This is a genomic window from Flagellimonas sp. MMG031 (assembly GCF_040112705.1).
Lineage (GTDB): Bacteria > Bacteroidota > Bacteroidia > Flavobacteriales > Flavobacteriaceae > Flagellimonas.
This window is the reverse complement of sequence record NZ_CP157804.1, coordinates 1,559,633-1,674,975: the sequence shown is the minus strand read 5'-3', so window position 1 is coordinate 1,674,975 and position 115,343 is coordinate 1,559,633. Positions and strand designations below refer to the sequence as shown.

105 protein-coding genes, 5 tRNA genes and 1 pseudogene (2 of these 111 running past the window's edge) are annotated in these 115,343 nt (G+C 44.5%); 40 read left to right on the top strand and 71 right to left on the bottom strand.

Annotated features, from left to right (window positions below):
* The 4 genes from ABNE31_RS07515 to ABNE31_RS07500 form a co-directional block, all read right to left on the bottom strand.
* Positions 1–1,512: the 5' portion of an aconitate hydratase gene (locus tag ABNE31_RS07515; RefSeq protein ID WP_293285527.1), read on the bottom strand. The gene continues 756 nt to the left of window position 1, outside the view; the window shows 1,512 of its 2,268 coding nt (coding positions 1–1,512); the start codon lies at positions 1,510–1,512; its stop codon lies off the left edge, out of view.
* Positions 1,513–1,616: 104 nt separating this feature from the next.
* Positions 1,617–2,570, bottom strand: coding sequence for a MoxR family ATPase (locus ABNE31_RS07510; RefSeq protein WP_179385015.1), 954 nt, complete (start codon positions 2,568–2,570; stop codon positions 1,617–1,619).
* 4 nt (positions 2,571–2,574) lie between these two features.
* The gene (locus tag ABNE31_RS07505) at positions 2,575–3,975 is read right to left on the bottom strand and encodes a peptidylprolyl isomerase (protein ID WP_349352906.1); all 1,401 of its coding nucleotides are present in this window, start codon (positions 3,973–3,975) and stop codon (positions 2,575–2,577) included.
* Positions 3,959–4,840 (bottom strand): peptidyl-prolyl cis-trans isomerase, encoded by an 882-nt coding sequence (locus ABNE31_RS07500; protein ID WP_306014583.1) that lies wholly within the window; start codon positions 4,838–4,840, stop codon positions 3,959–3,961. The genes ABNE31_RS07505 and ABNE31_RS07500 overlap by 17 nt, the downstream gene beginning before the upstream one ends.
* A gap of 117 nt (positions 4,841–4,957) precedes the next feature.
* On the opposite strand from ABNE31_RS07500, the gene ABNE31_RS07495 reads away from it, so the two are divergent.
* Genes ABNE31_RS07495 through ABNE31_RS07485 form a run of 3 tightly spaced genes read left to right on the top strand, consistent with a single transcriptional unit; the run spans position 4,958 to position 6,817 of the window.
* Positions 4,958–5,410, top strand: coding sequence for an SRPBCC family protein (locus tag ABNE31_RS07495; protein ID WP_349352905.1), 453 nt, complete (start codon positions 4,958–4,960; stop codon positions 5,408–5,410).
* Positions 5,411–5,415: 5 nt separating this feature from the next.
* The gene (locus ABNE31_RS07490; RefSeq protein WP_293285540.1) at positions 5,416–5,673 is read left to right on the top strand and encodes a hypothetical protein; all 258 of its coding nucleotides are present in this window, start codon (positions 5,416–5,418) and stop codon (positions 5,671–5,673) included.
* Between the two features lie 10 nt (positions 5,674–5,683).
* Positions 5,684–6,817, top strand: coding sequence for a serine hydrolase (locus ABNE31_RS07485; RefSeq protein WP_349352904.1), 1,134 nt, complete (start codon positions 5,684–5,686; stop codon positions 6,815–6,817).
* Positions 6,818–6,891: 74 nt separating this feature from the next.
* Here the strand turns inward: ABNE31_RS07485 and ABNE31_RS07480 are convergent, their stop codons facing one another.
* On the bottom strand, positions 6,892–7,407 hold the full coding sequence (locus tag ABNE31_RS07480) for a fasciclin domain-containing protein (RefSeq protein WP_349352903.1): 516 nt from the start codon (positions 7,405–7,407) through the stop codon (positions 6,892–6,894).
* Positions 7,408–7,525: 118 nt separating this feature from the next.
* Between ABNE31_RS07480 and ABNE31_RS07475 the strand changes: the two genes are divergently transcribed.
* Entirely contained in the window at positions 7,526–8,089 is a 564-nt protein-coding gene (locus ABNE31_RS07475; RefSeq protein ID WP_349352902.1) for an RNA polymerase sigma factor, read from the top strand.
* A complete protein-coding gene (locus ABNE31_RS07470) occupies positions 8,086–8,841 on the top strand; it encodes an anti-sigma factor (RefSeq protein WP_349352901.1) in 756 nt (251 codons plus the stop codon). The genes ABNE31_RS07475 and ABNE31_RS07470 overlap by 4 nt, the downstream gene beginning before the upstream one ends.
* Positions 8,842–8,944: 103 nt before the next feature.
* Here ABNE31_RS07470 and ABNE31_RS07465 read toward each other — a convergent pair whose 3' ends face one another.
* Positions 8,945–10,561, bottom strand: a complete 1,617-nt coding sequence (locus ABNE31_RS07465) for a Gfo/Idh/MocA family oxidoreductase (RefSeq protein WP_179385023.1) — start codon at positions 10,559–10,561, stop codon at positions 8,945–8,947.
* On the bottom strand, positions 10,558–11,037 hold the full coding sequence (locus ABNE31_RS07460; protein ID WP_179385024.1) for a DoxX family membrane protein: 480 nt from the start codon (positions 11,035–11,037) through the stop codon (positions 10,558–10,560). Before ABNE31_RS07460 ends, ABNE31_RS07465 begins: the two co-directional genes overlap by 4 nt.
* A gap of 130 nt (positions 11,038–11,167) precedes the next feature.
* Here ABNE31_RS07460 and ABNE31_RS07455 point away from each other — a divergent pair, with 130 nt between their 5' ends.
* Complete coding sequence (locus tag ABNE31_RS07455) at positions 11,168–11,311, top strand: hypothetical protein (protein ID WP_349352900.1); 144 nt, start codon at positions 11,168–11,170, stop codon at positions 11,309–11,311.
* A 9-nt stretch (positions 11,312–11,320) separates the two neighbouring features.
* Here ABNE31_RS07455 and rimO read toward each other — a convergent pair whose 3' ends face one another.
* The 3 genes from rimO to ftsY all read right to left on the bottom strand — a co-directional run bounded on the left by rimO (position 11,321) and on the right by ftsY (position 15,325).
* Positions 11,321–12,622, bottom strand: coding sequence for a 30S ribosomal protein S12 methylthiotransferase RimO (gene rimO / locus ABNE31_RS07450; RefSeq protein WP_349352899.1), 1,302 nt, complete (start codon positions 12,620–12,622; stop codon positions 11,321–11,323).
* Positions 12,623–12,700: 78 nt separating this feature from the next.
* Complete coding sequence (locus ABNE31_RS07445; RefSeq protein ID WP_349352898.1) at positions 12,701–14,362, bottom strand: amidase family protein; 1,662 nt, start codon at positions 14,360–14,362, stop codon at positions 12,701–12,703.
* A gap of 6 nt (positions 14,363–14,368) precedes the next feature.
* A complete protein-coding gene (ftsY, locus tag ABNE31_RS07440) occupies positions 14,369–15,325 on the bottom strand; it encodes a signal recognition particle-docking protein FtsY (RefSeq protein ID WP_349352897.1) in 957 nt (318 codons plus the stop codon).
* Positions 15,326–15,550: 225 nt separating this feature from the next.
* Here ftsY and ABNE31_RS07435 point away from each other — a divergent pair, with 225 nt between their 5' ends.
* A complete protein-coding gene (locus tag ABNE31_RS07435) occupies positions 15,551–17,434 on the top strand; it encodes a hypothetical protein (RefSeq protein ID WP_349352896.1) in 1,884 nt (627 codons plus the stop codon).
* Positions 17,435–17,501: 67 nt separating this feature from the next.
* Here ABNE31_RS07435 and ABNE31_RS07430 read toward each other — a convergent pair whose 3' ends face one another.
* From ABNE31_RS07430 to recR, 9 genes are all read right to left on the bottom strand, one after another.
* Positions 17,502–17,654, bottom strand: a complete 153-nt coding sequence (locus ABNE31_RS07430; protein ID WP_179385029.1) for a DUF4295 domain-containing protein — start codon at positions 17,652–17,654, stop codon at positions 17,502–17,504.
* Between the two features lie 37 nt (positions 17,655–17,691).
* Positions 17,692–17,874, bottom strand: a complete 183-nt coding sequence (gene rpmG, locus ABNE31_RS07425) for a 50S ribosomal protein L33 (RefSeq protein ID WP_100817574.1) — start codon at positions 17,872–17,874, stop codon at positions 17,692–17,694.
* A gap of 28 nt (positions 17,875–17,902) precedes the next feature.
* Positions 17,903–18,130, bottom strand: a complete 228-nt coding sequence (gene rpmB, locus ABNE31_RS07420; RefSeq protein WP_100817573.1) for a 50S ribosomal protein L28 — start codon at positions 18,128–18,130, stop codon at positions 17,903–17,905.
* Positions 18,131–18,204: 74 nt separating this feature from the next.
* Positions 18,205–19,455 (bottom strand): competence/damage-inducible protein A, encoded by a 1,251-nt coding sequence (locus ABNE31_RS07415; RefSeq protein ID WP_349352895.1) that lies wholly within the window; start codon positions 19,453–19,455, stop codon positions 18,205–18,207.
* A complete protein-coding gene (locus ABNE31_RS07410) occupies positions 19,456–19,794 on the bottom strand; it encodes an Hpt domain-containing protein (RefSeq protein WP_179385031.1) in 339 nt (112 codons plus the stop codon).
* The gene (locus ABNE31_RS07405) at positions 19,794–20,405 is read right to left on the bottom strand and encodes a fumarylacetoacetate hydrolase family protein (protein ID WP_349352894.1); all 612 of its coding nucleotides are present in this window, start codon (positions 20,403–20,405) and stop codon (positions 19,794–19,796) included. The genes ABNE31_RS07410 and ABNE31_RS07405 overlap by 1 nt, the downstream gene beginning before the upstream one ends.
* Positions 20,406–20,435: 30 nt before the next feature.
* Positions 20,436–21,209: a 3'-5' exonuclease gene (locus ABNE31_RS07400; protein ID WP_349352893.1), complete on the bottom strand. Its 774-nt coding sequence runs from the start codon at positions 21,207–21,209 to the stop codon at positions 20,436–20,438.
* 72 nt (positions 21,210–21,281) lie between these two features.
* Positions 21,282–22,643, bottom strand: a complete 1,362-nt coding sequence (locus ABNE31_RS07395; protein WP_349352892.1) for a dihydrolipoamide acetyltransferase family protein — start codon at positions 22,641–22,643, stop codon at positions 21,282–21,284.
* Positions 22,644–22,722: 79 nt separating this feature from the next.
* Complete coding sequence (recR, locus tag ABNE31_RS07390) at positions 22,723–23,343, bottom strand: recombination mediator RecR (RefSeq protein WP_293285573.1); 621 nt, start codon at positions 23,341–23,343, stop codon at positions 22,723–22,725.
* Between the two features lie 76 nt (positions 23,344–23,419).
* Between recR and ABNE31_RS07385 the strand changes: the two genes are divergently transcribed.
* Positions 23,420–24,907, top strand: coding sequence for a sodium:solute symporter (locus ABNE31_RS07385; RefSeq protein ID WP_349352891.1), 1,488 nt, complete (start codon positions 23,420–23,422; stop codon positions 24,905–24,907).
* Here ABNE31_RS07385 and ABNE31_RS07380 read toward each other — a convergent pair.
* Together ABNE31_RS07380 and ABNE31_RS07375 are read right to left on the bottom strand one after the other, a co-directional pair.
* Positions 24,891–25,250, bottom strand: a complete 360-nt coding sequence (locus tag ABNE31_RS07380) for a CoA-binding protein (protein WP_293290214.1) — start codon at positions 25,248–25,250, stop codon at positions 24,891–24,893. The two genes, ABNE31_RS07385 and ABNE31_RS07380, sit on opposite strands and share 17 nt — an antisense overlap.
* Positions 25,251–25,795: 545 nt before the next feature.
* Positions 25,796–26,806, bottom strand: a complete 1,011-nt coding sequence (locus ABNE31_RS07375) for a beta-ketoacyl-ACP synthase III (protein ID WP_179385038.1) — start codon at positions 26,804–26,806, stop codon at positions 25,796–25,798.
* A 154-nt stretch (positions 26,807–26,960) separates the two neighbouring features.
* Here ABNE31_RS07375 and ABNE31_RS07370 point away from each other — a divergent pair, with 154 nt between their 5' ends.
* A complete protein-coding gene (locus ABNE31_RS07370; protein ID WP_349352890.1) occupies positions 26,961–29,378 on the top strand; it encodes a prolyl oligopeptidase family serine peptidase in 2,418 nt (805 codons plus the stop codon).
* 73 nt (positions 29,379–29,451) lie between these two features.
* Here ABNE31_RS07370 and ABNE31_RS07365 read toward each other — a convergent pair.
* Both ABNE31_RS07365 and ABNE31_RS07360 read right to left on the bottom strand, forming a co-directional pair.
* Positions 29,452–30,761: pseudogene (locus ABNE31_RS07365) on the bottom strand (AarF/ABC1/UbiB kinase family protein).
* 5 nt (positions 30,762–30,766) lie between these two features.
* Positions 30,767–31,423, bottom strand: a complete 657-nt coding sequence (locus tag ABNE31_RS07360) for a TetR family transcriptional regulator C-terminal domain-containing protein (RefSeq protein ID WP_293285586.1) — start codon at positions 31,421–31,423, stop codon at positions 30,767–30,769.
* 331 nt (positions 31,424–31,754) lie between these two features.
* Here ABNE31_RS07360 and htpG point away from each other — a divergent pair, with 331 nt between their 5' ends.
* The 3 genes from htpG to ABNE31_RS07345 all read left to right on the top strand — a co-directional run bounded on the left by htpG (position 31,755) and on the right by ABNE31_RS07345 (position 35,435).
* On the top strand, positions 31,755–33,641 hold the full coding sequence (gene htpG, locus ABNE31_RS07355; RefSeq protein WP_349352889.1) for a molecular chaperone HtpG: 1,887 nt from the start codon (positions 31,755–31,757) through the stop codon (positions 33,639–33,641).
* A 94-nt stretch (positions 33,642–33,735) separates the two neighbouring features.
* Positions 33,736–35,073, top strand: a complete 1,338-nt coding sequence (locus tag ABNE31_RS07350; RefSeq protein WP_306014600.1) for a hypothetical protein — start codon at positions 33,736–33,738, stop codon at positions 35,071–35,073.
* A 5-nt stretch (positions 35,074–35,078) separates the two neighbouring features.
* Positions 35,079–35,435, top strand: a complete 357-nt coding sequence (locus ABNE31_RS07345; protein WP_179385044.1) for a hypothetical protein — start codon at positions 35,079–35,081, stop codon at positions 35,433–35,435.
* Here the strand turns inward: ABNE31_RS07345 and ABNE31_RS07340 are convergent.
* Both ABNE31_RS07340 and ABNE31_RS07335 read right to left on the bottom strand, forming a co-directional pair.
* Entirely contained in the window at positions 35,432–35,842 is a 411-nt protein-coding gene (locus ABNE31_RS07340) for a hypothetical protein (RefSeq protein WP_349352888.1), read from the bottom strand. The two genes, ABNE31_RS07345 and ABNE31_RS07340, sit on opposite strands and share 4 nt — an antisense overlap.
* A complete protein-coding gene (locus tag ABNE31_RS07335; RefSeq protein WP_349352887.1) occupies positions 35,835–36,413 on the bottom strand; it encodes a sigma-70 family RNA polymerase sigma factor in 579 nt (192 codons plus the stop codon). The genes ABNE31_RS07340 and ABNE31_RS07335 overlap by 8 nt, the downstream gene beginning before the upstream one ends.
* 136 nt (positions 36,414–36,549) lie before the next feature.
* Here ABNE31_RS07335 and ABNE31_RS07330 point away from each other — a divergent pair, with 136 nt between their 5' ends.
* Positions 36,550–36,903, top strand: a complete 354-nt coding sequence (locus ABNE31_RS07330; RefSeq protein WP_349352886.1) for a DUF6249 domain-containing protein — start codon at positions 36,550–36,552, stop codon at positions 36,901–36,903.
* Positions 36,904–36,971: 68 nt separating this feature from the next.
* Positions 36,972–37,604, top strand: a complete 633-nt coding sequence (locus tag ABNE31_RS07325; protein ID WP_349352885.1) for an MOSC domain-containing protein — start codon at positions 36,972–36,974, stop codon at positions 37,602–37,604.
* 51 nt (positions 37,605–37,655) lie between these two features.
* Here ABNE31_RS07325 and ABNE31_RS07320 read toward each other — a convergent pair whose 3' ends face one another.
* Complete coding sequence (locus ABNE31_RS07320) at positions 37,656–38,033, bottom strand: hypothetical protein (RefSeq protein WP_179385049.1); 378 nt, start codon at positions 38,031–38,033, stop codon at positions 37,656–37,658.
* A 212-nt stretch (positions 38,034–38,245) separates the two neighbouring features.
* Here ABNE31_RS07320 and ABNE31_RS07315 point away from each other — a divergent pair, with 212 nt between their 5' ends.
* Positions 38,246–39,118 (top strand): AraC family transcriptional regulator, encoded by an 873-nt coding sequence (locus ABNE31_RS07315; protein ID WP_179385050.1) that lies wholly within the window; start codon positions 38,246–38,248, stop codon positions 39,116–39,118.
* Between the two features lie 4 nt (positions 39,119–39,122).
* Here ABNE31_RS07315 and ABNE31_RS07310 read toward each other — a convergent pair whose 3' ends face one another.
* On the bottom strand, positions 39,123–39,893 hold the full coding sequence (locus tag ABNE31_RS07310; protein ID WP_349352884.1) for a S1/P1 nuclease: 771 nt from the start codon (positions 39,891–39,893) through the stop codon (positions 39,123–39,125).
* Between the two features lie 149 nt (positions 39,894–40,042).
* Between ABNE31_RS07310 and ABNE31_RS07305 the strand changes: the two genes are divergently transcribed.
* From ABNE31_RS07305 to ABNE31_RS07295, 3 genes are all read left to right on the top strand, one after another.
* Positions 40,043–42,241, top strand: a complete 2,199-nt coding sequence (locus ABNE31_RS07305; RefSeq protein WP_349352883.1) for a DUF5916 domain-containing protein — start codon at positions 40,043–40,045, stop codon at positions 42,239–42,241.
* 254 nt (positions 42,242–42,495) lie between these two features.
* A complete protein-coding gene (locus ABNE31_RS07300) occupies positions 42,496–43,758 on the top strand; it encodes a DUF819 family protein (protein ID WP_349352882.1) in 1,263 nt (420 codons plus the stop codon).
* 44 nt (positions 43,759–43,802) lie between these two features.
* Positions 43,803–44,501, top strand: coding sequence for a DUF4369 domain-containing protein (locus ABNE31_RS07295; protein WP_349352881.1), 699 nt, complete (start codon positions 43,803–43,805; stop codon positions 44,499–44,501).
* On the opposite strand, the gene ABNE31_RS07290 is transcribed toward ABNE31_RS07295, so the two are convergent.
* The 10 genes from ABNE31_RS07290 to ABNE31_RS07245 form a co-directional block, all read right to left on the bottom strand.
* Positions 44,498–44,770, bottom strand: coding sequence for a hypothetical protein (locus tag ABNE31_RS07290; RefSeq protein WP_179385055.1), 273 nt, complete (start codon positions 44,768–44,770; stop codon positions 44,498–44,500). The two genes, ABNE31_RS07295 and ABNE31_RS07290, sit on opposite strands and share 4 nt — an antisense overlap.
* Positions 44,771–44,798: 28 nt before the next feature.
* On the bottom strand, positions 44,799–45,767 hold the full coding sequence (locus ABNE31_RS07285) for a type I phosphomannose isomerase catalytic subunit (protein WP_293285611.1): 969 nt from the start codon (positions 45,765–45,767) through the stop codon (positions 44,799–44,801).
* A 1-nt stretch (position 45,768) separates the two neighbouring features.
* On the bottom strand, positions 45,769–46,176 hold the full coding sequence (locus ABNE31_RS07280) for a 6-carboxytetrahydropterin synthase (protein WP_349352880.1): 408 nt from the start codon (positions 46,174–46,176) through the stop codon (positions 45,769–45,771).
* Positions 46,173–46,706, bottom strand: a complete 534-nt coding sequence (gene idi / locus ABNE31_RS07275) for an isopentenyl-diphosphate Delta-isomerase (RefSeq protein WP_179385058.1) — start codon at positions 46,704–46,706, stop codon at positions 46,173–46,175. Before idi ends, ABNE31_RS07280 begins: the two co-directional genes overlap by 4 nt.
* A 56-nt stretch (positions 46,707–46,762) precedes the next feature.
* Positions 46,763–47,716 carry a type IX secretion system membrane protein PorP/SprF gene (locus tag ABNE31_RS07270; RefSeq protein WP_349352879.1) on the bottom strand — a complete coding sequence of 318 codons (954 nt, stop codon included), beginning with the start codon at positions 47,714–47,716 and terminating at the stop codon, positions 46,763–46,765.
* Position 47,717: 1 nt separating this feature from the next.
* Positions 47,718–49,685 (bottom strand): gliding motility-associated C-terminal domain-containing protein, encoded by a 1,968-nt coding sequence (locus ABNE31_RS07265; protein ID WP_349353032.1) that lies wholly within the window; start codon positions 49,683–49,685, stop codon positions 47,718–47,720.
* A gap of 83 nt (positions 49,686–49,768) precedes the next feature.
* Positions 49,769–57,859, bottom strand: a complete 8,091-nt coding sequence (locus tag ABNE31_RS07260; protein ID WP_349352878.1) for a hypothetical protein — start codon at positions 57,857–57,859, stop codon at positions 49,769–49,771.
* A gap of 361 nt (positions 57,860–58,220) precedes the next feature.
* The gene (locus ABNE31_RS07255; protein ID WP_349352877.1) at positions 58,221–60,170 is read right to left on the bottom strand and encodes an OmpA family protein; all 1,950 of its coding nucleotides are present in this window, start codon (positions 60,168–60,170) and stop codon (positions 58,221–58,223) included.
* 11 nt (positions 60,171–60,181) lie between these two features.
* The gene (locus ABNE31_RS07250) at positions 60,182–61,129 is read right to left on the bottom strand and encodes a type IX secretion system membrane protein PorP/SprF (protein WP_349352876.1); all 948 of its coding nucleotides are present in this window, start codon (positions 61,127–61,129) and stop codon (positions 60,182–60,184) included.
* Positions 61,130–61,142: 13 nt separating this feature from the next.
* Positions 61,143–64,526, bottom strand: a complete 3,384-nt coding sequence (locus tag ABNE31_RS07245) for a gliding motility-associated C-terminal domain-containing protein (RefSeq protein WP_349352875.1) — start codon at positions 64,524–64,526, stop codon at positions 61,143–61,145.
* Between the two features lie 397 nt (positions 64,527–64,923).
* Here ABNE31_RS07245 and ABNE31_RS07240 point away from each other — a divergent pair, with 397 nt between their 5' ends.
* On the top strand, positions 64,924–66,513 hold the full coding sequence (locus tag ABNE31_RS07240) for a peptide chain release factor 3 (protein WP_179385065.1): 1,590 nt from the start codon (positions 64,924–64,926) through the stop codon (positions 66,511–66,513).
* A 107-nt stretch (positions 66,514–66,620) separates the two neighbouring features.
* Positions 66,621–67,052 (top strand): hypothetical protein, encoded by a 432-nt coding sequence (locus tag ABNE31_RS07235; protein WP_349352874.1) that lies wholly within the window; start codon positions 66,621–66,623, stop codon positions 67,050–67,052.
* A gap of 24 nt (positions 67,053–67,076) precedes the next feature.
* Here ABNE31_RS07235 and ABNE31_RS07230 read toward each other — a convergent pair whose 3' ends face one another.
* From ABNE31_RS07230 to ABNE31_RS07100, 27 genes are all read right to left on the bottom strand, one after another.
* A complete protein-coding gene (locus ABNE31_RS07230) occupies positions 67,077–67,388 on the bottom strand; it encodes a DUF3467 domain-containing protein (protein WP_293283651.1) in 312 nt (103 codons plus the stop codon).
* A gap of 49 nt (positions 67,389–67,437) precedes the next feature.
* Positions 67,438–71,736: a DNA-directed RNA polymerase subunit beta' gene (rpoC, locus tag ABNE31_RS07225; RefSeq protein WP_306013478.1), complete on the bottom strand. Its 4,299-nt coding sequence runs from the start codon at positions 71,734–71,736 to the stop codon at positions 67,438–67,440.
* Between the two features lie 40 nt (positions 71,737–71,776).
* Positions 71,777–75,586 carry a DNA-directed RNA polymerase subunit beta gene (rpoB, locus tag ABNE31_RS07220; protein WP_179385069.1) on the bottom strand — a complete coding sequence of 1,270 codons (3,810 nt, stop codon included), beginning with the start codon at positions 75,584–75,586 and terminating at the stop codon, positions 71,777–71,779.
* Between the two features lie 128 nt (positions 75,587–75,714).
* Positions 75,715–76,095, bottom strand: a complete 381-nt coding sequence (gene rplL, locus ABNE31_RS07215) for a 50S ribosomal protein L7/L12 (RefSeq protein WP_127140995.1) — start codon at positions 76,093–76,095, stop codon at positions 75,715–75,717.
* 55 nt (positions 76,096–76,150) lie between these two features.
* On the bottom strand, positions 76,151–76,669 hold the full coding sequence (gene rplJ, locus ABNE31_RS07210; protein ID WP_179385070.1) for a 50S ribosomal protein L10: 519 nt from the start codon (positions 76,667–76,669) through the stop codon (positions 76,151–76,153).
* Between the two features lie 23 nt (positions 76,670–76,692).
* Positions 76,693–77,385: a 50S ribosomal protein L1 gene (gene rplA / locus ABNE31_RS07205; protein ID WP_127140997.1), complete on the bottom strand. Its 693-nt coding sequence runs from the start codon at positions 77,383–77,385 to the stop codon at positions 76,693–76,695.
* A gap of 20 nt (positions 77,386–77,405) precedes the next feature.
* On the bottom strand, positions 77,406–77,843 hold the full coding sequence (rplK, locus tag ABNE31_RS07200) for a 50S ribosomal protein L11 (RefSeq protein WP_127140998.1): 438 nt from the start codon (positions 77,841–77,843) through the stop codon (positions 77,406–77,408).
* 67 nt (positions 77,844–77,910) lie between these two features.
* Complete coding sequence (gene nusG / locus ABNE31_RS07195) at positions 77,911–78,462, bottom strand: transcription termination/antitermination protein NusG (RefSeq protein ID WP_127140999.1); 552 nt, start codon at positions 78,460–78,462, stop codon at positions 77,911–77,913.
* Between the two features lie 12 nt (positions 78,463–78,474).
* Positions 78,475–78,663 carry a preprotein translocase subunit SecE gene (gene secE, locus ABNE31_RS07190; protein ID WP_100817505.1) on the bottom strand — a complete coding sequence of 63 codons (189 nt, stop codon included), beginning with the start codon at positions 78,661–78,663 and terminating at the stop codon, positions 78,475–78,477.
* A gap of 93 nt (positions 78,664–78,756) precedes the next feature.
* A tRNA-Trp gene (locus ABNE31_RS07185) sits at positions 78,757–78,829 on the bottom strand.
* A gap of 71 nt (positions 78,830–78,900) precedes the next feature.
* A complete protein-coding gene (gene tuf / locus ABNE31_RS07180; RefSeq protein ID WP_349352873.1) occupies positions 78,901–80,088 on the bottom strand; it encodes an elongation factor Tu in 1,188 nt (395 codons plus the stop codon).
* 48 nt (positions 80,089–80,136) lie between these two features.
* Positions 80,137–80,208 (bottom strand) — tRNA-Thr (locus ABNE31_RS07175).
* A gap of 90 nt (positions 80,209–80,298) precedes the next feature.
* Positions 80,299–80,371: transfer RNA gene (locus tag ABNE31_RS07170), tRNA-Gly, on the bottom strand.
* A gap of 78 nt (positions 80,372–80,449) precedes the next feature.
* A tRNA-Tyr gene (locus tag ABNE31_RS07165) sits at positions 80,450–80,532 on the bottom strand.
* Between the two features lie 22 nt (positions 80,533–80,554).
* Positions 80,555–80,628 (bottom strand) — tRNA-Thr (locus ABNE31_RS07160).
* Positions 80,629–80,729: 101 nt separating this feature from the next.
* Positions 80,730–81,032 carry a ribosome-associated translation inhibitor RaiA gene (gene raiA / locus ABNE31_RS07155; RefSeq protein WP_179385072.1) on the bottom strand — a complete coding sequence of 101 codons (303 nt, stop codon included), beginning with the start codon at positions 81,030–81,032 and terminating at the stop codon, positions 80,730–80,732.
* A 54-nt stretch (positions 81,033–81,086) separates the two neighbouring features.
* Positions 81,087–81,977 carry a tyrosine-type recombinase/integrase gene (locus tag ABNE31_RS07150; RefSeq protein ID WP_349352872.1) on the bottom strand — a complete coding sequence of 297 codons (891 nt, stop codon included), beginning with the start codon at positions 81,975–81,977 and terminating at the stop codon, positions 81,087–81,089.
* 98 nt (positions 81,978–82,075) lie between these two features.
* Positions 82,076–82,270 carry a 30S ribosomal protein S21 gene (gene rpsU / locus ABNE31_RS07145; protein WP_090299076.1) on the bottom strand — a complete coding sequence of 65 codons (195 nt, stop codon included), beginning with the start codon at positions 82,268–82,270 and terminating at the stop codon, positions 82,076–82,078.
* A gap of 91 nt (positions 82,271–82,361) precedes the next feature.
* Positions 82,362–83,531 carry an acyl-CoA dehydrogenase family protein gene (locus ABNE31_RS07140; protein ID WP_349352871.1) on the bottom strand — a complete coding sequence of 390 codons (1,170 nt, stop codon included), beginning with the start codon at positions 83,529–83,531 and terminating at the stop codon, positions 82,362–82,364.
* A 10-nt stretch (positions 83,532–83,541) separates the two neighbouring features.
* The gene (locus ABNE31_RS07135; RefSeq protein WP_349352870.1) at positions 83,542–84,396 is read right to left on the bottom strand and encodes a helix-hairpin-helix domain-containing protein; all 855 of its coding nucleotides are present in this window, start codon (positions 84,394–84,396) and stop codon (positions 83,542–83,544) included.
* Positions 84,397–84,417: 21 nt separating this feature from the next.
* A complete protein-coding gene (locus ABNE31_RS07130; protein ID WP_349352869.1) occupies positions 84,418–86,481 on the bottom strand; it encodes an amino acid carrier protein in 2,064 nt (687 codons plus the stop codon).
* A gap of 85 nt (positions 86,482–86,566) precedes the next feature.
* Positions 86,567–87,574: a potassium channel protein gene (locus ABNE31_RS07125; RefSeq protein WP_293283633.1), complete on the bottom strand. Its 1,008-nt coding sequence runs from the start codon at positions 87,572–87,574 to the stop codon at positions 86,567–86,569.
* A 3-nt stretch (positions 87,575–87,577) separates the two neighbouring features.
* On the bottom strand, positions 87,578–87,805 hold the full coding sequence (locus ABNE31_RS07120) for a PspC domain-containing protein (RefSeq protein ID WP_179385078.1): 228 nt from the start codon (positions 87,803–87,805) through the stop codon (positions 87,578–87,580).
* 8 nt (positions 87,806–87,813) lie between these two features.
* Positions 87,814–89,094: a DUF2851 family protein gene (locus tag ABNE31_RS07115; RefSeq protein WP_349352868.1), complete on the bottom strand. Its 1,281-nt coding sequence runs from the start codon at positions 89,092–89,094 to the stop codon at positions 87,814–87,816.
* 21 nt (positions 89,095–89,115) lie between these two features.
* On the bottom strand, positions 89,116–89,427 hold the full coding sequence (locus tag ABNE31_RS07110) for a rhodanese-like domain-containing protein (RefSeq protein WP_179385080.1): 312 nt from the start codon (positions 89,425–89,427) through the stop codon (positions 89,116–89,118).
* Between the two features lie 81 nt (positions 89,428–89,508).
* Positions 89,509–90,141: a thioredoxin family protein gene (locus tag ABNE31_RS07105; protein ID WP_349352867.1), complete on the bottom strand. Its 633-nt coding sequence runs from the start codon at positions 90,139–90,141 to the stop codon at positions 89,509–89,511.
* Between the two features lie 6 nt (positions 90,142–90,147).
* Positions 90,148–90,693 (bottom strand): redoxin domain-containing protein, encoded by a 546-nt coding sequence (locus ABNE31_RS07100; protein WP_293283629.1) that lies wholly within the window; start codon positions 90,691–90,693, stop codon positions 90,148–90,150.
* Between the two features lie 134 nt (positions 90,694–90,827).
* Between ABNE31_RS07100 and ABNE31_RS07095 the strand changes: the two genes are divergently transcribed.
* The 13 genes from ABNE31_RS07095 (at position 90,828) to ABNE31_RS07035 (ending at position 101,826) form a co-directional block, all read left to right on the top strand.
* Positions 90,828–91,274, top strand: a complete 447-nt coding sequence (locus ABNE31_RS07095) for a MarR family transcriptional regulator (protein WP_349352866.1) — start codon at positions 90,828–90,830, stop codon at positions 91,272–91,274.
* Positions 91,275–91,278: 4 nt separating this feature from the next.
* The gene (locus ABNE31_RS07090) at positions 91,279–91,911 is read left to right on the top strand and encodes an NAD(P)H-dependent oxidoreductase (RefSeq protein WP_349352865.1); all 633 of its coding nucleotides are present in this window, start codon (positions 91,279–91,281) and stop codon (positions 91,909–91,911) included.
* 35 nt (positions 91,912–91,946) lie between these two features.
* Positions 91,947–92,516 carry a YceI family protein gene (locus ABNE31_RS07085; protein WP_179385085.1) on the top strand — a complete coding sequence of 190 codons (570 nt, stop codon included), beginning with the start codon at positions 91,947–91,949 and terminating at the stop codon, positions 92,514–92,516.
* 281 nt (positions 92,517–92,797) lie between these two features.
* Positions 92,798–93,082 carry a GIY-YIG nuclease family protein gene (locus ABNE31_RS07080; RefSeq protein WP_349352864.1) on the top strand — a complete coding sequence of 95 codons (285 nt, stop codon included), beginning with the start codon at positions 92,798–92,800 and terminating at the stop codon, positions 93,080–93,082.
* A gap of 39 nt (positions 93,083–93,121) precedes the next feature.
* Positions 93,122–94,519 carry an anthranilate synthase component I family protein gene (locus ABNE31_RS07075; protein WP_349352863.1) on the top strand — a complete coding sequence of 466 codons (1,398 nt, stop codon included), beginning with the start codon at positions 93,122–93,124 and terminating at the stop codon, positions 94,517–94,519.
* A gap of 2 nt (positions 94,520–94,521) precedes the next feature.
* Positions 94,522–95,088, top strand: coding sequence for an aminodeoxychorismate/anthranilate synthase component II (locus ABNE31_RS07070; RefSeq protein ID WP_349352862.1), 567 nt, complete (start codon positions 94,522–94,524; stop codon positions 95,086–95,088).
* A gap of 106 nt (positions 95,089–95,194) precedes the next feature.
* Positions 95,195–96,187: an anthranilate phosphoribosyltransferase gene (gene trpD / locus ABNE31_RS07065; protein WP_349352861.1), complete on the top strand. Its 993-nt coding sequence runs from the start codon at positions 95,195–95,197 to the stop codon at positions 96,185–96,187.
* Positions 96,188–96,246: 59 nt separating this feature from the next.
* The gene (locus tag ABNE31_RS07060) at positions 96,247–96,609 is read left to right on the top strand and encodes a four helix bundle protein (RefSeq protein WP_349352860.1); all 363 of its coding nucleotides are present in this window, start codon (positions 96,247–96,249) and stop codon (positions 96,607–96,609) included.
* 50 nt (positions 96,610–96,659) lie between these two features.
* On the top strand, positions 96,660–97,445 hold the full coding sequence (gene trpC / locus ABNE31_RS07055) for an indole-3-glycerol phosphate synthase TrpC (RefSeq protein ID WP_349352859.1): 786 nt from the start codon (positions 96,660–96,662) through the stop codon (positions 97,443–97,445).
* 106 nt (positions 97,446–97,551) lie between these two features.
* Positions 97,552–98,289: a phosphoribosylanthranilate isomerase gene (locus tag ABNE31_RS07050; protein WP_349352858.1), complete on the top strand. Its 738-nt coding sequence runs from the start codon at positions 97,552–97,554 to the stop codon at positions 98,287–98,289.
* Entirely contained in the window at positions 98,286–99,470 is a 1,185-nt protein-coding gene (trpB, locus tag ABNE31_RS07045; protein WP_349352857.1) for a tryptophan synthase subunit beta, read from the top strand. Before ABNE31_RS07050 ends, trpB begins: the two co-directional genes overlap by 4 nt.
* A gap of 67 nt (positions 99,471–99,537) precedes the next feature.
* Positions 99,538–100,299 (top strand): tryptophan synthase subunit alpha, encoded by a 762-nt coding sequence (gene trpA / locus ABNE31_RS07040; RefSeq protein WP_349352856.1) that lies wholly within the window; start codon positions 99,538–99,540, stop codon positions 100,297–100,299.
* Positions 100,300–100,329: 30 nt separating this feature from the next.
* The gene (locus ABNE31_RS07035; protein WP_349352855.1) at positions 100,330–101,826 is read left to right on the top strand and encodes a M20/M25/M40 family metallo-hydrolase; all 1,497 of its coding nucleotides are present in this window, start codon (positions 100,330–100,332) and stop codon (positions 101,824–101,826) included.
* Here ABNE31_RS07035 and ABNE31_RS07030 read toward each other — a convergent pair.
* The 5 genes from ABNE31_RS07030 to ABNE31_RS07010 all read right to left on the bottom strand — a co-directional run bounded on the left by ABNE31_RS07030 (position 101,823) and on the right by ABNE31_RS07010 (position 107,720).
* Positions 101,823–102,518 carry a uracil-DNA glycosylase family protein gene (locus ABNE31_RS07030; RefSeq protein ID WP_349352854.1) on the bottom strand — a complete coding sequence of 232 codons (696 nt, stop codon included), beginning with the start codon at positions 102,516–102,518 and terminating at the stop codon, positions 101,823–101,825. The genes ABNE31_RS07035 and ABNE31_RS07030 overlap by 4 nt on opposite strands.
* A gap of 12 nt (positions 102,519–102,530) precedes the next feature.
* Positions 102,531–105,077, bottom strand: a complete 2,547-nt coding sequence (locus ABNE31_RS07025; RefSeq protein ID WP_306013496.1) for a phosphoenolpyruvate carboxylase — start codon at positions 105,075–105,077, stop codon at positions 102,531–102,533.
* Positions 105,078–105,249: 172 nt separating this feature from the next.
* Positions 105,250–106,011 (bottom strand): peroxide stress protein YaaA, encoded by a 762-nt coding sequence (gene yaaA, locus ABNE31_RS07020; protein ID WP_349352853.1) that lies wholly within the window; start codon positions 106,009–106,011, stop codon positions 105,250–105,252.
* Positions 106,012–106,098: 87 nt separating this feature from the next.
* Positions 106,099–107,130 (bottom strand): RluA family pseudouridine synthase, encoded by a 1,032-nt coding sequence (locus ABNE31_RS07015; protein WP_349352852.1) that lies wholly within the window; start codon positions 107,128–107,130, stop codon positions 106,099–106,101.
* Positions 107,131–107,132: 2 nt separating this feature from the next.
* Positions 107,133–107,720, bottom strand: coding sequence for a PASTA domain-containing protein (locus ABNE31_RS07010; protein ID WP_349352851.1), 588 nt, complete (start codon positions 107,718–107,720; stop codon positions 107,133–107,135).
* A 79-nt stretch (positions 107,721–107,799) separates the two neighbouring features.
* Between ABNE31_RS07010 and ABNE31_RS07005 the strand changes: the two genes are divergently transcribed.
* The 5 genes from ABNE31_RS07005 to ABNE31_RS06985 all read left to right on the top strand — a co-directional run bounded on the left by ABNE31_RS07005 (position 107,800) and on the right by ABNE31_RS06985 (position 113,516).
* The gene (locus ABNE31_RS07005; RefSeq protein ID WP_349352850.1) at positions 107,800–108,774 is read left to right on the top strand and encodes a D-alanine--D-alanine ligase; all 975 of its coding nucleotides are present in this window, start codon (positions 107,800–107,802) and stop codon (positions 108,772–108,774) included.
* A gap of 33 nt (positions 108,775–108,807) precedes the next feature.
* A complete protein-coding gene (gene coaD / locus ABNE31_RS07000) occupies positions 108,808–109,266 on the top strand; it encodes a pantetheine-phosphate adenylyltransferase (RefSeq protein ID WP_293283593.1) in 459 nt (152 codons plus the stop codon).
* A gap of 181 nt (positions 109,267–109,447) precedes the next feature.
* On the top strand, positions 109,448–111,274 hold the full coding sequence (locus ABNE31_RS06995; RefSeq protein ID WP_349352849.1) for a PAS domain-containing protein: 1,827 nt from the start codon (positions 109,448–109,450) through the stop codon (positions 111,272–111,274).
* Positions 111,261–111,674 (top strand): response regulator, encoded by a 414-nt coding sequence (locus tag ABNE31_RS06990; RefSeq protein ID WP_349352848.1) that lies wholly within the window; start codon positions 111,261–111,263, stop codon positions 111,672–111,674. Before ABNE31_RS06995 ends, ABNE31_RS06990 begins: the two co-directional genes overlap by 14 nt.
* Before the next feature lie 69 nt (positions 111,675–111,743).
* On the top strand, positions 111,744–113,516 hold the full coding sequence (locus ABNE31_RS06985) for a M14 family metallopeptidase (protein WP_349352847.1): 1,773 nt from the start codon (positions 111,744–111,746) through the stop codon (positions 113,514–113,516).
* Here ABNE31_RS06985 and ABNE31_RS06980 read toward each other — a convergent pair.
* Positions 113,513–114,112 carry an NUDIX domain-containing protein gene (locus tag ABNE31_RS06980; RefSeq protein ID WP_179385106.1) on the bottom strand — a complete coding sequence of 200 codons (600 nt, stop codon included), beginning with the start codon at positions 114,110–114,112 and terminating at the stop codon, positions 113,513–113,515. The two genes, ABNE31_RS06985 and ABNE31_RS06980, sit on opposite strands and share 4 nt — an antisense overlap.
* Positions 114,113–114,119: 7 nt before the next feature.
* Between ABNE31_RS06980 and pyrE the strand changes: the two genes are divergently transcribed.
* Together pyrE and ABNE31_RS06970 are read left to right on the top strand one after the other, a co-directional pair.
* Positions 114,120–114,761, top strand: a complete 642-nt coding sequence (gene pyrE, locus ABNE31_RS06975; RefSeq protein WP_349352846.1) for an orotate phosphoribosyltransferase — start codon at positions 114,120–114,122, stop codon at positions 114,759–114,761.
* A 6-nt stretch (positions 114,762–114,767) separates the two neighbouring features.
* A complete protein-coding gene (locus tag ABNE31_RS06970) occupies positions 114,768–115,166 on the top strand; it encodes an SRPBCC family protein (protein ID WP_179385108.1) in 399 nt (132 codons plus the stop codon).
* Here the strand turns inward: ABNE31_RS06970 and ABNE31_RS06965 are convergent.
* Positions 115,160–115,343, bottom strand: the 3' portion of a protein-coding gene (locus ABNE31_RS06965) for a biotin--[acetyl-CoA-carboxylase] ligase (RefSeq protein WP_349352845.1). Its footprint extends 560 nt past the window's final position; only the last 184 of its 744 coding nucleotides appear in the window; the start codon falls outside the window, past its right edge; it ends in the stop codon at positions 115,160–115,162. The two genes, ABNE31_RS06970 and ABNE31_RS06965, sit on opposite strands and share 7 nt — an antisense overlap.

Below are 115,343 nucleotides of genomic sequence, written 5' to 3'. Positions count from 1 at the left end.
TCCTGTTGGCTCATCCAACATCACTTCTTCACCGTCCTCATTGATCAACTTATCGGTCAAAGGGTTAAAGTCCAAACGACCTGCAATGGCAATTGCAGCGGTCATCTCTGGTGATGCCACAAATGCGTGGGTATTTGGGTTACCGTCCGCACGCTTTGCGAAGTTTCGGTTGAAGGAATGTACGATACTGTTCTTGGGTGCGTTCTTTGGATCTTCATAACGTCCCCACTGACCGATACATGGTCCGCAGGCGTTGGTGAAGATTTTGGCATCCAGTTTTTCAAAGATTTCGAGGATACCGTCCCGCTCCGTTGTATATCGCACTTGTTCCGAACCTGGGTTGATTCCAAACTCGGCCTTTGTCTTCAGTTTTTTGTCCAAAGCCTGTTGTGCAATGGATGAGGCTCGAGATAAATCTTCATAGGAAGAGTTGGTACAAGAACCTATCAATCCCCACTCCACGGCCAATGGCCATCCATTTTTCTCTGCCTTTTCCTTCATGGTTCCCACTTCTGTGGCCAAATCCGGGGTAAATGGTCCGTTGAGCAATGGTTTCAATTCGGAAAGATTGATTTCGATCACTTGATCAAAATACTGCTCTGGATTGGCATATACTTCTGGGTCAGCGGTCAAATGTTCTTTTACCTTGTTGGCTTCGTCAGCAACGTCGGACCTGTCGGTAGCTCTTAGATAGCGCTCCATGGATTCGTCATAACCAAAGGTTGACGTGGTAGCACCAATTTCAGCACCCATGTTACAAATGGTTCCTTTACCGGTACATGACATGGAGGTAGCTCCAGGGCCAAAATATTCTACAATGGCACCCGTACCGCCTTTTACGGTAAGAATTTCGGCTACTTTAAGGATAACATCCTTGGGTGCGGTCCAACCTGATAATTTTCCGGTCAACTTTACACCAATCAATTTAGGGAATTTAAGCTCCCAGGCCATTCCGGCCATAACATCCACGGCATCAGCACCACCTACCCCAATGGCCACCATACCCAATCCACCAGCATTTACGGTGTGTGAGTCGGTTCCAATCATCATACCGCCTGGAAAGGCATAGTTCTCCAAAACTACTTGGTGAATGATACCTGCTCCCGGCTTCCAAAAGCCGATTCCGTATTTGTTCGATACAGACTCCAGAAAATCAAAAACTTCCTTGCTGGTCTCGTTGGCATGCTTCAAATCTTGTGCGGCACCTTCCTTGGCTTGGATCAAGTGGTCACAGTGAACCGTTGTAGGAACTGCCACCTTGTCTTTTCCAGCCTGCATAAATTGCAACAGGGCCATTTGGGCCGTTGCATCTTGACATGCAATCCTATCGGGGGCAAAGTCAACGTAATCCTTGCCTCTAACAAAGGCTTTTTCCGGTTTACCGTCCCAAAGGTGGGAGTATAAGATTTTTTCTGAAAGTGTAAGGGGCTTGCCCACCAATTCACGGGCCTTTTCCACGCGTTCCCCCATGGAAGCGTAGACACCCTTTATCATGTCTATATCAAATGCCATTCTACAATTGAGTTTTTAAGATTTTCGTAATTCGGTAAATTTACTAAATCGTATAGTAATTTGGAATTAGAATCGAACTAAATCCTTCTGGACCGAATTATTTTTTACAACAGTTCCGTAATAATTTTTTCCTCGGTAAGGCCTTCAGCTTCCGCTTTGTAGTTTTTTAAAATCCGGTGACGAAGGATTCCCAGGCTTACCGCCTTTACATCTTCAATGTCCGGAGAGAACTTCCCGTGGATGGCGGCATGGGCTTTTGCAGCCAGCACCAAATTTTGTGAAGCCCTTGGCCCAGCGCCCCAATCGATGTAGTTTTTTACAAAATCCGGTGCGTCTTCTTGCCCTGGCCTTGTTCTGTTCACCAGCCTAACGGCATAATCGATAACATTGTCGGGTACTGGTATGCGACGAATCAAATGTTGCACTTCAATGATCTCTTCAGCATCAAAAAGTGTATTGATGGTCACCTGATCATCGGTGGTGGTGGATTTGACCACTTGTATTTCCTCCGCTATGGACGGATATTTGAGTTCGATGGCGAACATAAAACGGTCCAATTGCGCCTCTGGCAAGGGATAGGTTCCTTCCTGCTCAATCGGATTCTGTGTAGCCAGCACAAAATAGGGCTCATTGAGCTTGTACTGCTTTCCACCAATGGTCACCGCCCTTTCCTGCATAGCCTCCAACAAAGCGGCCTGTGTTTTTGGTGGCGTCCGGTTGATTTCGTCCGCAAGGATAATATTCCCGAACACAGGACCCATAATGAATTTGAAGTTGCGGTTTTGGTCGAGTACCTCGCTGCCCAAAATATCACTGGGCATCAAATCGGGGGTAAATTGTATCCTTTTGAAATCCAATCCCAAGGTCTGCGCTATGGTATTGACCATCAAAGTCTTCGCCAGACCGGGAACACCTATCAGCAAGGAATGTCCTCCAGTGTATATGGACAAGAGTATTTGTTCGATGACCGCCTCTTGGCCCACAATGACCTTTGCGATTTCCTTTTTTAGCTCTTGATGCTTTTTAACCAGATTTTCTACTGCAACAACATCAGACATACAATTATTCCTTTACCCAGTTGTTCGCAAAATCACAGTCCCTATTGTCTGGGTCAACGTGAATATAGGTGTCTTCGATATGTTCGTCCATCCACTCCTTAATGGCCTTGAATTGTTTCTCGCGAAGAGCCAATTCCTGTATCTTCATATAATCTTTCGCAAAATCGGCCTCATGTTCATCATAGCGGTTGGAAATCTTCATGATCTTGAACTTTGGAGGTCCCCCTCTTGGGTCATCCTCGCGAATAGGCCTTGAAATTTCCCCGTCTTTCAGGTTTCGCACCTGATTGTAAAGGGTCGGGTCCATTTTGGTCAGTTCAAAACGGGAGTCGAAGTTGATTGGGTTTCGGAGCAAACCACCATCGAACTTGGTCTCTTTTTCATCGGAAAAGTTCAATGCAGCTTCTGCGAACGTATATTTCCCATCCAAAACCTGCTGACGGATGCTGTCCAGTTCTTTTACTGCTTTGTCAATGGCACTTTTGGGAATATCTGGAATCATCAAGATATGTCTTAAATCCAGTTCCTGACCCCTAATTTTTTCAATATAAATAATGTGGTAACCAAAAATGGTTTCAAAAGGCTCTGAAATTTCCCCTTCCCTAAGGCTGAAGGCAACATCCTTGAATTCTTTTACAAAAGGAGTTTCCTTGGTCATACTGTAAAACCCACCTTTTGATTTTGACCCTGGGTCTTGTGAGTACAAAATAGCCTTCACATTAAAACTGGCATCGTTCTCCAACACATCTTGACGGATTTCCTTCAGTTGGTTGATGACCTTTTGCTTTTCCTCTTCAGGGGCTTCCGGTTGTTTTACAATCTGGGCAATTTCCAATTCCGCTCCAAATACTGGGCGCTCATCTTCAGGAATTTTATAGAAGAACTGACGCACCTCCTCAGGGGTCACTTCAATTTCCTCGACAATTTTTCCCTGCATCTTTTCTGAAAGCATCCGCAGTTTGTTGATTTCAAACAGCTCTTCACGGAAACTTTCCATATCCGATTTTTTGTAGTAGCTCAGCATCTTCTCCACACTACCGATCTGTTGGGTCAGTTGCTGGATTTGACGATCACTTTGGGCATTCACCATATCGTCGGAGACTAACAAACTGTCCTGCACCGCTTGATGCGCATACAACCGGTCCTCCATAAGTTTGCCCAATAATCCGCAGCGGGTTACGTCTTCTGTGGACGCTCCTTGGTTCTGCAAATCGATCAAGGTCTTGTCGATATCCGATTCCAGGATCACATAATCGCCAATGACGGCAGCGATACCGTCCAATTTAACCCGGTTGGTATTAGTGGTGGAATCTGTCTCGCTCAAAGCTTGGTCCACTTCCTGTGCCTGCACCATTCCAACAATCGCTAAGAGTGCGATGGAAAGTGCCTTACTTTTCTTTGTCATAAACCTCAAATTCATTCTTCTTGATAGCTTCATCTATTATTTCGGTTTCTAGTTTTTTTACATAATTCAAACGTCTCCGGTTGAGTATCAATTGCCTTATGTCCGGTTCCACATAATCGAATGGGGCTGTTTCATTGACTTCCAGAACGTTGGTCACCCAGCCCAAATATACCTCTAACGAGTCTTGTAGCTCAAAAAATTGTGATTTTTTTAAGTGGGATTCCTCATTTGCCTGCGTCAATGGGGGTATTTCCTCTATTACCCGACTGGCACTTACCCAAATGGAGTCGTTAAAATGGATTTTTTTGAATTGGACGGCTATGGAATCCAAATACCGTTTGTCAGCCTCGTCCCAATTCTTGATTTTTTGCTCTACCCCATCGCGGTCCAGAAATTGTTCGGACATGCCCACAAAACGCAACTGCACCAATTTCTCGTTCAGTTTGAAATTTTCCTTTTCCCTATCGTAAAATTCTTGCAGCTGGTTTTTGGTGACCGCGGTATCTTGGGATTGGAGCACCAAAGCCTCAATGTAGGCACGTGTGTAAAGGTCCGATCTGTAATCCGAGACCAAACGGTCAAATTCCCTCAGCTTTTCTTCGGGCAGATTGATCTTGGATTTATCGAGCAGTAATTGCTTCGACGCCCAATTGTTGATGTAATTGGTTACGAAAATGGTGCTATCCTCGGCGGTCATGTCATCTCGTATCAAAGACGCGATATCTTCCTTGTAAAGATAGGTGTCGCCTACCCGAGCCAAGGGTTCCTTTTCCTCTTCCTTATTGAACATTCCCTCGCAGGAGGAAACCAATAGCGCCACAAAACAGCATAGTAGGAAGAACCTATTTTTTTGGAGCTTAAGCATTTCGCAAAAATAACAATTACAAAATCCCTTACAAGAAGGTTCTCATATCATTAACAGAATTTTTTGGTTGGGGATAGATGCACAGAAATTGCTACATTAGTGCAAAACCAAACCAACATGAAGTATACTACCGAAGTCGTTGTGAATGTGCCAAGGGATGAATTCATCGAAAAAATGATGAATCCCGAGAACATGAAACACTGGCAAAAGGGACTATTGGAATTTGAGCAACTTTCACCCAACCCCGGACAGGAAGGCGCCCAAATGAGCTTAAGCTATAAAATGGGAAAACGCGAACTTAGCATGGTGGAGACCATCATCAAAAAACAGCTTCCGGAAGAAATGCACATGACCTACGATACCAAAGGCGTGCACAATATTCAAAAAAACTACTTTAGGGACGAAGGAGACAAAACCCGATGGATTTCCGAGACGGAGTTCCAATTCTCCAGTTTTGGAATGAAATTGATGGGACTTTTGATGCCTGGGGCATTTAAAAAGCAGTCCTTGGCATACATGGAAGATTTTAAAGCATTCGCCGAAAAAGGCGAGTCGGTACTAAATAACTAAATACAATGGATAAACTTTTGGATAGAAAAATCAAGATTATTTGGGATTTTCGTGGACCCAGTGCGGCCCATACGGCAGAACATTACCTAAAGCACCTAAAGGAGTTCGTCGAGGTCGAAGAACTGAAGTACGATCTAGGAGGTGTGGAACATTTCAGCCCAACCCATAGCATTGCCTTTTTGGTAGTGGCGGAATTTGAACTCAAAGAGGTGCGCAGCATCCTAAAACCGCATAGGGGTCAGGTATATACGGGTGAAATATAAGGAATTGCTTATGTGGACCAGATTCGTAATCTTAGGCACGGCTTTGTGGGTCGTGTCCTGTGCAAAAAATGACACCACCCCCCCACTGGAGAAAGCCCTTGCTTCCCAGAGCCCGAACATTCAAAGGGTAATGGACAATTTGGATGCCTACGAGGTCCAAATTCGCTATACCCAAATTGACCGACGAAACGATAGCGTAATATTTACGGACCATGATTTTCAAGTGGACGCGAACAGCTATTTTTATCCGGCGAGCACGGTAAAGTTCCCTGCAGCCGTGGCCGCTCTGGAAAAGTTGAACGAGATTGACTCCCTATCCATGGACACCCGCTTTTTCGTGGAAGGCGATTCGGTACAGACCACCTTTGCCAAGGCAGTTTCGGAAATCTTTGCGGTTTCGGACAATGCAGCGAACAACCGCTTGTTGGAGTTTTTGGGGCAGGACGACCTCAACCGCAGGATGGAGCGAAGAGGGATCAGTCCCATTAGGATTGCCCATAGACTTTCCACGGATAATGCGGACGATGTGACCACCAAACCTTTGGTTTTTTACTTGAACGATTCGACCACGGCCTTGAGCAGCTCCATTATAAATGCCGCCATTCGTCCACTCGATTTGGACGATATCGAAAAAGGAAAAGGATATATTGCCGGTGAGACCTATCAACAGGGTGCCTTTGATTTCAGTTTGAAGAACTACTTTCCTATCGAAGCCCAATCCGCCTTGCTGAAAAGAATCATCTTCCCGGAAGTGTTTCCCGAAGCCCAACAATTCAATCTAAATAAGAAACAACGGGAATTTCTATTGGAAGCCATGCACACTTTGCCCTCAAAAGTGGGATACGACCCTGTGGAGTATTACGACAGCTATGTTAAATTCTTTCTGTTCGGCGATAGTACCGAACCCATGCCGGAGCATATCAAAATCTATAACAAAGTGGGCTATGCCTATGGCACACTAACGGACAACGCTTACATCAAAGACACCAAAAACAACATCGATTTTATGTTAACGGCCACTATTTTGGTGAATAGTGATGAAGTCTTCAATGACGATGCCTATGAATATGACGAGGTGGGCATACCCTTTTTGGCGCAATTGGGCCGGGAACTGTACCAATTAGAGTTGGAACGGAAAAGATAACTTCACTTTACCTTATAAAATAGAAAAGCACCGCCCCCGCGGTGCTTTTCAGCATCAAAACGAACAACGCTTACTTAGTTGGGCATTACAACATCCTCAATAATATGGATCACTCCATTTGAGGCAACGACATCGGTTTTGGAGATTTTGCTCCAGTTCCCTTTGGCATCTTTCAAATAGATACCGTCGTCCTTTTTCATAGCAGTCAATTTCCCACCGTTCAAGGTTGTAAGTTCTGCTTTACCATTTCCTTTTCCAAGGGCAGCGGCCACATCAGAGGCCATTAGCTTTCCGGAAACCACGTGATAGGTTAAGATTGCGGATAATTGTTCTTTGTTCTCGGGCTGCAATAGGGAATTCAAGGTTTCGGAATCGATTTTGGCAAATCCTGAATTGACTGGCGCAAATACGGTAAAAGGTCCGTCACCTTTCAAAGCTCCCACCAAATCGGCGGCCTTGAGTGCAGTGACCAAGGTTGAAAAGTCATCTACCGATACGGCAACATCAACAATGTCCTTAGATTGTGCTGTAGTTGTTTTAGGTGCCAGCAAAAGTACAAAGGCGGCTAGTGCAAAAATTAATTTTTTCATGTTTTCAGATTTAAATTTTAATGATTATTGTTTTTAAAGCGCTTTCTACTAGTATTTACACATGCTTTTACCTTCTGGATGAAGTCTGTAGTTTTTTATCATATCTTTAACATCGACAATGAGGACCACAACCAACGATACAGAGCTTATAAACCGATTGCTTTCCGGCGACAATGCGGCACTCTACCAACTTTACGATAAATATTCCGGGGCACTTTTCGGGGTCATACTCCGAATGTGCAGGGATCAAAATAAGGCGGAGGACCTGTTGCAGGAGACTTTTATCAAAATTTGGAAAAGTATTGATGGTTATGATGCATCCAAGGGAAGATTTTACACTTGGGCATACCGGATTGCACGAAATACGACCCTAAATGCATTGAGAACCAAGGACAAGCTCATCCAAACGGATGATTTGAGTGTATATACTAATATCAAGGATGATGAAGAGGCACCGGATTATTCAGAATTGAAAGGTTCCATCAAATCTCTGGAGCCCCACCATCAACAGGCAATTGCACTGGTATATTACAGCGGGTACACCCATAGGGAGGCCCACGAAAAGATGGGGGTCCCGTTGGGCACCTTTAAATCCTATGTTCGACAAGCACTAAAACAATTAAGGGAGACTTACGGTACCAAGTTGGTCTATATTTGGGCCGTTTTAGAATTAATGGCATGATGGAAAAGAAAAAGATATTGGAAGAAGGACTTCTGGAGCTTTATCTTACCGGAGAGCTTTCAGAGGAACAGGCCTCCATGGTGGAAGAAGCCCTGGACCAAGATACAGCCCTACGGGAGCAGTTTGATGCCCTGGAAGCCGACTTTGAACGAATGAGCATGGAGCAGGCCATTGCACCACCCCCAGCCGTGAAGGCAAGAATCAAAGACTCAGTACAACCTAATTTGGTACGTAAGACCAATTGGACGCCTCTTTCCATAGCGGCAGGTTTTGCCCTGATTTTTGGTCTGAGCAGCTTTTGGCTCTATGAAAAATGGCAAAATGCCGAAAGTAACTTGGAGACGCTGCAAACACAGACCGATAGATTACAACGTCAGGTAAATAATCTGGAATCTGAATTTCGATTGACGTCCAATCGTCTGGAAAGCATCAACAATCCCGATGTGATTCCTTTGGTATTGTACGGAAACCAAAAGGCACCTAATGGAAAGGCGGTTGCCTATGTAAACCACAAAAACCACCTAGTACTGGTCAACCCCAAAGGCCTACCCGTGTTGCCAAGTGATAAGACCTACCAAATGTGGAGCGATGTGGACGGGGAAATGATCAGTATGGGCACACTGCCCACAGATACGGAGCTAGTGTCATTAAAATATATCGAGAACGCGGAATCCCTTAACATCACTATTGAACCTGCAGGGGGAAGCGACCACCCCAACGTGGAACAATTGGTTTCCTTCGTTACCCTTTGATGTTTGGAAAGTACACTAAAATTAAAGTGGGACATTGACCAAGGAAAAATCCTTTTTGCAACGTCCCACTTTCCGGACTAAAATCCTTAAAAATCAAGAAACCTCACCCAACCATCTCTGGTTGTATGTTCCAATTTTCGTTGGCCAAGAGTACTTGGTCAAAATCAATGCCTTCGATGGGCTTTAAGGTCTGGCTAGCGGCATCCCACTCTATTTTTCTGCCCAATTTCCACGACAGACCTGCCATATGGGCCGAAATCGCTTCATCGAAGCCTTCGTTGATTCCACAACTGACCTTTCCTCCATTTTTAATAACGCTCAACCATTCGCGCATGTGCAAAAAGGTAGAGTCCACACGAACACCATCAATGTAGGTCCACATAAGCCCTTTATCAGCAAAATATTGCGAAGTTGCAGAGGATACCGCATCGGTAGCGGTACCTGCAGGATCATATTGATAAATGGGCACATCGGGTCTCATTTTTTCAGCTTCCAGCATTTCGGCATATCGGGTGGATGCGCCATCTGGCCAGACAGTCAAACGGTTGCCCAATTCCATGGTGGCATCGTGGCCCATCAAAACAGTGGGTCTGTTGAAGCCGTTGCCCAAAGTAGCACTGTAGCAGAATGTCATTCCTTTTTCCTTGCCCTTGGTTTGACTACTTCCTGTACTGAAATCCGGGAACTCCATATTCACCTGTATGACATCGGGAACGTTTCTGCCATCATTATGGGTGTATATTCCCCCCGAAGCACTCACCGAAGCAGGTATCCCCATATTGAGCACACAGTTCAAACGGTCGTAATCGTGGGTCAACAAATCTCCGGAGAGTCCAGAGCCATAGGCCCACCATTTGCGCCATCTAAAAAAGTGGTTCTTATTAAAGGGCACCTTTGGTGCAGAGCCCAAAAATTGCTCCCAGTCGATAGTTTCAGGACTGGCCTTTTCATGGATATCATAGTTCCAGGCACCATTGTCATCGTTCCTGTTGGTATTGGTCTGAATCAATGAGACATGGCCCAAAGTTCCCTTTTCCACAATATCCCTGGCTGTTCCAAAGCTAAGCGTCTGTCTGTGTTGATGACCCACGGCAAAAACCGCATCTGAATTTGCTGCGGCCTCACGCAACGTATAGGTTTCACCTACAGTATGGGTCATCGGTTTTTCCACGTACACGTGCACATTGTTGTTCAAAGCTTCGATGGACATGGGCGCGTGCCAGTGATCAGGGGTAGCAATCACCACAGCATCCACTTCACCGCTTCGGATCATATCGGTATATGTGGTGTATCGCTTTACTTTATGGTCCGCTGTGGAAAAGGAATTGATAAACGTTTCTGCCCTCACATCAAATATGTCGCAGATACCCACCAATTTGACATTGAGACGTTCTTGGCTTTCAAAATCCTCCAATCGTTTGTTATTGGGGTCTTCTTCGGCGGCCAATCGCATTTCCTCCTTCCATTCATCCGTTGCAAATCCCAAGGCCCTTGTCAACTGTTCGCCCCGTATACCAAACCCAATGACCCCGATACGAACAGGGTCTCCTCCTATTCCGGGTACGGCTGGGGGCAGTGACGGTTTTATATTGAGTTGCTCCAATATTTCCGAGCGCTTTTTTCTGGAACCGACAGAGGTCGCAGCTCCGGCCCACCATACAGCGCCCAATATGGGAAGGCCTCCCAATCCTATTAACAGGTCTCTTCTAGTCCATTTCATTGCTCTTGGGTTTTAAGTTTATGCTTTCTGAGATAGTCCAATCCAAAATACCGCCCCGTAGGCAGTTGGTAGATTACGATACAGGCCACCATTTCAATTAAGTTTTTGTTGATGAGCCAATAGTTCCCTTCCACATTCATTTGTGTAAGACCAGGAAAGGGTGGGTGAGCCAAAAAGTAAAGGGCAAGCAGGCCAATGCCCACTATAGCGCCAATACGTTCAAAAATGCCCAAGGTAAAGGTTACTCCCACTACCATGAGGGCAATAATGTTCAAGGTATCCACCCAACCAATGGTAGCATCCCCAATCAATAGGGTAAAGAACCACTCAAATGGTCCTTGTGCAGTGGCCAGGTACCCGAATGAGGTCCACTCGGGATTGTACATTTTCACCACACCTTCAAATAAAAAGTGCCACCCTATAAAAATGCGAAGCAGGGTGACGCTTGCTTTTAGTTTATTGTGATTTTGGTTCATAATGGTTATAGTTAATTGTCATTATTCAATAATAGCTCATCCAAAATGGCATAAAGCAGGGGATTTGGGGACCATGAACATGAAAAATGGTTCAATCCCCTAAAATTAGACAAGAGTCCAATCACAAACCATGACCATTGTCAGTTTTGACGGTTTAGAAGAAATGGAAAACAAAAAAGCCATTGTGTCAACGCGCAAAGGGATTGCGCGAAATACCAACAGCTTTATGGTATATGAGGTGCAACGGGAAGTTGCACTAGAAAATCTATATTAAAAAACAGGATTACACCGGTTCCCCAAAAAGGTCGTAGTCGGATGCATCCGTGATCTTGATGTTGGTGAAATCACCAATTTTCACGTAATGTTTGGTCGCATCTATAAGTACCTCGTTGTCCACATCGGGGGAATCAAATTCGGTACGACCGATAAAATGGTTCCCTTCTTTCCTATCGATAATACAACGGAAGGTTTTGCCAATTTTTTCCTGATTGAGCTCCCACGAAATCTGGGATTGGATTTCCATGATGGCATTGGCCCGTTCTTGCTTTACTTCTTCGGGGACATTGTCCTCCAACTGGTAGGCATGGGTATTTTCCTCATGGCTATAGGTAAAGCAGCCCAAGCGCTCAAAACGCATGTCCTGCACCCATTGTTTCAAGGTCTCAAAATCTTCCTTAGTCTCTCCGGGATAACCCACTATCAAGGTAGTTCGGATGGCCATTTCGGGTACCGCCGCCCTGAAATCCTGTAACAGTTTTGTGGTTTTGGCTTGGGTGGTTCCACGGCGCATACTTTTAAGTATGTTGTCGGATATATGCTGCAATGGGATATCGATGTAATTGCAGATTTTGGGTTCGTTGCGCATCACCTCCAACACATCCATAGGGAAGCCCGTTGGGAAAGCGTAGTGCAAACGAATCCATTCAATAGCCTCCACTTGGGCCAAGGCTTGGAGAAGTTCGGCCAAGTTTCGTTTCTTATACAAATCCAGACCGTAATATGTAAGGTCTTGGGCAATCAAAATTAATTCCTTAACACCGTTTGCTGCCAATTTTTCGGCCTCTTTCACCAAATCCTCAATGGGGGTGCTACGGTGTTTACCGCGCATCAAAGGAATCGCACAAAAAGAACATGGTCTATCGCAGCCCTCGGCAATTTTAAGGTAAGCGTAGTTTTTTGGGGTGGTGGTCAAGCGCTCACCTATCAGCTCGTGCTTGTAGTCGGCTCCAAGGGCCTTCAATAAATTGGGAAGGTCGGTAGTCCCAAAATAGGCATCTACATTGGGAATCTCCTTCTCCAAATCGGGTTTGTAGCGCTCGCTCAAACAGCCGGTCACAAAGACCTTGTCCACATCACCGGCCTCTTTGCGCTGCACGTATTCCAAAATCGTGTTGACGCTTTCTTCCTTGGCATTGGCAATAAATCCGCAGGTGTTGATGACCACTACATTGCCTTCCTCCTCATGGGCAACTTCCTTGTTGTTGGCACGCAGTTGTCCCATCAACACTTCCGAGTCGTAGACGTTCTTGCTACAACCCAAGGTCACCACATTGATTTTGTTCTTTTTAAGCGATTTTGTGCGCATAGTTCCTTAAAATGGAGTGCAAAAATACAACAACACAATGCATTACAGCCCGATTAGGTCATAATTTTAAAAAGGCATTTAGTTTTTGTATCCCTCTGGAATCTTTCGGGCCTTGGTCAGATCTTCAAAGGCTTTACCTATGCGCAATAACTGGGCTTCCGAGAGTGGCTTTCCAATAAACGTCAAGCTTTCGGGTTCACCATTGGCCTTGTACCCCATCGGAACGGTCAACGCCGGGTATTCTGCCACCGCTGCATAACCTGCGTGGTAGTTATTGATGCTCAAAACGGCGTCCAAATCTTGTTCTTCCAAAATTTGAAAGAATGCCCTACCCGATTCTTTTAAATTGATTTTGATTTCCTCAAATTCCTCTGCCGAAGTGGAATCCGCCAAAATCCCGTCCAATCGCTCTTGGCCATAAGGAATCCTAACCAAAGAGTCCTGTTGGTTGAATCTTACTACATCTTCAACGCTATCCACCGAAACTACATCTTTATTTTTGACTTGGGCCGCGATATAAGCCGGCAAGTCTTGCTTCATATCCAAATTCAGCAAGGTTACGAAACCATCTAAGGGAATGTTTTCGGGTTCAAATTCGATGATTTGTGCTCCCGCAGTGCGTAAGGCTTCCACATTGGCAGCGTAGATAGAATCCGCTTCCATAAGATTGGTCATCACCCCAAGTCGCAAATCCTCTATCGATGCTGAGTCCATCGCCGAGGACAACATACCTGTTTCGGAATCCAAGGACTTAGAGTCTTGGCTGTCCTTACCCAACATGGCATCCAATAAAATAGCGTTGTCCGTTACATTCTTGGTCATGGGGCCCGGCGTATCGAGGGTGCTGGAAATGGGCACAATTCCTGTTCGGCTCAACAAACCAATGGTCGGTTTTAGGCCTACGACCGAGTTCTGACTCGAAGGCGAAAGTATGGACCCCGAGGTTTCGGTTCCCACGGCACCTACGGCATAGTTGGCGGCTGTGGATGTTCCGCTCCCTGCACTGGACCCCCCGGTATCAAAAACCCGTCTTCCGTAGGGATTCAAGGTTTGTCCACCTACGGCACTTTGTCCATTTGGACATACGCCACAGATAAAATTGGCCCACTCGCTCAAATTGGCCTTGCCCAAAATAAGCGCGCCTTTTTCTTGTAAACGTTCCACGATAAAGGCATCATCTGTTTGGCTTTGTTGCAATGCAATGGCGCCTGCCGTAGTCTTCATTTCGGACGTTCCAATATTGTCCTTCAACAAAATGGGCATTCCATAAATGGGATGCTGGTCGCCTTGGTTGGCGTCCAACTTTCGGGCTTCTTCCAGTACATTCGGATTGAGCGCAATAATCGTGTTAAGAGTGGTATTGTTGGGCAGTTCGTATTTGTAGATTCGATGTAAGTAAAAAAGCACCAAATCTTCATAGGTGAACTTGCCGTCCTTGATATGGTTTTGGATGGTAGGAATATCCTGCTCCAAGACCAAAGGCTTCATCATGCCATATTGTTCTTCGGTGAATTGGGAAACCTCCTCGTAGAGGGGCAGAAACACTTCATTTTTGTCCAAAACTTTACTTTGGATGAATTTGTAGCGCATTCGTGGGCTTTCATTGTCCGCGCTTGCCGCTACTTCTGATGAGTCGTTGTATGGCGTCCACAGCACAACATCGTCTTTGGGTGCTGCTTCTTTTTGTTTACATGAAATAAATCCAATCAGGATAAAGAAAAGTAAGAGGTTTTTGTACATGGCTGTTTATATGTTGAAAAATGAATCGACGAACTCATATTTATTAAATACCTGAAGGTCTTCAATGCCTTCCCCGACACCGATGTATTTGACCGGAATCTGAAATTGGTCCGAAATTCCAATCACAACGCCGCCCTTGGCGGTACCGTCCAATTTGGTCACTGCCAAACTGGTGACCTCGGTGGCTTTGGTAAACTGTTTGGCCTGTTCAAAGGCGTTTTGTCCGGTGGAACCATCCAAGACCAAAAGTACTTCGTGTGGCGCATCGGGCACTACTTTTTGCATTACGCGCTTTACCTTGGAAAGTTCGTTCATCAAATTGACTTTATTGTGAAGACGTCCTGCGGTATCGACCAATACTACGTCGGCCTTTTCCGCCACTGCAGAATGCAGCGTATCGAATGCTACGGATGCAGGGTCACTTCCCATTTTTTGTTTGATGATGGGCACATCAACTCGTTGAGCCCAAACCTCCAACTGGTCAATGGCTGCTGCACGGAAGGTATCCGCAGCTCCCAAAACCACTTTCAGTCCTTTGGCCTTGAATTTATGAGCCAGTTTTCCAATGGTTGTCGTTTTACCTACCCCATTAACGCCGACCACCATGATCACATAGGGTTTTTTATCCGTGGGTATGCTTACCTCACTAGCTTCCCCTGAATTGGTTTCGGAAAGCAGCCCGGCAATTTCCTCGCGTAAAATGGTATTGAGTTCATCGGTGCCCATATATTTGTCACGGGACACCCGTTCTTCGATACGCTCAATGATTTTAAGGGTAGTATTCACGCCCACATCGGAAGTAACCAATACTTCTTCCAGATTGTCCAAGACCTCGTCATCGACCTTGGATTTACCGGCCACCGCCTTGCCCAGTTTTCCGAAGAAACTGGTCTTGGATTTTTCCAGACCTTTGTCCAAGGTCTCTTTTTTATCCTTTGAAAATATATTTTTGAATAAGCTCATCCTGTGTTCTTTGAGAATGACCAAAGATAGCAAAGTAAGGGGAGTTTTGTTTAGTCTAATTTTAGAATAAGCCTTCCTGAATACCATCACCAAAGTCACAGTGGAGCACCCTTTAAACCCAAGAAAAGCAGTGTTTTACCCTGCAAACCCATTGCTTCACAACAAAAGTTGCACCTAAACCACGATATCGGACTATTTTTGACCTACCTCAACAACAACCTTTACATGACCAAAAGTCTAAACAAACTATTGTTTATACTATCCATCGCAGTATACTTACCTGTCATGGGGCAGGATACCTTTGCAGATAATTTTAGCGCTGTCTCCTACTCCAATAATGATGGAACCCAAAGTTGGTCCACCAATTGGCTGGAATACAACGATAACAATAGCGCATCGAACGGATATATCCGCATCACCGGCGGGGAATTATTTTTCTACTATCTATGGAGTGAGAATATAAGAAGGTCGGCAGATTTAAGTGCTTACACTTCGGCCACCCTGACCTTTGATTGGAGGACTTCGAGTTTGGAGAGTGGAGAGACACTTTCCATTGAAATTTCGAGCGATGGTTCCTCTTTCACAACATTGGATACGTTCACAGGTAGTCAAACTGGCTCTTTTAGTCAAGATATTTCAGCCTATATGTCGGCCAATACCACCATCCGTTTTATAAAAGGTGGCGGCAACTGGTCCGGAAGTAACGACCGTGCCTACATTGATAACATATTGATTACGACAACATCTGTCCCATCCACAGACACCGATGGGGACGGTGCCATAGATGTAGTCGATTTGGACGATGATAACGACGGAATCACGGATGAAGAGGAGTATTGCTCCACTATTAGCGCTTCATTTCTAGCTTCCTCCGATGTGGGGGAACGTAACGTGGTGATCAACCATACGGACACCGGTTACTTGCGCATCGATTTTTCTTCCATGGACAATTCCTTTCAATTGGATATTAACGGTACTACCGTGCACCCCTCCATTTTGGAGTTTGAGAATGGTGCCCTGGGTCCCGGTGACGAGTACTTTGTTTTCCAATCTGATGGGAGCTTTATCAGTCAACCATGGGTCGCCAACTCCAACGGCATCCCAAGATTGCGTTTGGTAGTGGACGAATATGGAATGATTAGCCTGTACGGAAGCAGAAATACCTCAGCCACCTCCTTGGAACTCATGGAGGCACAAGGCGGAACTCCGTTCAATACCATAGCCTGGATACCGGGCAACAACAATACCTTCACCTTGACCAACCAACAAGGACCGGGACCAGAGGGCTTCACTGGGGAACTTTTTGCCAGTGCTATCTGCGATACGGATGGTGATGGTATCAGTAATCACCTTGATCTGGACTCGGACAACGATGGATTATTCGACCTTGTGGAATCGGGTGCATTGGAAGAACCTGGGGTCAACGACAACAACAATGATGGTAGAATTGACGGCGCAGTAAGCAGTTCTGGAACGAATGGAATTTATTCAGGGATTGAGGACAACGACACACCCTATGCCCTATTGACTTACACCATTTTTGATTCTGATAGTGATGGCACCTATGATGCCTACACCCTGGATGCTGATGGTGATGGTTGTACCGATGTGGTGGAGTCCGGTTTTACGGATAACAATGATGATGGGCTTTTGGGACCAAATCCCGTCACCATAAATTCCGAAGGAATGGTAACCAGTGGCTCGGACGGTTATTCCGCACCAAACGACAAAGATTCCAATACGATATTTGATTTTAGGGAAGCGGGAACTGCCCCTACGATTAGCTCGCAACCTGTGGATGTGACCACCTGCCCTGGATGTACCACAAGTATCTCCGCTACGGTGACGGCAGATCAGTACCAATGGCAATTCTACAATGGCAGTTCGTGGGTAAATCTTTCCGATACGGGGATTTACTCTGGTACCTCAACAAATGTATTGACCATTACCAATCCAACCCCGAACGAAAACAGCACCCCTTACCGTCTTGTGGTAAGCAATGATGCGTTTGTATGTGGGACTACAACGAGCAATACGGCCACATTGACCCTACGGGTGAACACGATGATCACCAATAGAAGGGTAACCTATCGCGTCAATAAAAACTAGTTGATATAGACCCAACAAAAAAAGCCGCTAAAAAGCGGCTTTTATTATTTTGTACAAGGAAAGTTCCTTATTTACTGTTCAACCAGTCATTCACCAACTCGGGCGCCATTACGGACTCCACAAAGGTGTAAGCTCCCGTTTTTGGAGATTTCACCATTTTAATGGCCTTTGTCAATCTTTTGGAGGACGACTGAAGTGTTGCTACTGTTTTCTTTGCCATGGCTTATATTTTTCTGCTTTTTACGTGTAAAAAGCGATTACTTAATTTCTTTATGAACGGTCATACGCTTTAGGATAGGATTGTACTTCTTGATTTCCATCCTATCTGGCGTGTTCTTTTTGTTCTTGGTGGTAATATACCTAGAAGTACCTGGCATACCAGATTCTTTGTGTTCTGTACACTCTAAAATTACCTGAACCCTATTTCCTTTCTTTGCCATTGTATCGTACTTATAATGCTTTTACAACTTACTTTTTGGAATTGATTTCCTTCAAGACAGCAGAGATTCCTTTTTTGTTGATGATTTTCAACCCACGGGCAGATACGTTCAAGGTTACCCAACGGTCTTCCTCGGGAATATAAAATCTCTTCTTGGAGATATTTGCATCGAATCTCCTCTTGGTCTTATTGATAGAAAAGGAAACGTTGTTTCCAAACATCACCTTTTTTCCTGTTACTTCACAAACTTTAGACATCTCCCTAACTATTTGAGTGATTTTATTGAGGCTGCAAATTTATACCTTTTTAACGGGACGTACAAAATTCTTTTTCAGAAATTTAAAATTTCTTTGTACAGCAGCTCAAAAGCCTTGTTCACAGACTTTTCCACTACCCTTTCCCTATGCTTGCCCATCACGAATTTTTGGGCAAAAGTCCGCTTGGGACCACTTATTCCAATGTATACCGTACCCACCTCAACATCGGAGTCACCTTTGGTGGGGCCTGCATTTCCAGTGGTGGCAATGGCAAAATCGGTCCCTAGTTTCTCCTTAACGTTTTGCGCCATGGCGATGGCCACTTGTTCGCTCACAACAGAATGTCCATCAATCAGCGCTTGCGGCACCCCCAACACCTTTATTTTGGCCTCAGTGGCATAGCAAACCAAGCTTCCTTTAAAATAGTGGGACGCTCCCGGGACCTTGGTGATTCGTTCTGCAATACTTCCACCGGTAAAACTCTCTGCCGTGGATAGGGTCATTCCCCTGTCTTTCAACAATGCGCCTATCTGTTTTTCCACACGGCCATCTTCCTCTTCCTCCCCGTAGATGATATCCCCAATCAGCGGATACATTTTCTTGACCTCCTCGTCGATTCCTGCCATCAGGGCTTCCTTGTTCTCTCCTTTTGCCGACAAGCGAAGCCGCACACTCCCTAGACTTGGCAAATAGGCAAACTTGATATAGGAGGGCAAGTTATTTTCCCAATCTTCCAGTTTTTCCGCGACGGCACTCTCGCCCAAACCATAGGTCAAAATGGTTCTATGAACAATATGCGGACGCTCGTAATCCTCCACGATTTTGGGCAACACCGATTTGAGCATCAGGTTTTTCATCTCGTAGGGAACGCCGGGAAGCGATACAAAGGCTGTTTCCCCTTTTTTCATCCACAATCCGGGTGCTGTTCCATAGGAATTGTGCAAAACCGTTGCTTTGGAGGGCACCATCGCCTGTTCACGGTTCAGATCGGAAATGGGGGTTGAAATATACTTTCGGAACAATTCTTCGATATGGTTCAGAACAGACTCGTCCCTGACCAATTTATCCTCAAAGAACTCACATAGTGTATGCTTGGTAACATCATCCTTAGTAGGACCCAAACCTCCTGTTATGATAACGACTGAGGACCGTTCACCAGCTTCTTGTAAGGATTTTAGGATATGCTCCCTATCATCTTGAATCGAAGTGATTTGATAGACAGAAACCCCTATTTTATTCAGTTCCTTGGCAATAAACGCCGAGTTGGAGTCCACAATCTGCCCGATGAGGATTTCATCCCCAATGGTGATGATCTCGGCTTGCATCTAAAGGTCAAAATCATTTTTAAGCTCGGCAACTACTTGCAGCACATCCCTTTTAAGAATCGGAAATTTTTCCTCGATTTCCGACATACTGCCCGCAGTTTTCCCCAAGGTTTCTATTTCAAGAGCCTTGGCACGTGTCTGCTCCATGCCCAAAATATCCACATTCGGCTTTATCTTATGGGCCAGTTTGTAAATATTTTCGTAGTCTTTATTGTTGATGGCTTTTTCCAAGCCTTCCAAATCCTCAGGGACTTCTTCCAAAAACACAGAAACAACGGAAACGATGAAATCTTCATCTCCTTCTGCCATTTCATTGATTTTATCGAGGTTGTATATCATTATCTTACATTAATGTCAAAAAGTTGTTCTCCTTCCAAAGCACCGACAAGGTAGTCATTTGGGCTTACTTTACCAACACCGGCAGGCGTTCCGGTAAAAATGATATCGCCCTTTTTCAACATAAAAAAAGTGGATACGTAGGCGATGATTTCGTCTATCTTCCACAACATCAAGGACGTATTTCCATTTTGGACCGTTTCTCCATTTTTCACCAATGAGAAACTGAGGTCATCCATACTTTGAAATTTCTTTTTGGGCAGCCAATTGCCCACTACGGCGGCTCCATCAAAACCTTTGGCCTTTTCCCAAGGCAGCCCTTTGGCCTTTAGTTTGGACTGAAGGTCGCGGGCGGTAAAATCGATACCCAAGCCCACCTCATCATAATACTTATGGGCAAATTCCTTGGCAATGTGTTTTCCCACTTTTTTGATTTTCACCAACACCTCCACTTCGTAATGGACATCATTGGAGAATTCAGGGATGTAAAAATCCTGCTCTTTGGGCAGTATTGCGGAGTCGGGCTTTATAAAAACCACAGGTTCATCCGGACGCTCATTTTTCAACTCTTTAATATGGTCTACATAATTACGTCCTATACAAATCAGCTTCATAGTGTGTACGGGGGTTAACGCTTGCTTCTTTTAAAACTTGTTGTTGAGCTTACTCAGCTTTATTTGGGTAAGTACTTTTTTGGTGTACAGTGGAAAGTCGGCATTCAAGATCCAACCAAAGTAGCCGGGTTCTTTTTCCATAACCTCATCCACCGTTTTGCCCTTATGTTTTCCAAAGGAAAATATGGGATTATTGTCCTCGTCCAATCCAATAAATCCGGCAAAGTCCAGATTTTGCCTTCTGGTAGTGAACTCGGAGAGTTTCTTGATGTCGTTTTCCAGTTCAGGATAGCGTTCCAACTGTGCCAAAAGCACTTCATAGGTTGCCAAGGTGTCCGCTTCGGCACTGTGGGCATCCTCCAAACTTTTCTTACAATAAAATTGATAGGCCGCCTCCAAGGTGCGTTTTTCCATTTTATGGAAAATGGTCTGCACATCTACGGATACCATGCTTTTCATATCAAAATCGATATCCGCACGCAGCATTTCTTCCGCCAACAGCGGAATATCGAACCGGTCGGAATTAAAGCCGGCGAGATCACTGTCCCTGATCATGGCGTAAATTTCCTTTGACAATTGTTTGAAGGTGGGCTCGTTGGCCACTTTTTCATTGGAAATACCATGTATGGCGGTAGATTCCTCCGGAATGGGCATTTCTGGGTTTACCAACCACGTTCTGCTTTCCTTGTTACCGTTCGGATATACCTTTAAAATGGAAATTTCGACTATCCGATCTTTGGCCACATTGGTTCCCGTGGTCTCTAGGTCAAAAAAGCAGATAGGTTTGGTCAATTGTAATTGCATGTTGGGACTTTTAAATGAACATCACTAGGCTTCTAAATTAAGCATAGTGAAAGGAATACGGGTGCTTTTTGGCTATATTTCCCTATTGATGTCCCAAGCTTCCAAATAATCGGCAACTGCTTTTACGAACATTCCGCCCAAAGCACCGTTCACAACCCTATGATCATAACTGTGCGAAAGGTACATTTTACTGCGGATGCCAATATACTCCCCTTGGTCGGTTTCGATGACCGATGGCATTTTTCTTATGGCACCCAAGGCCAAAATACCAACTTGTGGTTGATTGATGATGGGTGTTCCAAAAACACTGCCAAAAGACCCTACGTTCGTCACCGTGTAAGTACCATCCTTGATCTCATCGGGCTTTAACTGATTGTTTCTGGCCCTATCGGCAAGATCGTTTACCGTTTTGGCCATCCCCACCAAGTTCAATTGGTCGGCATTTTTGATGACGGGCACGATCAAGTTACCATCAGGCAGGGCGGCGGCCATTCCCAAATTGATGTTTTTCTTTTTGATGACCTTGTCCCCATCCAACGATATGTTCATCATCGGATATTTTTTTAGGGCCATGGCCACAGCTTCCATAAAAATCGGAGTAAAGGTCAATTTCTCGCCTTCACGTTGTTGGAACGCGTTTTTTACCTTATCACGCCATTTGACCACATTGGTCACATCCACTTCCACAAAGCTTTGTACGTGGGCCGAAGTGGATACGCTCTCGATCATATGATGGGCAATCAATTTGCCCATACGGCTCAACGGGATGACCTCATCCCCTGCGCCTACCGTTAGTTTGGATTCTTTTGGTTTTTCCGGCGCTGCTTTTGGCTGCTCCGTTGCCATAGGTGTTTCTTTCTTGGCTTCGGGTTGGGGAGCAGTCTGCGCTTTGGGCTGGTTTCCATTGGAACGGCTCTCCAAATAGGCCATAATATCGTTCTTCGTGACCCTTCCTTCCTTACCGGTGCCTGCAATGGCCTCCAACTCGTCCATGGACACGTTTTCTTCCTTAGCGATGTTTTTCACCAAAGGTGAATAAAAGCGCTCGGAGCTCGAATAATCCGGCGTTGCTGTGGAAACGGACTCCTTTACACTTGCCATTTGGGCTTCCAGTTCCTGTGCTGGAACGGCTGCTGGCTCCTCCTCGGTCATTTCCTCACCAGAGTCATCATCGGTTGTATCATCGACCTCTCCCTCAATCTGGATAACGGCTACAACTTCACCTACTTTTATTACGTCGTCTACATCGAACCGCTTTTCCAACAACACCCCATCCACCTCGCTGGGCACTTCGGAGTCGACCTTATCGGTGGCGATCTCAAAGACGGCCTCATCCATCTCAATGGTATCGCCCACTTCCTTCAACCAATTGGTCAAGGTGGCCTCGGCGACACTTTCTCCCATTTGCGGTAATTTCAATTCAAATTTTGACATATTCGTATTTATCAAAGTGGTTTTGATTTGTATTTTACAAAAATACTAAAGAAATCGACTTATTTTTGATTTATGTTCACTAATTCGCTTTTATCGAACTTTCAAAAGGCACCCTATTGATAATGCTCCTTCCCAAAGTCACTTCATCTGCATATTCCAACTCATCACCCACCGAGATTCCCCTGGCTATGGTGGAGGTGGTGACCTCCAATCCTTCCAATTGTTTATAAATATAAAAATTGGTAGTGTCGCCCTCCATGGTGGAGCTCAAGGCCAAAATTAGTTCTTTAACGGTTCCCTCCTTTACTTTTTTGACTAATTGGGCAATGGTAAGGTCTTGCGGACCGACGCCTTCCATTGGGGATATTTTGCCGCCCAGCACATGGTAAAGACCGTTATACTGTGAGGTATTCTCAATGGCCATCACGTCCCTAATGTCTTCCACCACACAGACCAAGGTCTCGTCACGCTTCGGGTTTGCGCAAATCTCGCAAACTTCGGTATCGGAAATGTTATGGCAGTTTTTGCAAAAATTGACCTCACCCTTCAATTTTACCAGCGCATGGGCCAGCAACTCCGTACGTTCCTCAGGCTGTTTGAGCAGGTGCAGCACCAATCGCAATGCCGTGCGTTTGCCTATTCCGGGCAATTGCGACATCTCGTACACTGCGTTTTCCAATAGCTTCGACGAAAATTCCATAGCATCAATTCTATCACAAAATTACGATTTTACCTTTACCAATTTACTTTCGTACTTTGCAATTCAAATTACATATATGACAGCTACCCAAATTCTGTTGCTCATCGGCGCCTATTTCTTGGTGCTTATCCTTATCTCTTATTTTACCGGAAAGAACGATTCCAATGCCGATTTTTTTAAGGCGGGCAAGCAATCGCCTTGGTATATCGTCGCTTTTGGCATGGTGGGTGCCTCATTATCGGGGGTGACCTTTATCTCTGTTCCGGGTTGGGTAGGCGATAGTCAATTGACTTACATGCAAGTGGTTCTTGGGTATCTATTTGGGTATTTTGTAGTGGCTTTTTTGTTGTTGCCCTTGTATTACAAATTGAATCTCACCTCGATATACGAGTATTTGTTGGACCGCTTTGGCAAGGTGAGTCATATGACCGGGGCCTTTTTCTTTTTTGTTTCGAGGGTATTGGGTGCTGCGTTTCGATTGTATTTGGTCGCCATTGTGCTTCAGCAGTTTGTGTTCGATGATCTAGGGGTCCGTTTTGAGTTTACCGTGGTCATTTCCATTTTGCTGATCTGGCTGTACACCAACAAAGGCGGTATCAAAACCATTGTTTGGACCGATACCTTGCAAACACTCTTTATGATTGTGGCCGTCATCCTTTCCATAGTGATGATCAACCAAGAATTAGGGTGGAGTTTTGGGGAGTTCCTAGCTTCGGATGCGCTAAAAAACTATGATGATTTTCTAGTTACCGATAGTTTTCTGGACAAAAGCTACTTTATCAAGTCCTTTTTGGGCGGGATGTTCGTTACGATTTGCATGACTGGTTTGGATCAAGATATGATGCAAAAGAACCTGACCTGTAAATCCTTGAAAGATGCACAGAAAAATATGGTTTCCTTCAGTTTTGTACTGGTCGGGGTCACCTTTTTGTTCATGCTCTTGGGCGCTTTACTCTACATTTATGCGAATAGGGATGGAATCGCGATTCCCTTGATGGATGGAACACCCAAAACGGACCTCCTTTTCCCCGAGATCGCCTTGAACGGGGATTTAGGGCTGGCCTTGTCCGTTACCTTCATGCTGGGCCTTATCGCCGCGGCATACAGCAGTGCGGATAGCGCACTGACGTCGCTCACCACTTCCTTTTGTGTCGATTTATTGAATGTTCAGGAAAAAGAGGAAAAGGAGCAGAAACGAATTAGGAAGCGTACCCATGTGCTCATGAGCGTTGCCTTGGTGATTGTTATCATCGCTTTCAAGTACATTCTTAGCAGCAATGTCATCGACAGTTTGCTTACCGTTGCCGGATACACCTACGGCCCCTTATTGGGACTCTTTGCCTTTGGTATTTTTACCAAGCACCAAATCAAGGACAGTTATGTTTGGATTGTAGCACTTGCATCCGTGTTGACCATTATTTTGATCGCCAATTTGCCCGTAGCATATTTGGGCGGTTATCAAGTTGGCTATGAATTGTTACCGCTCAACGGATTGTTGACATTCATCGGGCTTTGGCTGATACGAACCAAAAAATCGGTCCCTACCACTAGTACTGTCCGGTAGCCAATAACACCAAGGTACAGGCCACCTCCACCTCTACTCCCTCTGCTTCAAGGAGTTTGTAGAATTCCGGATTCTCGGTACCGGGGTTAAAAATGACCCGTCGTGGTTTTAAATCCAATATTTGCTGATAGTAGGGTTCTTGATTTTTTGGATTTAAATATAAAGTTACCGTATCAATATTTTGAAATTCATCCAAGTTGTGTTTAATTTGCACTTCTGATACAGTTCCCCCACGTATCCCAAATGCGGTCGTCTCAATATTGTGTTCGACCAGCCTACGTATCGCTATGTTACTGTATCTTCCCGGGTTTGTAGAAGCCCCTACAACAAGTGTTTTTGACATTTGTTAATTTTAGTGTTAAACTTAGAATTGACTGTAACTTTTGCATGCAAAAGTCGTCTTTTATTCATAACTTATTGTCATTGGTAAGACTGTATTTTTATAGTTAATGGTTAGTGTTTAGTATAGCTTATCAATGTTTAACCCCGGCTTTTGGCCGGGGTTTCTTCTTTTATGACCTGTTTTATTGGTCATCTGAATACATCACTCCTTACAAGCTTGTCTTGACCTCATCGGTGTCTTTAAAGAATGTTAAAATGGCCCGAAGCTGTAACATTCCATCCTAAAGTGCGTCTATATAGTGTCATCAATCATCGATCAAAAAACGAACGGCTCATGCAAAGTTTCTTTCTCCTAAGCATCTTCCAGATGTTTATTTTCCAAAAAACATACAACCTATTCACCAAGATGATGGATTGGCGAGCATAATATCAGTTAAACATTGATGCCTCATATTCGAGTGTTGGTTGGTTATCTTGTGGGGGCATTAATCAAAAACCCCGATCTTTTCAGATCGGGGTTTTACTTTTATAAATGGTTTGGCGAACCTACCAGCGAATAATCACACTGCCCCAGGTAAAGCCACTGCCAAAGGCGGCAAGCACCACCAAATCTCCCTCTTTTATTTTACCGGCCTCCCAAGCCTCGGTTAAGGCGATAGGTATAGAGGCAGCAGTCGTATTTCCATATTTCATGATATTGTTGAAGACTTGATCGTCCTTCAAACGAAACTTATTCTGAATAAATTGGGAAATCCGCAGGTTGGCTTGGTGGGGTATCAGCATATCGATGTCTGCCGGGGTCAAATTATTCTTGGTAAGCCCTTCCATAATGACCTCGCTAAAACGCACAACTGCATTTTTAAACACGAACTGCCCATTCATGTGTGGATAATAAGAAGTATCGTCAGGGTCATTGTCCTCAATGATATCCAGTACCCAACGTTTGCCCATTCCAGGGGCTATCAACGAAAGTTCTTCGGCATGTTGCCCTTCGGAATGCAAATGGGTACTCAAAATTCCTTTGGAGGTATCCTCTTCACGGGTCAGCACCGCAGCTCCGGCGCCATCTCCGAAAATTACGGAAACACCCCTACCCCGTGTGGTCATGTCCAATCCTCGAGAGTGCAGTTCAGAACCGATTACCAAAACGTTCTTGTACATCCCACTTTTAATATACTGGTCGGCCACGGAAATTCCGTACACAAAGCCGGAACATTGGTTTCGGACATCCAGCGCACCTACAGTACGCTTCAATTGGAGGTCCCGTTGCACCAACACGCCTGGACCGGGAAAATAATAATCGGGACTCAAGGTGGCAAAAACGATAAAATCGATTTCATCCTTATCGATGCCCGCCCGTTCAATGGCCTTTTTAGCGGCCTCTACCCCCATGGAGGTCGTGGTTTCGGTATCTTTTATCACATGGCGCCGCTCTTTGATTCCCGTCCGCTCTTGAATCCACTCATCATTCGTGTCCATCACTTTCGATAAATCATCGTTAGTGACCACATTTTCAGGGACGTAAAACCCTAATCCAGCAATCTTGGAATTGTACATTTATTATAATTTTTAAAGAAAAATGATAGTTACAATTTGAAAATTAATAAATATTCCCTCTAAATATTCATTATTCCGCCAAAATAATACTTTTTAAAAGTTGTATTTTTAAAAACTTGAAAATCTTAACGCAATTAATTACTAAATCAGAATTATGAAAAATTATCTCTGGGTATTTTGGGCACTGCTCTCCATTGGCTTTGTCCATGCACAGGAAAAACTAACGTATCAAAAGCCTTCCGAAGAAATACTGGAACTGGTGAACGCACCTCTGGCCCCTAGTGTTCTTATTAACGATGAGGGCAACTACATGGTATTGCTCTACAGGGACTACTATAAAACCATTGCCGAATTATCGGAAACCGAGCTGCGTTTGGCCGGTCTTCGCATCAACCCAAAGACCAACATTGGGAGCCGAACCAACTATTATAATAATGTCATCATCAAAAAGATTGGTGACAACGAAGGTACTCAGGTAAAGGGACTACCTGAAAATCCAAGGCTGGCCAACTTCAATTGGTCGCCCGACCAATCCAAAATAGCATTCACCAATACCACTATCGAAGGTGTGGAGGTGATGGTTCTCGATTTGAAATCGGCAACGGTAACGGCCATTACCAAAACCAATGTGAATGCGAACATGAGGGACATTATCAATTGGTTCAAGGATGGAGAATCCGTTTTGGTAAAAATGCTGCCCGAGGATAGAAAACCGCTGATCAATACCGATGAAGCCGTTCCAGATGGACCTACCATCTCCACCAACGATGGTAAAAAGGCACAGAACAGGACCTATCAGGATCTTTTGAAAAACCCAAATGATGAGTTCAACTTTGAGCAATTGGCCCGATCAGAACTCTACAAAGTTCAAATGGACGGTACCAAGACGAAGTGGAAAGATGCCGACCTGTATACCAGCATCAGTTTTTCACCGGATGGTGAATATGTAATGACCGTAACCTTGGACAAACCTTTCTCGTACTTGGTTCCTTACTACAGATTCCCCAATACCACAACCGTTTACAAAAAAGACGGCACCAAGGTGAAAACGCTTCTGCAGGTGCCGCTTATCGAAGATTTGCCCCAAGGGTTTATGGCCACACGAACAGGCATGCGGGACATTAGCTGGAGAAACGACAAACCGGCAACCTTGACCTATGTTGAAGCCTTGGATGGGGGCGACCCAGAAAATGAAGTCCCGTATCGCGACGAAGTTTTTGAAATTGAGGCACCTTTTGATGGTGAAGGAAAATCCATCCTTAAAACCAAAAACCGATTTAGCTACATCCAATGGGGCAATGATAATGTTGCTATTGCCCACGACCGCTGGTGGAACAACAGAAATACAAAAACGTATCTGTTCAACCCCTCAAATCCTGATGCGGAAGCAAAAATCATTGAGGACAGAAACTACCAAGATGTGTACAGTAACCCGGGAAGCTTCGTCACCAAAAGAAATGAGAACGGCGCTTGGGTGTTGTCCTTGGACAAAAACAACAACGCCTATCTTATAGGTGATGGATATACCGAGGAAGGACAGTTTCCGTTCGTTGAAAAAATGGATTTGAACAGCTTGAAGAAAACAAGGCTGTACACCTCAAAACTAGAGGGGAAATTGGAAAATTTGATCGAGTACGACCCCGAAAAAGACCAATTATTGGTGCGTATCGAATCGGCCAATGAATATCCCAATTACTATTATAAAAGTTTGATCAAGAGACGTGGACCTATACAGTTGACCGATTTTGATAATCCATACAAGAGTATCCAAAACGTACACAAGGAGGTGATTACCTATAAAAGAGACGATGGATTGGAACTTTCCGGAACCCTTTATCTTCCCGTAGGCTACGATATGGAGAAAAAAGAAAAGATGCCCATGATTCTATGGGCCTATCCAAGGGAGTACAAGGACAAGAACAGTGCTTCGCAGAATACTTCAAACCCCAACGAGTTCACCTATCCCTATTGGGGTTCGCCCATCTATTGGGTCACCAAAGGATACGTGGTGCTCGATGGAGCGGCTTTCCCGATCATTGGGGAGGGAGATGAACAACCCAACGATACCTTTAGGAGCCAGTTGGTGGCCAATGCCAAAGCGGCCATTGATGCGGTTGACGAGCTCGGTTATATTGACAGGGACCGCATTGCCGTGGGAGGTCACAGTTATGGCGCCTTTATGGTGGCCAACCTACTTTCGCATTCCGATCTATTTGCCGCAGGAATCGCCCGTAGCGGTGCCTACAACCGGACATTGACGCCCTTCGGTTTCCAAAGTGAAGAAAGAAACTATTGGGAAGCACCAGAGGTGTACTACACCATGTCGCCCTTTATGCATGCCGATAAGATGAAAACTCCGCTGTTGTTGATCCATGGGCAAGCGGACAACAACTCGGGAACCTATCCCATGCAAAGTGAACGTTATTTTAATGCGCTCAAAGGATTGGGGGCTACCGTTCGTTTGGTGATGCTGCCAAAAGAAAGCCACGGATACCGAGGCAAGGAAAGTATACTCCACATGCTTTGGGAACAAGACCAATGGCTGGAAAAATATGTGAAGCAAAAAAAATAATTGAGTTACAGCCGTAAAAACAAAAAACCTGTTGGAATTTCCAACAGGTTTTTTTTATAAACCACAATAATCATCAATCCATATACTTTTCAAAGGAATTCACCTCCACATGGGCCTTTAGGTCATGCAATAGGTTATAGAGTCCGAAAAAGGTACGGTTGATGTACAAAAAGTGTTTGGAACCGCGGTTCCCATTCATCTTGCGTATTTGTTCATCCTTGGAATACCGTTCGCTTAGATTGGCAATCTGGGACCAGAATCCCTCATCACCGAAATCGAAGGTTTCCTTATGGAAGGGAGAAGTAAAAATGGTCAACATTTCTTTAAAAAGAGCCTTGAAAAATTGTAGCTCCTTCTCCGAATCGGTCGGTGTTAAAATTTCCAGTTCATACAGCTTCTCCATGAACACCTCATCATTGTTGATGTTTTCTGGCTTGGCCAGCTCAAAATAAGGTACGTAAAATTCTTCTGGGATTGCTTTGATACAGCCAAAATCGATGGCGATCAACTCCCCTGCCTCACTGACCAAAAAGTTACCTGGGTGTGGGTCGGCGTGCACCCTTCTCAACGCATGGATTTGGAACATATAAAAGTCCCAAAGGGCCTGACCGAGCTTGTTCCCCAATTCGGAATCAAAATCGGTTTTGGTAAATTCGCCCAAATGCTTGCCTTCCATCCAATCCATCGTCAAAATCCGTTCGCTGGAAAGGTCACGGTAGTATTTGGGAAATCTCATGTTGGGAATTACAGAACAAGCGTTGGTAATCTCATCGCTCTGTTCCAGCTCCAAAATGTAATTGGTCTCCTCTACCAATTTATGTTCTACTTCCTTAAAGTATTTTTCGGAATCCTTTCCTTTTAGGTTGAACATTTTGATGGCCACAGGCTTGACCAAGGCCAAATCGCTGCTAATGCTTTCCGCCACACCGGGATATTGGATTTTTACGGCCAACTTTCTTCCGTCCTTTTCGGCACGGTGCACTTGGCCTATGCTTGCTGCATTAACGGAATCCTTTTCGAACTGATCAAAGACATCCTCGGGATATTTGCCCAAGTACTTCTTAAAGGTTTTGCGCACAAGCGGTGCCGACAAGGGAGGACCGAAAACTGGGAGAGAGAAAACTTTTCCACGTAGGCCCGTGGTAAAAGGTTTTTCTCCATGCTGAGCATTTGCGCAACCTTTAGGGCGCTTCCTTTTAAGCTTTTTAGCCCATCGTAAATATCTTCGGCATTGTCTTGGTCCAAAGTATCCTTCGAGGTCTTTGGGTCCACCAATTTTTTGCCGTAGTATTTTACGTAGTTGCCGCCGATTTTAACACCTGTTTTCACAAGCTTACCGGCCCGCTCAATCTTGCCGGTGGGAATGGTATCCAGACTTTTCATGGGCCTTATGCGAATTTCTCCTTATACAGGAATTTTCCAAAGTCCACGATTTTTTCCAAAGGTGTACTTTCAAATATTTGAAATATGGTAGTTACCGATTTCTCAATGGCAATATCCGTTTTTTCCAGTCCGGGCGAGCCATCCTCCATCCAAAACTTTAAGATGAACAAAAATTGCAACCAAGCGCCTTCCGAGAAAAGTGGTGCATTATATCTAAAGATTTTCAGGTTCTTTTCCTCATTGCGTTCCTCGATCAGGGTAGATGCGAAATCCTTGAACTTTTTGCGAAGCCCTTTCAATTGCACCAAGCCTTCCATGGAATGCTTGTGCTCGTTCATAATAAACAATACATAACTTCTGTTAAGCGTCAAATTTTCGAAGAAGGTAAAGAAAAAGGTAAGCATCTTTTCCTCATTGGTCATCGACTCGTAATCCTTGTTCTTTTGCATCACGCCATAACTATTATCGAAGAATTTGGTCCAGATGGACTTCTGAAGCGTGTCAAACGAACCAAAAAAGCCGTAGAACTCCTCTTCGGTTATTTTGTTTTCCTTGCAAAATTTGAATACCGAGCTTGGCACCTTTTCATGCTCCAATACGGACTCCATGAACAGGCTTATAATTTTATCCTCGGTGATTTTGGATTTTGATGTATTTGCCATTGTGGTATTTTTTATGGATTACTAATGTCGTGGTGTAGTCTTGCTTACAAAATTAAGCTTTTAAAGAAAATGCACTTCCGAGCGAAAGTGCATTTTCACAACCTAACCAATAAATAAACAAACTTGTTATAGTATTACTGTTTCATAGCAATTTTCCCATAACGATGTAAAGATACTCATTATGTTTAATCTTTTTGAAAAAAAAATAAACAAAATTTTGTTAAAACTGTCCATTGGGCTGTCAGCCCCTGTAAAATGCCAGTTTGTCAGATTTTGAGATCTGGTATTTTTTTTGACCAAAGAGGATTAAAGATTTAAAACGATAAGAAAAATGGCTACAGGTAAAATCAATGTTTCAGTTGAGAACATTTTTCCCTTGATCAAAAAATTTCTGTACAGTGACCACGAAATTTTCTTGAGGGAGCTTATTTCCAATGCTACTGATGCGACCTTAAAACTAAAGCACCTTACCTCCATTGGGGAGGCGAAGGTAGATTATGGAAACCCGATCATAGAAGTGAAGGTGGACAAAGACAATAAGCGCATCCATATCTTGGACCAAGGTATTGGTATGACCGAGGAAGAGGTAAAAAAATACATTAACGAAGTGGCCTTTTCCGGTGCCGAGGAATTTTTGGACAAATACAAGGATGCTGGAAAGGATGCGGGCATTATCGGACATTTTGGCCTTGGTTTCTACTCGGCATTTATGGTCGCCGAAAAAGTGGAGATCATTACAAAAAGTCATAAGGATGAGCCAGCTGTGCACTGGATTTGCGATGGTTCGCCCGAATTCACCATTGAGCCCAGCGACAAAACAGAGCGAGGTACCGAAATCATCCTTCACGTTGCAGAGGACTCTACCGAGTTTTTGGAAAATTCCAGAATTCGCCAACTGTTGGTCAAGTACAACAAGTTTATGCCCATACCGATTAAGTTTGGGACCAGAAAGGAAACCCTTCCCAAACCAGAGGGCGCCAAAGAGGACGAACCGGCCCCGACCAAGGAAGTGGATGACATCATCAACAACCCCGAACCAGCTTGGACCAAGCAACCCACGGATTTAGAAGAGGAGGACTACAAGAATTTCTACCGTGAGCTCTACCCCATGCAGTTCGAAGAGCCGTTGTTCCATATTCACTTGAACGTGGATTATCCGTTCAACCTGACAGGAATTTTGTACTTCCCTAAACTCACCAATGACCTCAACATTCAAAAGGATAGGATACAACTCTACCAGAACCAAGTATTCGTTACCGACAATGTGGAAGGGATTGTTCCAGAGTTCTTGACCATGTTGAAAGGGGTCATTGACTCTCCTGATATTCCATTGAACGTTTCAAGGTCGTATTTGCAGGCAGATGGTGCCGTTAAGAAGATTTCTTCCTACATCACCCGAAAGGTGGCGGATAAATTGACATCCCTTTTCAAAAACAACCGAGAGGACTTTGAAAAGAAATGGAACGACATTAAGGTGGTCATTGAATACGGTATGCTTTCTGAGGACAAATTCTTTGAAAAGGCTGACAAGTTCGCCCTTTACCCAACCATCGATGGTGATTTCTACACCTTCGAAGAGCTAGAGAACAAGATAAAGGATAATCAAACCGATAAGGATGATAAGCTGGTGATTTTATATGCTTCTGACAAAGAGGCACAGCACAGTTATATCGAAGCGGCCAAAAAGAAAGAGTACGAGGTCCTTTTGTTAGATTCGCCCATTGTTCCGCACCTGATGCAGAAATTGGAGACCAGCAAGGAGAACCTATCCTTTGTGCGCGTAGATGCCGACCATGTGGATAACCTCATCAAAAAAGAGGACACGGCCATTTCCAAGCTGTCCGATGAAGAAAAAGAGAAACTAAAAAAGGAAATCGAAGAAGTGACCAAGGAGAAAGGGTATACCATTCAAATGGAGGCCATGGAAAGTAGCGCCTCTCCCTTTATCATCACCGAGCCTGAGTTTATGCGCCGGATGAAAGAGATGCAGCGCACTGGAGGCGGCGGCATGTTCGGCATGGGCAATATGCCCGATATGTACAACCTGATCGTGAACACCAATCACGAACTGGTGAGCGAAATATTGAACACCAAAACAGCCAAAAAGCGGGAAAGATTGATCAACCAATCCTTGGATCTGGCACGACTATCCAAAGGATTATTGAAAGGTGAGGAACTCACCAACTTTATCTCCCGCAGCTATGAAATGATCAAATAATTTGGATTTGCACTATAATCAACAACGCAAAGCCGCTCTTTTGGAGCGGCTTTTGCATTTTATGCCTATCTTGGTGTAGCAAACCAATCAAACCGTGGGCAATAACGATTACAATAGTCCGGCCTTTAAAAAACTATTGGATTCCCTTCAGCAGCAAAGCTGGGAACTGGAACTCATTATTTCGGGTTTTGCCATTTTTGGACTTTTCACGGCTTATGAACCCCTTCGTTTGGAAATGCTGCATGCCGAAAACGAGGATTCTGTCTACAGTTTTCTGGTATACCTTATTTTGCACATCGCATCTTCCATTTTGCTTTTCAACCTACTGCTGCATGTCATCCTTAGAGGGCTTTGGATAGGCGCATTGGGCCTACGATATGTTTCTGGCGATATCGAATTTGAGAAGCTGCGCTATTCCGAAAAGTTCACCAACTATCTAAAAAAGCGTATCGTATCCTTTGATCGCTACATCGCCAACTTGGAAAATTATTGTAGTGTTCTCTTTGCCATTTCGTTTCTGTTGATCTTCTACGTGTTGGCACTCACCATGATCATTTTATCCATAGTACTGGTAGCCAACTTTATTTTTGATAACGACCAATTGCCGGACGCACTATCCGCGACTTTGGGCACCATCCTGATTATTCTAATCATCCTAGGAATGCTCCTTACTTTTATCGATTTTGTGACCCAAGGGTGGTTAAAGCGGAAAAAGTGGATATCCCGTGTATACTTCCCCGTGTATTGGATATTCAGTTTTATCACCCTTTCCTTTTTATATCGACCCTTGGTCTACAATTTTTTGGACAACCGTTTCGGTAAACGATTGATTTTGCTATTGGTTCCCATTTATATTGCCATTTTGATGATCACCACTTTGGAATACCGACATTCCAATTACCTGGAAAAAGACCTTGAATCGTCCAGTTTTTTTGCCAACAAGGAGAATTATTTGGATATGCTAACGGACAAAGAGGACTTCCCGGGAAGGATGGTGATACCCTCCAAAGTAATCACCGAACCGTATTTGAACGTTTTTGTGCCTTTTTCCGAAAGCTTGGAAAACCGGATTTTTGCCTACAACGATTCGCTTTCCCCGAAAATAGACCGTCGCGGACTTACCTCCAATATGCAGGTGACCACCAGTTGGGATGATGAGATTACCAGCCGAAGCCAAAAGGATAGTATTCGAAGGAAGTACCTCAGCACCTTTAATGAAATCCACTCTTTTCGTATTGACAGTCTGGAACTGGACGAGGATTTTATCCTGACCACGGGAATCAACAATACGCTTGGTTTTGAAACCTATCTCAACATATCGGACCTGGAACAGGGCAAACATATTTTACGGCTTCGAAGAAAAAGAAAGGTCAAGGATAGTGTGGTCAGTCAAACAGATGTTATCTTGCCGTTCTGGTATTATAAAAAATAGGTTGTATGGCACCGTGGGATTTATATGTTATGGCAGGAATGTATGTGCTGGCTGGAGCTATGCATTTCATCAAACCAAAAATGTACATGCGGATTATGCCCATGTATTTACCAAACCATAGACTTTTGGTCTATTTAAGCGGTGTTGCAGAAATTTTACTGGGAATTGGCGTTTGTTTTGATGCTACCCGTACATTGAGCACTTTCGGTATTATTTTGATGCTAGCGGCCTTTCTCCCCGTACATTTTTACATGCTTTCCAGTGAAAAAGCCGCCGCTGGGATTCCCAAATGGATTTTAATCCTCCGAATCCCCCTTCAATTTTTCTTGATGTATTGGGCATACTATTATGCCTATGTTTAACCCAAGGTTTGATCCATTTGCTTTTTTAACCAGCCCACCTGTACAAAAAACATAAAACCGAAAAGCAAAAACGCGTACACCATGATCTTGGAGGAGGTATACTGATCCACCCATTGCCAATCCGTTTGGAACCACGCATCCATATGTATGCTGGCGAACCAACCTTGTCCGCTATCCATTCCCAGCTGTGCCCCAATAAAAACCAACAAAGCAACAAAGGCTATAGATACACCGGACAACATCTTTCCGGATACCAACGGCTTATATTGAAACACCTCTTGTTGCGCATCGGCTTCCAATTTGTGCAGGACTTTTTGGGTAAAGTCTACAGAAGGTGATTCCAATGGGGCATCTTCCATGAACTTATCGATAAATGCTTCCAGTTTTTTATCCTCTCGTTTATCCATTGCTTTGCAAAATTTCTTTGTTCACACTGTTTTCCATAATACCGGCCAATCGCTTCCTGGCCCTGAACAACCGCACCTTTAAGGTATTTACGGGCAGGCCGGTCGCTTTCTCCATCTCCTGCAGGCTACTTTCCTCGAGATAAAACAAGGTGAGAATTCCCGCATCTTCCGACGACAATTGCGCCAAGCATTGCCTTATGATTTCGCTCCTTTCTTCGTCGGCCATTCTTTGAAAGGCATTGTCCAAATCCGCGTAGGCAATTTTATTGATATGTTCCAAGTCGGTAAGGACCCGTTCCTTTTTTATTTTCTTGATCTGGTCCAAACAACTGTTGTAGGCAATCCGATATACCCAAGTCGACAGTTTGCTGTCACCTTTAAATTTAGACAAGGATTTGTACACCTTAATAAAAACATCTTGCGACACTTCTTCGGCCTCTTCCCGCTTGCCCAACATCCGAACGGCCAGCGTAAAGACCAAATCCTTATAGCTATCCACCAAATCGGAGAATGCGCGGGTATTTCCCCTGCGTATTTCCGAAATCAGTTCTTGTTCTGTATTGGTCAGCATTGTTCATAGGACGCCAAATGCTCCATTTAGGTTACACCGAAAATAAAATTTTTGATTTGATGTAACCTGATTTGAAAAACTGTCGTCATAGCTTATGAACAAATAAATTATCAAATAATCAGTAAAACGAACAGTTATGGGATCAGAAGTAATTATCATACCTATTATTTTCGGAGTCATTTTTGCGATTGCCTATCTTTATTTTTCAACGAGGAACAAGGAACGATTGGCCTTGATCGAAAAAGGAGCTGACGCCAGCATCTTTGTTAGAGGTAAAAGAGATGAAGCCGCTCCGGTATGGAAAGTCCTCCTCCTTAACCTAGCCCTATTGCTAATGGGTATTGGAGCCGCAATTTTTGTTGCCTCCATCTTGCACTATAGCTTAGGGGTGGATGAAGAGGTAGCCTATCCGGGCACTATTTTCCTCATGGCAGGTATTGGGCTTTTTGTAGGTTTCAATATGACAAAGAAATTGTATCGGGAGGATTAATTTTTCACGACAACAATTAAACTGAAGGACCACCGCCACCAGCGGTGGTTTTTTTATACCTTGCCATTATGAAAGTAATCTCAACAAATCTAGGGGAGCCGACCAAAATCAATTGGAACGGCAAACAAACCTTGACGGGTATTTACAAATATCCTGTGGACCAACCGATTTATATGGATACCGAAGATGTGCAGGGCGATACCGTAGTGGACAGAAAATACCATGGCGGTATATACAAAGCCTGTTATTTGTTCTCGGCGGACCATTACGATTATTGGAAGGCAAAGTACCCTCAATTGGAATGGGACTGGGGCATGTTCGGGGAAAACCTCACCATACAGGGCTTGGACGAAACGCAATTAAAGATCGGAAGCACCTACCGATTGGGCACGGCCTTGGTACAAATTTCGCAACCAAGGGAACCCTGCTATAAATTGGGCATCCGTTTTGGCAATCAAGGGATACTGAAACAATTCATCGACCATGGTCGTCCCGGGACCTATATTAGGGTTATGGAGCCCGGTACCGTATCAAAAGGAGATTCCATGGAACTGGTGACGGCATCGGAGAGCCCTTTGACCATAGCACAGTTCTATGAGCTGCTTTTTGCCAAGGAAAAGGACCAGCATGTATTGCAACAGGCGCTCCATAATGAGGCCCTACCGTTGGGAAAAAGGGAGAAACTTCAGAAATGGGCATAAAAAAGGGGAGCCTCCCAGCTCCCCAATGCACATAAAAATTAACTAAACAAACTATCTTACAACCATTTTCTGCTTGTAGGTACCGAATTTGTCCACTACAACAATGGTATATTCTCCTCTAAAGGCTTTTTCGAAGTTGAATGCTTTCTCAACAACGATGTCACCGTCGATAGCCTCGTCAAAGACAAGTCTTTCTTCGCTATCGTAAACTTTCAATAGTACCTTTCCCTTGGATACGTTCAAAAGGTTCATCATAACTTTTTGACCTTTCCTTACAAATACGGGGTCAAGGTTTACCTTTACCAAGTTCTTTTCAACTTCATATTTGGCAACTGTCTTTTTACCAAATTCTGTTGCTGTCGTGTTGGCAACCGCAATTGCACTGATCAAAAGGGCTGCTGCTACTGTTAGGTTCTTAACTACTTTCATAACATTTCGTTTTTTTAAGATTACAGTACAAATGTAGGACACAATAGCGCATAGAAATACCACTCCTTTTTCCAGTTTATGTGCTATATTAACATGGTATATCATTTAACATAGTATTAATGATAAAATAGCATAACTTTGCGGTAATTTTGTTGACATTCGTACGACAATGGTAGTTGTAACTTTATCATTGCGAACAAAAATTGTAGTACATGATTCAAAAACCGGCATTTGAAGCGATCGCTCCCAGTTTTGGGCACTCATTTACCTTTCAAAAGTTTAATGAAAGCAATGAGAACAAAAACAATGGTTGGCATTACCATCCAGAGCTGGAATTGGTTTATGTGAACGGGGGTTCTGGAAAAAGACAGATCGGGAGCCATGTTTCCTATTACAGGAACGGTGACCTTATATTAATAGGGTCCAATTTGCCCCACTGTGGATTTACGGACAAGCTAACCGGTAATAAAAGTGAGACGCTTGTACAAATGAAGGCCGACTTTTTGGGAAGTGATTTCTTCAATATTCCCGAAATGAAAAATATCCAAAAGCTGTTCGAAGTTGCCAAAGGAGGTATCGCCTTTAGCGGAAAGACCAAAATGAAGGTGGGTGAAAAAATGGAAATCCTGGAATACCAGACCGATTTTCAGCGCTTGCTTTCCATACTCAACATTTTGAATATTTTGGCCACCTCCAAAGAAATGCACGTTTTGAACGCGGAAGGCTTTTCAATTGAAACTGAATTAAAGGACAACGACCGCATCAATGTCGTCTTTAATCATGTAAAAACACACTTTAAGGAAGATATCAGTTTGGAACAGATTGCCGATATGGTGAGCATGACGGTACCCTCCTTCTGTAGATACTTCAAAAAAATCACGAAAAAGACCTTTACGCAGTTCGTAAATGAGTATAGACTGGTGCATGCTTCAAAACTTTTGGCGGAACAGCCCATAAGCATCACGCAGGTGTGCTACGATAGCGGCTTCAACAACTTTTCCCATTTCAATAAGTCCTTCAAGGCCTTTACGGGGCAAAATCCTTCGGAATACAGAAACCAGTTGAAAACCGTATTGCAATCCTGATCGCTTAGGCAAATAGGTCGTTCAACACCTTTGCCAAGCGAAGTCCTCCTTTTTGGAGCTGCTCGAACAAAAGGTCATTGTAGTCGTAGGAATAGCGATAGCCCAACTTTTCCCCTATTTCCACGGAATCGTAGAGCTTTGCACAAATCTCATGGGATTCGTCCACCCAATCGAAGATGGTTCCCGCCTGAATTTCCTTTCTTTCGGCACGACTAACTTCTACCAGTTCACCGGCCAGTTCGGTATAAGTCATACCATAAGATTCGATCATATTCTTGTCCCAGACCCGGTGCAGGTTGCTTCCCTCTCCAAACCATTGCACTTGAATATCGTTGCCACCCTTATCCTCTGCCCTACTCGCATGCATCGGTTGGTGCAGGTCTCCTATCAAATGAATCAGCATCTTTAAATAAAAGACCCGGTCCTCACGGCTATTGTTTTTATCCTTCACCTTGGACGTACATTCCTCAATGGCCATTACAATATCCCCATATTCACTTTTCTCCGAATCCCGATAACTGGTACCCAAGGGATAATTCACATAATGCCAAGCGGAATATTTGGAAAACGCACGGTCTGCTTTAATATCATCGGCAAAGGTGGAAACGAAAGCCAAACTGTGCCCATCCAACAAATCGTTCAAAGCCCGTTTGGCCTTTCCCGTCAAATAGGCCTCAGCAATTTCACCTGTAACGCGGTGACCCGTTTTTCCCCAAGTGGTATTTGCCAAAACAATAACAGGGAGCAATAACAACAATAATGTGATTTTTTTCATTTGAACTGACGCTTAGGTTGACAAAAAATACGGCGATTTTTATTTCTGGAAATTTCTGAATGTTTTGGCAAAGAACAACCGATTTTAAAATTTTGGGATTTTTTTAACTATGTAAACTTTACATTTGTTAAACCAACTAAACTGAATCAATGTTCAAAAAAAGTTTTGTACTCGTTACAATCCTCTGTTCCTACGTTCTATTTTCCCAATCCGACCCGAAAAGTTTTACGGTAAAATATATCGATGACATTATCAAAGTTGATGGTATTATGGACGAAAGTGTTTGGGAAATTGCAGAAAGCGCCTCCGATTTCCATCAATACTTTCCAAGCGACACCACTCTTGCCTTCCAGCAAACGGACATTAAGATGCTGTACAACAATACCACCCTATATGTTGGCATCAAACTGAATACCGAAGGGGACAACTACGTGATTCCCTCCTTACAACGGGATTACCGCGCTGGGGGCAATGACAACATCAGTTTAATGTTCGACACCTTTAACGACGGCACCAACGCTTTCCTATTCGGGATGAACCCCTACGGCGTACGTCGTGAGGCACTCATTTCCAATGGTGGTTCCGGGCCCAGTGGTTTTACCACTTCGTGGGATGTAAAGTGGAAAGGTGAGACCAAAATCTACGAGGGCTACTACATTTGCGAGCTGGCCATACCCCTCACCTCTTTTAAATTTAGGCAAGGTGAGACCAAATGGCGGTTCAATAGTTATCGCTTTGATATGCAGTCGAATGAAACCAGTAGTTGGATGAAAATTCCGCAAAACCAACTGGTGTACAGTTTGGCCTTTATGGGCGATATGATTTTTGAAAAGCCCCTTGGAAAATCGAGAACCCCCATGGCCCTCATTCCATACATCAATGGTATTTTGGCGAAGGATTATGAAAACAATGAGGAGTTTAACAATTTCAATGTTGGGGGCGATGCCAAAATCTCCATTGGCAACGGAATGAATTTGGACGTAACCCTTAACCCCGATTTTTCCAACGTACAAGTGGACAATGTCATCGTCAACCTTTCCCGTTTTCAAGTGGCCTTGCCCGAAAGACGACAGTTTTTTATCGACAACAATGACCTTTTTGGCTCCTTTGGAAACGAAAGGGATGCCAACCCCTTTTTCTCAAGAAGAATTGGTATTGCCAAAAACAAGGATGATGAAACCATAGAAAATGGAATTGTGGGCGGTGTTAGGCTCAGTGGCAAATTAAATGAAAATTGGCGGCTCGGTCTTTTGAACATACAAACGGAAGAGGACGAAGAAAACGAGATTGCCAGTAACAATAATACCGTGTTGGCACTCCAAAAAAAGATGTTCTCGCGTTCCAACCTCAGCTTCATTTTTGTGAACCGACAAAGTTTTGGGGAATACGATTTTCTGGAAGAAACGGACAGATACAACCGTGTGGTTGGCTTGGATTACAATCTTGCCTCCGCAGACAACACCTGGACGGGTAAATTCTTCTATCACAAATCCTTCGCAAGGGATATTGGGAATCGTGATGCCTCGGGAGGTATGGACCTCCGATATAACTCAAGATTCTTCAATTTTGGGCTTCGTGGAAATTTCGTGGGCAACGACTTCCGATCAGATCTCGGGTTTGTGCGCCGACAGGATATTGTGGCCGCAAGGCCTTTTGTCGAATTCAATTTTTGGCCCCAAAAAGGAAAACTGAATTCACATGGATTCCGCATTAGCCCAAACGCTATTTGGCGACCCACATTAGATTATAAGAATACGGATTACAACATCTTTTTGAGCTGGCAGGCCAGATTTAAGTCCCAAGAAGAGTTTTCGGTACGGATGTTTAACCGCTACACTTTCTTAACGGAAGAATTTGACCCCACAGGAACAGATGGTGCGGTGGGACTGCCAGGAGATATAGGCTATTATTACACCAGCTACGAGATGCAGTTCCAAAGCGACAGAAGAAGAGTGTTTTCCTACTCGGTGCAACCTGGTTATGGTGACTTTTACAATGGCAATCGATTTGTTATGGAAGGTGATTTAAGTCTACGTCTCCAACCCAAAATGTTGCTTTCCCTTGGTGTCAATTATAACAGTATCATGCTACCTGAACCCTATGCAAGCCGTGATATTTGGCTGGTAAGTCCAAGGATTGAACTTACGTTCAATAAATCCGTTTTTTGGTCCACCCTAATCCAATACAGCAATCAGGCTGACAATCTAGGAATCAATTCAAGGCTGCAATGGCGCTTTGCGCCGCTATCCGACCTATTTTTGGTATACAACGACAATTATTTTGTAAACACCTTCATGCCGCGCACTCGGTCCATTAACCTAAAATTGACCTATTGGCTAAATATATAATGGACTTTATTTACAGTCCTACAATGGAAAAATTGATATGAAAAAAACAGTCTTTTTTTTACTACTAGCCATTTTATTTCTAAGTGCTTGCAGATATGAATGTGATTGTGAGGTTGACAAAGATGGGAATGTTGAGTGCCCTTGTTGACATAGACCCTCCAAGAAGTCTATTTTAAGACCAATGCAAAGGCAACAGTAAATTTCCTGGGCAGCCCTGTTATTTTCCTATATTTGAGCCTTTTAGCATCACATCTATGGACCAACTACCGTTTACCCAAGACACTGTTATCTTCGGGCTGCTTTGCCTCTGTCTAGGCTTTGTATTTTATACCTCATCCATCAAAACAGGCTTCTGGAGCAAGTTTTATAGCGTGGTTCCCACCGTGCTTATGTGCTATTTGTTGCCAGCCATTTTAGCCAGTATTGGAATCATAGACGAATCGTCTTCCAACACCTATTACGTGGCTAGTAGATATCTGCTGCCAGCTGCTTTGATCTTGATGACCCTCAGTATAGACCTAAAGGCCATCATCAACCTAGGGTCCAAGGCCTTGGTCATGTTTCTAACAGGCACAGTGGGTATCGTTATTGGTGGACCCATTGCCATTTTGATCGTGTCTATATTTTCCCCCGAAACGGTTGGGGGTGCTGGCCCAGATGCAGTTTGGAGAGGATTGGCCACCATTGCAGGGAGCTGGATAGGTGGAGGTGCCAATCAAGCCGCCATGCTCGAAGTTTTTAAATACAATCAAGAAAGTTATGGGGGCATGGTCCTCATAGATATCGTGGTCGCCAACCTCTGGCTGGCCATCATCTTATTGGGCGTGGGCAAAACCGATAAAATTGACCGCTGGCTCAAAGCGGATACCTCTTCCATTGAAGATTTGAAGGTTAAGGTATCGACCTACACCGAAAAAATAGCCCGTGTAACTACCCTACGAGACTTAATGATGTTGCTGTTCTTCGCCTTTGTGGGAGTGGGCATATCCCATTTGGCGGGACACCACTTTGCCAATTTCCTTCAAAACAATTTTGAGGTCATCCGTAACCCACAGAAAATTTTGTCGTCCTTAGGTTCGGATTTCCTTTGGATGGTGGTTTTCGCCACAGCCATAGGCATTGGGCTTTCCTTTACAAAGGCCAAAAATTACGAAGGTGCAGGGGCGAGCAAAGTTGGGGGCATGTTCATTTATATTTTGGTGGCGACCATAGGTATGAAAATGGACTTGGGCAAGGTATTGGACAACCCTGGACTTATTGCCATCGGACTGATTTGGATTACCATTCATGCAGGACTGCTAATTCTGATGGCAAAACTGATCAAGGCACCATTTTTTTTCTTGGCCGTGGGCAGTCAGGCCAATGTGGGCGGAGCCGCATCGGCTCCCGTTGTTGCCGCGGAATTTCACCCTTCACTGACTTCGGTGGGTATCCTATTGGCCGTTTTTGGCTATGTGGTAGGAACTGCAGGAGCCTATTTGTGCGCTTTGTTGATGGAAGTGGCCTCCAATGTTTAATATTTTGAGAAGATTGTGCATCTTTGCCCAGCTAAAATTTTAAGATGAAGCGGATATTGTTTGTTATACTGATAGGAATCGCTGTGCTTGCCTGCGAAAAGAGCACGGAACATACCATGAACCTTAGTGGGAACATTAAAGGATTAAAAAAAGGAACCCTTTATTTGCAGCAATTCAAGGACTCTACCTTGGTAGTGTTGGATTCTTTACAAATTCAAGGGGATGGCAATTTCAGTTTTGCCCAAGAGGTAGAAGAACCTGAGATTTTCTATTTGTACCTCAAAAAAGAGGATAATAACGACATCAACGACCGTATTACCTTTTTTGGGGAAGCTGGTGACATTATCATCAATACCGCATGGAACACTTTTGACACGAATGCGGAAATTTCAGGATCAAAATCCCATAAAAAGCTGGAGGAATTCTATCAAATGGCTTCTAAATTCAATATTAGGGAACTTGGCCTGATCCAACAAGGGTCATCCCCCAAAATGCAAGAGGATTCCATCGCTTTGGATTCCCTTCAACGCTTGATCAATCAAAACACGATTGGCCGATATCGATATGCGCTTAACTTTGGGCTTAGCAATACCGATTCTTACGCCACTCCCTACATAATGATGACCGAGGCACGGGAAGCCAATCCGAAATACCTGGATTCCATTTACAATAGTCTTGCTCCAGAAGTAGCATCCTCGAAATACGGAAAGGAATTTAAGGCCTTCTTGGACCAGAACAATTAAGCTTCAAGGCTATTGAGCCGCTCCACAAGCTTAGTGGCTTTCTCTTCCAGTTCGTTACGAATGGACTTGAAGTGGGTTTTGGAGTCCTCTACTTTTTTCTGGTTGATTTTATCCATAAGGTTATCATAGACCTCAATGGCTTCATCAATGATCACGGTTCCTTCTTCGGATTCTTTATTGCCGGAACCGGCTTCCCAGATATAAACTGCTTCAATGATGTCTCCCAGTACATAATTAACATCCTTTTTTAAGTCACGGATACTTGGCATAACACTGTGGTTTTGATTAAAGATACTATTAAATGGTAACTTCTAAAAGTTTGGCGTGTTGGGTATCAATTTCCAAATGGGTACTGGAGGCGGCAACAAGGGCTGTCTCCCCTTTTTGTATGGACGTGCTTCCCCAATCGTTGGTAATGGTAGCCTCACCTCCCACGCACATATAAATGGTGAATGAGTCCCTTTGGGACAAATCTTGTTTCATGGGTTGGGTCAACGCCAGGAAATTTGTTTTAAAATAAGGACAATCCACCATGCTGTTGGTTTGGTCTGTATCGTTGGCATAATTTACCCTGAAATCATCCTTTTTTTCGTAATCGATGGCGTCTACGGCCAAACTGGTGTGCAGTTCCCTTAAATTGCCATCCTTATCCCTGCGGTTGAAATCGAATACCCGATAGGTAATGTCGGAAGTCTGCTGGATTTCGGCCAACAACACCCCGGCACCAATGGCGTGTATCTTTCCCGTGTTGATAAAAAAGGTATCCCCTTCTTTAACCTCTTCATAGTTCATCAAATCGGTCAGGGTGCCTTCCTCAAGACTTTTGACATACTCTTCTTTCTCCACATCCTTATTGAAACCCACAATCAGTTTGGCGCCAGGATCAGCATCCATAATGTACCACATCTCCGTTTTTCCGAAAGAATTATGTCGGCTCTTGGCCAGTTCATCATTGGGGTGTAGTTGAATGGAGAGATCCTGTTTGGCATCAATAAATTTGATAAGGATGGGAAAATCGTTCCCAAAGCGTTGTACCACGCTATCGCCCAGTAACGCTTTGCCACTTTGATCCATCAAATTTTGTAGGGATGTCCCCTCCAAATCGCCATTGGACACCACGGAAATATCCCCTTGCACACCAGAAAGTTCCCAGCTTTCGCCGGTAATATCACTTTCGATAGGCTTGTTCAACACTTCCTTTAGCTTGGTTCCTCCCCAAAGGCGTTCTTTGAGTATGGGCTTGAATTTTAAGGGGTATAAGTTCATTTTATCCGGTATAGGTCACAAAATTGCGTGGAGTTTCGTAGAGTACCACCTCCAACTCCTTTTCGGCCTCGATATGTGGCCTCAGTTTATTCCAAATGACTACTGCAATATTTTCTGCCGTAGGGTTCAAATTCTTGAACTCGGGCACATCCAAATTCAGGTTTTTATGGTCCAATGGGTCCAGCACCTGTTCCTTGATCAAATCCTTGAGTACCTTGAGGTCCATCACAAACCCTGTTTCCGGGTCGATTTCCCCAGTGACGCTCACGATCAAATCGTAGTTGTGTCCATGGTATTTGGGGTTATTGCATTTGCCAAAAACGGCGTTGTTTTTATCCTCGTCCCAATCGGGCCGAAACAATCTATGGGCCGCATTGAAGGTTGCTTTTCTACTTGCCTTTACTTTCATTGTGCAGGAGTATTTTCCAAAAGATGGTCATAAAAACGTTCAAAGATAATTTTGAACCAAGCTGTGTAGTGCTGAGGATTCTGGTCCATATCCTTTTTGATATCCGCTGGGTACATCCATTTCCAATCGGCCACCTCATCTGGATTGATATTGGGTTCATCCTCAAAATATCCCACCATGACGTGATCAAACTCGTGTTCGGTGAGTCCGTTGTCAAAAGGAGCCTTATACACAAAATGGAACAGTTCCTTGAGTTCTGTGGTAAAGCCCATTTCTTCCATGAGCCTGCGTTTGCCCGCCTCCACATTGCTCTCCCCTTCCCTTTGGTGGCTGCAACAGGTGTTGGTCCATAACAGGGGGGAGTGATATTTGTCCTTGGCCCGTTGTTGTAGCATGGTTTCGCCTTTGGCGTTCATCACAAAAACAGAAAATGCCCTATGGAGCAGCGCCTTTTCATGGGCTTCCATTTTGGGCATTAGGCCTATGGGTTCGTCTTGTTCATTTACCAATATTACTTTTTCCTCTTTCATATGGTAAAAATATGACCTTTGAGGTAAAATATGTGGTAAAGGCTCGTAAATTCTTCCTAAAAGAAGCGCGGTGATTTTAGGTTTCCGATGTTTCTGATGAAATCGTATCTAAGGATGATTTCGAAGGAACCGTCGTTGAAGGTAGCGGCTCCCAGCTCCGTAATCTCACGATCGTAGGCAATGCCCACCATAAACTGATCGGACAGCATAAAGCCGATAAGACCGCTGAAGGCAGCATCCCAACGATACGCAACACCGCCTATAAACTTTTCGTTGAACATAAAATTGGCGGAAAGGTCTACTTGGAGTGGCGCTCCTTGGACGGCTTTGGTCAAAAGGGCAGGTTTAAACTTGAGTACGGGATTGAGGTCCCAAACATATCCGGTTATCAAATATAAGGTCATCTGTTCTTTTGCCGTAGAGATGGAGGATGTATCAAAATGCGTGGTCTCCAATATTCTAGGCGCAGAAAGACCTGCATAAAATCTGTCGGTATGATAGTACACCCCCGCTCCAATATTTGGGGAAAATTTATTTTGAATATCCTGCTGTGACTGCAATTGGGGGTCTATCTCAAACTCATCGAGCTCGGAGAAGCGGATATCCAACATGTGGGCACTGGCCTTAAGGCCAAAACTCAACCTTCCTTCCCAAGAAGTTTGTATGGTATAGGAAAAATCGACATCGAAATAAGTCTCGGAAGTAGGCCCAATCTTATCATTTACGATAGAGAGGCCAAGCCCCACTCCACGATATCCCACTGGGGTGTGCAGGTTCAAGGTCTGTGTTTCCGGAGCACCGTCAAGTCCCAACCATTGGTTTCGGTAAAGGGCGGCAATGCTCAAATGTCCGCGCGAACCTGCATAGGCCGGATTCACGCTGACCGTGTTGTACATGTATTGGGTGTACTGTGCATCCTGCTGCGCCTGCACGTTTACCACTCCCAAAAACAGAAGGGCAATCAGCCATTGGATGTTTATGTTGACGTTCTTTTTTTTCACAGTAACCATTTTATCTGTTTATGTATATGTAGCCTGTTAGCTGTTTCATGTTTCCGCTTGTCTCTTGATAATCGATAACATAGAAGTATGTCCCTACAGGTAATTTATTGTCCTTGTCCACAGTGACCCTTCCTTGGGATGTACCATCGAATACATTTCCGCTGGAGGCATAGGCCTTGGTCTGGAAGACCATTACACCCCATCTGTTGTATATCCTCACCGTGTTGTTCGGATAGTTCTCAAGTCCGCGGATCTCTAAGGTATCGTGTACGCCATCCCCATTGGGTGTGATGACATTGATGACATCAACCACTTCTTCGTCGGTGGTCAATTCACCCAAGTCTGGGTCTAGGTAATCCGGGATGCCATCTTCGTTGGCATCGTCATTGGCGTAATTACCATCTGCGTTGGTATCTTCATCCATGGTCTCGATACCATCGTCATCATCGTCAGAGTCCCTGAAATCTGGAATACCATCGCTATCATTATCGGGCAAGGCCGTACTCGGATCGTCCATACCGTCATTGATATCGATATCAATCATGGTCTCGCCTTCGTATCCATCATCCAAGCCATCGTTGTCCTTATCGGAACCTATCAAAGTTACTTCTGGTAAGCCATCATGGTCCAAATCGTGTCCTTCAATGGCGTCCGGCACATTGTCGTTATCGCTATCCTCATCCACATAATCTGGAATACCATCATTATCGGAATCCAACGGAATCAGGCCAAGATTGCCATCAGCTTCGTAAGCATCATCCAAACCATTGCCGTTGGCATCTGTCATGCTTGGTGCGAGGTAACCCAAAGCAGGCTGTGCCTCAATATTGTCCGGAATTCCGTCATTGTCACTATCGATATCGAGGTAATCTGGAATTCCATCTCCATCGGTGTCCGTTGGGTTAGTGGATGGGTCATCATCACTATCCGCATTTAAATCCTCAAAGGCGTCCACGATGCCATCGTTATCACTATCGATATCCACACCAAGGTCATTGACCACTACAGTTATGGTCGCCGTATCACAGTTCCCATTGTCATCACAAACGGTATAAGTAAAGGAATCCGTGCCCGTAAATCCAGGATTTGGCACATAAGTAATATCGTCATCGGATGGATTGTTTGCCGTTCCATTGTCGTTTAAAACCACGGTTCCATTGGATGGGTCGGTCGCGGTAATCGTTCCAAGCGTTGGGATGTCATTGTCATTTGCTCTCCATGATATCGCAGCATCAACACCGATATCCGTGGAAACCGAATCATCGATGGTGTCCACAATGGGCAGCACATCAATGGTCACCGTTGCGTTGCTACAATCCCCGAAGGAATTACAAAGGGTATAATCAAAACTGTCACTTCCGTTGTAATCCGGGTTTGGGGTGTAAGTGACCACATCATCCGAAGGGTCGTTGGCCGTTCCGTTTTCATCAATACTCACTGTACCGTTCGCCGGGTCGGTCGTCGTTAACACTCCAGTAGTAGGTATGTCCGCATCATTGTCGAAAATAGGCACAGTTACCGATGCATCTTCGTTGACAGTGATCAGGTCATCCGACAGGTTAGCGGCTTGGCTCATACATACCACTGTAAATCTGGGTAGCGAAGTGCTGTTGCCTACCTTTGTGATGGTCGCCACATATCGCATTACGGTCTGTGTACTGGTTACTGTGGGCCTTGATTGATCACCGGGAAGAGCGGGACTCCAACTTACTGTGGCTCCCGAGGGAACACTGGCCGAAATATCCAAAGTCACCTGATTATTGGGTGCTTCACAGTCGGTCAAAATAAAATATCCCGTTGCATTGGAACCACAAAGTGTCCCATCGTACGTGGCAAAATACACACCAGGCTGGGTCGCTTCATAAAATGAATTGGTCCCTAAAACGGTGGATGTATCCGATGCCTCATACCAGCGATAATTCGTTTCATCGCCCGTATTGGGGGCCTGCAACAAAAATTGGGCACTGGCAAGGTTCATTCCTATAAAGAAAACGAACAGTCCAATGTATAAAGACTTATATGAGGTGTTGGATTTCAAAATCGACTCGTCTTTGACCATTATTATCTTACCACAAACACTACGTTGATCAATGCATTATAATCGGCTGGCTGACCAATTATGTCGTAGGTCAACACTCCATTAGCATCAATACTCATATTGTCGAACACCGTTGGATCCGCATAGGTTACGTAGTAATACAATTCGGCTGCACTATACGTTGGAAGAGCGGTAGGCGCTCCTGCACTTGATACTGCTGGTGTTCCATATTGCGCCACGTATTGTGCATACAAATCAACAGTTCTTCCTGTTCCGTTTGTTGAAGCATCAATGGCGATGGAAGGAGGGTAAAATATTCTTGCCGCTTTTGATGTGATCGGTGCTATATCTTGAATGACATCCTCAACGGTAGCTTCAGTATTTCCGTCTCCATCCACATCTACAGGTGAATCTGAATTCACTTGCGCTGCCGTTTGGTCGTCCGTATCGATATCAGCCAAGGCTACTTGAAGTGTACCGTTGCTATCCTCTATCTCAAGATTGGCTCCATTCACTTCAAAACGCGTATTGATTTCGTTGGTGACACTGGCATCGGCATCGTCCACGTTGTCCACGTTATCGGCGAAGTCCGCAGGGATACCTGTCAAGCTGCTCCACTGACCATCGAAATCATCCGTGGAATCCAAATCCAGGTTGGCAGGTACATTGGTCAGATCGCCAAAGTCTCCTGAAAAATCATCCGTACTATCGGTGTCCAAGTTCGCTGGAACATTGGAAAGGTCTCCAAAGTCTCCGCTGAAACCTGACAGGTCAAAATCATTGCCGTTCGGTGTCACCGTCACCGTTCCGTCGGTGGATGTGATGGCCTGCAATTCGTTCGCAGGGTCGTTGTCAGCATCGTCCACGTTGTCCACGTTATCGGCGAAGTCGGCCGGAACTCCCGTAAGGCTGCTCCACTGACCGTCAAAATCATCTGTACTATCGGTGTCCAAGTTCGGGAACTCGTTATTCACCGCTGTCGCCACTTGGGCGTCTGTCAATTGGGTATCGTTGTCGATATTGTCCGCAAAACCTGCTGGAACTCCTGTCAAGCTGCTCCACTGACCGTCAAAATCATCGGTGCTGTCGGTGTCCAAGTTCGCTGGAACATTAGATAGATCTCCAAAGTCACCACTAAAACCGGATAGGTCAAAGTCGTTGCCGTTCGGTGTTACCGTTACCGTTCCATCGGTGGATGTGATGGCCTGTAATTCGTTCGCAGGATCGTTGTCCGCATCGTCCACGTTGTCCACATTGTCGGCGAAGTCGGCTGGAACTCCCGTTAGACTGCTCCATTGTCCGTCAAAATCGTCGGTGGAATCCAAGTCCAGGTTGGCAGGCACGTTGGTCAAATCGCCAAAGTCACCAGAAAAATCGTCTGTACTGTCCGTATCCAGATTCGGGAACTCGTTGTTCACCGCAGTGGCCACTTGGGCATCTGTCAATTGGGTATCGTTGTCGATATTGTCCGCAAAACCTGCAGGGATACCTGTCAAGCTGCTCCACTGTCCATCAAAATCGTCGGTGGAATCCAAATCCAGGTTGGCCGGTACGTTGGTCAAGTCTCCAAAGTCTCCAGAGAAATCATCTGTGCTGTCCGTATCCAGATTTGGGAACTCGTTGTTCACCGCCGTGGCCACTTGGGCGTCGGTCAATTGGGTATCGTTATCAATGTTGTCCGCAAAACCTGCTGGAACTCCTGTCAAGCTGCTCCACTGTCCATCAAAATCGTCGGTGGAATCCAAATCCAGGTTGGCCGGTACGTTGGTCAAGTCTCCAAAGTCGCCTGAAAAGTCGTCCGTGCTATCCGTGTCCAAGTTCGCAGGAACATTGGAAAGGTCCCCAAAGTCCCCACTGAAACCGGATAGGTCAAAGTCGTTGCCGTTCGGTGTTACCGTCACTGTTCCGTCTGTGGATGTGATGGCCTGTAATTCGTTCGAAGGGTCGTTGTCCGCATCGTCCACATTGTCCACATTGTCAGCGAAGTCGGCCGGAACACTTGTCAAGCTGCTCCACTGTCCGTCAAAGTCATCCGTGGAATCCAAGTCCAAGTTGGCAGGAACGTTGGTCAAATCGCCAAAGTCGCCAGAAAAATCGTCGGTACTGTCCGTATCCAGATTCGGGAACTCATTGTTCACCGCCATTGCCACTTGGGCATCGGTCAATTGGGTATCGTTGTCGATATTGTCCGCAAAACCTGCAGGAACTCCCGTTAAGCTGCTCCACTGACCGTCGAAATCATCAGTGCTGTCCGTGTCCAGGTTTGCAGGAACATTGGTCAAATCATTGAAATCGCCAGAGAAATCATCCGTACTATCGGTATCTAAGTTTGCAGGTACGTTTGATAGGTCTCCAAAGTCTCCGCTGAAACCGGATAGGTCAAAGTCGTTGCCGTTCGGTGTTACCGTCACCGTTCCGTCGGTGGAGGTAATGGCCTGTAATTCGTTGGCAGGGTCGTTGTCCGCATCGTCCACATTGTCCACGTTATCGGCGAAATCTGCAGGAACTCCTGTCAAGCTGCTCCACTGTCCGTCAAAGTCATCGGTGCTGTCGGTGTCCAAGTTCGCAGGGATATTGGATAGATCTCCAAAGTCTCCGCTGAAACCGGATAGGTCAAAGTCATTGCCGTTGGGGGTTACCGTCACTGTTCCGTCTGTGGAAGTGATGGCCTGTAATTCGTTGGCAGGATCGTTGTCCGCATCGTCCACATTGTCCACATTATCGGCGAAGTCCGCTGGGATACCCGTCAAGCTGCTCCACTGTCCGTCAAAATCATCAGTGGAATCCAAGTCCAAGTTTGCCGGCACATTGGTCAAGTCACCAAAGTCGCCAGAAAAGTCATCTGTACTATCGGTGTCCAGATTCGCTGGAACATTGGTCAAATCGTAGAAATCACCAGAGAAATCATCCGTGGAATCTAAATCCAAATTGGCAGGAACGTTGGTCAAATCGCCAAAGTCTCCTGAAAAATCATCTGTGCTGTCCGTATCCAGATTCGGGAACTCGTTGTTCACCGCTGTGGCCACTTGGGCATCTGTCAATTGGGTATCGTTGTCGATATTGTCCGCAAAACCTGCTGGAACTCCCGTTAAGCTGCTCCATTGTCCGTCAAAATCATCGGTAGAATCCAAATCCAGATTAGCAGGCACGTTGGTCAAATCATTAAAATCACCTGAAAAATCATCTGTGCTATCCGTGTCCAAGTTCGCAGGAACATTGGTCAAATCATTAAAATCGCCAGAGAAATCATCGGTACTATCGGTATCTAAGTTTGCAGGTACGTTTGATAGGTCTCCAAAGTCTCCGCTGAAACCTGAGAGGTCAAAGTCGTTGCCGTTCGGTGTTACCGTCACTGTTCCGTCGGTGGAGGTGATGGTCTGCAATTCGTTAGCTGGGTCATTGTCCGCATCGTCCACGTTGTCCACGTTATCGGCGAAGTCGGCCGGAACACTTGTCAAGCTGCTCCACTGTCCGTCAAAATCATCGGTGGAATCCAAATCCAAATTGGCGGGCACGTTGGTCAAGTCTCTAAAGTCTCCAGAGAAATCATCTGTACTATCTGTATCCAAGTTGGCAGGAACATTGGATAGGTCCCCAAAGTCACCGCTGAAACCGGATAGGTCAAAGTCGTTGCCGTTCGGTGTTACCGTCACTGTTCCGTCGGTAGAGGTGATGTCCTGTAATTCGTTAGCTGGGTCGTTGTCCGCATCGTCCACGTTGTCCACGTTATCTGCGAAGTCCGCTGGGATACCCGTCAAGCTGCTCCACTGACCATCGAAATCATCCGTGGCATCCAAATCCAAGTTGGCCGGTACGTTGGTCAAGTCTCCAAAGTCGCCTGAAAAATCATCTGTGCTGTCCGTATCAAGATTTGGGAACTCGTTGTTCACCGCCGTGGCCACTTGGGCATCTGTCAATTGGGTATCGTTATCGATATTGTCCGCAAAACCTGCCGGAACTCCCGTTAAGCTGCTCCACTGGCCGTCGAAATCGTCGGTGGAGTCCAAGTCCAAGTTGGCAGGTACATTGGTCAAATCGCCAAAGTCGCCTGAAAAATCATCGGTACTGTCCGTATCCAGATTCGGGAACTCGTTGTTCACCGCTGTGGCCACTTGGGCGTCGGTCAATTGGGTATCATTATCGATATTGTCCGCAAAACCTGCAGGAACTCCTGTCAAGCTGCTCCACTGACCGTCAAAATCATCGGTGCTGTCGGTGTCCAAGTTCGCAGGGATATTGGATAGATCTCCAAAGTCTCCGCTAAAACCGGATAGGTCAAAGTCATTGCCGTTGGGGGTTACCGTCACTGTTCCGTCTGTGGAAGTGATGGCTTGCAATTCGTTCGCGGGGTCGTTGTCCGCATCGTCCACGTTGTCCACATTGTCGGCGAAGTCCGCTGGGATACCTGTCAAGCTGCTCCACTGTCCGTCAAAATCGTCGGTGGAATCCAAGTCCAGGTTGGCAGGCACGTTGGTCAAATCGCCAAAGTCACCAGAAAAATCGTCTGTACTGTCCGTATCCAGATTCGGGAACTCGTTGTTCACCGCAGTGGCCACTTGGGCATCTGTCAATTGGGTATCGTTGTCGATATTGTCCGCAAAACCTGCAGGAACTCCCGTCAAGCTGCTCCATTGTCCATCAAAATCATCGGTGGAATCTAAATCCAGATTGGCAGGAACGTTGGTCAAATCATTGAAGTCTCCACTGAAGTCATCCGTACTATCGGTGTCCAAGTTCGCTGGAACATTGGTCAAATCATTAAAATCGCCAGAGAAATCATCTGTGCTATCAGTATCCAAGTTCGCAGGAACATTGGATAGGTCTCCAAAATCTCCGCTAAAACCGGATAGGTCAAAGTCGTTGCCGTTGGGGGTTACCGTCACTGTTCCGTCGGTAGAGGTGATGGCCTGTAATTCGTTAGCTGGGTCGTTGTCCGCATCGTCCACGTTGTCCACGTTATCAGCAAAGTCCGCAGGGATACCTGTCAAGCTGCTCCACTGTCCGTCGAAATCGTCAGTGCTGTCCGTGTCCAAATTTGGGAACTCGTTGTTCACCGCCGTGGCCACTTGGGCATCGGTCAATTGGGTATCGTTGTCGGTTCCAATAAAGGTTATCGGTGAACCATCGCCATTGTCAAATGTGTAGGTTCCATCGAGGTTGTCCGTGATCGCTGACTTATTGATCGTCTGGGACACCCCATTTTCATTGACATAGGTAACAGTACCATTGTTGTTATCGGTTAGGTTTGTGATGGTCTCCGCTATACTTACCGAAGCTACGTTCAGGTAAAGCGCCCCATCGGAACCAAAGGTGATATTGTTGTTGGCATCGTTGCTGATCAAATCCACTTGTTCAGTTCCGCCGCCATCCGTGATGCCCAAAACACCATCGGTTATGGAACTACCGGTGTTGTACTCGTTGCCCACAACGGAATCGGCATCGTCCACGTTGTCCACATTGTCGGCGAAGTCCGCTGGAACACCTGTCAAACTGCTCCACTGTCCGTCGAAATCGTCGGTAGAATCCAAATCCAAGTTGGCGGGCACGTTGGTCAAATCGCCAAAGTCACCAGAAAAGTCATCTGTACTATCGGTGTCCAGATTCGCTGGAACATTGGTCAAATCATTGAAATCTCCAGAGAAATCATCTGTGCTATCAGTATCCAAGTTCGCAGGAACATTGGATAAATCTCCAAAGTCTCCGCTGAAACCTGAAAGGTCAAAGTCGTTGCCGTTCGGCGTTACCGTCACTGTTCCGTCGGTGGAAGTGATGGCCTGCAATTCGTTCGCTGGGTCGTTGTCCGCATCGTCCACGTTGTCCACGTTGTCGGCGAAGTCGGCTGGAACTCCCGTTAGACTGCTCCACTGGCCGTCAAAATCATCCGTGGAATCCAAGTCCAAGTTGGCAGGTACATTGGTCAAGTCACCAAAGTCGCCAGAGAAATCATCAGTGCTGTCGGTGTCCAAGTTCGCAGGGATATTGGATAGATCTCCAAAGTCTCCGCTGAAACCGGATAGGTCAAAGTCATTGCCGTTCGGTGTTACAGTCACTGTTCCGTCGGTGGATGTGATGGCCTGTAATTCGTTCGCGGGGTCGTTGTCCGCATCGTCAACATTGTCCACGTTATCTGCGAAGTCGGCCGGAACTCCCGTAAGGCTGCTCCACTGGCCGTCGAAATCATCGGTGGAATCCAAATCCAAGTTGGCCGGTACGTTGGTCAAGTCTCCAAAGTCGCCTGAAAAATCATCTGTGCTGTCCGTATCCAGATTTGGGAACTCGTTGTTCACCGCCGTGGCCACTTGGGCATCGGTCAATTGGGTATCGTTGTCGATATTATCCGCAAAACCTGCAGGAACTCCTGTCAAGCTGCTCCACTGACCGTCAAAATCATCTGTGCTGTCGGTGTCCAAGTTTGCAGGGATATTGGATAGGTCTCCAAAGTCTCCGCTGAAACCGGATAGGTCGAAGTCGTTGCCATTGGGGGTCACTGTTACCGTTCCGTCTGTGGAAGTGATGGCCTGCAATTCGTTGGCTGGGTCGTTGTCCGCATCGTCCACGTTGTCCACGTTATCAGCGAAATCTGAAGGAACTCCCGTAAGGCTGCTCCACTGTCCGTCAAAATCGTCGGTCGAGTCCAAGTCCAAGTTGGCAGGCACGTTGGTCAAATCACCAAAGTTTCCTGAAAAGTCGTCTGTACTGTCCGTATCAAGATTCGGGAACTCATTGTTCACCGCCGTGGCCACTTGGGCATCGGTCAATTGGGTGTCGTTATCGATATTATCCGCAAAACCTGCAGGAACTCCCGTCAAGCTGCTCCACTGACCGTCGAAATCATCGGTGGAGTCCAAATCCAAGTTGGCCGGTACGTTGGTCAAATCGCCAAAGTCACCAGAAAAGTCATCTGTACTATCGGTGTCCAGATTCGCTGGAACATTGGTCAAATCATTGAAATCTCCAGAGAAATCATCTGTGCTATCAGTATCCAAGTTCGCAGGAACATTGGATAGGTCTCCAAAGTCTCCGCTGAAACCTGAAAGGTCAAAGTCGTTGCCGTTGGGTGTTACCGTTACCGTTCCGTCTGTGGAAGTGATGGTCTGCAATTCGTTCGAAGGGTCGTTGTCCGCGTCGTCCACATTGTCCACGTTATCGGCGAAGTCTGCCGGAACCCCGGTAAGGCTGCTCCACTGACCGTCAAAATCATCTGTACTATCGGTGTCCAGATTCGCTGGAACATTGGTCAAATCATTGAAATCTCCAGAGAAATCATCCGTACTATCGGTATCCAAGTTCGCAGGAACATTGGATAGGTCTCCAAAGTCTCCGCTGAAACCTGAAAGGTCAAAGTCGTTGCCGTTAGGTGTTACCGTCACCGTTCCGTCTGTGGAAGTGATGGTCTGCAATTCGTTCGAAGGGTCGTTGTCCGCGTCGTCCACATTGTCCACGTTATCGGCGAAGTCTGCCGGAACCCCGGTAAGGCTGCTCCACTGACCGTCAAAATCGTCGGTGGAATCCAAATCCAAGTTGGCCGGTACGTTGGTCAAATCGCCAAAGTCTCCTGAAAAATCGTCTGTGCTGTCCGTGTCCAGATTCGGGAACTCGTTGTTCACCGCTGTGGCCACTTGGGCATCTGTCAATTGGGTGTCCGTATCAATTAAGGCTGCCAAATCTGCCAATGCCACAGCAAAGGTGTTCGAATCAGAGTCGGTGATAACCAAATTCGTATTCGTACCATCAATCCCGAAAGACGTCACCGTGGTGTTTGAATCTGTTAACGTATCGCTCAAACTGCTTAAATCTACATTGACGCTTCCGCCATTTTCCAAAGTAAGCGATAGTGTATTGGTTGCATCATTAAAGGTAAAACCTGTCAGCTGTTGATCATCCGAAGCGGTCAATTCCCAAGTATCCCCATCCCAGAAGTAAATGGTACCTGTGTTGGTGTTAACATAAATATCACCAAGGTCTGCTCCCGCCGGAGTTGTTGCTCCTGAACCCGAGACGTCAGTTCCTTTTAAGACTTCGCAGTTACATTGGTCCTGAAGGGTTACCGTGGTTTGCGAAAAAGCTATTCCTGTTGAAAAAAGAAATAATAGGGCTAGAATGCTCTTCTTCATGAGGTTAGTATTAGTTGAGGATGATATAAACCTTTGTTTGTTGATTTTCACTTGTTCAGTTGACTTTGATGGAGGCAATACAATACGCCCAAATTTCAACTGCATACAAAATTACCCTGAGTTTTAGCCGTAGAAAATAATTGTTGTGAACCTGTTGAATCCCATTGTATAGTGTCTGATTTTTGAGGTTACCCCCTATCATTTCTTTGGTTTTTGTTAACGCACTTCATCGATGAAACCCAATAATAATGGGATAATTCGCACATCAGACATTATCGTTTACATTCATTTTTCTTCATTTTTGAGCAAAAAAAAACGACCCCAAAAAGGAGTCGCTTTACATTATAAAAATGAACCAGATCTATTCAAATATGATGAACTCGGATCTACGGTTTAATTGATGTTGTTCTTCTGAACATGGTATGCCGTTAATGCAATCATTTACCAATCTGATCTCTCCAAATCCTTCACCTTCCAGCCTATCTGGGGCAATACCCTTCGATATCATGTAGTTAACAGTGGATTCGGCCCGTTTTTGGGACAACCAAAGGTTGTAGGCATCAACTCCCCGGCTATCGGTATGGGAGTTTACCTTGATTTTTAAACTTGGATATTTCTCCATGGCCACGATTACCTTTTGAATCTCAATCTCCGCATCGGGTCGTATATCGTACTTGTTGAGGTCGAAGTAGATGGTGCTCAATTGCAGCAATTTGGCCAAGTCGTCACCAAAACCTCCTGTCACCAAATCGCGCTCCAGATAAAAATCAACAATCCTTGGCTTTCCGTCAGATATGGGCAGATATTCTTCTGCCGGAACGTAACCGTCCCTTGATGCCCTAACAAAATTTCCTTTGGAACAATCGAGCATCAGTATGTAGTTTCCATCAGAATCGGTAATGGTCGATGAAATCTCATTATTTTCTTCGTCAATTATCTTAACAGTGGCACCGGCCAACACTTCATTGGAAATACGATCTCTAACGGTACCTGTGACTTCTTGGATACAGTCCAGAGTAAGTGGTTCGGTCTCCACGAATTCATAGATGTCGTCGCCTCCCATACCTCCTTCGCGGTTAGATGCGAAGTATCCTGTTTTGTCGTTTGCCCTGTAAATGAACGAAAAATCATCTTTGGGCGAGTTTACCGGCCTTCCTACGTTGACTACTGGCTGTGAATAATCGTTATAGGTGATTTTTGTGGCAAATACATCCAATCCTCCCAATCCTTGATGCCCATCCGAAGAAAAATATAGTACTCCTTCTTCCGTAATATATGGAAAAGTCTCCCTTCCAATGGTATTGACGTTACTTCCCAGGTTTTGGATAGGACCATAGGTTCCATCCCCTATGATTTCGGTGACAAATATATCGGATGCCCCTAGGCTCCCTGTCATATCGGAAACAAAGTAGAGCTTCTTTTCGTCTGGACTGAGCATGGGGTGCGCCACGGAATAGGAATCACTGTTAAAGGGGAGCTCTACGATATTGGTCCATTCACCATCAACATACTCGGCACTATAGATTTTAAGACGAATTATTCCTTCTTCATCCTTTTTCCTTCGACCGTCGAAAAAGTTGTTCCGAGTAAAATACATGGTCGTGCCATCTTTGGTTACCACAGATGTGGATTCATGCAAACGGGTGTTTACGTCCCCTTCCAATTTCATCACCTTCCCTTGGGAAGCGCTATCGGCATCCACCTTATATAAATCCAAAAAGTCACTGGCGTTCCAGGTATGACGATATCTGGCAAAGTTTCCTGTATCCCTGTCCGATGCAAAAATGAGCCCCTTCTCGTAATAGGCCGCAGCAAAATCGGAATATGCACTGTTGTAAGGAAATGGTTTTATATCGTATCTACCTGAATTTTCTTCGATCTTGGCCATATAATCCACATCAAAATCCACCATGGCAGCGGTCAACTCCCTAAAGTTTTCCATAACCCTGTTCGATTCTTCATAATTCCCAATGGACTTTAAACTCTGCGCATAACGGAAGATATCCTCCACGGACATGTCGTTCGGATAGCTTTTCTCCAACTTACCGTAGGTGTCGGCAGCTTCTTGATACTTTGCATTGAAATAGTAGGAATTACCCAGTTTTTTTAAAAGGTCGGACGAAGAATAGCCCCTGTCCAACACTTTTTTGTAGATATCGATGGCCGGACTAAAGGAATATTGTTGATAGCGCTCATCGGCCCTTTCCACAATCCGTTCAATTTGCTTATCGGGAATACTGTCCTGTTGCGCTGTTGCCTTTTGAAAGCATCCGTAAATGATTATCGATACTATGAGTATTCTTTTCAGCATGCTGTACTATATTAAAAGAATCTTGGTGATATGGTCCTTTGGAACGATTTCAACAATTCCAAGCGGAGAAATAATTCAAACGATCCATCGTTGAACTGTGTCCCACCCAATTCGGTGGTTTCACGGTCGTATGCCAATCCCAACATAATCTGGTCCGTTACCTGAAAACCTACCAACCCACTTACTGCTGCATCCCAGCGGTATGCTGCACCAAAACTAAATTTGTTTGCAAAAAGGAAGCTGGCGGACAAATCAACCTGCAATGGAGCACCGGATACTGCCTTGGTAAGGAGTGCAGGTTTAAATTGAAGGTCCGCCCCAATATCAAACACATATCCTGTTATCAAATAAATATTCATACGCTCTGCGGACAAAAAGTTGACCCCGTCACCTGAATTATCATTATCAAAATATTCCGATTCCAGTACATTGGGAGCGGATAGGCCTGCATAGAATTTATCCGTGTGATAATACACCCCAAGACCAAAATTCGGCGTAAACCTATTGTCTATGTTGTTCTGGTTGACCACTTCTTGATCAAAGTTCCGGAGTCCATTAAAGTCAAGACTGAGCATATTTCCTCCAGCCTTTAATCCAAAGGATAATTTGGCATCCATGGCCAAATCAATGGTATAGGAAACAACGGCATCCAAATAGGTTTCCTGCACTACACCGTCACCTATATTATCGTTTACGATGGAAACCCCATAACCCAATCGGCTGTTACGAATTGGTGAGTGAAGGTTAATGGTAAAGGTTTCGGGAGCGCCGTCCAAGCCCACCCATTGCGAACGGTACAGGCCTGCAAAACTGAGCTGACCCCGTGATCCTGCATAGGCTGGATTAACACTCAACGTATTGTACATGTATTGCGTGTACTGGGCATCTTGCTGGGCATTTACTCCCGAAGCCATGATACCCACAAACAATAATGTGGCGAATAAATATTTTTTAGTCATGCTATACATAAGGTTATCTGCTCAAATAAATGTATTCTGAGTCCGTGAAGCTTCCTTGCTCTGTCTCATAATTGAAAATATAGAAATAAATACCCGCTGGAAGGTAATCATTTACACTTATTGCCGACTTGCCACGCACACGGCCATCGAAAACATTGTTGATGTTGTCGTAATTGTTCGCTTCAAAAACCATGGTTCCCCAACGGTTGAAAATCTTGATGGTACTTGATTTGATATACTCCGTACCTCGAATGAACAGGAAGTCGTTTTTCAAATCGCCGTTTGGTGTCAACATTTGGTTCACTTCAATGGCTTCAACAACCACCTGAACCGTTGCCGTATCGCAATTATCGGGATTGCCAGCTTCGCAGATGGTGTACTCGATGGTATAGGTTCCGGGCTGTGTTCCAGAACTTACCGTTACACTACCGTCTTCATTTACCGTGAGTTGATTGGTAGGTGTAGAACTCAATATAACATCACTCAAGGACACAGGTGCATCATTCAGGGTGTCATTCAACAACACATTACTGTTGGGAATAAGTCCTCCTCCTATTCCTGCGTTATAGCTATCGTCCACTGCATCGATTACATTATCTTCTCCTTGGAGCACTTCCACTGTCACTATAGCTGTATCACAATTATCCACATCCATAATATCGCAAATGGTGTAACCAATGGTATAGGTGCCTGGCATAGTGCCCGGAACAACACTCACGCTTCCATCTTCGTTCACCATAAGGGCTTCGGTAGGGGTCGAAGTCAATATTACATCCATTAGGGTAGCAACGGATTCGTTGACGGTATCGTTGGAAAGCACGTTGCTTCCGGAAATCACTCCTTCTTGTTCAGAAGTTGCCATATAGGTATCGTCCACGGCGTCAATCATGTTTGCACTTCCTTGCATTACCTGAACCGTTACGGTAGCGGTATCACAATTATCCACATTTAATACATCACAAATGGTATAATTGATGGTGTAGGTTCCGGCCATTATACCAGGATTCACACTTACCGTTCCATCCTCGTTTATGGTAAGTTCGTCCGTAGGTGTTGAGGTCAATATGACATCTGCAAGGGTCAGTAGCTCTCCGTTCAAGGTATCGTTGGACAACACGTTGCTATCGGCTATGACGCCATCTTGACCTACTGTTGCAGAATACACATCATCCACAGCATTAATCACATTTGGTGTTCCTTGGACTACTTCCACGGTTACCGTTGCTGTGTCGCAATTGGTGGCATCCGATGTATCACAGATCGTATATTCAATAGTATAATTCCCCGTAGGAGTTCCAGAGGCTATACTTACCGTTCCATCCTCGTTTATGGTAAGTTCGTCCGTAGGTGTCGAGGTCAATATGACATCTGCAAGGGTCAGTAGCTCTCCGTTCAAGGTATCGTTGGACAACACGTTGCTATCGGCTATGACGCCATCTTGACCTACTGTTGCAGAATACACATCGTCCACGGCATCCAGCGTATTGGCACCGACTTCAATAAAAATAGTCGCCGAGGCACACACATTGGGATCCAGCAACACATTACAGACCTGATAATCAATCGTAACGGTTGAATTGGACTCGGCCAAAGTGGGCAAGTAGTTCACAAATCCTGTCTCGGCATCAAAAGTTACGGTTCCTGCCGCATTACCTCCAAGTCTTAATAGACTGGTAACACCTAAATTGATCTCATCGGCATTGGGAAGGAAATCATCATTTTCCAAAATATTGATGGCCACCTCGGTCAAGGCCGGAGTTGAACCGAAGTCATCGTTTGCAGTTGCGGTCAGTGGGTCTGGATCGTTTCCATTGGGGTTCCCGTCCCCATCACAATCCAATGCATTCCAATCTGCCGACTGGGGCAAAGTGATGCTATCGGGATTATAGCTACATGAATCCAGCGGATCGGTGCCGTCGTTCTTTTCGTCTTCGTTGGTTACTCCGTCACCATCACAATCCGAAGCGTTCCAAGTGGAATCAGGAGTTACAGTTTGGCTATCCAGAACGAAATCACAGGCGTCTTGAGGGTCGGTACCGTCCTCTTCCTCATCACCATTAGTGACACCATCGCCATCGCAATCAGCTGTCAAATAATCGCCAGTCTGTGGCAAAGTGATGCTATCGGGATTATAGCTACATGGATCCAGAGGATCGGTGCCGTCGTTCTTCTCGTCTTCGTTGGTTACTCCGTCACCATCACAGTCCGAAGCGTTCCAAGCGGAATCAGGAGTTACAGTTTGGCTATCGAGCACAAAGTCACAGGCGTCTTGAGGGTCGGTACCATCCTCTTCCTCATCACCATTGGTGACACCATCGCCATCGCAATCAGCTGTCAAATAATCGCCAGTCTGTGGCAAAGTGATGCTATCGGGATCGTAACTGCATGGATCTAGTGGATCGGTGCCATCATTCTTTTCATCTTCGTTGGTCACTCCGTCACCATCACAATCGTCTTTTTTCCATGCTTCGCTTGGTGAACAATCTTGATGCTCCAAAACAAAATCACAAGGGTCCAAGGGGTCTGTTCCATCCTCCTTTTCTTTACCGTTGCTTACGCCATCGCCGTCACAATCGTCCTTTTTCCATGCTTCGCTTGGTGAACAATCTTGATGCTCCAAAACAAAATCACAAGGGTCCAAGGGGTCTGTACCATCCTCCTTTTCTTTACCATTGCTTACGCCATCACCATCACAATCGTCCTTTTTCCATGACTCTGAGATGGAACAATCTTGATGCTCCAAAACAAAATCACAAGGGTCCAAGGGGTCTGTACCATCCTGCTTTTCTTTGCCGTTGCTTACCCCATCACCGTCGCAGTCGTCTTTTTTCCATGCCTCTGAGATGGAACAATCTTGGTGCTCCAAAACAAAATCGCAAGGGTCCAAGGGGTCTGTACCATCCTGCTTTTCTTTGCCGTTGCTTACCCCATCACCGTCGCAGTCGTCTTTTTTCCATGCCTCTGAGATGGAACAATCTTGGTGCTCCAAAACAAAATCGCAAGGGTCCAAAGGATTTGTACCATCCAGTTTTTCTTTGCCGTTGCTCACCCCATCACCGTCGCAGTCGTCCTTTTTCCATGCCTCAGATGGTTCACAATCCTGATTTTCCAATATGAAATCACAGGGATCATCAGGGTCTGTTCCATCTTTTCGTTCTTGTTCGCAAGTTACCCCATCGCCATCACAGTCTTCGGTGTTAAGGGTTACTGCCAAGGGGTTCCACATGGGTATCGTCGATAACTTGGTCGACTCACCGGCTGAATGGTCTGCTGTTGGATTTGTATGTAAAGGTGCAACACCAAAGGAAGAAGTGAGCCCAAAGACCAACATGGCCATTGACACCTTGGCTATTTGAACCAAGTGACTCCTTAATCCCAACAAAGTAATGTTCTCCATAAATGATAAGTTTTGGTCAACTGATCACCATGGCAACAAGTGGTTCTCGTAAGCTGTAAGAAAATTGGGGTTTTCTTAATTATGTTCTTCTATCTGGCCTGTTTCGACACATATCTACACAAACAAGTCACATAATTAACTCATTTGTGTTTTACCTCCTATTTTAATCGATAAAAGGCGATTTCATCATCATTATTTACCTCATCTGCCTGTTTTCCAAATGGATAAACCCAACACCAATGGCCAGCAACAGAAAAACGGCCGAAAAATACTTCTCTTTTTCTTGATGGCTAGCGTATTTCCCGTATTTTTTTCCTTTTATATCAACAATTCCGAATCATCCCGAAAATGAGCGGGAAACCATATAAATCCATTATTTTTGCCGAAATTTTTGTTGATGGAATTTGAAAAGGAAATAGCGAAGCGAAGAACTTTTGGTATTATCTCCCACCCCGATGCCGGTAAAACTACTTTGACCGAAAAGTTGCTTTTATTCGGTGGTGCCATTCAAGAGGCCGGAGCCGTTAAAAGCAATAAAATCAAAAAATCGGCCACAAGTGACTTCATGGAAATCGAGCGCCAGAGAGGTATTTCGGTGGCTACTTCTGTTTTAGCATTTATCTACAAAGACAAAAAAATCAATATCCTGGATACCCCCGGACACAAAGATTTTGCAGAGGATACCTTTCGCACACTAACTGCGGTGGATAGCGTAATCGTTGTGATTGATGTGGCCAAAGGGGTGGAGGAGCAAACCGAAAAACTGGTCGAGGTTTGCCGGATGCGTAATATTCCCATGATTGTTTTCATCAACAAATTGGATCGCGAGGGTAAAGATGCATTCGACCTTTTGGACGAAGTGGAACAAAAGCTTGGCCTCACGGTTACGCCATTGAGTTTTCCCATTGGGATGGGCTACGATTTTAAGGGTATCTACAACATCTACGAAAAAAACATCAACCTATTCAGCGGGAACAGCAAAAAAAATATTGAGGAAACCATCGCTTTTGACGACCTCAACAATCCAGAATTGGAAAAAATCATCGGTACCAAAGCCGCTGAGGAACTTCGTGGCAACTTGGAACTTGTGGAGGGAGTATATCCCGAATTTGACAAAGAAGCTTATTTGAAGAGTGAATTACAGCCTGTATTTTTTGGCTCGGCCTTAAATAATTTTGGGGTAAGGGAACTGTTGGACTGCTTTGTAAATATTGCCCCCTCTCCGCGTCCCAAAAAAGCTGAGGAGCGCTTGGTGCAGGCCAACGAAAAGGATTTTTCGGGCTTTGTATTTAAGATCCATGCCAACATGGACCCTAAACACCGGGACCGATTGGCTTTCGTGAAGATTGTATCGGGAACCTTTGAAAGAAACACTCCCTATTTGCATGTAAGACAAGGGAAAAAGTTGAAATTCTCGAGCCCCAATGCCTTTTTTGCCGAGAAAAAAGAAATTGTGGATGTTTCATACCCCGGGGATATTGTAGGACTCCACGATACGGGCAACTTTAAGATCGGGGATACCTTGACCAGTGGTGAAGAATTACATTATAAAGGTATACCAAGCTTCTCGCCAGAACACTTTAGGTACATCAACAATGCCGACCCCATGAAGGCCAAACAATTGTACAAAGGTATTGACCAGCTGATGGACGAAGGAGTAGCCCAGTTGTTTACCTTGGAAATGAATGGAAGAAAAGTAATCGGTACCGTTGGGGCCTTACAGTATGAGGTAATCCAATATCGTTTGGAGCACGAATATGGGGCCAAATGTACCTATGAAAACTTTCCCGTACACAAAGCCTGTTGGGTAGAACCCGAAGATGAGAAAAGTGAAGAGTTCCAAGAATTTAAGCGAGTAAAACAGAAGTTTTTGGCCACTGACAAAAAAGGGCAGCTGGTATTTTTGGCAGATTCTCCGTTTTCCTTGCAAATGACCCAACAAAAATACCCTTCCGTAAAACTGCACTATACTTCGGAATTCGAATAGTCTTCCCACGGTTGACACACCCGTAGACCACTGTAGACGAATTGGTTGCACTCACCATGTAAGTTTTTTTCGTACCTTGATTTGAGTAACCAATAAATAATCAAATTATGAATACATCGGTAAAACCGCCTGTTTGGTTTTGGGTGGTAAGTGTTATTGCACTCTTATGGAATCTACTGGGAGTGATGAACTACCTTAAACAGGCTTTTAATCAAGTTGCCCTAATGGAAGCCATGGACCAAGCGCAACGTGAGGTATTTGAAGGAATTCCTGCATGGGCCACTGCCGCCTTTGCCATTGCAGTTTTTTCTGGAACCTTGGCATCCATCGGTCTTTTAGTACGAAAAAAATGGGCACGTCCGCTTTTTATCGTCTCCTTGGTAGCCGTTGTGATACAATTTGCACATTGGCTATTTATTTCCAATGCCGTGGAAGCGTTTGGGCCGTCTACCTATGGCATGCCAATAGTGGTCGTCCTTATAGGCATCTACTTGATTTTCTTTGCTAAAAAGGGAATTGAGAAGGGCTGGTTAAAATAAAAAAGGCCCCTAAACGGGGCTTTTCTATGCTTCACCAGTAGGGCCAAAATTTAATGGAATGGCCGGCTGTTCGTAATCCTGTATGGTGCCGTGTGTCTTTTCAAAACGGCTTACATTATCATTGAGTGCCTTTAGCAGCTTTTTGGCATGCTGGGGCGTCAAAATAATCCTGCTCTTTACTTTCGCCTTGGGAGCGCCGGGCATCAAGCTAATAAAATCCACAACGAACTCCGATACGGAATGGTTGATGATGGCCAGATTGGAATAGGTCCCCTCTGCCGTTTTCTCATCCAACTCTATATTGATCTGCTTTTGTTTTTTCTTGTCTTCCGCCATAATGTCTTAAAAGAAAAACCCCGGCCTTTCGGCCAGGGTTTGTTGTTATTTAGAATTTGAATTCCTCTTTTCGGGCCATGATTTCATCGTACTCCTCTTTGGAACCTACAATGATGCTATCATAATCCCTCATACCGGTACCGGCAGGAATCTTATGTCCTACAATCACATTCTCTTTCAATCCTTCCAAGCTATCCACTTTACCGCTTACAGCAGCTTCGTTTAATACTTTAGTGGTTTCCTGGAACGATGCTGCAGAGATGAATGACTTAGTCTGCAACGACGCTCTTGTGATACCTTGCAAGATAGGTGTTGCAGTGGCTGCAACCGCATCTCTTGCCGTTACCAAGGTCTTGTCCTCTCTTCTTAGAATCGAGTTCTCGTCCCTTAGTTCACGTACGGTCAAGATCTGTCCTGGTTTCAATCGTTCTGAATCACCTGCATCCTCAACAACTTTTTTACCGAAAATCTCATCGTTCTCGTTGATAAAGTCGTCTTTGTGCACCAATTGATTCTCCAAGAAAATAGTATCTCCTGGATCTTCGATTTTCACCTTTCTCATCATTTGTCTTACAACAACCTCAAAGTGCTTATCGTTGATTTTCACACCTTGTAAACGGTATACTTCCTGTACTTCGTTCACCAAGTATTGCTGTACCGCAGATGGTCCTTTAATGGCCAAAATATCTTCTGGTGTAATGGAACCATCGGACAATGGCATACCTGCACGTACGTAGTCATTCTCCTGAACCAAAATTTGGTTGGACAATTTGACCAAGTACTTTTTGATATCGCCTGTCTTGGACTCGATAATGATTTCACGGTTACCTCGCTTAATCTTACCGAAGGATACCACACCATCAATTTCGGATACCACTGCCGGGTTGGATGGGTTACGGGCTTCGAAAAGCTCGGTTACCCTTGGAAGACCACCGGTAATATCCCCTGCCTTGGCAGATTTACGTGGGATTTTCACCAAAATCTTACCTTCCTTCACCTTTTCACCGTCATCGATCATCAAGTGGGAACCTACTGGTAGGTTGTAGGATCGCAATGTTTCACCTTTACCATCTTTGATCAACAAGGTTGGAATCAACTTCTTGTTTCTGGTCTCGGAAATTACCTTTTCTTGGAAACCGGTTTGTTCATCGATTTCAACTTGGTACGTAACCCCTTGCTCGATATTCTCGTAAGCGATTTCACCAGAGAACTCGGAAACGATGACACCGTTATAAGGATCCCATTCACAAATCACAGTTCCTTTGGTTATCTTCTCACCATTCTTGATGTACAATTGAGAACCATAAGGAATGTTATTAGTACTTAGGGTAATTCCAGTTTTTGGATCTACGATTTTCACTTCAGAAGTACGGGAAATCACGATGTTGGTTTTGCTTCCATCGCTACCCTGACCTTCTACAACACGCAAGTCCTCGATTTCGGCGATACCGTCGAATTTGGATTCCAACTTGTTGTCCTCAGAAATGTTACCTGCAATACCACCCACGTGGAAGGTACGCAAGGTCAACTGTGTACCAGGCTCTCCAATAGATTGTGCAGCAACCACACCAACGGCCTCACCTCTTTGTACCATTTTGTTGGTCGCAAGGTTTCTACCGTAACACTTGGCACAGATACCTTGAGCTGCCTCACAGGTCAACGGTGAGCGTACTTCTATCTTTTCAATTGGAGCTGCCTCAACCCTTTTCACATCGACCTCGTTGATTTCTTGGCCTGCTCTTAGGATCAATTCTTCGGTCAATGGGTTGTACACATCATGCAACGATACCCTACCCAAGATTCTTTCACCCAAGGTTTCAACAATCTCCTCATTTTTCTTCAATGGTTCTACCTCGATACCTCTCAAGGTTCCACAATCCTCGCTATTCACGATTACGTCTTGTGAAACGTCCACCAAACGTCTGGTCAAGTAACCCGCATCCGCTGTTTTCAAAGCGGTATCCGCAAGACCTTTACGCGCACCGTGGGTAGAGATAAAGTATTCCAAAATCGACAATCCTTCCTTAAAGTTGGAAAGAATCGGGTTTTCGATAATTTCACCACCACCTGCAGTAGATTTTTTCGGTTTGGCCATCAATCCACGCATACCGGTCAACTGGCGAATCTGCTCTTTGGACCCCCTCGCACCGGAATCCAACATCATATACACAGAGTTGAATCCTTGCTTGTCCTCACGAATTCGCTTCATGGCCAATTCGGTCAACATGGCATTGGTGGATGTCCAAACGTCGATTACCTGGTTGTAACGTTCGTTATTGGTGATAAGACCCATGTTATAGTTCATCATAATGCCATCGACTTGCTCGTTGGCATCGGCGATCATCTCCTGCTTTTCGGCTGGAATGATGATATCCCCCAAACTAAAGGATAGACCACCTTTGAAGGCGAAATCGTATCCCATGGCCTTGATTTTATCCAAGAATTCAGCAGTGGTAGGTACATCGGTCACCGCAAGAATATCCCCAATAATGTTCCTTAGGGCTTTCTTGTTCAACACTTGGTTGATGAATCCTGCTTGTTCTGGCACTACGGTGTTGAACAAGACACGACCCACAGTGGTTTCGATGATTTTGTACACCAACTCACCTTCTTCGTTAAAGTCCTTGGCCCTTACCTTAATACCCGCATTAAGCGATACTTTTTTCTCGTTGAAGGCAATTTCCACTTCCTCGGAAGAATAGAAGGTCAAGCCTTCACCTGCAACAGGCTCCTCCTCGGTGGACTTTTTCTCTTTGGTCATATAGTACAATCCCAAAACCATATCCTGCGATGGTACGGTAATCGGAGAACCGTTGGCAGGGTTAAGGATGTTCTGCGAAGCCAACATCAACAGTTGTGCTTCCAAAATGGCCTCTGGCCCCAATGGCAAGTGAACTGCCATCTGATCCCCATCAAAATCCGCGTTGAATGCGGTACACGCCAAGGGGTGCAAACGAATCGCCTTACCTTCGATAAGTTTAGGCTGGAACGCTTGGATACCCAATCGGTGCAATGTGGGGGCACGGTTCAATAGTACCGGGTGTCCTTTTAGGACGTTTTCAAGAATATCCCAAACTACAGGCTCTTTCTTGTCGATAATCTTTTTGGCAGATTTAACGGTCTTTACAATACCACGCTCGATCAACTTACGGATGATGAACGGTTTGTAAAGTTCGGCTGCCATATCTTTTGGAAGACCACATTCGTACAATTTCAATTCCGGTCCAACGACGATTACGGAACGAGCGGAGTAATCCACACGTTTACCCAACAAGTTTTGACGGAAACGACCTTGCTTACCTTTCAAAGAATCGGAAAGGGATTTTAACGGTCTGTTCGATTCTGTTTTTACCGCAGATGCTTTTCTGGTGTTATCGAAAAGGGAATCCACCGCTTCCTGAAGCATACGTTTTTCGTTCCTCAAGATCACTTCTGGTGCCTTGATTTCCATCAAACGCTTCAAACGGTTGTTACGGATGATTACCCTTCGGTACAAATCGTTCAAATCGGATGTGGCAAAACGACCACCATCCAACGGCACCAACGGACGCAATTCTGGTGGAATCACAGGAATCACTTTCATGATCATCCACTCTGGGTTATTCTCCCTGTTTCCTTGTGATTCACGCAAAGCCTCTACCACTTGAAGACGCTTCAAGGCCTCAGTCTTACGCTGCTTTGATGTTTCTGTGTTTGCCTTGTGACGAAGTTCGTAGGACAATTGTTCCAAATCGATTCTGGATAATAGGTCTATCAAACATTCGGCACCCATTTTGGCGATGAACTTATTGGGGTCGGTATCCTCCAAGTATTGGTTCTCTGTAGGAAGCGTTTCCAAAATGTTCAAATACTCCTCTTCGGTCAAGAAATCCATTTTGTGGATTTCGTCACCTTCAGGTCCTTTGGCAATACCTGGCTGGATGACCACATACCTTTCGTAGTAAATGATCATGTCCAACTTTTTGGATGGCAATCCCAAAAGGTACCCTATTTTGTTGGGCAGCGAACGGAAGTACCAGATGTGCGCTACGGGAACCACAAGGTTAATGTGGCCCACACGGTCCCTACGTACCTTTTTCTCCGTCACTTCAACACCACAACGGTCACAAACGATACCACGATAACGGATTCTCTTGTACTTACCGCAAGCACACTCATAATCCTTTACAGGACCAAAGATACGCTCGCAGAACAATCCATCACGCTCTGGTTTGTGCGTTCTGTAGTTAATGGTTTCGGGTTTCAACACTTCCCCACGGGACTCGGCCAAAATTGACTCTGGAGAGGCCAATCCTATGGAAATCTTGTTGAACCTTTTTTGTGCGTTATTATCTTTTATTCTAGCCATAACAATATGGTGATGATATAATTAATGTAATGATAGTATTCTACTCTTCCAAACGGATATCCAAGCCCAAACCTTTAAGTTCGTGCATCAATACGTTGAAAGATTCTGGCAATCCAGGTTCTGGCATGGTCTCACCTTTTACGATGGTCTCGTAGGTCTTGGCCCTTCCGATTACATCATCCGACTTAACGGTCAATATCTCCCTAAGGGTAGATGATGCGCCGTAGGCTTCCAATGCCCAAACTTCCATCTCTCCAAAACGTTGACCACCGAACTGTGCCTTACCACCCAATGGTTGCTGTGTGATCAAGGAGTATGGTCCAATCGATCTTGCGTGCATCTTATCGTCCACCATGTGGCCCAATTTCAGCATGTAGATCACACCTACGGTTGCACGTTGGTCAAAACGCTGACCTGTTCCACCGTCATACAGATAGGTATGTCCAAATCTTGGAACACCGGCTTCATCGGTAAGCTTGTTGATCTCGTCCAGCGAAGCTCCGTCGAAAATTGGTGTCGCATATTTCTGACCCAACTTCAATCCGGCCCAACCCAATACGGTTTCGTAGATCTGACCGATGTTCATCCTTGAAGGTACACCAAGTGGGTTCAATACAATGTCCACTGGGGTTCCATCTTCCAAGAACGGCATATCCTCTTGACGCACGATACGTGCAACGATACCTTTGTTACCGTGACGACCCGCCATTTTATCACCAACTTTTAGCTTACGCTTTTTGGCGATGTACACCTTGGCCAACTTCATGATACCTGCAGGAAGCTCATCCCCTACGGATATGGTAAACTTGTCCCTTCTCAGGTTACCTTGAATATCGTTCAATTTGATTTTGTAGTTGTGCAACAGATCGGCCACCAATGCATTGGTCTTGTCGTCCGTTGTCCAGCTACCTCCTACCAAGTGAGCGAAATCATCTACGGCGTTCAACATTTTGATGGTGTATTTCTTTCCTTTTGGAAGTACTTCTTCACCCAAATCGTTGATGACGCCTTGTGATGTTTTCCCGCTGATCAATCCGAACAACTTCTCGATCAATACATCTTTCAGTTGTTGGAATTTCACTTCGTAGTCCATCTCCAATCTTGCAATGGCTTCTTTGTCTTCAGAACGCTTTCTCTTGTCCTTAATGGAACGTGAGAACAATTTCTTGTCGATTACCACACCTCTCAAGGATGGAGAAGCTTTCAATGAAGCGTCTTTTACGTCACCTGCCTTGTCACCAAAGATGGCACGCAATAGTTTTTCTTCCGGTGTTGGATCGGATTCTCCTTTTGGAGTAATCTTACCGATCAGAATGTCACCAGGCTTCACTTCGGCACCGATACGGATCATACCGTACTCGTCCAAATCCTTGGTAGCCTCTTCGGAAACGTTTGGAATATCGTTGGTCAACTCCTCCGCACCCAATTTGGTATCCCTTACTTCCAAGGAATACTCATCGATATGGATGGAGGTAAAGATATCCTCACGTACCACTTTTTCGGAAATCACGATCGCATCCTCAAAGTTGTATCCTTTCCAAGGCATAAAGGCAACCTTCATGTTTCTACCCAAGGCCAATTCACCTTTTTCGGTAGCGTAACCTTCGCAAAGCACCTGACCTTTTTTCACCTTGTCGCCTTTCTTCACAATAGGCTTCAAGTTGATACTGGTCCCTTGGTTTGTTTTTCTAAACTTCACCAATTGGTAGGTCTTCGAGTCTTCGTCGAAACTTACCAAGCGCTCTTCGTCGGTCCTATCATATTTTATGGTAATCTTCTGTGAATCCACATATTCCACGACCCCGTCTCCTTCGGCATTGATTAATACCCTGGAATCGGTAGCTACCTGTCTTTCAAGACCCGTACCCACGATTGGAGATTCTGGTCTCAACAATGGTACGGCTTGGCGCATCATGTTCGATCCCATCAAGGCACGGTTCGCATCATCGTGCTCCAAGAATGGAATCAAGGAAGCCGAAATGGATGCAATCTGATTCGGGGCAACGTCGGTATATTTTACCTCTGTTGGGTCCACCACTGGGAAATCCCCTTCTTCACGTGCGATTACTTTTTCTCTTTCAATGGTGCCATCATCTCCTAATGGAATGTTGGCTTGGGCAATCTTCATTCCCTCTTCCTCCTCTGCACTTAGATAGATGTGGTTTTTGGTATCCACTTTTCCATCTTCCACTTTTCGGTAAGGGGTTTCCAAGAAGCCCATATTGTTCACCTTGGCAAATACGGACAAGGAAGAGATCAAACCAATGTTCGGTCCTTCAGGTGTCTCGATCGGACACAATCTTCCGTAATGGGTGTAGTGAACGTCACGCACCTCGAAACCAGCTCTTTCTCGGGAAAGACCTCCCGGCCCTAGTGCGGACAATCTTCTTTTGTGTGTAATCTCGGCCAACGGGTTGGTCTGGTCCATGAACTGGGACAACTGGTTGGTACCGAAGAAAGAGTTGATCACGGATGACAAGGTCTTCGCGTTGATCAAATCAATCGGGGTAAACACCTCGTTGTCACGTACGTTCATACGCTCACGGATGGTACGCGCCATACGCGCCAAACCTACGCCGAACTGCTGGGACAATTGTTCCCCAACGGTTCTTACACGACGGTTGGACAAGTGATCGATATCATCAATCTCCGCTTTGGAGTTGATCAACTCGATCAAATATTTAATGATGGTGATGATATCTTCCTTGGTCAACACTTGTTTGTCCATTCCGATATCCAATCCCAACTTCTTGTTCATTCGGTAACGACCTACTTCACCAAGATTGTAACGTTGGTCGGAGAAGAACAATTTGTCGATAATACCACGAGCGGTCTCCTCATCTGGCGGCTCGGCATTACGCAATTGTCGGTAAATGTGCTCTACCGCTTCCTTTTCGGAGTTGGTAGGATCCTTTTGCAAGGTGTTGTGGATAATGGCATAGTCGGATTGCGCATTGTTCTCCTTGTGAAGCAAAATGGTCTTCACATCGGCATCAATGATCTCATCGATATGCTCTTTTTCCAAAATGGTATCACGATCCAATACAATTTCGTTTCTTTCGATGGAAACCACTTCTCCTGTATCCTCGTCCACGAAATCCTCATGCCAAGTGTTCAACACCCTAGCGGCCAGTTTACGGCCCAATACTTTTTTGAGCCCGCTCTTGGAAACTTTTACTTCTTCCGAAAGGTCGAAGATTTCCAAAATGTCCTTGTCCCTTTCAAAACCGATGGCTCGGAACAATGTGGTTACGGGCAACTTTTTCTTCCTATCGATGTAGGCGTACATCACCGAGTTGATATCGGTGGCAAATTCGATCCAAGATCCTTTGAACGGGATTACCCTGGCCGAATACAATTTTGTTCCATTTGCGTGGAAAGATTGTCCAAAGAAAACCCCTGGAGATCTGTGCAACTGGGATACTACAACACGTTCCGCACCGTTGATTACAAAGGTTCCACTTGGCGTCATGTAAGGGATGGTACCCAAGTACACATCCTGTACGATGGTCTCGAAATCTTCGTGTTCTGGATCGGTACAGTACAATTTTAGACGCGCCTTGAGAGGAACGCTATAGGTGAGTCCACGCTCGATACATTCTTGGATGGAGTATCTTGGCGGATCAATGAAGTAATCCAAAAACTCAAGTACGAACTGGTTTCTGGTATCGGTGATTGGAAAATTCTCCATGAAGGTGTTGTAGAGACCTTCGTTTCCTCTTTCGTCAGATTTAGTTTCAAGCTGGAAAAAGTCTTGGAACGATTTTATCTGAATGTCCAAGAAATCCGGGTATTCCGGTATGTTCTTAGCGGATGCGAAATTAACTCTTTCAATAGTGTTTGTGAACATCTATGGACAAATTTTGATCGTGAATACTATGTGGGTTCGTGTACGGCTTTATACACTCCTTATATAAATAGGCTAAGGTCTAACCAAAAAATGGAAAGACCTTAACCAAGTTCTAATGGGAAAAGCGATTATTTAAGCTCAACTTCTGCTCCTGCTTCTTCCAATGATTTTTTGATACCTTCTGCTTCGTCTTTGGAAATACCTTCCTTAACAGCTTTTGGTGCGCTGTCTACGATGTCCTTAGCTTCTTTCAAACCAAGACCGGTCAATTCCTTAACCAATTTTACAACTGCCAATTTAGAACCACCAGCAGCGGTAAGGATTACATCGAATTCAGTTTTTTCCTCAGCAGCTTCTTCACCTCCACCAGCGGCAGCACCACCAGCAACGGCTACTGCAGCAGCAGCAGGCTCGATACCATATTCTTCTTTTAAAATGTCGGCCAACTCATTTACTTCTTTTACCGTAAGGTTTACCAACTGTTCTGCAAAATCTTTCAAATCTGCCATTTTTCTATCGTTTAATAAAAATGTTTAAAAATATACTTAGTTTATTGTGCGCGAATTATTCTCTTTCAGATAGGGTTTTAAGGATACCTGCCAATTTACCACCTCCGGACTTAAGACCAGAAATAACGTTCTTGGCGGGAGATTGCAACAATCCGATGATATCCCCGATAACTTCCTCTTTGGACTTGATTTCAACAAGTGCATCAAGGTAATTATCCCCGATGTAGATGGCCTCTTCAATGAAGGCGCCTTTCAATACGGGCTTATCTGATTTTTTTCTAAAGTTCTTGATAAGTTTCGCAGGTGCGTTCCCGGTTTCGGACAACATCAAAGATGTATTGCCTTTCAATACTTCGGGAAGTTCACCAAATTCCTTATCAGAAGCTTCCATTGCTTTTGCAAGCAAGGTGTTCTTTACGACCGCAAGCTTAATGTTCGCCTTAAAACACGCCCTTCTTAAGTTGGAGGTGTCCACGGCATTCAATCCTGATATATCCGCCAAATAAATATTTGGGTTATCAGCCAACTGTGCAGTCAAGTCTTTTATTACTGTTGCTTTTTCTTCTCTTGTCATAGTTAAAAAAATTGAACTACCAGTTATTGAACTGCTTTTGGATCTAATTGAACACTAGGACTCATGGTACTGGACAAGTAAATACTCTTCATGTACACACCTTTTGCAGCAGAAGGCTTCATTTTGATAAGGGTGTCGATCAACTCCCTTGCATTTCCTGCGATTTTGTCCGCAGAGAATGAAGCTTTTCCGATTGCAGCGTGTACAATTCCGGTTTTGTCCACTTTAAAGTCTATCTTACCGGCCTTTACATCAGATACTGCTTTTGCAACATCCATGGTTACTGTTCCGGTCTTTGGATTGGGCATTAAGCCCCTTGGTCCCAAAATTCTACCTAGTGGTCCCAATTTACCCATAACGCTTGGCATGGTGATGATGACATCAACATCGGTCCAACCGTTTTTGATTTTCTCCAAATATTCGTCCAATCCTACAAAGTCAGCACCAGCTTCTTTGGCCTCTGCTTCTTTGTCTGGAGTCACCAATGCCAAAACTTTTACGTCCTTACCTGTTCCGTGGGGAAGGGTAACAACACCACGCACCATTTGGTTGGCTTTTCTTGGGTCTACGCCCAAACGAACTGCCAAATCAATGGAAGCGTCAAATTTTACATTGGTTATTTCTTTTACTAAAGCTGATGCCTCTTCCAATGTATAGAGCTTGTTCTTGTCTATCTTGGCATGGGCCTCTTTCTGCTTTTTAGTCAATTTTGCCATTTCTTAATTGCTTTCAGATTTTAAAAAGGTCTAGTTCCGGCTATTTTCAGACCCATAGATCTTGCAGTACCTGCAACCATACTCATTGCAGACTCCACGGTAAAGGCATTCAAATCCGCCATTTTATCTTCGGCGATTGCTTTTACTTGATCCCAGGTTACCGAACCATTCTTAACCCTGTTAGGTTCTCCCGATCCTTTTTTAATCTTGGCTGCTTCCATCAATTGAACTGCCGCAGGTGGTGTTTTTACAACAAACTCGAAAGATTTGTCTTTGTAAACGGTGATAACAACAGGTAAAACTTTACCCTGTTTGTCCTGTGTACGCGCATTAAACTGCTTACAGAACTCCATGATGTTAACACCAGCAGCACCTAAGGCGGGTCCAACCGGTGGCGATGGGTTCGCAGCACCTCCCCTAACTTGTAATTTAACTACCTTATCTACTTCTTTTGCCATTGTTTCTAATTAAATTTAAAGTGTGTCAATTGGAAGCAACACAGCTTTATATATGTAACAGCTCTTGTTATACTTTTTCTACTTGCATATAGCTGAGCTCCAATGGTGTCTTTCTTCCGAAAATCTTCACCATTACCTCTAGCTTACGCTTTTCCTCGTTGATTTTTTCCACGGTTCCATTGAATCCGTTGAAAGGTCCATCGATTACCTTGACCGTTTCGCCCAATACAAATGGGATTGCAACATTGTCCGTATTCACGGCCAATTCATCCACCTTACCAAGCATACGGTTTACTTCTGACTTTCTTAGCGGAATGGGGTCACCTCCTTTAACTTCTCCCAAAAAACCGATAACATTGGTTATGGAACGAATAATGTGGACCATTTCACCGCCAAGATTGGCCTTGATCATGATATATCCTGGAAAGTAAACCCGTTCTTTGTTGATTTTCTTTCCATTTCTGATCTGAACAACTTTTTCGGTAGGTACCAGAACTTCATCAAGATAGTCGCCAAAACCGGCGCGCTCTACCTCGCTTTCAATATAGCCCTTGATCTTGTTCTCTTGACCACTGACCGCTCTTACTACATACCATTTTTTCTCCAGAACCTCAGACATATCGACCGATCTTTACCCTATTAATTTTTCAAAATACAATGTGATCAAATTACTGAACAAGGAATCCACGCCCCAAGTTGCCAAAGCAAACAAGATGGAAAATACAGCTACGATTACCATAAGGTTTGAGGCTTTACCTCTTTCCAACCAGGTAACATTGTTCTTTAATTCTTCAAATGATTCCTTTATGTAAGTGACCATGATTTATGTATTTTGTACTTGCATGCTTCGACTGTGCTCAGCACAGGCTCCGGAGAGCTGTTTACCTTATCATGCTAATGTCTTTAACTTTTGCACGGGAGGAGAGACTCGAACTCCCGACACCTGGTTTTGGAGACCAGTGCTCTACCAACTGAGCTACACCCGTTTATATTTACACTGAAAGGTATCCCGAAGAAATCGGGACACCCTTGAGTGCAATTTTATAGTAATCGAATCTTAATCTAGAATCTCGGTAACCTGACCAGCACCTACTGTTCTACCACCTTCACGGATAGCGAAACGTAGACCTACGCTCAATGCGATAGGCTGAATCAAATCAACAGTGATTGTCAAGTTATCTCCAGGCATTACCATTTCAACACCATCAGGCAAGTTAATGTTACCTGTTACGTCAGTTGTACGAACGTAGAACTGAGGACGGTAGTTGTTGTGGAATGGAGTGTGACGTCCACCTTCTTCTTTTTTCAAGATATACACCTCTGCTTTGAATTTAGCGTGAGGCTTAACAGAGCCTGGCTTACAGATTACCATTCCTCTTTTGATATCGGATTTCTCGATACCCCTCAAAAGAAGACCTACGTTATCTCCAGCTTCTCCTCTATCCAAAATCTTACGGAACATCTCAACACCAGTAATGGTAGAAGACAATTTCTCAGCACCCATACCAATGATATCTACAGGGTCACCTGTGTTGGCAACACCAGTTTCGATACGACCAGTTGCTACGGTACCACGACCAGTAATGGTGAATACATCTTCGATTGGCATAAGGAATGGCTTATCAACCTCACGTGTTGGCTCCTCGATCCAAGAATCAACAGCCTCCATCAATTCCATTACAGTATCAACCCATTTTTGCTCTCCGTTCAAAGCACCAAGTGCAGAACCAGAGATTACAGGTCCGTTGTCACCATCGTACTCATAGAAAGAAAGCAATTCCCTTACTTCCATTTCAACAAGCTCCAATAGCTCCTCATCGTCCACCATGTCAACTTTGTTCAAGAAAACAACGATACGTGGAATACCTACCTGACGACCCAAAAGGATGTGCTCACGAGTTTGTGGCATTGGACCATCTGTTGCGGCAACCACCAAAATAGCACCGTCCATTTGGGCAGCACCTGTAACCATGTTCTTTACGTAATCCGCGTGACCAGGACAGTCAACGTGAGCGTAGTGACGGTTAGCAGTTTGGTACTCAACGTGTGAAGTGTTGATAGTAATACCTCTTTCTTTTTCTTCTGGCGCGTTGTCGATGGAGTCAAAGCTTCTAAGCTCAGACAAACCAGCGTTTGCCAATACAGTGGTAATAGCAGCAGTCAATGTTGTTTTACCGTGATCCACGTGTCCAATGGTACCAATATTTAAGTGGGGTTTGGAACGATCAAAAGTTTCCTTTGCCATTTTAAAATAATTTTAATCTTAGTTTATATTAGTGTACAAATCGTTTTGAGCCAATGAGGGGATTTGAACCCCTGACCTCTTCCTTACCAAGGAAACGCTCTACCCCTGAGCTACACCGGCCTATGGGTTATCAGGTTTAGAGTTTAAAAGTTACAAGTCTAGCTCGTTAAAACTTCAACCTTCGTCTTGAAACCGCAGTTTCAAATTTAGAGCGGGAGACCGGGTTCGAACCGGCGACATTCAGCTTGGAAGGCTGACGCTCTACCAACTGAGCTACTCCCGCATTTTTTTGGGCCCAAACCCAAACATTCCATTATTTCAAAAAACCTTTTATCCCAATTGTTCCGACGAACAATCTTTGTGGGGGGAGCAGGATTCGAACCTGCGAAGGTAAAAACCAACAGATTTACAGTCTGTCCTCGTTGGCCGCTTGAGTATCCCCCCGCCTTATTTTCAGTAATTTACGAGCCGATAGAGGGACTCGAACCCACGACCTGCTGATTACAAATCAGCTGCTCTAGCCAGCTGAGCTATATCGGCATTTCACCGCTTTTTATTCACTAAAAAAGCCCGCTATTTCTAACGGACTGCAAATGTATATATTTATATTTTAATTCAAAATAAATTTTGAAAAATTTTCGTCAGGCGTTCGCCCTCATCTTTTCCTTCTTTTTCACCAATTGTCTTTCCAAGGAACTACAGGCGGAATCCACAGCCTCCTCAAAGGACTTGCATTGTTTTTTTACCATGATTTTATCCCTGGGGATGAACACCATGATTTCCACAATCTTATTTTCTTTTGCACTTGTGTTTTCCACTTTGAGATACACATCCGATTCAATGACCTTGTCATAGAACAATTCCATCTTGTCCATTCGCTTTTGGATAAAGTCAATGAGTTTACCATCAGCTGTAAAATTTACCGATTGTGCGTTTACTTTCATAAGACGACGTTTTTAGTACTGTCCGGGACAGTGAAGTTAAACAATACAAGAATGCTACTTCTTGTTTCTTGGATGGGCCTTCTGGTGTACCTTCTTGAGTTCGGCAATACTGTTGTGCGTGTACACTTGCGTAGATGCCAAACTTGAATGACCCAATAGTTCCTTTACGGAATTTAAATCTGCCCCCCTGTTCAGCAAGTGCGTTGCAAAGGTGTGCCTGAGTATGTGTGGACTCTTTTTTACCTTGGGGGACACCAAACTAAAATACTTATTTATAGTTCGATAAACAAGCGTTTCATAAATTTTAAGACCTTCTTTTGTTAAAAATAGATACTGCGAATCGACTACCTTTTCCAACTTGGAGCGTTCTTCCAAATAGCTCTTGATTTGCTCCACAGTAGAGGACAAGATGGGAACGATACGCTCTTTGTTCCGTTTGCCCAGCACTTTGAGCGCATTACCGGAAAAGTCAATATCCGTAACCCTTAAGTTCACAAGCTCAGCCCTTCGCATTCCCGTGGCATACAACAGTTCGATGATGAGCTTATCACGGATGCCTTCAAAATCATCTTCAAAAGGAATTTCGGAGAGTATGGTATCCATCTCCATTTCAGAAAACGGCACCTCTACCTTTTGACTGGTTTTAAGCGCCTTGTGCTTGACCAAGGGGGAGACGGTAATGTCACCGACCTTCAACAAAAAACGGTAGTAGGCCTGAAGTGACGAAATCTTCCTGTTGATACTCCTATTGTAAACTCCTTGCTCCGATAAATGAACGATCCAATTCCTGATCAAGGGGTAAGAAACAGTTGCGATATCCTGTTCATCATACTGCTCCTTGCAGAAGCCCGAAAAGCTTTTCAAATCCCTCTCGTACGCCTTGATGGTATGTTGGGAGTAGTTCTTCTCCAATCTCAAATAGGATATGAAAGCAGACAGCGACATATATCAAAGGTAACGATTCAATAATGTATAGATATAAAACGAAAAATCCCGTTCCAATATTGGAACGGGATGGATATATTTTTGTTGAAGCTGTAAGCCTATACTTCTTCTTGGTCCCTAAGACCTTGAATGTACTGTGCTTTTTGAATTTGCGCTCTACGCTCCACAGAAGGTTTGGTGAACTGCTGTCTTGATCTTAACTGACGCATGGTACCTGTTCTGTCGAACTTACGTTTGAAACGCTTCAAAGCTCTATCGATGTTTTCTCCTTCTTTTACTGGTATAATTAACATGGGCTACAACCTCCTTTCTTTAAAATTTTGGTCTGCAAATATACAAATGAAATTCAATGGGTAAAGAAATATTTTACTTTTTTGATTCTTCCTACACCATTCGCTTTTTGTACTCCTTTTTATCCACAATGATCTTGGCCAAAATTTCCCTCAAAATTTCCGAGGTACCTCCCCCGATGGGACCCAACCTACTGTCACGGCTCAAACGCGCCATCGGATAATCTTCGATGTAGCCATAACCGCCCAAAAACTGAAGACAATTATAAATGACCTCATCGGCCATTTTTGTGGATTTGAGCTTGGAAATGGTAGCCTCTTTCACCACATACGCACCCTTTTCCATTTGTGCTACGGTAGCGTAATTGAACTGTTTGCAAAGCAACATATCGGAATAAAGATCTACCAATCGATGGCGTAGTGCCTGGAATTGATCTATGGTTCTGCCAAAGGCCTCACGCTCGGACATGTATTGCAAAGCATAATCCAAGGCAAATTCCGCCCGGGCATGGGCATTTACGCCCATCACCAAACGCTCCAAGGCAAAAGCTTCCATGATGTAGGCAAAACCTTCGTTCTCCTCTCCCAATAGATTGGCGACCGGCACCTCTACATTGTCAAAAGCCAACTCTGCCGTATCTGAAGCACGCCAACCAAGCTTGTTCAGCTTGTTGGCAGAAACACCCTTGGCATTTCTGTCCATAATGAACATACTGATACCCTTATTTCCGGCATCCTTATCGGTTTTGGCAGCAAGTATGATGTAATCCCCATACACCCCGTTAGTGATGAAGGTTTTGGAACCGTTCACAATATAAACGTCCCCATTCTTCTCCGCAGTGGTTCGCATGGCTGCCACGTCGCTGCCCCCAAAAGGTTCAGAAACACCCAAACAACCAATTTTTTCGCCCAATACACTAGGCTCCAAATAAGCCCGTTTTTGCTCGTCGTTGGCCAATTTGTTCAAATAGGTCATGGCCAAGTACTGGTGGGCCCACATGGCCGCGGCAAAACCACCGGAATTTATTTTTTGTAATTCTTCGAGGAAAATAACAGTGTAAAAAAGGTCGAGGTCCAAACCGGAATACGACTCAGGGGTCATTAAACCAAAATACCCCATTTCGCCAAATTTGTTCCAAATAGCCCTATCTATCTTTCCGGTTTCCTCCCATTGTTCTATATGGGGAACTACTTCTTTCTGTAAAAAATCCTTTAAACTTTCGCGGAATAAGTTATGCTCTTCCGTGAAGTACATTTCGTTCATAGCAACTATTTTATAGAGACAAATATAACGCTATTCTATCTAGTTTTTCTGTTGGAAATCCGTCAACCTGACTTAAATCCCCAAACGATGCAAATAAACCATTTTTATCTCGATAGGCAACGATATTGAACGCCAAGGTCTTATTGATATAAACCAACTGGGACAACTCTTCCGAACTCGCTTTATTGACATTAATTTTTACCACAGTGGGAGGGTCTTGTACTTGAAATTTCCGTAAAGTCCTTTCCACTACTTCGGGCTGCAAACCGTACACATCGTACAATTGTTCGTTCACCAAAAAGCCGCCCAACCTATCCCTGAACTTTACAATTCTCTGGGATAAGGTGGCCCCAATACCATATATAGTTTCCAATTCCTCGGCTGTGGCCATGTTAAGGTCCTTGACTTGGGCCACAACAGGCTTTTCTGAAACCCGCTTTGATGTTGTTTTTGCCTTTCCTGCCCATTCCGGAAATTTGAAATAGGGTGCCATTTGATGCAAAAGGGAATCGGAGACTTGGGTAACTAGTTGAAATTCTTCCGCAGAATTCACAAAATTGCCCTCTTTTCTAAAAGCTGACAGTCTATCCCATTCGCTCGATGACAGCCCCAAGGTGTATGCCTTGTAATCGGAAATGTAATTCGGATTAAAAGGAAAAATCCTTTGGGATGCTTCAAACTGTTGGATTTTAAGGCTATCCAACTTGGACTGATCCACTGTATTCAGTACAAAATTATTTTTCAGGGGTGCTGGATTTGCTTTAACCAAATAATATACGCATTGAAGCAGAACCACTATCAGCAATAAAAAGAAAATCCCACTTCGTTCCTGTTTGTTGAACCTGAAGTGGGATTGTTTTCTCATTGTATGTTTATACGGAAAGGATTAGCTTTTCAACTTTTTAAAGAGTTGACCTGCCTTTAACTTCGTTAGATAACCATCCAAATCTTTGCGCACCTCACCGGACATGATATACAATCCTATAATGTTCGGGAAGGACATGGCCAAGATCATCATATCCGAAAAGTCCAGTACTGCACCCAAACTCACGGAGGCTCCAACAACTACAAATACCAAGAAAAGCATTTTGTAAATCATTTCCGAACGCTTGCTCTTTCCAAAAAGATAGGTCCAAGCCCTCATACCATAATAAGACCAGCTGATCATGGTGGAAAAGGCAAATAGGAATACCGCTAATGCCAACACGTAGGGGAACCAAGAAATTTGGCTACCAAAGGCATCGGAAGTCAATTGGGCTCCTGCCATTCCTTCCACTTCGTGCATTCCTGTGAAAATCAGAACCAAAGCGGTAAGGGTACACACCACTACGGTGTCGATAAACGGCTCCAACAAAGCCACAAATCCTTCGGATGGTGGATGGTTGGTTTTTGCCGCACTGTGCGCTATGGCAGCGGAACCTACACCAGCCTCATTCGAGAAGGCCGCGCGTTGGAACCCGATGACCAGAACACCCAGAATTCCACCTTTTAAGGCTGAAGGGCTGAATGCGCCATCGACGATCGCAGAAAACGCTGGGCCAATATTTTGAATGTTCATGATGATTACAGCCAAGGCGGCTACAATATAGATGGAAGCCATGATGGGCACAATCTTACCGGTCACTTTTGCAATACTGCTGATTCCACCGATAATCACCACACCTACCAAGATGGCAGTAACCACACCGAACCAAAATCCGTTACCGGCAAGCACTGGGAATTGTCCTGCCAATTGCTCAAAGGATTGATTGGCCTGGAACATGTTCCCTCCTCCAAAAGAGGCTCCCACGGCAAGCAATGCAAAAACACCTGCTAATACTTTTCCAAAACCTTTCAGGTTTCTTTTTTCCAGTCCGTAACGAAGGTAGTTCATCGGACCACCGAATACACGGCCATCAGGAAGGATATCACGATATTTTACCCCCAAGGTACACTCCACAAATTTGGAGGACATCCCTAGAAGACCACAAACAATCATCCAAAAAGTAGCCCCAGCTCCTCCCAAGGATACCGCAACGGCCACACCTGCGATATTACCCAAACCTACGGTACCGGAAACTGCGGTAGCCAAAGCCTGAAAGTGGGTTACCTGCCCAGGAGCATCCGGATCATCATACTTCCCTTTGGCAAGGTCAATCGAGTGTTTAAATCCTCGTATGTTGATGAAGCCCATTCGAAGGGTAAAGAACAACGCACCGAACACCAACCATATTACGATAAAAGGAATACCTTTAATAATGGGATCGCCATTGGGGTGCAACATCGCTACGGGCTCGTCGTACTCGATTTCGGCAAAATAATGTGCGCCCTGCTCAATAACGTGTTCTTGATTTTCGGAATTATAGATGACGTTGCCTTGCTTAACCTTTTGCACCAACTTTCCCTTGGCGTTGGCCTGAATGGTAATATCACCTCGTTTGTCGCTGGTAATAATGGCAACATCTTCCCCTTCAACAACACTTGCTCTGTTTTCCTTGAGCCATTCCTTTAAAATGAACTTATCTTGGGTTTCATTGCTCCAATCCGGAATACCGATCAATTTCACATCGGCGTAGGCTACGGGATCATAAATCCCTATCGCAGCAAAAGGGTCCCAAAATAAAACGGAGCCCAAACCGCCTACTGCAGGGGTCATGGTTCCGTTAAAGACTTCTGTGATGGATTGGGTTTCCACTGTAAATTCCTTGGTAACCGAATTACCGGCAGCGTCCGTGACCACCACAGTGTACGCGATGCCTTCTACAAGGCCTTGGGCCGATTTTGAAGTGAGCGGGGTTTCTTGATCGCTCCACTTATAGGTGTAGGGCTCTACCCCTCCATCTACTTCAAGCTCAATAGCCCCATCATTGATATTATCGGAAACATTATAGGTTTTGCCAACTACGGTCAATTCCTGTGCAAAACCAGTGGTTAGTGCAAAAAAAGACAATAGAAAAAGAAAATACTTCATATATTGAAATTAGTTAGTTTTCGGAATGGTAAAGGCAGCAATATCCAAAAAAAAATCAACGCTATCAAATTTTATGTTTTTTTAACTAACCAATCTGAAACATTTGATTTAATTTCCGTATTTGCTCGGGCCGCCCCAGCACGATTACCTTGCTTTTGGGCTGTAGAATGAGGTCTGCCTCTGGGTTGATGATGTAGTTTCCTTCGGGATCAATATAGCCGATGATGGTGCATCCCGTTTTCCTTCGAAGATCCAGATCGCGCAAAGAGTTGCAATCCATCTGGTCGGTAAAGTCTTCAATGCTGACCTCTTCCAAGTTGGTCGTATGCTCCCCCTCAATGGAAAGTTGATCCAAAAATGTAATCAAATCTGGCATTACCACCAATGAAGCCATATGGTCGCCCCCAATTTTATCGGGCATGATCACTTTATTGGCTCCGGCAAACTCCAATTTTTTTACAGAGGTGATTTGAGAGGCCCTACTAATGATGAAAAGGTCCTTATTGAGTTGCCTAGCGGATAGTACGATAAAGAGGTTGGCTGAATCATCGGGCACTGCCGTAATCAAATATTGTGCACGTTCGATGCCCGCCTGGATGAGCACATCATCCTCGTTGGCATCCCCTTCCACAAACAATACCGTTTCCTCATACCGATCAATAATTTCCTTATCCTTTTCTATAACCACAAAAGGCTTTTTATAGGCTATTAATTTTTCCGCTGCCTGCATACCGTTCCTACCAAAACCGCAGACCACCACATGGTTGGAAAGACTATCTATCTGTTTTTTCACTTTTTTCTTTTTTAGTAGTTCGAGCGAGTTTCTACCCAGAATATATTCCGTGACCACGGAAATGGCAAAACCAAAGATAAAAACACTGGTAACGATTAAAAATACGGTAAAAATCTTTGCATTGGCATCCAATGGCCTTACCTCCGAAAACCCGACCGTAGTAACCGTAATAATGGTCATGTAGATGGCCTCCACCCAAGTGAAATCGGATAGCATTTTATACCCGACCACCCCGAATACGAGCACCACCACCATTAAGGAAAGGGCCAATACTATTTTGGAGCGCATCAGTCTTATCATTGATTAAAGGTCAAATACAGAGGTTCTTTTGGTGTAAATCAAGTCTTTGATCCTTAGCCAAAATGCGATAAAAAGGTAAAGGGCAAAACCAAAACCCAAGGTCACAAAAGTCAAGTAAATGAAACTGGTACGTACCACACGGGCACGTATGCCCAAGCGTTCCGCAATCCGTCTACAGACCTCGAAACCGCGCTTTTGAAAATAATATAAGGTATCGTAAAACAAAGACATGGTTAAAATTATGTATTTCTATTTAATAATTGGGTGCCGATGGCGCATTGCATGCATTTATTTTTCGTGCAATAATTACTGTAAAGCTGCAATTTGGCCTGACTCTCCAAGGCGTTTTGTGTTTTTGCACCTATACGCCCAAAATTTTTGATGATGGAGTTGTCTTCCGCGTCCAGCTGGGACAACAGCTCAATCAAATCCTCGTTCATGTCCTGCCCTGTATATTTGGCATAACAGAATTTTAAGGGCAGCAGAACATTCATGATCAGAAGATCCATAAAGCCTTTGGACAATCGCTTGGTGCTTTTTTTGGAAACCTTCCCGAACGTATAATGGTTATCCCAGTAGGCCCCTGCCGAAACTTCCAAACTCGTGTAAACATCCTCCTTGCTCTTGAGCGTCATCAGTTCGGAAAACAAATGGTGCCTACCCGAATACAACTGTACCAATTGCGAAACCCGAATCGTGGGGAAATTCGGTGGTCGAAGACCAAAAAAGGCAGGCTTTGATGGGTTTTGGTCCAAACTAAATTTATGCGCCAAATACTGAAACTCCTTTTGAAGTCGGAGGTAGTAGGTATCAGAACAATCATCTTCACCCAAAAGCCCAAAATGGCCAAAAAGCAGAGCCTCCAATTGCAGGGGTTCATTACTGACCTTTCGCATCACCGAAAAATCCAACCGTTGTGCCCGTTCCAAAAAATGGGCGCCGTTGACGGTCGATCCAAAACTTTTGGCCAATAACATAAACAAAACCGCCTCCCAGTCATTTTTGGTTGCCCCCAACAGTTCTGCTATCAATTTAGACTTGTGTTCCAGCCGTTCGATGTACAAGCGGTGGAGCCAATTCTCCACCAAAAATTCATCTACGGCCTTCCAATCCTTTTCACAGTTGATAAACGTAGGCCTTGCGTTTTCAACCAGCTCGCGATAGCGGTCCAACAGTTCGTCAGAGACATATTGGCGCACTTCCATGGTCGGTATCTGGGAACCATCTTTCCTAAAAACGGCAATGTCATCCTCCCATACTACGTGGAGAATGACATTGTCGTAGTTTTCATCCGATTCGTGATGGTGTACGTACCAATCCGAGGATTTGAGATGCATCTCGACATTGCCAGCCCAGAGCTGGCCATCGATTTCGACTCTTGCATCAAAAAAGTCTGGGCCTGCCAAATGGTTTTGGATTCCAGTTGCCTTAATGGCAACCGAGGTTCCATTAGTGGTACGCAGGCCAATCTTTGGAAGCTTGTTGTGCCTCCATATAAAATAAAGTAGGTCTTCTCGCATTGATTTGGGACAAATGGAGGTCTACTCTGCTACATCACCTTCCCAGTTCATAAAGCCACCTTCCAGATTATAGGCATTCTCAATTCCGATACTGTTCATCAAGGCGCAGGCCTGTCCGCTTCGGTTGCCCGATCGGCAGTAGACGTAATAGTTCTTGGACTTGTCCAGCTTTTCGAGTTCGTCCATAAACTCTTGTCCCAAATAAATATCGATGTTGGTAGCTCCGGGAATATACCCCTCCTCTACCTCTTCGGGGGTACGCACATCCAAAATAAAGGCGTTATCGTCGTTTTGCAGTTGTTCCGCCCACTCTTCTTGTGATAGATCTGACATTATTTTTCAATTTAGATTCCTACAAAAATAAAAATCCGAAGCGTTACTCCGGATTTCTAATGGTTTTATTTTGATGATGGCCTATTTGATGCCACATCCGATAGCTTTTGTCGTTTTCGGGTTGATTTCGTTGCCGGCCAACATCGCATCCACGGCATTCTCCACAAATTTCTCATCCACTTGTGAAGCATCCTGATAATTATCGTCGATAGCTCCAATGTATTTCACTTCGTTCCCCGAAGCAGTTTTTTCCAATATGAAAACGTGGGGCGTCCGTGTAGCGCCATACGCCGGATATACCTTTTGGCCCTCATCGAACAGGTAGGGAAAAGTAAAGCCTTTTTCCGCAGCGCGCTCCTTCATTTTGGTAAAACTATCGCCCGGCTTGGCGCTGGGGTCATTGGGGTTAATAGCGATCACAGGAACACCCTGGGATTTGTATTTGGCGTCCAAATCCATGATCCTATCCTCATAAGCTTGTGCATATGGGCAGGTGTTGCAGGTAAAAATCACGATAAACCCCTTGGCCTCCTCAAAATCGGAAAGAGACACCATGCTGCCATCCACATTTTTCAATGAAAAATCGGTGGCCATATCGCCCACTTGGTAACCTTTATCCCAACTATGTTCGTTAGCCACTTTAAAACCTGTGGCAAAAGCTGCCACAAAAACGACCAGCAAAGCTGACCATCCTAAAATTCTTGCTCTTTTCATGCCGTACTATTTTGTAAATTGATGTAATGCTTCGTTGAGTTCTTCGTACGTGAAACCACGTTCGTAAAAAGCTCGCTTATCCTTATTATAAATTAAGGTAGCTGGAATGCCTCCGCCCCATTCTTCGGACACTTTGGGAATCCAGTCATTCTGCTTGGGATCATCCAGTATCACCACTTCGGATTGAATGTCTTTGTTCTCCACATAAGGCTCCAAACGCGACTTCCACATATTGGGCATATCCAAGTTGACCAAAATAACTTTTACATTGTTATCCTTTTGCTCGGCATTGATTCGCTCAAAATGGGGCATTTCCTCCACACAGGGCTTACACCATGTGGCCCAAAAATTAATCACGTAAGTAGTGCCGTCTTCTTTATGCAGCAGAGGTTCAAATGCCGCAAAATCATACACCGGGAACTTGACATCGGTATCGGCAGTTTTTTCCTTGGATATGGTAGTGGCCTCTCCTTCGGCTTCATTCGGCTCTTTCTTCTTTTCAGCACAGGACCCAACCATTATCGCTAGGGCCAAAACAATCAATCTCTTCATTCTCTGATTTTTAGGCCCCCTAAAATACACACCTAAAAAATGCCATTCCATTCTTTAACAAAAATTTATCGACCCAAAATTTGGTGCATCCATCAAAATCATTTTACATTTGTATATACAATTATTGTTTGTACATGAATGTTGAAGAAGTCATAAAAACCTCAAAAAAGATTCCCTTGGAGCCTAGGACAATCATACATATGGAATTGGTGCACAATAAAATCAGTGAGATGATGACGGCTACCCTAAAGCCTTTTGAGGTTTCCATTCAGCAATTCAATGTACTTCGCATATTGAGGGGCCAACAGGGAAATCCAGCCAATCTTTCGACCATAAACGAAAGAATGGTGACCAAAATGAGCAACACTACCCGTTTGGTGGATAAACTTATTGCAAAAGGTTTTGTGAACAGAACTGTCTGCCCTTCCAACCGTCGTAAGGTGGAGATTCTGATCACCGACTCAGGCCTTAAGGCGCTATCACAAATGGATGAAGCTTTGGACAAGGCCCATGACACCATCTTGGTAAATTTTACCAAACCAGAACTCGAACATTTAAATCAACTATTGGATAAATTTTAAACTAATGAGCAACGTTTTAGAACATAGAACATGGCGCTACGCCACCAAAAAATTCGATCCCAGCAAAAAGGTATCGGAAAACGACCTTCAAACCTTGTTGGAGGCCACTCGCCTAAGTGCATCCTCTTACGGGTTACAGCCTTACCACGTATTTGTGATCCAAGATCAAGACCTTAAGGAGCAATTGAAGCCGGTCTCATGGGGTCAGTCACAGATTACGGATGCATCGCACATCATCGTTTTTGCCAATGCCACCGATTTTGGGGAAGAGTTGGTAGATAATTATTTGGCCAACGTTAGCGAGACAAGGGGAATCCCAACTGACAACTTAAAAGGATATTCAGACTTTATGAAGTCCAAATTGATGGACCTACCCAAGGATATGAAAAGCAATTGGACAGCGAGACAAGCCTATATCGCCTTTGGAAATTTGATGCAGGCAGCGGCCGAGCTTAAAATTGACACTTGCCCCATGGAAGGCTTCGAGACCGAAAAGTACAATGAGATTTTAGGACTCAACGACAAAAACCTGAACGCAACTGTTGTATTGGCAGTTGGTTACCGTTCTGAAAAAGACGAAACTCAGCATTTGCCCAAGGTGAGAAAATCAAAAGAAGAATTATTTACACATATATAAATCATTAACAATTAAAAACAGAAATTACAACAATCATGAAAAAGACAATTTTGAGCTTAACATTGATGACCCTTGTGGGTTCATCCGCTATCGCAAACCCGATCAAAGAAACCAAAGAAGTAAAAACAACTGAAAGTACCGTTACTTGGAAAGGCTACAAAGTAGGAGGTTCTCACACAGGAACCATCAGCCTTCAATCCGGTGCCTTGGAATTTGACGGGGAAACCTTGGTAGGTGGAGAGTTTGTTGTGGACATGGCAAGCATCAACACCACCGATTTGGAAGGAGAGTACAAGGACAAATTGGACGGTCACTTGAAATCCGACGACTTTTTTGGCACTGCCAATCACCCAACGGCCAAATTGGTGTTCACCAAAGTGACATCAACCGGAAAAAACTCTTACGATGTTACTGGCGACCTTACTATTAAAGGTACAACAGAGCCTGTGACTTTTGAGGTATCCGTTTACGGTGACAAAGCAACTGCTTCCTTGAAAGTGGATAGAACCAAATACGATGTAAAATACGGGTCAGGCATCATCGGTACTGCCAAGGACAAATTGATCTATGATGAGTTTGATTTGGTAGTTGATCTACAGATGTAATCAACTCCTATTTAGTGTGTGGAAATCCCGTTCGAGCTATTCTTGGACGGGATTTTTTATTTTAAACAAAACATTGTTGTCCCGTTAAAAATTCCTCCCTATATTTGAGCCTATGATTATTGGAACAACAAATAACTGGTGGTGGATAAACTTACGTCAAACGTCGTGAGCTAAGTCCCCATTATAACCATATAAGAGGCTTGTCATCACGACAAGCCTTTTTCATTTTTAAGAACTTTAGATTTAATTTCCGCGAAGGCGGAAATCCTAAATATTAAAAAATGAGTTTTTATGTCTATATCATATCCAATAAGAAAATGGGAACTATTTATATAGGCTATACCAACGATCTAAAAAAGAGAATGTACAGGCACAAGAAAGGTGTCGGGAGCAAGTTTGCAAGTAGATATAATCTTAAAACATTGGTCTATTATGAAAAATTCAATTTCCCAATGCCTGCCATAAGAAGAGAAAAACAATTAAAAAAATGGAATAGGAGTTGGAAAATCAACCTGATAAACGATTTTAATCCAAACTGGGAAAACTTAACCTATTTCTTTGATTAACCAAAAATAGATTTCCACCTGCGTGGAAATAGAAACAAAATGACTTATTCATTAAAGACCCATTACAAAAAAATCCTCGCGGACACGATTACACCCGTGAGCGTCTATCTGAAGATCAGGGATAAATTTCCCAACAGCATTCTTTTGGAGAGTAGCGACTACCACGCGAACGACAACAGCTTTTCGTATATCTGTTGCAATCCCATTGCTTCCATTAAAGTGGCGAACGAAATCATTACGCAGCGTTTTCCCGATGGAACAAAGAAAGAAATAGCGATTACCCCGGAAACCGATGTGACCCAAGTAATCCATAACTTCGGCCAGCAGTTCAAAACCAGTCAAAATGGCTTCAAGTTTATTTATAATGGGCTATTTGGATATATGGCCTACGATGCTGTTCGTTATTTTGAAGATGTGGAGATTTCCAAAAAGGAAGATTCGGCCCATATCCCAGATATTTATTATGCCGTTTATCAGAATATAATCGCCATCAACCATTTTAAAAACGAGGCCTATCTGTTCGCCCACTGCTACAATACCGAAAGTAATGTGGAGGAAATGGAGCAACTTTTCAGCGTTCGCACCTTCGCTTCCTACAATTTCACCAAACAGGGCAAGCCTGAATCCAATCTTGAGGACGAAGACTATAAAGAACAAGTTGCCCTGGCCAAAAAACACTGCCAGCGTGGCGATGTGTTCCAATTGGTTCTATCCAGAAGGTTCAAACAAAAGTTCAAGGGAGACGAGTTCAATGTGTATCGGGCGCTACGTTCCATCAACCCCTCCCCTTACCTATTTTATTTTGATTATGGTGACTTTAAGATATTCGGAAGTTCTCCGGAAGCACAATTGATCGTGAAGGACGGTAAAGCCGAAATCCATCCGATAGCCGGAACCTACAAACGTACCGGAAATGATGAAAAAGATGCCGAATTGGCCAAAAAATTGGCACAGGACGAAAAGGAGAACAGCGAACACGTGATGCTCGTTGATCTTGCCCGAAACGATTTAAGTCGCAATGGCAACACCGTAAATGTGGAAACCTATCGAGAGGTACAATATTTCTCCCATGTGATTCACTTGGTATCGAAGGTAACCGGACAAAAGAAAGAAGACAGCACTACGATGAAAGTAGTGGCCGATACCTTCCCCGCGGGCACCTTGAGCGGCGCGCCAAAACATATGGCCATGCAGCTCATAGAAAAATATGAAAAAACCAGTCGATCCTACTACGGGGGGGCTATTGGGTTTATGGACTTTGAGGGCAACTTTAACCACGCCATCATGATACGCACCTTCCTGAGCAAGGACCACGAATTGTATTACCAAGCCGGAGCCGGTCTGGTAGCGGCATCCAACCCCGATGACGAACTACAGGAAACCTACAATAAATTGGGCGCATTGACCAAGGCGCTGGAAATCGCCGAAACAATCTAAGCATGGGACGAAAGATTTTAATGATAGACAACTACGACAGCTTCACCTACAATTTGGTGCATTATCTGGAAGATTTGGATTGTGAGGTCACAGTGAAACGGAACGATCAGCTCACCATCGAGGAGGTGGAACCGTTTGAATACATCGTACTTTCACCAGGACCAGGCATTCCCGATGAAGCTGGATTGTTGAAGGACATCATCAAAACTTATGCACCTACCAAACGTATTTTTGGAGTGTGCCTGGGACTACAGGCCATTGGGGAGGTATTCGGAGGAATATTGATCAATCTGGACCAAGTTTATCACGGAGTGGACACCACGATTACCGTTACGAAGGATGACCCAATTTATCAAAATATGCCCAAAACCCTGCAAGTAGGACGGTACCATTCCTGGGTGGTTGACCCTAATTTGCCCGATGATTTGGAAATCACAGCGATAGATGAAAACGGACAGGTAATGTCACTTCGGCACAAAACATACAATGTGACCGCGGTACAGTTTCATCCCGAATCGGTTTTGACCCCCGAAGGAAAACAAATGTTGAAAAATTGGTTGGAAAGCTAGAAATATGTCTTTCCTGCGGAACTCTGAGCGTAGTCGAAGAGTAAGCAGGAATTCAAAACAATAACAAAATAGATTCCTGCCTTCGCAGGAATGACAAAGAAGAACAATGAAAGAGACCTTAAATAAACTCATCAATCACGAAATTCTCCCCAAGGAAGAAGCCAAGCAAATTTTGGTGAACATTGCCAATGGGGAATACAATACCTCGCAAATTGCTGCATTTTTGACCGTTTACATGATGCGAAGCGTAACCATCGAGGAGCTCGAAGGGTTCCGCGATGCCCTTTTGGAACTTTGCTTGGCCGTTGATCTCGCCGAGTATGACCCTATCGATTTATGTGGAACAGGCGGGGATGGCAAGGACACCTTCAACATCTCCACCCTGGCCTCCTTTGTGACGGCCGGAGCGGGAATCCACGTCACCAAACATGGAAACTATGGGGTTTCATCCAAATGTGGCAGTAGTAATGTGATGGAGTTTTTGGGCATCAAATTCAGTAATGATGTTGATTTTCTAAAGAAAACCATTGAAGAAGCAGGAATTTGCGTGCTGCACGCGCCCTTGTTCCACCCAGCCATGAAAAATGTGGCCCCCATCCGCAGGGAACTGGCCGTGAAGACCTTTTTCAATATGTTGGGCCCTATGGTGAACCCCGCCTTTCCAAAAAATCAGATGGTCGGGGTGTTCAATTTGGAACTGGCCCGAATGTACGGGTACCTATACCAGAATACGGACAAAAAGTTTACCATTCTAAATGCCTTGGACGGATACGACGAAATTTCCTTGACGGGCGATACCAAGACCATTTCCAACCATACTGAAACCATGTTGACGCCTGCTGATTTTGGTGTGGAAAAAGTTTCACAACAAGAAATTACCGGAGGGGAAGATGTGGCCGAGTCGGCACAAATATTCATGAATATTTTACAAGGTAAAGGTACCAACGCACAGAACAATGTGGTTTGTGCCAATGCAGGGGTCGCTATTGCCACCGTAAAGGGCATCACCCCAAAAGAAGGCTTTGAAATGGCTAAGGAATCCTTGCTAAATGGTAAGGGATTGGCGGCTTTGAAAAAATTGCAATCTTTATCTAAATAAAGTCGGTAGTCAGGAGTCCGAAGTCCGAAGTATAGGGAGACGAGAAATAAATCAAGAGCATGATAGTGTCAAAATTCAAGTTTGAAAAGATAATTGTCTGGCAAAGAGCCATGGATTTTGGAGAAGCCATAAATGACATAACAAAACTCTTTCCAAAAAACGAGGTCTATAATCTCAGCTCACAAATAAGACGAGCAGCTGATTCAATTGCATTGAATATTTCAGAAGGAGCTACCGGACAGACAAACCCTGAGTTTAAGAAATTCGTAGGTTATGCCATTAGATCTTTGAGCGAAGTGGTTACCTGCCTACATAAAGCGAATAGAAGAAACTATGTCCCAAACGAAACTTTTGATGAGCTTTATAATGAAGCCTTCAATTTAATGAACATGTTGGTCGCTTTTAGAAAAAATATAAAATAATTATAAAAAGCTTCGGACTTCGGACTACCGACTTCGAACTTCCTTTAAATATGAACATTCTAGAAAAAATAGTAGCCGATAAGCGCAAAGAGGTCGATTTGAAAAAATCCCTAATTACGGTGGCCCAATTAGAGGCGTCGGTAATGATGGAACGCACTTCCGTCTCATTGGCAGAAGTATTGCGCAAAAGTAACTCCGGTATTATCGCCGAACACAAGCGGCGTTCCCCGTCCAAATCCTTAATCAATCACAACTTAAGCGTCCAGGATGTGGCCAAGGGATACACCGATGCAGGTGTTTGTGGTATATCCGTGCTCACCGACGGTAAATATTTTGGCGGCTCTTTGGACGATTTGGTACTGGCAAGGGCATCCACGGATATCCCACTTTTACGAAAAGAGTTCATCATAGATGAATATCAGATTGTGGAGGCAAAAGCCTACGGTGCAGACGTGATTCTATTGATTGCCGCTATCCTATCCAAGGACGAAATCAAGAACTTGTCCGAACTGGCCAAGGGAATGGGACTCGATGTACTGCTGGAGGTCCACAATGAAGAGGAACTGGAAAAATCCCTGATGCCGAGTCTGGATATGTTGGGGGTGAACAATCGGAATCTTAAATCCTTTGAGGTGGATTTGGATATCAGTAAAACGTTGTCCAAAAAAATCCCTGATGATTTTGTAAAAGTTTCCGAAAGTGGCATTAGCTCTGTCGAAGTCATCCGTGAGCTCAAGGAATTTGATTATCAAGGATTTTTGATCGGGGAGAATTTTATGAAAACGGATAATCCCGGTAAAAGTGCGGAAGAATTTATAACCAAAATAATCTCGTAAATGTCACTTCGAGTGATTTACCAAAGGTAAATTGTATCGAAAAGCAATCGGTCTAGATACATTTTGAAACAAGTTTCAAAAAACTCGACCTGACTAAATGTATACCATGAAACTAAAAATCTGCGGCATGAACCATAACCCCGAAGAGGTTGCAAATTTGCGACCCGATTATTTGGGGTTTATTTTCTGGGAACCTTCCTCCCGATATTTTTCGGGAGAGATGCCGGTCTTGCCCAGTTCCATCAAAAAAGTTGGCGTTTTTGTGGATGCGCCTATAGAAGAAATTTTGCAAAAAGTGGCCCAGTATCAGTTGGATGCCGTGCAACTCCATGGAAAGGAAAGTGCTGCATATTGCATGGCGCTGAAAGATTGCCTCCTGTCATTTCGAGCGCCCGCCTACCGGACAGGCAGGCAGTCGAGAAATCAGACAGGTTTTAACAAAAATGAGGTCTCGACTGCGCTCGACCTGGCAGATACGGAAATCATCAAAGTATTCTCCATCAAAGATGATTTTGATTTTAACGTATTGAAGGATTATGAAAACATATGCGATTATTTTCTTTTTGATACCAAAGGAAAACTCCCCGGAGGAAATGGCTACACATTCGATTGGTCCGTTTTGGAAAAATATCCATCCCAAAAGCCTTACTTTTTGAGCGGAGGCATTGGACTGGATTCCACGCAACAACTACAAGCCTTTTTGGGGAGCCCAGCTTCAACTCACTGTTTTGCCATCGATGTGAACAGTAAATTTGAAACAGCCCCAGGGCTAAAAAACATTAAGGATTTAAACCTATTTATTGAATCGCTCAAAGGCGGTCAGAACCAAAAAAAGAACCTATGAGAAGTTATCATGCTGACGAACGCGGATATTACGGCGAGTTCGGAGGAGCTTTTATCCCCGAAATGCTCTATCCCAACTGTGAGGAACTGCGGCAAAACTACCTCAGTATTATGAAGGAGCCCTCGTTCCAAGAGGAGTTCCATCAACTGTTGAAGGATTATGTAGGACGCCCTACCCCTCTATACCTTGCAAAACGCCTGTCCGAAAAGTACAACACCAAAATCTACCTGAAACGGGAAGATCTGTGCCATACCGGGGCCCATAAGGTCAATAACACCATCGGCCAGATTTTAATGGCTAAAAAATTGGGCAAAAACAGAATCATTGCAGAAACAGGAGCGGGTCAGCATGGGGTGGCCACGGCTACTGTGTGTGCCTTAATGGGCATTCAATGTGTGGTATACATGGGAGAAATCGATATTGCACGCCAAGCCCCGAACGTAGCCCGAATGAAAATGTTGGGAGCCGAGGTACGGCCGGCCACATCGGGCAGTAAAACCTTAAAGGACGCCACCAACGAAGCCATCCGTGATTGGATCAACAATCCTGTGGACACCCATTATATCATCGGTTCGGTGGTAGGCCCTCACCCCTATCCCGATATGGTGGCCCGTTTTCAATCCGTGATCTCGGAAGAAATCAAACAACAACTACAAGAAGTGGAAGGCAGAGAAAACCCAGATTATGTGGTGGCCTGTGTTGGGGGCGGCAGCAATGCGGCTGGCATCTACTATCATTATTTGGATGTTCCCGAAGTGGGCATCATTGCCGTTGAGGCTGCCGGAAAAGGAATTGATTCCGGTGAAAGTGCCGCTACATCAGCACTTGGAAAAGTGGGCATTATCCATGGCAGCAAAACCCTGTTGATGCAGACCCAAGATGGACAGATTACGGAACCCTATTCCATTTCTGCAGGATTGGATTACCCGGGCGTAGGTCCCATGCATGCCCATTTGTACGCTTCGGGCCGAGGTGAGTTTATTTCCATTACGGATGATGACGCCATGCAAGCTGGGCTGGAACTCTCCAAATTGGAAGGTATCATTCCAGCTATCGAAACCTCGCATGCGCTGGCCATTTTTAAAGAACGGAAATTCAATCCGGACGACGTAGTGGTGATCAACCTATCAGGACGAGGTGATAAGGACCTTCAGAACTATATTGATTATTTTAAATTATAGATGTTAGACATTAGATATTAGACGCTAGAGTCCTAATTATAATATCTCACATCTGAAATCAGGATGTATGAACAGAATCAAACAAAAACTACAGGAGGATAAAAAAATCCTTTCCATATATTTTTCAGCAGGTTATCCCAAGCTTGACGATACGGTAAAAATCATCGAAGATTTGGAGAAAAATGGGGTCGACCTTATCGAAATTGGGCTTCCTTTCAGCGATCCCCTGGCAGACGGCCCTACCATTCAGGAAAGCTCCACCGCAGCCCTTAAAAATGGGATGCATACCGCCTTGCTCTTTGAGCAATTGAAGGATATCCGAAAAACGGTCTCCATTCCCTTGATCATTATGGGGTATTTTAATCCAGTGCTACAATACGGGGTAGAGGCATTTTGTGCCCAATGTGAAAAAATTGGCATCGATGGACTCATCCTGCCCGATTTGCCGTTGGATGTTTATAAAGAGGAATACGAGGCCATTTTTAAAAAGCATGGATTGATCAACGTTTTTTTGATTACCCCTCAAACTAGCGAAGAACGCATCAGGGCAATCGACGATGCATCCGAAGGCTTTATTTATATGGTAAGTTCCGCAAGTACCACTGGAGCCAAACAAGGTTTTGGCAGTGAACAATCGGACTATTTTGACCGTATTGCGCAAATGGATTTGAAAAATCCGCAAATCGTTGGATTCGGTATCAGCAATGCCGAAACGTTTCAACAAGCCACCCAAAAAGCCAAGGGAGCTATTATTGGTTCGGCCTTCATCAAACACCTCACTAAAAATGGAGTTGATACTATTGGTGACTTTGTGAAGCAAATTCGCTAAATTTCACCTCTAAAATTATTCCAAGACAACATGAAAAAAACGCTGTTACTTGTCTGCTCACTCTTTGGTTTTTCGCTTTTTGCCCAAGACGATGTGGCCATAAAATCGCAAGTGGCCGATGCCATCAATGAAATTCGTGAATTTATCGCCATTCCCAACGACGCGCTGGATGCAGCCGATATCGACCGAAACATTATGTGGCTCAAACGAAAATTCGGAGACAGGGGATTTAATACGGCCGTTTTGGAGACCGAAGGACTCCCATTGTTTTTTGCGGCAACCCCGGTGAGCGGAGAAAAGCCAACAGTCCTCATCTATATGCATTTTGATGGTCAGTCTGTAGACCCCTCCAAATGGGACCAGCCCAACCCGTATCAGGTAGTATTGAAAGCTCCCAAAGATGGTGGGTTTGAAACGGTTTCCTTTGATCAATTGGATGATGACATCAATTATGATTGGCGTCTGTTCGGACGGTCCACTTCTGATGACAAATCGCCCATCGTGATGCTTTTGAACGCCATGGACCTATTGAAGAAGGATGGCAAGGAAATACCTTTCAATATCAAGGTTATTTTGGATGGCGAAGAGGAAAAGAGCAGCAAGCCACTTCCTGCTGCCGTAAAGCAGTACCGAGAATTGTTGGAATCCGATTTTTTGATGATCGTGGACGGACCGGTCCATGCTTCGGAAAAGCCCACCGTGGTTTATGGTTGTCGTGGAATCACCACCTTGACACTGACCACCTACGGCCCCATCAAACCGCAGCATAGCGGACATTATGGTAACTACGCCCCAAACCCAGGGTTCCAATTGGCCAAATTATTGGCCACCATGAAAGATGATGAGGGCAGAGTGACGATTCCCGGCTATTACGATGGTATTTCCATTGATAAAACAACGGATTCCATCTTAAAAAGCGTTCCCGATAGTGATGAGGCCATTGCGGAGAAGCTACAGTTTAAGACCGCTGAAAAAGTGGGTGGTTTTTATCAAGAAGCCTTGCAATATCCTTCCTTGAACATTAGAGGACTCGGCTCCGGCTGGGTCGGTGATAAAGCAAGGACCATTGTTCCGGAAAGTGCTACCGCCGAATTGGATTTACGATTAGTTGTAGAAAGCGATGGCACCCGATTGAAACAGTTGGTGAAAGACCACATTGCCAAACAAGGATATAAGGTATTGGACCATGTTCCCTCCAGAGAAGAGCGAATGCAATTTGACAAAATCGTGACTGTGGAAGAAGGTAGTGTAACGGATGCGTTCCGCACGGAGCTGGACAATCCTTATGGAGATTTTATCGTGAACACCTTGCACCAAAGTTTTGGGGAAGAAGTGATTCAAATACGGACCATGGGTGGCACCGTGCCCATTTCACCCTTTGTGAACGAGTTAAAAATACCTGCCTTTATCGTGCCCGTGGTAAACCCGGACAATAACCAGCACAGTCCCAACGAAAATGTTAAAATTGGGCAATTGGCATACGGAATCAAGGCATTTTATGGGATTCTTTCTTCAAAACTGAATTAAAAGAACTCGCTATACTGCATCACCCTGAAATCAAGTGTATTGAATTCAGGGTTTTTGTTTTTTAGGTCCTTGTAGGCCGGTAAACTACCAACGGCACGGTTGGCTGCTCCCGAAGGTGCTATCAGGGAAACGGTTTTTATGGTTCTCGATGCGGCTTGAACTGACTTACCGGATTCAAGGGGAAGCTCCAAATGATGGATACGAGGAACTATATCTGATACGACTTTTAGTTTGAGGCCGTGTTCCTTCAGCTGTTTTCTAAAGAAGTACTCAGGTCCATTTTTACTGTTTCCGCCCATAAACAAAAGTGTCTCAATGTTGTCGAATTCTTGCAAGTAGCCTACCAAATCACGAAGCACCACATTTTGCATCCCCAAGTCGGATGCGTCAATTTTTTCGCGTTCAGCACTTTCCACAATATCGCAGACGCCAATCTTGTTTTTCATCAAAAAACGCTTCCGTTGCTCCACGGCCTCTTGGGTCGTTTCATACTTTAGACCAAGATTGAAAATGCTATCCAAGATGGGCCATAGCTGTCCGTTACAACTTCCATAGCAAAAATCGACATCCTGCGGTTTTAACTCACCGGTAGTAAAACGGGGTGGTGGCAAGGTACCCACAATCACCTTTGTGGCCTTTTCCAAGAGAAAGGGTTCATACGGATGTATGTGCTTAAAGACTTTTTGGGCCAATCCTTTACCGATCTAAGCAGAGTTTCGACTCGCGTTGATGTTACCGTAAAGGGAGCGTGTCACAATTTTCTCGTACAATTCCTTGTACTCTGAATTTTGTGTGATATGGTACAAAGCATTCTGCTGTATCACCAACAGGGGCAATACAATCTTTTCCCTGATTTTGACCGACTCCCGCGATACGGCTTCGTCCTCCATCAACATTTTATCGCCCGAAATCTGCAAGAGCATTTTTTTGGATAACTGGAACTCGTCGTGCAAAATATTCCAGAAATCTCCAAACTCAGGGTCCTCCTTCATGTAACCGGTCAGATTAAAATTGGATTTCGCCAACGACATCATACTGTTGTGCATCAACGCCCGGAAGAATGGCACCTCTTTGTATAACTTTTTCACTTCGGACAGTCTTCCTTGCTCTTTCAAGGCACTTATGGCCGTTCCCAGACCGAAGTATCCGGGTACATTCTGTTTGAGTTGGCTCCAAGAGCCTACAAAAGATATCGCACGCAAGTCTGATAAGGTCAATTGTTTTTTGTTACCTCGTTTTCCAGGTCTACTGCCAATATTCGCTTTGGTGTAGTACTTTAATGTACTTCGATGCTCTAAATAGGGCATGAATTTCTCATGCTGTTTTAACGCATCGTACTTCTCAAAGCTGAGTTCTGAGAGTTCTTCGATCAATTTACGCTGGGCAGCGGAAATGGTGAGTTCCTTGCCGAAGAGGTTGTTGCTCAAACCCGCCGTGAGCAACTGTTCGGAGTTGTGGATAAACTGCTCTTTGGTACCGTAGGTACTGGTAATCGTCTGTCCCTGAATGGTAAGCTGAATCTCATGATTGGCCACATCCTTGGTCTGGGCTGCGTAGAACCTGTGCGTTTTTCCTCCGCCCCTTGCTGGCGGTCCGCCCCTACCATCAAAGAAAATAGCGGCCACACCGTTTTTCTTACAGACCTTGCTCAATGTCTCCTTGGTCTTTAAAATGGACCAGTTGGCCTTTAAATAGCCACCGTCCTTGGTACCGTCCGAAAAGCCTAGCATTATGGTATGGATATCCCTTCTTCGTTCCAAGTGCTGGCGATATTGTGGAATATCGAATAAGGTTTGCATCACTTCCTCGGAAGCATCCATACCCTTCATAGTTTCGAACAATGGAACAATATCAAAGGTGATTTCCTTTTCGTCCCATCCGCACCATCTAAACAGCCCGAACACAAACAATACGGAAAAAATATCTTCGGAATTGCTGATGATGTAACGGTTGCAACCATCTTCCCCGTTCTTTTCCTGAATGGACTTAAGGTTTTTGATATTGACAATGGTATCTTTTACGATATCATCCTCGAAATCCTTTGGATTGAGTTGGAAGTTTTTCTCCAGCAACAGTTTCACCAATTCCTGTTCCTTGATCTCGTCGATACTTTCTTTAATGATACCCTCTTTCTTGAGGACACTCTCCACCACCAATAAATGCTTACTGTGATCTTGACGGATATCCAGTGTGGCAAAATGAGTCTTAAAAATGTGGACCTTATCCATCAGTTGATTCAATTCATCCAAATAGAGATCGTGATAATCTGAGCGCAGTTTTTCCCTGATCTTTTCCAGGTAGCCAATAATTTCTGAATAGGAAATAGCGGCGTCCACGTTGAACATGGCATTGTACAGTTTTGAGCTCAGATCGTTCAAATCTTCCTGCATCCCCTTAAAGGTGAGCTTTTTTCGAAGCCCCTTCAATTCATTGTAATAGCATTTCATCAAAGTAAGCCTAAGTTCATCGGCGACCTGTTTGGTGATGTCGGCAGTGACATAAGGGTTGCCATCGCGGTCACCACCTGGCCAAAAACCGAGTTTCATCAGGTTGTAGTTCTCGAATTTGTCATCCCGAATGTTGCTCTTTACGTATTGGTACAATTCCCCAACGGCATCATAATAGGTATGCCTTAGAATATAGATGATGTTTTTTGCCTCATCCAAAGGAGTGGGCTTTTTGGCATTGATCAAGGATGTTAGTCCCAACTGCTGAAGGGTCACATCAATGTCATAGATTCGGTCTTGATCAATGAGCGAACGAAGTTCCGCGATAATATCCAAAATAGCCGGGGTATAAAACTGGGTTGGGTGGGCCGTTAAAACGATACGCGCACTAAAGGTGGACAGTTTTTTGGATACCTTGTCCCAATTTTTGGTTCGGTTCACCAGCTCAAAATAATCCTTTATGGTCAAAGAGCTACTGTATTTCTGCAGCTTGGGAAATGCCGAATCCTCGACACTATCATAAAGGACCACTTGCCGCTCCACATATTGGATCATCCGGAACATAAAATCCAACCGCTCCCTTTCATCCTGAATATTCACAAAATTGGAAAAGAACACTTCCAATATTTCCTGTGGATCTTTACCTTCCTTCAGTCCCTTTTCGCATTGATCGAGCAAAAGCGGAACCAAATTCCCCACATTTTCCACGTTCTTGTAAGGCAAGCTCAGGAAAAGGCTGTTGTAAATATTGAACTTATTGGTTACCGATTTTTTGAATTCTTCTAACCGTTTAGTCTGCTGCATGGATTTCGTTTATGTTAGTGTTATCAATGGACGTTCACTCAAAGGTCGTGAATAAAGTGTAACCTCTGGGTTAAATTTAGGCGTATCACAATTTAAGGTATGGGCACTTCAATCGTAACATCATACCCCATTTGGATAACTTAAAGATTACTTCGGATTTTACCAAAGTTTTTTAACGAACAAACACAGGCTCGTTTTTCTTCACTGTATGCTCCTCGCTGTACATGTAGCCATCGGAGTTAAAATTCTTGATATCGTCCAAGGTTTCGGCACCTTTGTCCAAAATATAACGCACCATGGAACCGCGTGCTTTTTTGGCGTAGAAACTGATTACCTTCAGTTTATCGTTTTTCCAATCCTTAAAAACGGGGGCTATCACAGGAACCTTTAGCTTTTTTTCGTCCACGGCATCGAAGTATTCGTTACTGGCCAGATTTACAAATAATTCCTCGTCCTGAAGCTCTTCATTCAAAGACGCCGTGATTTGGTCCTTCCAAAATTCGTAAAGGTTCTTTTTACGACCCACTTTAAGTTGGGTGCCCATCTCCAATCGGTAGGGCTGTATAAGGTCCAGTGGCTTTAAAACACCGTAAAGTCCCGACAAAATCCGAAGTGTGTCCTGCAGATTATCCAACTGCTCTTCGGGAATGGTGTATGCGTCCAAACCTTGGTATACATCCCCGTTAAAGGCATAAATCGCAGGTCTGGCATTATCCACGGTAAAAGGTAGTTCAAACTGTTGGTTGCGCTCCCAGTTCAAATCTGCCAACTTATCCGAAATGGACATAAGTTCCGACAGTGCTTTGGGTTTTTTCTTCTTCAAAACGGCGTTCAATTTTTCCGCTTGTTCCAAAAATTGTGGCTGACTGTATTTTGAAGTGGGCAAAGCAGTCTCGTAATCAAGCGACTTTGCCGGGGATATGACAATTTTCATGGTATTCCTTTTTGGTAAAAATAACGAGGATTTTCGTTTTTCGGAAGGGGATTCCAAAGGTGTTTTCAATCTTTGGATTGAGGAAACCTATGATTCGTGATGCTTGGCATAACTGCGCCATTTTTCGATACCAGCGACCATGTCTTCCGGCAACTCGGAATCAAACCGCATAAACTCCCCGGTGACCGGATGCTCAAAACCAAGGGTTTTAGCGTGCAGAGCCTGACGCGGCAACACTTTAAAGGTATTTTCCACAAATTGTTTGTATTTGGTAAATGTGGTCCCCTTCAAAATCTTATCACCACCATAGCGCTCATCGTTGAACAGGGTGTGGCCAATATATTTCATGTGGACCCGAATTTGGTGGGTCCTACCGGTTTCCAAACGGCAAGATACCAAAGTCACATAGCCAAATCGTTCCAAGACTTTGTAATGGGTCACAGCTTCCTTACCGTCGCTCCCATCGGGAAATACCATCATTTGCAGTCTATTTTTGGGGTTGCGGGCGATGTGCCCCTCTATGGTCCCCTCGTCCTCTTCCACATTGCCCCAAACCAAGGCTACATATTCCCGTTCGCTGCTTTTTTCAAAAAATTGCTGCGCCAAATGGGTCATGGCCGACTCTGTCTTGGCAATCACCAACAATCCAGAGGTATCCTTATCAATGCGATGGACCAATCCGGGGCGGTCCGAACTGTTGTTGGGCAAATTCTCAAAATGGTAGACCAATGCATTGATCAAGGTCCCCGAGTAATTTCCATGTCCCGGGTGCACCACCATTCCGGCGGGCTTGTTCACCACAAGAAGTACTTCGTCCTCGTACACAATGTCCAAAGGGATGTTTTCGGGGGTCAACAAAAACTCGTAGGGCGGATGCTCAAACATCACTTTGACCTCATCCCCTGCCTTTACCTTATAATTTTGTTTGACGATGGCACCGTTTACCCAAATGAGCCCTCGTTTGGCGGCCTGCTGGATTTTGTTTCGCGTAGCGTTCTCAATAAAGTTCATCAGGAATTTATCCACACGAAGTGGTTCTTGTCCTTTTGATGCCACAAAACCATGATGTTCATACAGATCATCTTGGGAAAGCTCGTCCTGATTATCGGAAATATCCATAGTTATTGGGAGTCTGCCTGTACTTTTGCACTACCGGGAATGGTTCCATTACCGCAGATCAACTCCACTTGCGAAGTTTTGGGCAATCGGTCGCCAGGCTTAATGTATTTCCCTTTGTGCTTCATTCGGTACACCATGTCCTTTCCGAGTTCATCGATATAGGTTACACGCTCCACCTCAAGCCCTACCGCACGCAACATGGAAGCTGCATTTCGTTGGGTTACTTGGATGATATCCGGTACCGTCACTTTCTTATATCCCGATGGGTTTACGGTGAAATAAATCTTGCGATTGGCCTTTACCTTATTGCCTGCTGGTGGATTTTGGTCCAATATGGAAAATCGTGGATACTCTGGATTAAAATCGGAAGAATCCAATACTTGATATCTTAGTCCTGCCTCCTCTACGGCCTTGCGCATCTCCATCACCGACATTTTGGAAAAATCGGGAACCTCTACAAATTCACCGTGATTGGTGGTGCTCTTTAGCCATTGCAAAGCAAGGAACACCAAAACAAGGACCGCTCCTGCCGCCAATCCCAATTGGATCAAAAAAGTCTTGCTTTTTAAAAAGTTCAAAAAATTCTTCATGTAGTTCACCTTAACGCAACAAATATAGGAAAGCCAACCCTTTTTTCTTTACTTTGGTCCAGCGATATTTTACCAGCCAATGAAAAAGAACATTGCCATCATCATGGGGGGCTATTCCAGTGAGCACGGTATTTCCATCAAAAGCGGAAACGTGGTATACAAGTATCTGGACAGAGACAAATACCATCCGTACAGGGTAATCATCACACGGGAAAAGTGGTTTTATCTCGATAAGAACAACCGGGAGTTTCCTATGGAAAAATCCGATTTCAGCCTTAACATCGATGGTAATAAAATTCATTTTGATTGTGTTTTCAACGCCATCCACGGTACTCCAGGTGAAGATGGGTTGATGCAAGCCTACTTCGAACTTTTGGGTATTCGCCATACGTCTTGCAACCACTATGAGGCCGCGCTAACCTTTAACAAAAGAGACCTATTGAGCACTTTGAAACCTTATGGCGTTCCCTGTGCACAATCCTACTTTTTGAACAAGGGCCAAGATGTGGATGAAGATGCCATTGTGGAAAAGGTGGGACTGCCCTGCTTTGTAAAGGCCAACCGGGCCGGTAGCAGCTACGGGGTGTCCAAGGTGTACCAAAAAGAAGAACTTGGAAACGCCATAGAAAACGCATTTAAGGAAGATACACAGATTATCATAGAATCTTTTTTGGATGGTACCGAGGTCTCTGTCGGTGTCATCACATATGAAAACAAAGTAACCGTGCTACCGGCCACAGAAATCATTTCGGAAAACGATTTTTTCGATTTCGAGGCGAAATATTTGGGCAAGTCCAAAGAAATAACACCAGCGAGAATCTCGGAAAAACAAGAGTCCAATGTGAGGCAGTTGGCCGAGTTCATTTATAAAACCTTGGGATTGAAGGGGTACACCCGAAGTGAGTTTATTTTTATTGGTGACGTGCCCCACTTGCTAGAAATAAACACAACTCCCGGACTGACAGAGGAAAGTCTGCTACCACAGCAAGCCAGAACGGCTGGAATTTCACTCGAAGACCTTTTTGACAGTGCGATTGTTGAAGCTTTGCGCTAGAAACCGTATTTTTAAACAACTTTAAACCACAACATGAGACGCGCACTCTTCCCCGGTTCCTTTGATCCATTGACACTAGGCCACTACGACATCATTAAAAGAGGGATTACCCTTTTTGACGAACTGGTCATAGCCATAGGAATCAATGCCGATAAAAGCTACATGTTTTCCTTGGAGGAACGTGTGAGGTTTATTGAAGAGGCCTTCAAGGACGAACCCAAGATCAAAGTGACTACTTACCAAGGTCTTACGGTGGATTTCTGTAAAAAAATCGGTGCCAATTTTATTTTAAGGGGACTGCGCAACCCTGCTGATTTCGAGTTTGAAAAGGCCATTGCACACACCAATCGCAAGCTTTCCGAAATTGAAACGGTATTTCTGTTGACCTCCTCCGGCAAATCGTACATCAGCTCCTCCATTGTTCGCGACGTTATCCGAAATGGCGGGGACTACTCCGGTCTGGTGCCGGATACGGTCGTGGTCAAATCCTAGTTTACATTTCACTTTTGTAAGATTTTTCTTTATTTTTATAAACAACAAACAATCCGTAAACGAATAAATACAACACTGTGGGTTGTTTTCACAACAATAAAAATTGTAATTCGGACAAATAGCTCTACTTTGGTCAGAAATTTCTGAGTAGGTAGAACGTTTTTTAAGCATCCCCCGAGTTTTGAAAGCAGTTGAGAGAGTTGATCCATTTTATGTTTTGAAACAGTTGCCCAAGGCAACGGCGCTTATTTCCCAAGAGGGTACTCTTTTGGATGCTTCCTGCTCTTGGTTGAAAATGTTCGGAATTCCTTCCTTCACCAAGGGAAATGGCCCGGAAATTTTTACCTTGTTTCCCGAGAACATCGAATTAAAGCAGCAACTCAAGGACAACCTTTCTTTCACCCTTGAGCATACCATCAAAGTCAACTATACCACCCTACACCTCAAAAGCCATTTTGCTCCCTGGTTCGATGAAAAGGAAAATGTGATTGGTACCATTGTCCAAACGGACGATATCACCTCCGAAACAAAAAAACAAGAAGAATTGGACTGGCTCCATAACATTTTGGAGACCAAGATGGAAGTGTCCAAAACCGGTTGGTGGGAATATGATTTAAAAACCGAAGAGCTATTCTGGTGCAAAGAAACCAAACGCATTCATCAGGTTCCGGAAAATTATCTGCCAAACGCGCAGGAGGCCATCAATTTTTACAAAGTGGGATACAGCAGAAACAAGGCTTCCATGCTGTTCCATCGAGTAACCAATAACCTTCAACCTTACGATATCAACCTTTTGCTGGTTACCTATATGGGACAAGAGCGATGGGTACGTATTACAGGTAAACCTTTGGTAAAAAATGGAAAGGTCATCAAAGTATTTGGAACGATCAAGGATATTCATGAGGAAGTAATGGCAGATACACGGGTAAGGGAACACCAGCAGTTATTGTCCACTTTGGTAGATAGCCTCCCCTTAAACGTCTACGTAAAGGATCTGGAATCCAGAAAAATTTTGGTCAACAAGAGTGAATGCAACTATTTGGGCAAAAAACCAATTGACCTCATCGGTAAAACCGATTTTGACCTGTTTGAAAAAGAGTATGCCCAAATTTCCCGTGAGGAAGACCTTCAGGTCATGAAAAACCTGACGCCAATTATTGGAAAAGAGACCAAAAGTGTCATAAATGGTAAGGTAACCCATCATCTTACCTCCAAAATCCCCTATTTTGATCTGGACGGCAAAGTCTGTGGCCTTATTGGGACGAGCATGGACATTACGCACATGAAAAAGAAGGAGGAACAATTGCGGAGCCTCAACACCATTGCGGTGATGCAAAACCAAAAACTGATCAGCTTTGCACATATTGTTTCACATAACCTAAGGTCGCATTCCGCCAACTTTTCCATGTTATTGGGATTTCTAGATGCTGAAAAGGATCCCACGGAAAGGCTGCGATTGATCAAGATGCTACGCCAAGCTTCCGACAATCTCTTGGAAACCTTGGCCAACCTGAACCAAGTGGTAGATGTAAACTCAAATACCTTGGTGATCAAAAAAAACGTGCAACTACGCCATGCTGTGGTAAAGGTATTGCAGGACCAGTCGGCACTATTGGAGCACAACCACGCACAGGTAACAAACTATGTTCCTGAGGAGTTACAGATCAACTGTGTACCTGCCTATCTGGACAGCATATTGTTGAATCTGGTGTCCAATGCGGTCAAGTATAAAAGTTCCGACCGTAAACTCCAGATTACCATCAATGCCCTAAAATCCCAAAAAGGGATTGAACTGAGCATCTCCGATAATGGACTTGGAATTGATCTAAACAAATACGGAAACAAAATATTTGGAATGTACAAAACGTTCCACAACAGAGAAGATGCCAAAGGCTTTGGGCTTTACTTGGTAAAGAACCAAATCGAGGCCATGGGCGGAAGTATAACAGTGCAGAGTGAAGTAGATAAAGGCACTACATTCAATGTAAGTTTTAATGAAGAAAGTTAGTTGTATTTTTATTGTGGACGATGACCCCATAACTGTTTTTGGCATCAAAAAAATGTTGAAGTCGGTAGCGGAATGCGATGACATCCAAATTTTTCAAAATGGCCACGAGGCCCATGAAGCACTTAAGGAAAGAAACAAAACCGGAGGGAACATTCCCGAGGTTATCTTTTTGGACATCAACATGCCCATAATGGATGGATGGGAGTTTTTGGATGAACTGATCCAACTGGAGATCAAAGAGCAGATCGTCATCAATATGATCACATCGTCCATAGACCCATTGGACCATAAAAAGTGGGCGGAATTCAAAGACCGCTGCCCCTATCCGCTCAACTTTAAGAACAAACCCATTTTCAAAATCGAAGCAAACGAACTGGGTTGTATGGGGATTGCGTCGTAGATCATAATATTCTGTATTTTTGGCACTTGCAAGTACACCATTTGTGCAACCTAAAGTTCCCGAAGCATTTTGAAGCAGATTATTCTTTTTTTGTCCATAGTTCTCATAGTCTCCTGTAAGTCTGAAACACAGGACGAGCAATCGTCTTATCCTACCCATTACGAACTTTCGGAAGGCAAGGAAACGGCGACCTATCAACAGACCATTGATTACTACATGGCCTTGGCCCGCGAATTTCCAGAAATCAATATCCAGACCATAGGAAAAACGGACAGTGGCTACCCCTTGCACACCGTTACCTTTAACCCTGACGGGGACTTTAATTTTGAAAATATCCGCAAGGAAAAGACCATCATCCTAATAAATAACGGTATACATCCTGGGGAAAGCGATGGTATCGACGCCACCATGATGCTGTACCGCGATTTGGCCACAGGTGCATTGGAAGCTCCAAAGAACACCGTATTGGTTACCATTCCGGTCTATAATGTGGGCGGTGCGCTCAACCGAAACTCCACCACCCGGGCCAACCAAAACGGTCCAGAATCCTACGGATTTCGGGGCAACGCCCGAAATTACGATTTGAATCGTGACTTCATAAAAATGGATACCCAAAACGCCAGAACTTTTGCCCAAATATTCCATATGGTAAAGCCTGATGTTTTTGTGGACAACCATGTAAGTAATGGTGCCGACTACCAATACACCTTGACCCATTTGTTCACACAGCACAATAAATTGGGAGGCGAAATGGGCAAATACCTCCATGACACTTTTATGCCAGGTCTCGAACAATCCTTGATTGAAAAGGAGTGGGACATTACCCCCTACGTTAATGTGTTCAATGTTCCGCCGGAAGAAGGTTTTAGCCAATTTATGGACCATCCGCGATACTCCACCGGCTATACCACCCTATGGAGCACTTTGGGGCTAATGGTAGAGACCCATATGCTAAAACCCTACCAACAACGTGTGGAAGGCACCTATGCTTTGATGAAAAGCTTGATTGATGTAGTGGAAAAAGAGCACAGTACCATCAAAACGCTCCGTAAGGAAACATTGGAATCCAATTTGGAGCTTTCCGAATACCATTTCAATTGGCAAGTGGATACCACGCAAACCAGCACCCTCAGCTTTAAGGGGTATGAAGCAGAACGACTGACAAGTGAAGTAACCGGCCTACCACGGTTAAAATACAATCGCGATAAGCCCTTTACCAAAGAAACCATTTATAAGGATTATTATTACCCCATGGATACGGTGACCATTCCAGAAGCCTACATTGTTAAGCGTAGTTGGAACAAGGTAATCGAGCGGTTGGATGCCAACAAAATACAATACATACCCATAAAAAAGGACACCACGCTTTCCGTGGAAGTGTATAGTATTGAGGAATACGATACCAGAAATTCGCCCTACGAAGGCCACTATCTCCATTCGGATACCAAGGTATCCAAAAACGTAAAGGACATCCATTTTAGGGAAGGTGATCTTTGGGTACCTACAAGACAGCCCGGTATTCGGTACCTGTTGGAAACCTTTGAGCCCCAAGGAGCGGACTCATTCTTCAATTGGAACTTTTTTGATACTGTTTTACAGCGAAAAGAAGGCTTTTCTCCTTATGTTTTTGAGGACGTAGCTTTGGAAATGCTACAAAAGGATTCTTTATTGGCAAAAGAGTTTGAAGCCAAAAAAGAGGAAGACCTGAATTTTTCGAACAATTGGTATGCACAGCTCAATTGGATTTTTGAGCGTTCCGTACATTTTGAAGAGGCCTATTTGACCTACCCCATCTACCGTGTTGCCAAAAACAGTGAAGCTGCGGGATTGTTCGCCAATTAGTCAAAGGGCCAATCCTCGAACAGTACCTTAATATTGTGGTAGGAGTTCTTTAGTGCTTTTTTGGTTTTGCGAGGACCTTTCCATTTCACTTTTTTGATGCCTTCGGATTTTTCTGCGACCAATTTGCCCGTATAATCCGTTGACATAATGAACCAGTGGGTCTGCTTCAATCGATATTCCCCGTTGCGCTTAAAAATATGGTAGGTAGTATGAAGGAACCGCTCGATGACCAAATCTTTCACCCCTGTTTCCTCCTCCACCTCGCGAACAGCAGCGCTCTCTATGGACTCCCCCTTATCCACCTTACCTTTGGGCAGGTCCCATTTCCCATTTCTGTAAATGAAAAGTACTTTCCCTTTTTTATTGATGACAAAACCACCGCCCGCAACAACCACGGGGATTTTGTGCATGAAAAGTTTGAGGATCTTTTTGTCGTCAGGATGATATAAATACGCCTTTTTCAGCTTCTTTTTTGACAATAGGCGAATCGCCTCAACTATGGAATCACCATCCAAAGAAAACAAATTACCATTGGAATCCTGGGGTCGCTCGTTTGTTAAGATCAGTGGAGCCTCATTAACAAAAACTTCATACATTTGCGCAATGGTTTTAGATAAGGGAATCGCAAAAAAAACAGCAGAGCTGTTATTACAAATTAATGCAATTAAGTTGGAACCTGAAAATCCTTTTACATGGGCTTCAGGTTGGAAATCGCCAATTTATTGTGATAATAGGATCATGCTCTCTTACCCCGCGGTAAGAAACTTTGTTCGAGAAGAAATTGCAAAGCAAGTAGAGAACCTCTATGGTAGGCCCGACGTGATTGCCGGCGTAGCCACGGGTGCCATCGGAATCGGTATTTTGGTAGCAGAGGCCCTAGGTCTTCCCTTTGTTTACGTAAGGCCAAAACCAAAAGAGCACGGGAGGCAAAATCAGATTGAAGGACATTTTGAACCTGGACAGAGTGTTGTGGTCATCGAGGATTTGATCAGCACTGGGAATAGTAGCCTTAATGCCGTCCAAGCCCTGAAGGAGCAAAACGCCGATATCAAAGGAATGATTGCCATCTTCACCTACGGTTTTCCCGTTTCAACCGAAAACTTTAAAAAAGAAGGTGTGGAACTGCATACCCTCTCCGACTACGAGAATTTGATAGAGCAGGCTTCCGACACCCATTACATAAAAGAAAATCAATTACAGACCCTATTGGAGTGGAGATCGAATCCACAACAATGGAAACCATAGTTTACCATGCACATTGAGACCTCAAAAAAAATCGTATCCAAAAGCGATAAAGAAGTGTTTGAATTCCTGACAGATATCAAAAACTTTGAAACCTTAATGCCCGAGAATATCGAAAAATTTGAAGTGTTGGACGAGAATACCTTCAAGTTTGCCTTGAAAGGTATGCCGGAAATCGTGCTACGGCTCAAGGAACAGCATCCAAACGAAAAGGTAGTCTTGGGTGCAGCAAGCGATAAATTGCCGTTTACACTTACAGCTGACATCAAAGCTTTGGATAATGATCAAAGTGAGGTCGGCCTAAGCTTCGAAGGGGAATTCAACGCCATGATGGCCATGATGATCAAAGGACCCATCACCAATTTTATGGGAACCCTGTCCAACAATATGGACAAAATCGGTCAGTAAAGAAGCGTTACCTCCTTTAGATCAAATTCCTTTATAATCCGGTCCTCCAATTCGATGACCAACTTTCCGGAGGTGGACACACCTCGGATATAACCCATTAACCGCTCCCCTTTCGCATCGGCAAAGGTCGAGGGCTTATCCTTTCGGAACAACAATTGCTCGTAGGCGGGCAGCAAT

Bases quoted from the DNA above. Each gene is read 5' to 3' on its own strand.
- ABNE31_RS07510 (WP_179385015.1), bottom strand. From the start codon at position 2,570: ATGTCTGATGTTGTTGCAGTAGAAAATCTGGTTAAAAAGCATCAAGAG.
- ABNE31_RS07505 (WP_349352906.1), bottom strand. From the start codon at position 3,975: ATGACAAAGAAAAGTAAGGCACTTTCCATCGCACTCTTAGCGATTGTT.
- ABNE31_RS07500 (WP_306014583.1), bottom strand. From the start codon at position 4,840: ATGCTTAAGCTCCAAAAAAATAGGTTCTTCCTACTATGCTGTTTTGTG.
- ABNE31_RS07495 (WP_349352905.1), top strand. From the start codon at position 4,958: ATGAAGTATACTACCGAAGTCGTTGTGAATGTGCCAAGGGATGAATTC.
- ABNE31_RS07490 (WP_293285540.1), top strand. From the start codon at position 5,416: ATGGATAAACTTTTGGATAGAAAAATCAAGATTATTTGGGATTTTCGT.
- ABNE31_RS07485 (WP_349352904.1), top strand. From the start codon at position 5,684: ATGTGGACCAGATTCGTAATCTTAGGCACGGCTTTGTGGGTCGTGTCC.
- ABNE31_RS07480 (WP_349352903.1), bottom strand. From the start codon at position 7,407: ATGAAAAAATTAATTTTTGCACTAGCCGCCTTTGTACTTTTGCTGGCA.
- ABNE31_RS07475 (WP_349352902.1), top strand. From the start codon at position 7,526: ATGAGGACCACAACCAACGATACAGAGCTTATAAACCGATTGCTTTCC.
- ABNE31_RS07470 (WP_349352901.1), top strand. From the start codon at position 8,086: ATGATGGAAAAGAAAAAGATATTGGAAGAAGGACTTCTGGAGCTTTAT.
- ABNE31_RS07465 (WP_179385023.1), bottom strand. From the start codon at position 10,561: ATGAAATGGACTAGAAGAGACCTGTTAATAGGATTGGGAGGCCTTCCC.
- ABNE31_RS07460 (WP_179385024.1), bottom strand. From the start codon at position 11,037: ATGAACCAAAATCACAATAAACTAAAAGCAAGCGTCACCCTGCTTCGC.
- ABNE31_RS07455 (WP_349352900.1), top strand. From the start codon at position 11,168: ATGACCATTGTCAGTTTTGACGGTTTAGAAGAAATGGAAAACAAAAAA.
- rimO (WP_349352899.1), bottom strand. From the start codon at position 12,622: ATGCGCACAAAATCGCTTAAAAAGAACAAAATCAATGTGGTGACCTTG.
- ABNE31_RS07445 (WP_349352898.1), bottom strand. From the start codon at position 14,362: ATGTACAAAAACCTCTTACTTTTCTTTATCCTGATTGGATTTATTTCA.
- ftsY (WP_349352897.1), bottom strand. From the start codon at position 15,325: ATGAGCTTATTCAAAAATATATTTTCAAAGGATAAAAAAGAGACCTTG.
- ABNE31_RS07435 (WP_349352896.1), top strand. From the start codon at position 15,551: ATGACCAAAAGTCTAAACAAACTATTGTTTATACTATCCATCGCAGTA.
- ABNE31_RS07430 (WP_179385029.1), bottom strand. From the start codon at position 17,654: ATGGCAAAGAAAACAGTAGCAACACTTCAGTCGTCCTCCAAAAGATTG.
- rpmG (WP_100817574.1), bottom strand. From the start codon at position 17,874: ATGGCAAAGAAAGGAAATAGGGTTCAGGTAATTTTAGAGTGTACAGAA.
- rpmB (WP_100817573.1), bottom strand. From the start codon at position 18,130: ATGTCTAAAGTTTGTGAAGTAACAGGAAAAAAGGTGATGTTTGGAAAC.
- ABNE31_RS07415 (WP_349352895.1), bottom strand. From the start codon at position 19,455: ATGCAAGCCGAGATCATCACCATTGGGGATGAAATCCTCATCGGGCAG.
- ABNE31_RS07410 (WP_179385031.1), bottom strand. From the start codon at position 19,794: ATGATATACAACCTCGATAAAATCAATGAAATGGCAGAAGGAGATGAA.
- ABNE31_RS07405 (WP_349352894.1), bottom strand. From the start codon at position 20,405: ATGAAGCTGATTTGTATAGGACGTAATTATGTAGACCATATTAAAGAG.
- ABNE31_RS07400 (WP_349352893.1), bottom strand. From the start codon at position 21,209: ATGCAATTACAATTGACCAAACCTATCTGCTTTTTTGACCTAGAGACC.
- ABNE31_RS07395 (WP_349352892.1), bottom strand. From the start codon at position 22,643: ATGTCAAAATTTGAATTGAAATTACCGCAAATGGGAGAAAGTGTCGCC.
- recR (WP_293285573.1), bottom strand. From the start codon at position 23,343: ATGGAATTTTCGTCGAAGCTATTGGAAAACGCAGTGTACGAGATGTCG.
- ABNE31_RS07385 (WP_349352891.1), top strand. From the start codon at position 23,420: ATGACAGCTACCCAAATTCTGTTGCTCATCGGCGCCTATTTCTTGGTG.
- ABNE31_RS07380 (WP_293290214.1), bottom strand. From the start codon at position 25,250: ATGTCAAAAACACTTGTTGTAGGGGCTTCTACAAACCCGGGAAGATAC.
- ABNE31_RS07375 (WP_179385038.1), bottom strand. From the start codon at position 26,806: ATGTACAATTCCAAGATTGCTGGATTAGGGTTTTACGTCCCTGAAAAT.
- ABNE31_RS07370 (WP_349352890.1), top strand. From the start codon at position 26,961: ATGAAAAATTATCTCTGGGTATTTTGGGCACTGCTCTCCATTGGCTTT.
- ABNE31_RS07360 (WP_293285586.1), bottom strand. From the start codon at position 31,423: ATGGCAAATACATCAAAATCCAAAATCACCGAGGATAAAATTATAAGC.
- htpG (WP_349352889.1), top strand. From the start codon at position 31,755: ATGGCTACAGGTAAAATCAATGTTTCAGTTGAGAACATTTTTCCCTTG.
- ABNE31_RS07345 (WP_179385044.1), top strand. From the start codon at position 35,079: ATGGCACCGTGGGATTTATATGTTATGGCAGGAATGTATGTGCTGGCT.
- ABNE31_RS07340 (WP_349352888.1), bottom strand. From the start codon at position 35,842: ATGGATAAACGAGAGGATAAAAAACTGGAAGCATTTATCGATAAGTTC.
- ABNE31_RS07335 (WP_349352887.1), bottom strand. From the start codon at position 36,413: ATGCTGACCAATACAGAACAAGAACTGATTTCGGAAATACGCAGGGGA.
- ABNE31_RS07330 (WP_349352886.1), top strand. From the start codon at position 36,550: ATGGGATCAGAAGTAATTATCATACCTATTATTTTCGGAGTCATTTTT.
- ABNE31_RS07325 (WP_349352885.1), top strand. From the start codon at position 36,972: ATGAAAGTAATCTCAACAAATCTAGGGGAGCCGACCAAAATCAATTGG.
- ABNE31_RS07320 (WP_179385049.1), bottom strand. From the start codon at position 38,033: ATGAAAGTAGTTAAGAACCTAACAGTAGCAGCAGCCCTTTTGATCAGT.
- ABNE31_RS07315 (WP_179385050.1), top strand. From the start codon at position 38,246: ATGATTCAAAAACCGGCATTTGAAGCGATCGCTCCCAGTTTTGGGCAC.
- ABNE31_RS07310 (WP_349352884.1), bottom strand. From the start codon at position 39,893: ATGAAAAAAATCACATTATTGTTGTTATTGCTCCCTGTTATTGTTTTG.
- ABNE31_RS07305 (WP_349352883.1), top strand. From the start codon at position 40,043: ATGTTCAAAAAAAGTTTTGTACTCGTTACAATCCTCTGTTCCTACGTT.
- ABNE31_RS07300 (WP_349352882.1), top strand. From the start codon at position 42,496: ATGGACCAACTACCGTTTACCCAAGACACTGTTATCTTCGGGCTGCTT.
- ABNE31_RS07295 (WP_349352881.1), top strand. From the start codon at position 43,803: ATGAAGCGGATATTGTTTGTTATACTGATAGGAATCGCTGTGCTTGCC.
- ABNE31_RS07290 (WP_179385055.1), bottom strand. From the start codon at position 44,770: ATGCCAAGTATCCGTGACTTAAAAAAGGATGTTAATTATGTACTGGGA.
- ABNE31_RS07285 (WP_293285611.1), bottom strand. From the start codon at position 45,767: ATGAACTTATACCCCTTAAAATTCAAGCCCATACTCAAAGAACGCCTT.
- ABNE31_RS07280 (WP_349352880.1), bottom strand. From the start codon at position 46,176: ATGAAAGTAAAGGCAAGTAGAAAAGCAACCTTCAATGCGGCCCATAGA.
- idi (WP_179385058.1), bottom strand. From the start codon at position 46,706: ATGAAAGAGGAAAAAGTAATATTGGTAAATGAACAAGACGAACCCATA.
- ABNE31_RS07270 (WP_349352879.1), bottom strand. From the start codon at position 47,716: ATGGTTACTGTGAAAAAAAAGAACGTCAACATAAACATCCAATGGCTG.
- ABNE31_RS07265 (WP_349353032.1), bottom strand. From the start codon at position 49,685: ATGAACCTTGCCAGTGCCCAATTTTTGTTGCAGGCCCCCAATACGGGC.
- ABNE31_RS07260 (WP_349352878.1), bottom strand. From the start codon at position 57,859: ATGAAGAAGAGCATTCTAGCCCTATTATTTCTTTTTTCAACAGGAATA.
- ABNE31_RS07255 (WP_349352877.1), bottom strand. From the start codon at position 60,170: ATGCTGAAAAGAATACTCATAGTATCGATAATCATTTACGGATGCTTT.
- ABNE31_RS07250 (WP_349352876.1), bottom strand. From the start codon at position 61,129: ATGACTAAAAAATATTTATTCGCCACATTATTGTTTGTGGGTATCATG.
- ABNE31_RS07245 (WP_349352875.1), bottom strand. From the start codon at position 64,526: ATGGAGAACATTACTTTGTTGGGATTAAGGAGTCACTTGGTTCAAATA.
- ABNE31_RS07240 (WP_179385065.1), top strand. From the start codon at position 64,924: ATGGAATTTGAAAAGGAAATAGCGAAGCGAAGAACTTTTGGTATTATC.
- ABNE31_RS07235 (WP_349352874.1), top strand. From the start codon at position 66,621: ATGAATACATCGGTAAAACCGCCTGTTTGGTTTTGGGTGGTAAGTGTT.
- ABNE31_RS07230 (WP_293283651.1), bottom strand. From the start codon at position 67,388: ATGGCGGAAGACAAGAAAAAACAAAAGCAGATCAATATAGAGTTGGAT.
- rpoC (WP_306013478.1), bottom strand. From the start codon at position 71,736: ATGGCTAGAATAAAAGATAATAACGCACAAAAAAGGTTCAACAAGATT.
- rpoB (WP_179385069.1), bottom strand. From the start codon at position 75,586: ATGTTCACAAACACTATTGAAAGAGTTAATTTCGCATCCGCTAAGAAC.
- rplL (WP_127140995.1), bottom strand. From the start codon at position 76,095: ATGGCAGATTTGAAAGATTTTGCAGAACAGTTGGTAAACCTTACGGTA.
- rplJ (WP_179385070.1), bottom strand. From the start codon at position 76,669: ATGACAAGAGAAGAAAAAGCAACAGTAATAAAAGACTTGACTGCACAG.
- rplA (WP_127140997.1), bottom strand. From the start codon at position 77,385: ATGGCAAAATTGACTAAAAAGCAGAAAGAGGCCCATGCCAAGATAGAC.
- rplK (WP_127140998.1), bottom strand. From the start codon at position 77,843: ATGGCAAAAGAAGTAGATAAGGTAGTTAAATTACAAGTTAGGGGAGGT.
- nusG (WP_127140999.1), bottom strand. From the start codon at position 78,462: ATGTCTGAGGTTCTGGAGAAAAAATGGTATGTAGTAAGAGCGGTCAGT.
- secE (WP_100817505.1), bottom strand. From the start codon at position 78,663: ATGGTCACTTACATAAAGGAATCATTTGAAGAATTAAAGAACAATGTT.
- tuf (WP_349352873.1), bottom strand. From the start codon at position 80,088: ATGGCAAAGGAAACTTTTGATCGTTCCAAACCCCACTTAAATATTGGT.
- raiA (WP_179385072.1), bottom strand. From the start codon at position 81,032: ATGAAAGTAAACGCACAATCGGTAAATTTTACAGCTGATGGTAAACTC.
- ABNE31_RS07150 (WP_349352872.1), bottom strand. From the start codon at position 81,977: ATGTCGCTGTCTGCTTTCATATCCTATTTGAGATTGGAGAAGAACTAC.
- rpsU (WP_090299076.1), bottom strand. From the start codon at position 82,270: ATGTTAATTATACCAGTAAAAGAAGGAGAAAACATCGATAGAGCTTTG.
- ABNE31_RS07140 (WP_349352871.1), bottom strand. From the start codon at position 83,531: ATGAACGAAATGTACTTCACGGAAGAGCATAACTTATTCCGCGAAAGT.
- ABNE31_RS07135 (WP_349352870.1), bottom strand. From the start codon at position 84,396: ATGAGAAAACAATCCCACTTCAGGTTCAACAAACAGGAACGAAGTGGG.
- ABNE31_RS07130 (WP_349352869.1), bottom strand. From the start codon at position 86,481: ATGAAGTATTTTCTTTTTCTATTGTCTTTTTTTGCACTAACCACTGGT.
- ABNE31_RS07125 (WP_293283633.1), bottom strand. From the start codon at position 87,574: ATGATAAGACTGATGCGCTCCAAAATAGTATTGGCCCTTTCCTTAATG.
- ABNE31_RS07120 (WP_179385078.1), bottom strand. From the start codon at position 87,805: ATGTCTTTGTTTTACGATACCTTATATTATTTTCAAAAGCGCGGTTTC.
- ABNE31_RS07115 (WP_349352868.1), bottom strand. From the start codon at position 89,094: ATGCGAGAAGACCTACTTTATTTTATATGGAGGCACAACAAGCTTCCA.
- ABNE31_RS07110 (WP_179385080.1), bottom strand. From the start codon at position 89,427: ATGTCAGATCTATCACAAGAAGAGTGGGCGGAACAACTGCAAAACGAC.
- ABNE31_RS07105 (WP_349352867.1), bottom strand. From the start codon at position 90,141: ATGAAAAGAGCAAGAATTTTAGGATGGTCAGCTTTGCTGGTCGTTTTT.
- ABNE31_RS07100 (WP_293283629.1), bottom strand. From the start codon at position 90,693: ATGAAGAGATTGATTGTTTTGGCCCTAGCGATAATGGTTGGGTCCTGT.
- ABNE31_RS07095 (WP_349352866.1), top strand. From the start codon at position 90,828: ATGAATGTTGAAGAAGTCATAAAAACCTCAAAAAAGATTCCCTTGGAG.
- ABNE31_RS07090 (WP_349352865.1), top strand. From the start codon at position 91,279: ATGAGCAACGTTTTAGAACATAGAACATGGCGCTACGCCACCAAAAAA.
- ABNE31_RS07085 (WP_179385085.1), top strand. From the start codon at position 91,947: ATGAAAAAGACAATTTTGAGCTTAACATTGATGACCCTTGTGGGTTCA.
- ABNE31_RS07080 (WP_349352864.1), top strand. From the start codon at position 92,798: ATGAGTTTTTATGTCTATATCATATCCAATAAGAAAATGGGAACTATT.
- ABNE31_RS07075 (WP_349352863.1), top strand. From the start codon at position 93,122: ATGACTTATTCATTAAAGACCCATTACAAAAAAATCCTCGCGGACACG.
- ABNE31_RS07070 (WP_349352862.1), top strand. From the start codon at position 94,522: ATGGGACGAAAGATTTTAATGATAGACAACTACGACAGCTTCACCTAC.
- trpD (WP_349352861.1), top strand. From the start codon at position 95,195: ATGAAAGAGACCTTAAATAAACTCATCAATCACGAAATTCTCCCCAAG.
- ABNE31_RS07060 (WP_349352860.1), top strand. From the start codon at position 96,247: ATGATAGTGTCAAAATTCAAGTTTGAAAAGATAATTGTCTGGCAAAGA.
- trpC (WP_349352859.1), top strand. From the start codon at position 96,660: ATGAACATTCTAGAAAAAATAGTAGCCGATAAGCGCAAAGAGGTCGAT.
- ABNE31_RS07050 (WP_349352858.1), top strand. From the start codon at position 97,552: ATGAAACTAAAAATCTGCGGCATGAACCATAACCCCGAAGAGGTTGCA.
- trpB (WP_349352857.1), top strand. From the start codon at position 98,286: ATGAGAAGTTATCATGCTGACGAACGCGGATATTACGGCGAGTTCGGA.
- trpA (WP_349352856.1), top strand. From the start codon at position 99,538: ATGAACAGAATCAAACAAAAACTACAGGAGGATAAAAAAATCCTTTCC.
- ABNE31_RS07035 (WP_349352855.1), top strand. From the start codon at position 100,330: ATGAAAAAAACGCTGTTACTTGTCTGCTCACTCTTTGGTTTTTCGCTT.
- ABNE31_RS07025 (WP_306013496.1), bottom strand. From the start codon at position 105,077: ATGCAGCAGACTAAACGGTTAGAAGAATTCAAAAAATCGGTAACCAAT.
- yaaA (WP_349352853.1), bottom strand. From the start codon at position 106,011: ATGAAAATTGTCATATCCCCGGCAAAGTCGCTTGATTACGAGACTGCT.
- ABNE31_RS07015 (WP_349352852.1), bottom strand. From the start codon at position 107,130: ATGGATATTTCCGATAATCAGGACGAGCTTTCCCAAGATGATCTGTAT.
- ABNE31_RS07010 (WP_349352851.1), bottom strand. From the start codon at position 107,720: ATGAAGAATTTTTTGAACTTTTTAAAAAGCAAGACTTTTTTGATCCAA.
- ABNE31_RS07005 (WP_349352850.1), top strand. From the start codon at position 107,800: ATGAAAAAGAACATTGCCATCATCATGGGGGGCTATTCCAGTGAGCAC.
- coaD (WP_293283593.1), top strand. From the start codon at position 108,808: ATGAGACGCGCACTCTTCCCCGGTTCCTTTGATCCATTGACACTAGGC.
- ABNE31_RS06990 (WP_349352848.1), top strand. From the start codon at position 111,261: ATGAAGAAAGTTAGTTGTATTTTTATTGTGGACGATGACCCCATAACT.
- ABNE31_RS06980 (WP_179385106.1), bottom strand. From the start codon at position 114,112: ATGTATGAAGTTTTTGTTAATGAGGCTCCACTGATCTTAACAAACGAG.
- pyrE (WP_349352846.1), top strand. From the start codon at position 114,120: ATGGTTTTAGATAAGGGAATCGCAAAAAAAACAGCAGAGCTGTTATTA.
- ABNE31_RS06970 (WP_179385108.1), top strand. From the start codon at position 114,768: ATGCACATTGAGACCTCAAAAAAAATCGTATCCAAAAGCGATAAAGAA.